The sequence below is a fragment of the Curtobacterium sp. MCLR17_042 genome (genome assembly GCF_003234695.1).
GTDB lineage: Bacteria > Actinomycetota > Actinomycetes > Actinomycetales > Microbacteriaceae > Curtobacterium > Curtobacterium flaccumfaciens.
The window spans coordinates 110841-222455 of sequence record NZ_QKTD01000003.1 but is presented as its reverse complement, the minus strand read 5'-3'; the positions used below and the strand labels follow the sequence as shown (position 1 = coordinate 222455).

Annotated in this window: 119 protein-coding genes (2 of these 119 running past the window's edge); 27 read left to right on the top strand and 92 right to left on the bottom strand. The window is 70.2% G+C overall.

Translation table 11 applies throughout. The features are described 5' to 3' along the window. From DEJ02_RS05475 to glmS, 7 genes are all read right to left on the bottom strand, one after another. Positions 1–447 carry the 5' portion of an NAD(P)H-dependent oxidoreductase gene (locus DEJ02_RS05475; protein ID WP_071406146.1) on the bottom strand. It extends 162 nt beyond the left edge of the window, so 447 of the gene's 609 nt are visible here — the first part of the coding sequence; it begins with the start codon at positions 445–447; its stop codon lies beyond the left edge, outside the window. A 64-nt stretch (positions 448–511) separates the two neighbouring features. Continuing rightward, on the bottom strand, positions 512–982 hold the full coding sequence (locus DEJ02_RS05470) for a GNAT family N-acetyltransferase (protein WP_111032258.1): 471 nt from the start codon (positions 980–982) through the stop codon (positions 512–514). An 11-nt stretch (positions 983–993) separates the two neighbouring features. Then, complete coding sequence (gene tsaE / locus DEJ02_RS05465) at positions 994–1512, bottom strand: tRNA (adenosine(37)-N6)-threonylcarbamoyltransferase complex ATPase subunit type 1 TsaE (protein WP_258378666.1); 519 nt, start codon at positions 1510–1512, stop codon at positions 994–996. Next, positions 1509–2675 carry an alanine racemase gene (gene alr, locus DEJ02_RS05460; RefSeq protein WP_181440278.1) on the bottom strand — a complete coding sequence of 389 codons (1167 nt, stop codon included), beginning with the start codon at positions 2673–2675 and terminating at the stop codon, positions 1509–1511. Before alr (DEJ02_RS05460) ends, tsaE begins: the two co-directional genes overlap by 4 nt. Next, on the bottom strand, positions 2672–3775 hold the full coding sequence (gene alr, locus DEJ02_RS05455; RefSeq protein WP_111032256.1) for an alanine racemase: 1104 nt from the start codon (positions 3773–3775) through the stop codon (positions 2672–2674). Before alr (DEJ02_RS05455) ends, alr (DEJ02_RS05460) begins: the two co-directional genes overlap by 4 nt. Then, positions 3772–4167: a holo-ACP synthase gene (locus DEJ02_RS05450; RefSeq protein ID WP_111032255.1), complete on the bottom strand. Its 396-nt coding sequence runs from the start codon at positions 4165–4167 to the stop codon at positions 3772–3774. Before DEJ02_RS05450 ends, alr (DEJ02_RS05455) begins: the two co-directional genes overlap by 4 nt. An 8-nt stretch (positions 4168–4175) precedes the next feature. Further along, positions 4176–6023 (bottom strand): glutamine--fructose-6-phosphate transaminase (isomerizing), encoded by a 1848-nt coding sequence (glmS, locus tag DEJ02_RS05445; RefSeq protein WP_111032254.1) that lies wholly within the window; start codon positions 6021–6023, stop codon positions 4176–4178. 116 nt (positions 6024–6139) lie between these two features. Here glmS and DEJ02_RS05440 point away from each other — a divergent pair, with 116 nt between their 5' ends. From DEJ02_RS05440 to coaA, 3 genes are all read left to right on the top strand, one after another. After that, complete coding sequence (locus DEJ02_RS05440; RefSeq protein ID WP_111032253.1) at positions 6140–7327, top strand: ATP-binding protein; 1188 nt, start codon at positions 6140–6142, stop codon at positions 7325–7327. 10 nt (positions 7328–7337) lie between these two features. Next, entirely contained in the window at positions 7338–7823 is a 486-nt protein-coding gene (locus tag DEJ02_RS05435; RefSeq protein WP_071245463.1) for a glutathione peroxidase, read from the top strand. A 105-nt stretch (positions 7824–7928) separates the two neighbouring features. After that, on the top strand, positions 7929–8873 hold the full coding sequence (coaA, locus tag DEJ02_RS05430; protein WP_111032252.1) for a type I pantothenate kinase: 945 nt from the start codon (positions 7929–7931) through the stop codon (positions 8871–8873). A gap of 93 nt (positions 8874–8966) precedes the next feature. Here coaA and glmM read toward each other — a convergent pair whose 3' ends face one another. From glmM to infA, 13 genes are all read right to left on the bottom strand, one after another. Next, complete coding sequence (gene glmM / locus DEJ02_RS05425) at positions 8967–10340, bottom strand: phosphoglucosamine mutase (RefSeq protein ID WP_071406153.1); 1374 nt, start codon at positions 10338–10340, stop codon at positions 8967–8969. A gap of 22 nt (positions 10341–10362) precedes the next feature. After that, entirely contained in the window at positions 10363–10848 is a 486-nt protein-coding gene (rpsI, locus tag DEJ02_RS05420; RefSeq protein WP_027466716.1) for a 30S ribosomal protein S9, read from the bottom strand. Between the two features lie 36 nt (positions 10849–10884). Further along, complete coding sequence (rplM, locus tag DEJ02_RS05415) at positions 10885–11331, bottom strand: 50S ribosomal protein L13 (protein WP_027466717.1); 447 nt, start codon at positions 11329–11331, stop codon at positions 10885–10887. A gap of 330 nt (positions 11332–11661) precedes the next feature. Next, positions 11662–14745, bottom strand: coding sequence for an ExeM/NucH family extracellular endonuclease (locus tag DEJ02_RS05410; RefSeq protein ID WP_111032251.1), 3084 nt, complete (start codon positions 14743–14745; stop codon positions 11662–11664). 67 nt (positions 14746–14812) lie between these two features. Beyond that, positions 14813–15556 carry an MBL fold metallo-hydrolase gene (locus DEJ02_RS05405; protein ID WP_111032250.1) on the bottom strand — a complete coding sequence of 248 codons (744 nt, stop codon included), beginning with the start codon at positions 15554–15556 and terminating at the stop codon, positions 14813–14815. Then, positions 15553–16461 carry a tRNA pseudouridine(38-40) synthase TruA gene (truA, locus tag DEJ02_RS05400; protein ID WP_181440277.1) on the bottom strand — a complete coding sequence of 303 codons (909 nt, stop codon included), beginning with the start codon at positions 16459–16461 and terminating at the stop codon, positions 15553–15555. The genes DEJ02_RS05405 and truA overlap by 4 nt, the downstream gene beginning before the upstream one ends. A gap of 76 nt (positions 16462–16537) precedes the next feature. Then, the gene (locus DEJ02_RS05395) at positions 16538–17674 is read right to left on the bottom strand and encodes an aromatic acid exporter family protein (protein ID WP_146249218.1); all 1137 of its coding nucleotides are present in this window, start codon (positions 17672–17674) and stop codon (positions 16538–16540) included. A gap of 122 nt (positions 17675–17796) precedes the next feature. Further along, on the bottom strand, positions 17797–18375 hold the full coding sequence (gene rplQ, locus DEJ02_RS05390) for a 50S ribosomal protein L17 (protein WP_071245471.1): 579 nt from the start codon (positions 18373–18375) through the stop codon (positions 17797–17799). 63 nt (positions 18376–18438) lie between these two features. Then, positions 18439–19434, bottom strand: coding sequence for a DNA-directed RNA polymerase subunit alpha (locus DEJ02_RS05385; protein ID WP_017885506.1), 996 nt, complete (start codon positions 19432–19434; stop codon positions 18439–18441). 205 nt (positions 19435–19639) lie between these two features. Continuing rightward, a complete protein-coding gene (gene rpsK / locus DEJ02_RS05380; protein WP_017885507.1) occupies positions 19640–20038 on the bottom strand; it encodes a 30S ribosomal protein S11 in 399 nt (132 codons plus the stop codon). Between the two features lie 9 nt (positions 20039–20047). Further along, the gene (rpsM, locus tag DEJ02_RS05375) at positions 20048–20422 is read right to left on the bottom strand and encodes a 30S ribosomal protein S13 (protein WP_017885508.1); all 375 of its coding nucleotides are present in this window, start codon (positions 20420–20422) and stop codon (positions 20048–20050) included. Between the two features lie 186 nt (positions 20423–20608). Continuing rightward, a complete protein-coding gene (gene rpmJ / locus DEJ02_RS05370) occupies positions 20609–20725 on the bottom strand; it encodes a 50S ribosomal protein L36 (protein WP_022903266.1) in 117 nt (38 codons plus the stop codon). A 70-nt stretch (positions 20726–20795) separates the two neighbouring features. Further along, positions 20796–21017, bottom strand: a complete 222-nt coding sequence (gene infA / locus DEJ02_RS05365) for a translation initiation factor IF-1 (protein WP_017885509.1) — start codon at positions 21015–21017, stop codon at positions 20796–20798. Positions 21018–21311: 294 nt separating this feature from the next. Here infA and DEJ02_RS05360 point away from each other — a divergent pair, with 294 nt between their 5' ends. Continuing rightward, entirely contained in the window at positions 21312–22604 is a 1293-nt protein-coding gene (locus DEJ02_RS05360; protein WP_111028974.1) for an LCP family protein, read from the top strand. Positions 22605–22744: 140 nt separating this feature from the next. Here DEJ02_RS05360 and map read toward each other — a convergent pair whose 3' ends face one another. The 43 genes from map to DEJ02_RS05145 form a co-directional block, all read right to left on the bottom strand. After that, the gene (gene map / locus DEJ02_RS05355; RefSeq protein ID WP_375342362.1) at positions 22745–23524 is read right to left on the bottom strand and encodes a type I methionyl aminopeptidase; all 780 of its coding nucleotides are present in this window, start codon (positions 23522–23524) and stop codon (positions 22745–22747) included. 59 nt (positions 23525–23583) lie between these two features. Then, on the bottom strand, positions 23584–24174 hold the full coding sequence (locus DEJ02_RS05350) for an adenylate kinase (protein ID WP_110863215.1): 591 nt from the start codon (positions 24172–24174) through the stop codon (positions 23584–23586). Further along, the gene (secY, locus tag DEJ02_RS05345; RefSeq protein WP_027466722.1) at positions 24171–25493 is read right to left on the bottom strand and encodes a preprotein translocase subunit SecY; all 1323 of its coding nucleotides are present in this window, start codon (positions 25491–25493) and stop codon (positions 24171–24173) included. Before secY ends, DEJ02_RS05350 begins: the two co-directional genes overlap by 4 nt. Before the next feature lie 147 nt (positions 25494–25640). Next, positions 25641–26105 (bottom strand): 50S ribosomal protein L15, encoded by a 465-nt coding sequence (rplO, locus tag DEJ02_RS05340; protein ID WP_027466723.1) that lies wholly within the window; start codon positions 26103–26105, stop codon positions 25641–25643. Further along, on the bottom strand, positions 26102–26287 hold the full coding sequence (rpmD, locus tag DEJ02_RS05335; protein ID WP_017885515.1) for a 50S ribosomal protein L30: 186 nt from the start codon (positions 26285–26287) through the stop codon (positions 26102–26104). Before rpmD ends, rplO begins: the two co-directional genes overlap by 4 nt. Further along, on the bottom strand, positions 26287–27135 hold the full coding sequence (gene rpsE, locus DEJ02_RS05330) for a 30S ribosomal protein S5 (protein ID WP_071406161.1): 849 nt from the start codon (positions 27133–27135) through the stop codon (positions 26287–26289). The genes rpmD and rpsE overlap by 1 nt, the downstream gene beginning before the upstream one ends. Next, positions 27132–27506 (bottom strand): 50S ribosomal protein L18, encoded by a 375-nt coding sequence (rplR, locus tag DEJ02_RS05325; RefSeq protein ID WP_111032247.1) that lies wholly within the window; start codon positions 27504–27506, stop codon positions 27132–27134. The genes rpsE and rplR overlap by 4 nt, the downstream gene beginning before the upstream one ends. A gap of 2 nt (positions 27507–27508) precedes the next feature. After that, the gene (gene rplF / locus DEJ02_RS05320; RefSeq protein ID WP_017885518.1) at positions 27509–28045 is read right to left on the bottom strand and encodes a 50S ribosomal protein L6; all 537 of its coding nucleotides are present in this window, start codon (positions 28043–28045) and stop codon (positions 27509–27511) included. Between the two features lie 6 nt (positions 28046–28051). Beyond that, positions 28052–28450 carry a 30S ribosomal protein S8 gene (gene rpsH / locus DEJ02_RS05315; protein WP_111032246.1) on the bottom strand — a complete coding sequence of 133 codons (399 nt, stop codon included), beginning with the start codon at positions 28448–28450 and terminating at the stop codon, positions 28052–28054. A 153-nt stretch (positions 28451–28603) separates the two neighbouring features. Continuing rightward, on the bottom strand, positions 28604–29194 hold the full coding sequence (rplE, locus tag DEJ02_RS05310) for a 50S ribosomal protein L5 (protein ID WP_042537502.1): 591 nt from the start codon (positions 29192–29194) through the stop codon (positions 28604–28606). Continuing rightward, complete coding sequence (gene rplX, locus DEJ02_RS05305; protein ID WP_017885522.1) at positions 29194–29553, bottom strand: 50S ribosomal protein L24; 360 nt, start codon at positions 29551–29553, stop codon at positions 29194–29196. The genes rplE and rplX overlap by 1 nt, the downstream gene beginning before the upstream one ends. Before the next feature lie 3 nt (positions 29554–29556). Further along, positions 29557–29925, bottom strand: a complete 369-nt coding sequence (rplN, locus tag DEJ02_RS05300; RefSeq protein WP_017885523.1) for a 50S ribosomal protein L14 — start codon at positions 29923–29925, stop codon at positions 29557–29559. 31 nt (positions 29926–29956) lie between these two features. Further along, positions 29957–30241 (bottom strand): 30S ribosomal protein S17, encoded by a 285-nt coding sequence (gene rpsQ / locus DEJ02_RS05295; RefSeq protein WP_017885524.1) that lies wholly within the window; start codon positions 30239–30241, stop codon positions 29957–29959. Continuing rightward, entirely contained in the window at positions 30241–30561 is a 321-nt protein-coding gene (rpmC, locus tag DEJ02_RS05290) for a 50S ribosomal protein L29 (protein WP_017885525.1), read from the bottom strand. Before rpmC ends, rpsQ begins: the two co-directional genes overlap by 1 nt. After that, positions 30561–30980 (bottom strand): 50S ribosomal protein L16, encoded by a 420-nt coding sequence (rplP, locus tag DEJ02_RS05285; protein ID WP_017885526.1) that lies wholly within the window; start codon positions 30978–30980, stop codon positions 30561–30563. The genes rpmC and rplP overlap by 1 nt, the downstream gene beginning before the upstream one ends. 2 nt (positions 30981–30982) lie before the next feature. Then, entirely contained in the window at positions 30983–31795 is an 813-nt protein-coding gene (gene rpsC / locus DEJ02_RS05280) for a 30S ribosomal protein S3 (RefSeq protein WP_017885527.1), read from the bottom strand. After that, the gene (gene rplV, locus DEJ02_RS05275) at positions 31795–32187 is read right to left on the bottom strand and encodes a 50S ribosomal protein L22 (RefSeq protein WP_035809257.1); all 393 of its coding nucleotides are present in this window, start codon (positions 32185–32187) and stop codon (positions 31795–31797) included. Before rplV ends, rpsC begins: the two co-directional genes overlap by 1 nt. 25 nt (positions 32188–32212) lie before the next feature. Next, positions 32213–32494 carry a 30S ribosomal protein S19 gene (gene rpsS / locus DEJ02_RS05270; RefSeq protein WP_017885529.1) on the bottom strand — a complete coding sequence of 94 codons (282 nt, stop codon included), beginning with the start codon at positions 32492–32494 and terminating at the stop codon, positions 32213–32215. A gap of 11 nt (positions 32495–32505) precedes the next feature. After that, a complete protein-coding gene (rplB, locus tag DEJ02_RS05265; protein ID WP_027466728.1) occupies positions 32506–33345 on the bottom strand; it encodes a 50S ribosomal protein L2 in 840 nt (279 codons plus the stop codon). Positions 33346–33363: 18 nt separating this feature from the next. Further along, positions 33364–33663, bottom strand: a complete 300-nt coding sequence (rplW, locus tag DEJ02_RS05260; RefSeq protein ID WP_027466729.1) for a 50S ribosomal protein L23 — start codon at positions 33661–33663, stop codon at positions 33364–33366. Further along, positions 33660–34319: a 50S ribosomal protein L4 gene (gene rplD, locus DEJ02_RS05255; RefSeq protein ID WP_027466730.1), complete on the bottom strand. Its 660-nt coding sequence runs from the start codon at positions 34317–34319 to the stop codon at positions 33660–33662. Before rplD ends, rplW begins: the two co-directional genes overlap by 4 nt. A gap of 2 nt (positions 34320–34321) precedes the next feature. After that, positions 34322–34978, bottom strand: coding sequence for a 50S ribosomal protein L3 (gene rplC, locus DEJ02_RS05250; RefSeq protein WP_027466731.1), 657 nt, complete (start codon positions 34976–34978; stop codon positions 34322–34324). 12 nt (positions 34979–34990) lie between these two features. Then, positions 34991–35299: a 30S ribosomal protein S10 gene (gene rpsJ, locus DEJ02_RS05245; protein WP_017885534.1), complete on the bottom strand. Its 309-nt coding sequence runs from the start codon at positions 35297–35299 to the stop codon at positions 34991–34993. A gap of 521 nt (positions 35300–35820) precedes the next feature. Continuing rightward, a complete protein-coding gene (locus tag DEJ02_RS05240) occupies positions 35821–36648 on the bottom strand; it encodes a DarT ssDNA thymidine ADP-ribosyltransferase family protein (protein WP_084741336.1) in 828 nt (275 codons plus the stop codon). A gap of 80 nt (positions 36649–36728) precedes the next feature. After that, positions 36729–37706 carry a DNA topoisomerase IB gene (locus tag DEJ02_RS05235; RefSeq protein WP_111032245.1) on the bottom strand — a complete coding sequence of 326 codons (978 nt, stop codon included), beginning with the start codon at positions 37704–37706 and terminating at the stop codon, positions 36729–36731. A 173-nt stretch (positions 37707–37879) separates the two neighbouring features. Continuing rightward, entirely contained in the window at positions 37880–39067 is a 1188-nt protein-coding gene (gene tuf / locus DEJ02_RS05230) for an elongation factor Tu (protein ID WP_027466734.1), read from the bottom strand. Positions 39068–39214: 147 nt separating this feature from the next. Then, positions 39215–41332 carry an elongation factor G gene (gene fusA / locus DEJ02_RS05225; RefSeq protein ID WP_027466735.1) on the bottom strand — a complete coding sequence of 706 codons (2118 nt, stop codon included), beginning with the start codon at positions 41330–41332 and terminating at the stop codon, positions 39215–39217. An 87-nt stretch (positions 41333–41419) separates the two neighbouring features. Beyond that, positions 41420–41890: a 30S ribosomal protein S7 gene (rpsG, locus tag DEJ02_RS05220; RefSeq protein WP_017885539.1), complete on the bottom strand. Its 471-nt coding sequence runs from the start codon at positions 41888–41890 to the stop codon at positions 41420–41422. 5 nt (positions 41891–41895) lie between these two features. Then, positions 41896–42264 carry a 30S ribosomal protein S12 gene (rpsL, locus tag DEJ02_RS05215; protein ID WP_017885540.1) on the bottom strand — a complete coding sequence of 123 codons (369 nt, stop codon included), beginning with the start codon at positions 42262–42264 and terminating at the stop codon, positions 41896–41898. 228 nt (positions 42265–42492) lie between these two features. Beyond that, entirely contained in the window at positions 42493–43707 is a 1215-nt protein-coding gene (locus tag DEJ02_RS05210; RefSeq protein ID WP_111032244.1) for a hypothetical protein, read from the bottom strand. A gap of 37 nt (positions 43708–43744) precedes the next feature. Next, a complete protein-coding gene (locus DEJ02_RS05205) occupies positions 43745–44260 on the bottom strand; it encodes a DUF6121 family protein (protein WP_111032243.1) in 516 nt (171 codons plus the stop codon). A 27-nt stretch (positions 44261–44287) separates the two neighbouring features. Then, the gene (locus tag DEJ02_RS05200; protein ID WP_111032242.1) at positions 44288–44815 is read right to left on the bottom strand and encodes a hypothetical protein; all 528 of its coding nucleotides are present in this window, start codon (positions 44813–44815) and stop codon (positions 44288–44290) included. A 227-nt stretch (positions 44816–45042) separates the two neighbouring features. Then, positions 45043–45765, bottom strand: a complete 723-nt coding sequence (locus DEJ02_RS05195) for a hypothetical protein (protein WP_111032241.1) — start codon at positions 45763–45765, stop codon at positions 45043–45045. A 1-nt stretch (position 45766) separates the two neighbouring features. Next, the gene (locus DEJ02_RS05190; RefSeq protein WP_111032240.1) at positions 45767–46543 is read right to left on the bottom strand and encodes a hypothetical protein; all 777 of its coding nucleotides are present in this window, start codon (positions 46541–46543) and stop codon (positions 45767–45769) included. Continuing rightward, positions 46540–47592: a type IV pilus assembly protein PilM gene (gene pilM / locus DEJ02_RS05185; protein ID WP_111032239.1), complete on the bottom strand. Its 1053-nt coding sequence runs from the start codon at positions 47590–47592 to the stop codon at positions 46540–46542. The genes DEJ02_RS05190 and pilM overlap by 4 nt, the downstream gene beginning before the upstream one ends. 58 nt (positions 47593–47650) lie before the next feature. Next, complete coding sequence (locus DEJ02_RS05180) at positions 47651–48514, bottom strand: prepilin peptidase (protein ID WP_375342361.1); 864 nt, start codon at positions 48512–48514, stop codon at positions 47651–47653. Further along, positions 48511–50406 carry a hypothetical protein gene (locus DEJ02_RS05175; protein WP_181440276.1) on the bottom strand — a complete coding sequence of 632 codons (1896 nt, stop codon included), beginning with the start codon at positions 50404–50406 and terminating at the stop codon, positions 48511–48513. Before DEJ02_RS05175 ends, DEJ02_RS05180 begins: the two co-directional genes overlap by 4 nt. Continuing rightward, positions 50403–51062, bottom strand: coding sequence for a PilW family protein (locus DEJ02_RS05170; protein WP_111032237.1), 660 nt, complete (start codon positions 51060–51062; stop codon positions 50403–50405). Before DEJ02_RS05170 ends, DEJ02_RS05175 begins: the two co-directional genes overlap by 4 nt. Further along, positions 51062–52399 carry a prepilin-type N-terminal cleavage/methylation domain-containing protein gene (locus tag DEJ02_RS05165; RefSeq protein WP_111032236.1) on the bottom strand — a complete coding sequence of 446 codons (1338 nt, stop codon included), beginning with the start codon at positions 52397–52399 and terminating at the stop codon, positions 51062–51064. Before DEJ02_RS05165 ends, DEJ02_RS05170 begins: the two co-directional genes overlap by 1 nt. Positions 52400–52477: 78 nt before the next feature. After that, the gene (locus DEJ02_RS18735) at positions 52478–52939 is read right to left on the bottom strand and encodes a type II secretion system protein (RefSeq protein WP_111032235.1); all 462 of its coding nucleotides are present in this window, start codon (positions 52937–52939) and stop codon (positions 52478–52480) included. Positions 52940–53123: 184 nt separating this feature from the next. Next, positions 53124–54356 (bottom strand): type II secretion system F family protein, encoded by a 1233-nt coding sequence (locus DEJ02_RS05155; protein WP_111023277.1) that lies wholly within the window; start codon positions 54354–54356, stop codon positions 53124–53126. Then, positions 54356–55948 (bottom strand): type IV pilus twitching motility protein PilT, encoded by a 1593-nt coding sequence (locus DEJ02_RS05150; RefSeq protein ID WP_309147159.1) that lies wholly within the window; start codon positions 55946–55948, stop codon positions 54356–54358. The genes DEJ02_RS05155 and DEJ02_RS05150 overlap by 1 nt, the downstream gene beginning before the upstream one ends. A gap of 20 nt (positions 55949–55968) precedes the next feature. Continuing rightward, complete coding sequence (locus DEJ02_RS05145; RefSeq protein WP_111023276.1) at positions 55969–57636, bottom strand: GspE/PulE family protein; 1668 nt, start codon at positions 57634–57636, stop codon at positions 55969–55971. Positions 57637–58037: 401 nt separating this feature from the next. On the opposite strand from DEJ02_RS05145, the gene DEJ02_RS05140 reads away from it, so the two are divergent. Beyond that, positions 58038–58433 (top strand): VOC family protein, encoded by a 396-nt coding sequence (locus DEJ02_RS05140; RefSeq protein WP_071245506.1) that lies wholly within the window; start codon positions 58038–58040, stop codon positions 58431–58433. 129 nt (positions 58434–58562) lie between these two features. On the opposite strand, the gene rpoC is transcribed toward DEJ02_RS05140, so the two are convergent. The 6 genes from rpoC to DEJ02_RS05110 form a co-directional block, all read right to left on the bottom strand. Further along, the gene (rpoC, locus tag DEJ02_RS05135; protein ID WP_110863230.1) at positions 58563–62444 is read right to left on the bottom strand and encodes a DNA-directed RNA polymerase subunit beta'; all 3882 of its coding nucleotides are present in this window, start codon (positions 62442–62444) and stop codon (positions 58563–58565) included. Between the two features lie 44 nt (positions 62445–62488). Next, positions 62489–65977, bottom strand: coding sequence for a DNA-directed RNA polymerase subunit beta (rpoB, locus tag DEJ02_RS05130; RefSeq protein WP_111023275.1), 3489 nt, complete (start codon positions 65975–65977; stop codon positions 62489–62491). A gap of 402 nt (positions 65978–66379) precedes the next feature. Beyond that, positions 66380–67033 carry a hypothetical protein gene (locus DEJ02_RS05125; RefSeq protein ID WP_111032234.1) on the bottom strand — a complete coding sequence of 218 codons (654 nt, stop codon included), beginning with the start codon at positions 67031–67033 and terminating at the stop codon, positions 66380–66382. A 329-nt stretch (positions 67034–67362) separates the two neighbouring features. After that, positions 67363–68064 (bottom strand): response regulator transcription factor, encoded by a 702-nt coding sequence (locus tag DEJ02_RS05120; protein WP_111032233.1) that lies wholly within the window; start codon positions 68062–68064, stop codon positions 67363–67365. Next, complete coding sequence (locus tag DEJ02_RS05115) at positions 68061–69251, bottom strand: sensor histidine kinase (protein WP_111032232.1); 1191 nt, start codon at positions 69249–69251, stop codon at positions 68061–68063. The genes DEJ02_RS05120 and DEJ02_RS05115 overlap by 4 nt, the downstream gene beginning before the upstream one ends. Beyond that, positions 69248–69769 (bottom strand): hypothetical protein, encoded by a 522-nt coding sequence (locus tag DEJ02_RS05110; RefSeq protein WP_111032231.1) that lies wholly within the window; start codon positions 69767–69769, stop codon positions 69248–69250. The genes DEJ02_RS05115 and DEJ02_RS05110 overlap by 4 nt, the downstream gene beginning before the upstream one ends. 130 nt (positions 69770–69899) lie before the next feature. Between DEJ02_RS05110 and DEJ02_RS05105 the strand changes: the two genes are divergently transcribed. The 6 genes from DEJ02_RS05105 (at position 69900) to DEJ02_RS05080 (ending at position 75313) form a co-directional block, all read left to right on the top strand. After that, complete coding sequence (locus DEJ02_RS05105; RefSeq protein ID WP_110863235.1) at positions 69900–70742, top strand: spermidine synthase; 843 nt, start codon at positions 69900–69902, stop codon at positions 70740–70742. A 108-nt stretch (positions 70743–70850) separates the two neighbouring features. Further along, the gene (locus tag DEJ02_RS05100; protein ID WP_146249217.1) at positions 70851–71606 is read left to right on the top strand and encodes a DUF308 domain-containing protein; all 756 of its coding nucleotides are present in this window, start codon (positions 70851–70853) and stop codon (positions 71604–71606) included. Between the two features lie 141 nt (positions 71607–71747). Then, entirely contained in the window at positions 71748–72578 is an 831-nt protein-coding gene (locus DEJ02_RS05095; RefSeq protein WP_071406181.1) for a hypothetical protein, read from the top strand. After that, positions 72575–73066 (top strand): SprT-like domain-containing protein, encoded by a 492-nt coding sequence (locus DEJ02_RS05090; protein WP_111032229.1) that lies wholly within the window; start codon positions 72575–72577, stop codon positions 73064–73066. The genes DEJ02_RS05095 and DEJ02_RS05090 overlap by 4 nt, the downstream gene beginning before the upstream one ends. A gap of 47 nt (positions 73067–73113) precedes the next feature. Then, positions 73114–73809: a CGNR zinc finger domain-containing protein gene (locus tag DEJ02_RS05085; RefSeq protein ID WP_110859474.1), complete on the top strand. Its 696-nt coding sequence runs from the start codon at positions 73114–73116 to the stop codon at positions 73807–73809. Between the two features lie 244 nt (positions 73810–74053). Next, complete coding sequence (locus tag DEJ02_RS05080) at positions 74054–75313, top strand: Nramp family divalent metal transporter (protein WP_111032228.1); 1260 nt, start codon at positions 74054–74056, stop codon at positions 75311–75313. A gap of 30 nt (positions 75314–75343) precedes the next feature. On the opposite strand, the gene DEJ02_RS05075 is transcribed toward DEJ02_RS05080, so the two are convergent. Further along, positions 75344–75646 carry a DUF427 domain-containing protein gene (locus DEJ02_RS05075; RefSeq protein ID WP_027466755.1) on the bottom strand — a complete coding sequence of 101 codons (303 nt, stop codon included), beginning with the start codon at positions 75644–75646 and terminating at the stop codon, positions 75344–75346. 42 nt (positions 75647–75688) lie between these two features. Further along, positions 75689–76294 (bottom strand): hypothetical protein, encoded by a 606-nt coding sequence (locus tag DEJ02_RS05070; RefSeq protein ID WP_239001361.1) that lies wholly within the window; start codon positions 76292–76294, stop codon positions 75689–75691. Between the two features lie 91 nt (positions 76295–76385). Here DEJ02_RS05070 and DEJ02_RS05065 point away from each other — a divergent pair, with 91 nt between their 5' ends. The 4 genes from DEJ02_RS05065 to DEJ02_RS05050 all read left to right on the top strand — a co-directional run bounded on the left by DEJ02_RS05065 (position 76386) and on the right by DEJ02_RS05050 (position 78682). After that, the gene (locus DEJ02_RS05065; protein WP_111023265.1) at positions 76386–77024 is read left to right on the top strand and encodes a GNAT family N-acetyltransferase; all 639 of its coding nucleotides are present in this window, start codon (positions 76386–76388) and stop codon (positions 77022–77024) included. Positions 77025–77124: 100 nt separating this feature from the next. Beyond that, a complete protein-coding gene (locus tag DEJ02_RS05060; RefSeq protein WP_111032227.1) occupies positions 77125–77607 on the top strand; it encodes a hypothetical protein in 483 nt (160 codons plus the stop codon). Between the two features lie 132 nt (positions 77608–77739). Then, positions 77740–78312: a DUF1684 domain-containing protein gene (locus tag DEJ02_RS05055; RefSeq protein ID WP_111032288.1), complete on the top strand. Its 573-nt coding sequence runs from the start codon at positions 77740–77742 to the stop codon at positions 78310–78312. Positions 78313–78322: 10 nt separating this feature from the next. Then, positions 78323–78682, top strand: coding sequence for a GntR family transcriptional regulator (locus DEJ02_RS05050; RefSeq protein ID WP_258378664.1), 360 nt, complete (start codon positions 78323–78325; stop codon positions 78680–78682). Positions 78683–78816: 134 nt separating this feature from the next. Here the strand turns inward: DEJ02_RS05050 and DEJ02_RS05045 are convergent, their stop codons facing one another. Then, positions 78817–79644: an endo alpha-1,4 polygalactosaminidase gene (locus tag DEJ02_RS05045; protein WP_258378668.1), complete on the bottom strand. Its 828-nt coding sequence runs from the start codon at positions 79642–79644 to the stop codon at positions 78817–78819. 294 nt (positions 79645–79938) lie between these two features. Between DEJ02_RS05045 and DEJ02_RS05040 the strand changes: the two genes are divergently transcribed. Both DEJ02_RS05040 and DEJ02_RS05035 read left to right on the top strand, forming a co-directional pair. Continuing rightward, positions 79939–81549, top strand: coding sequence for a DEAD/DEAH box helicase (locus tag DEJ02_RS05040; RefSeq protein WP_111032224.1), 1611 nt, complete (start codon positions 79939–79941; stop codon positions 81547–81549). A gap of 265 nt (positions 81550–81814) precedes the next feature. Continuing rightward, positions 81815–82018 carry a CsbD family protein gene (locus tag DEJ02_RS05035; protein ID WP_027466762.1) on the top strand — a complete coding sequence of 68 codons (204 nt, stop codon included), beginning with the start codon at positions 81815–81817 and terminating at the stop codon, positions 82016–82018. 69 nt (positions 82019–82087) lie between these two features. Here the strand turns inward: DEJ02_RS05035 and DEJ02_RS05030 are convergent, their stop codons facing one another. Then, positions 82088–82630 carry an NUDIX hydrolase family protein gene (locus DEJ02_RS05030; protein WP_071406188.1) on the bottom strand — a complete coding sequence of 181 codons (543 nt, stop codon included), beginning with the start codon at positions 82628–82630 and terminating at the stop codon, positions 82088–82090. A gap of 73 nt (positions 82631–82703) precedes the next feature. Here DEJ02_RS05030 and DEJ02_RS05025 point away from each other — a divergent pair, with 73 nt between their 5' ends. Next, the gene (locus DEJ02_RS05025) at positions 82704–83324 is read left to right on the top strand and encodes an alpha/beta hydrolase (protein ID WP_111032223.1); all 621 of its coding nucleotides are present in this window, start codon (positions 82704–82706) and stop codon (positions 83322–83324) included. 139 nt (positions 83325–83463) lie between these two features. Here DEJ02_RS05025 and DEJ02_RS05020 read toward each other — a convergent pair whose 3' ends face one another. After that, positions 83464–84123, bottom strand: coding sequence for a PadR family transcriptional regulator (locus DEJ02_RS05020; protein WP_111032222.1), 660 nt, complete (start codon positions 84121–84123; stop codon positions 83464–83466). A 160-nt stretch (positions 84124–84283) separates the two neighbouring features. On the opposite strand from DEJ02_RS05020, the gene DEJ02_RS05015 reads away from it, so the two are divergent. Together DEJ02_RS05015 and DEJ02_RS05010 are read left to right on the top strand one after the other, a co-directional pair. Further along, on the top strand, positions 84284–89041 hold the full coding sequence (locus DEJ02_RS05015) for a DEAD/DEAH box helicase (RefSeq protein ID WP_111032221.1): 4758 nt from the start codon (positions 84284–84286) through the stop codon (positions 89039–89041). A gap of 50 nt (positions 89042–89091) precedes the next feature. Beyond that, positions 89092–89871 (top strand): Fpg/Nei family DNA glycosylase, encoded by a 780-nt coding sequence (locus DEJ02_RS05010; protein ID WP_111032220.1) that lies wholly within the window; start codon positions 89092–89094, stop codon positions 89869–89871. Here DEJ02_RS05010 and DEJ02_RS05005 read toward each other — a convergent pair. Then, a complete protein-coding gene (locus DEJ02_RS05005; RefSeq protein ID WP_111032219.1) occupies positions 89862–90776 on the bottom strand; it encodes a LysR family transcriptional regulator ArgP in 915 nt (304 codons plus the stop codon). The two genes, DEJ02_RS05010 and DEJ02_RS05005, sit on opposite strands and share 10 nt — an antisense overlap. A gap of 69 nt (positions 90777–90845) precedes the next feature. Here DEJ02_RS05005 and DEJ02_RS05000 point away from each other — a divergent pair, with 69 nt between their 5' ends. Next, complete coding sequence (locus DEJ02_RS05000; RefSeq protein ID WP_220038363.1) at positions 90846–91577, top strand: LysE/ArgO family amino acid transporter; 732 nt, start codon at positions 90846–90848, stop codon at positions 91575–91577. A 97-nt stretch (positions 91578–91674) separates the two neighbouring features. Here the strand turns inward: DEJ02_RS05000 and DEJ02_RS04995 are convergent, their stop codons facing one another. The 7 genes from DEJ02_RS04995 to DEJ02_RS04965 form a co-directional block, all read right to left on the bottom strand. After that, positions 91675–93150 carry an APC family permease gene (locus DEJ02_RS04995; RefSeq protein ID WP_111032217.1) on the bottom strand — a complete coding sequence of 492 codons (1476 nt, stop codon included), beginning with the start codon at positions 93148–93150 and terminating at the stop codon, positions 91675–91677. A 226-nt stretch (positions 93151–93376) separates the two neighbouring features. Further along, the gene (locus tag DEJ02_RS04990) at positions 93377–94249 is read right to left on the bottom strand and encodes a hypothetical protein (protein ID WP_110859458.1); all 873 of its coding nucleotides are present in this window, start codon (positions 94247–94249) and stop codon (positions 93377–93379) included. Between the two features lie 18 nt (positions 94250–94267). Beyond that, positions 94268–95089 carry an alpha/beta fold hydrolase gene (locus DEJ02_RS04985; RefSeq protein WP_111032216.1) on the bottom strand — a complete coding sequence of 274 codons (822 nt, stop codon included), beginning with the start codon at positions 95087–95089 and terminating at the stop codon, positions 94268–94270. A 146-nt stretch (positions 95090–95235) separates the two neighbouring features. After that, positions 95236–95496 (bottom strand): type II toxin-antitoxin system RelE/ParE family toxin, encoded by a 261-nt coding sequence (locus DEJ02_RS04980; RefSeq protein WP_111032215.1) that lies wholly within the window; start codon positions 95494–95496, stop codon positions 95236–95238. Continuing rightward, complete coding sequence (locus DEJ02_RS04975; protein ID WP_258378663.1) at positions 95493–95753, bottom strand: type II toxin-antitoxin system Phd/YefM family antitoxin; 261 nt, start codon at positions 95751–95753, stop codon at positions 95493–95495. The genes DEJ02_RS04980 and DEJ02_RS04975 overlap by 4 nt, the downstream gene beginning before the upstream one ends. Before the next feature lie 28 nt (positions 95754–95781). Continuing rightward, positions 95782–96294 carry a methylated-DNA--[protein]-cysteine S-methyltransferase gene (locus DEJ02_RS04970; RefSeq protein WP_111032213.1) on the bottom strand — a complete coding sequence of 171 codons (513 nt, stop codon included), beginning with the start codon at positions 96292–96294 and terminating at the stop codon, positions 95782–95784. Further along, a complete protein-coding gene (locus DEJ02_RS04965; RefSeq protein ID WP_111032212.1) occupies positions 96291–97883 on the bottom strand; it encodes an AlkA N-terminal domain-containing protein in 1593 nt (530 codons plus the stop codon). The genes DEJ02_RS04970 and DEJ02_RS04965 overlap by 4 nt, the downstream gene beginning before the upstream one ends. Before the next feature lie 89 nt (positions 97884–97972). Between DEJ02_RS04965 and DEJ02_RS04960 the strand changes: the two genes are divergently transcribed. Beyond that, positions 97973–98572 carry a molybdenum cofactor biosysynthesis protein gene (locus DEJ02_RS04960; RefSeq protein WP_258378662.1) on the top strand — a complete coding sequence of 200 codons (600 nt, stop codon included), beginning with the start codon at positions 97973–97975 and terminating at the stop codon, positions 98570–98572. Positions 98573–98634: 62 nt separating this feature from the next. Here DEJ02_RS04960 and DEJ02_RS04955 read toward each other — a convergent pair whose 3' ends face one another. The 5 genes from DEJ02_RS04955 to folE form a co-directional block, all read right to left on the bottom strand. Beyond that, a complete protein-coding gene (locus tag DEJ02_RS04955) occupies positions 98635–99177 on the bottom strand; it encodes a type 1 glutamine amidotransferase domain-containing protein (protein WP_071245566.1) in 543 nt (180 codons plus the stop codon). A 257-nt stretch (positions 99178–99434) separates the two neighbouring features. Further along, positions 99435–100088 carry an HAD-IA family hydrolase gene (locus DEJ02_RS04950; protein WP_071406201.1) on the bottom strand — a complete coding sequence of 218 codons (654 nt, stop codon included), beginning with the start codon at positions 100086–100088 and terminating at the stop codon, positions 99435–99437. 55 nt (positions 100089–100143) lie between these two features. Continuing rightward, positions 100144–100893, bottom strand: coding sequence for a pyrimidine reductase family protein (locus DEJ02_RS04945; protein WP_258378661.1), 750 nt, complete (start codon positions 100891–100893; stop codon positions 100144–100146). Continuing rightward, positions 100890–101840, bottom strand: a complete 951-nt coding sequence (folP, locus tag DEJ02_RS04940; protein ID WP_258378660.1) for a dihydropteroate synthase — start codon at positions 101838–101840, stop codon at positions 100890–100892. The genes DEJ02_RS04945 and folP overlap by 4 nt, the downstream gene beginning before the upstream one ends. Then, on the bottom strand, positions 101837–102448 hold the full coding sequence (gene folE / locus DEJ02_RS04935; RefSeq protein ID WP_111032209.1) for a GTP cyclohydrolase I: 612 nt from the start codon (positions 102446–102448) through the stop codon (positions 101837–101839). Before folE ends, folP begins: the two co-directional genes overlap by 4 nt. A gap of 157 nt (positions 102449–102605) precedes the next feature. Here folE and DEJ02_RS04930 point away from each other — a divergent pair, with 157 nt between their 5' ends. Further along, the gene (locus DEJ02_RS04930; RefSeq protein ID WP_027466783.1) at positions 102606–104081 is read left to right on the top strand and encodes an NCS2 family permease; all 1476 of its coding nucleotides are present in this window, start codon (positions 102606–102608) and stop codon (positions 104079–104081) included. Positions 104082–104240: 159 nt separating this feature from the next. Here DEJ02_RS04930 and DEJ02_RS04925 read toward each other — a convergent pair whose 3' ends face one another. Further along, positions 104241–104693, bottom strand: coding sequence for a hypothetical protein (locus tag DEJ02_RS04925; protein WP_111032208.1), 453 nt, complete (start codon positions 104691–104693; stop codon positions 104241–104243). 191 nt (positions 104694–104884) lie between these two features. Then, a complete protein-coding gene (locus DEJ02_RS04920; protein WP_027466785.1) occupies positions 104885–105349 on the bottom strand; it encodes a hypothetical protein in 465 nt (154 codons plus the stop codon). Between the two features lie 100 nt (positions 105350–105449). Here DEJ02_RS04920 and DEJ02_RS04915 point away from each other — a divergent pair, with 100 nt between their 5' ends. The 3 genes from DEJ02_RS04915 to DEJ02_RS04905 are packed head-to-tail and all read left to right on the top strand — an operon-like array spanning position 105450 to position 106641. Next, the gene (locus DEJ02_RS04915) at positions 105450–105716 is read left to right on the top strand and encodes a hypothetical protein (protein ID WP_035809269.1); all 267 of its coding nucleotides are present in this window, start codon (positions 105450–105452) and stop codon (positions 105714–105716) included. A 26-nt stretch (positions 105717–105742) separates the two neighbouring features. Continuing rightward, the gene (locus DEJ02_RS04910) at positions 105743–106258 is read left to right on the top strand and encodes a DUF1697 domain-containing protein (protein WP_111032286.1); all 516 of its coding nucleotides are present in this window, start codon (positions 105743–105745) and stop codon (positions 106256–106258) included. Next, positions 106255–106641, top strand: a complete 387-nt coding sequence (locus DEJ02_RS04905) for a VOC family protein (RefSeq protein ID WP_111032207.1) — start codon at positions 106255–106257, stop codon at positions 106639–106641. Before DEJ02_RS04910 ends, DEJ02_RS04905 begins: the two co-directional genes overlap by 4 nt. 24 nt (positions 106642–106665) lie before the next feature. On the opposite strand, the gene DEJ02_RS04900 is transcribed toward DEJ02_RS04905, so the two are convergent. From DEJ02_RS04900 to DEJ02_RS04890, 3 genes are all read right to left on the bottom strand, one after another. Next, complete coding sequence (locus DEJ02_RS04900; protein WP_071406210.1) at positions 106666–107433, bottom strand: SDR family NAD(P)-dependent oxidoreductase; 768 nt, start codon at positions 107431–107433, stop codon at positions 106666–106668. 187 nt (positions 107434–107620) lie between these two features. Then, positions 107621–110131, bottom strand: coding sequence for a glycoside hydrolase family 65 protein (locus tag DEJ02_RS04895; RefSeq protein ID WP_111023337.1), 2511 nt, complete (start codon positions 110129–110131; stop codon positions 107621–107623). 73 nt (positions 110132–110204) lie between these two features. Further along, complete coding sequence (locus DEJ02_RS04890) at positions 110205–110969, bottom strand: HAD family phosphatase (protein ID WP_111032206.1); 765 nt, start codon at positions 110967–110969, stop codon at positions 110205–110207. A 201-nt stretch (positions 110970–111170) separates the two neighbouring features. Here DEJ02_RS04890 and DEJ02_RS04885 point away from each other — a divergent pair, with 201 nt between their 5' ends. After that, positions 111171–111615, top strand: the 5' end (the start) of a protein-coding gene (locus tag DEJ02_RS04885; protein WP_111032205.1) for an APC family permease. The gene runs 911 nt beyond the window's last position; 445 of the gene's 1356 nt are visible here — the first part of the coding sequence; its start codon is at positions 111171–111173; its stop codon lies off the right edge, out of view.

The window sequence follows — 111615 nt, the reverse complement described above, 5'->3', positions numbered from 1 at the left end:
GACCTGCGTCCGGAGCGCCTCGGCGTACCCGTGCCGTTCGTACACGCCGGCGTCGTCGCCCGCGATCGGCACCAGGTGGACAGTGAGCCGTTCGAGCGCCCGACGGATGCCGCCGTCCGGGTCGACGTCGAACGCCCAGCCGTTCACGAACACGCGGTCGATCCACCCCTTGAGCACCGCGGGCACGGACCACCACCAGACCGGGAACACGAGGACGAGGTCGGTGGCGCGGTCGATGCGCTGCTGCTCGGCGACGACGTCGGCCAGCGCGTCCGTGCCGGTCCGGTAGGTCTGCCGGTCGGCGAGGGTGAAGCGCGGGTCGAATCCCTCGGCCGCCAGGTCGGCGGTCTCGACCGTCCCCGCGGGCAGCGCGTCCCGCAGGCGAGCCGCGAGGTGGTGGGTGAGGGAGTCGGGGTCCGGGTGGGCGGTCACGATGAGCGTCGGCACACCGCATCCTCCCGGAGCCGGCTGGGTGGTACCGGGACACCCGCTGTCGCCCGGCCGCGCCGGCTCACACCGCGGTCAGGTCGAGGGACCAGGCGACCTCGCGCGCGAGCTGCCCGGTCCGCCGGAACGACCGGACCTGGTGGGTGGCGGCCAGGGCGGCCGCCAGGTCGTCGCGGTCGGCGAGGGTGAACCCGAGCGACTGCCAGAACGGACCGGAGCGCCGCGAGAACAGCCACGCCCGTCGCGCGCCCGTGACCGCGGCGTGGTCGACGGCGAAGCGCGCGAGCCGGGTGCCGTGGCCGAGCCCCCGGAGCTGCGGCGCGACCGCCACGCTGCGGACGAGCACGTGGACGCCGTCGGCGCTCGTCTCGTACCCGGTGCTGCCGACCACGCGGCCGTCCTCGGCACGGTCGACCCACAGCCGGACGGTCGGCTCGAGACCGGCACGGTCGTGGCCAGCACGGTCGAGCCCGGCGACGGTCAGGTCGGCACCGACGAGGAAGGTGCGGAGGTCGTCGACCGCACCGGTGTCCACGCGCTGCAGGGTCAGAGGTCGACGCCCGTCCAGCGCGGCCCCGTCGCGGTGACGACGACCCGGCGCGGCTCGTCGGGCACGTCGTCCGGATCGAGGTCGTCGTCGACACCGTGGTCGGCCGCGTCGGCGCCGGTGGCCCGGGTGATCTCGACGTCGAGCACGCTGTCGCTGATGCCGTCGACCATGCCGCGACCCCACTCGACGACGACGATCGCGGCGTCCCAGTCGAGGTCGAGGTCGTCCAGCTCGACCGGATCGGACAGGCGGTAGGCGTCGACGTGCACCAGGTCGGGGCCGGCGGTCGTCGGGTGGGTCCGGGCGAGGACGAAGGTCGGGCTGGACACCTGGCCGCGCGCACCGAGTGCAGCGCCGAGCCCGCGCGTCAGGGTCGTCTTGCCGGCACCGAGCGGCCCGGTCAGCACGACGAGGTCCCCCGCGCGCAGCACGGCGGCCAGCCGGGCGCCGAGCTCCCCCATCGCGTCGGTGCCGTCGACGGTGATGTCGAGCAGGACGCGCGCCGACTCGGTCACGGCCGCTCGCCCCGCAGGTACTCCCCGACCCGTCCCTCGATGTCGTGGCCCTCGTAGGACCGGGGCACACGGCTGCCGATGCGGCAGACGATCTCTTCACCGATGGTCTCGAGCGCTGCGCCCCACTCGAGCACGGTCATCTCGTCGTGCTCGCCGGTGCCGAACAGCACGACGGTGTCGCCGGTCTGCACGTCGTCCTCGCCGACGTCCACCAGGAACTGGTCCATCGCGACGCGGCCGGCGATCGGGTAGCGCTTGCCGCCGATCGCGACCTCGATGCGTCCCTGCGCCAGACGCGGGACCCCGTCGGCGTACCCGACGGGCACGAGCGCCAGGGTCGTCTCGGTCGCGGTGCGGTACGTGTAGTCGTAGGAGACGCCGGTGTCGACGGGGACGCGCTTCGTCTTCGCGACCGACGCGGTCAGGGTCATCACCGGCTCGAGTCCGAGGTCGGCCGCCGAGACGCCGTCGGCTCCGGGGATGCCGAACAGGTTCGCGCCCATCCGGACCATGTCCTTGCGGAACTCCTTGCGCTCCAGCCCCGCGAGCGACGCGGCGACGTGCTCCATCGGGACGTCGAGCCCCAGGTCCTCGGCGATCTCGATCGCGGCGTCGAACACGGCGACCGCGGCGCTGTCCTCGTGGTCGGACGCCTCGGCCAGGTGCGTGTACGCGGCGACGACCTCGATGCGGCCGTTCCGCTGGGCGTCCCGGGCGAGCTCGACGAGCGCCGGCCAGTCCGCCGGGGTCGCGCCGTCGCGGTGCAGGCCGGAGTCGACGCCGAGGTGCACCCGGGCCGGTCGCTGGTCGACGGCGTCGACGATGCGCTGCAGCTCGGCGACGTTCGAGACGCCGAGGTCGACGGCCGAGTCGATGGCGTCACGGAAGTCCAGGTCGGGGTCGTGCTGCCAGGTGAACAGGTGGACGTCCTCGCCGACGCCGATCGAGCGCAGGCGCAGGGCCGCGGGCACCGTCAGCACACCAATCCAGCGGATGCCGGCGTCGACGGCGGCGAGCGCGATCGGCTCGAGGCCGTGCCCGTACGCGTCGGCCTTCATGATCGCCATCACGGCGACCGGGTCCATCCACTCGCGGACACGGTCGAGGTTGGCCCGGTAGGCGTCGAGGTCGATGCGCGCCTGACGCAGCGGTGCGGAGCTCACGTCGTCCTCCGTTCCACGCTGCGGCCGATCCGGGCGACCACCTCGTAGTTGATCGTGCCGATGGCGTCGGCCCAGTCCTCGACGGCGGGGTCGCCGTTCGCGGGGTCGCCCCACAGCACGGCCTCGTCACCGACCTGGACGTCGGCGTCGCCGATGTCGACGTGCATGGCGTTCATCGCGACGCGTCCGACCACCGGGAACGTCCGGTCGCCGATCCGCACCGAGACCCGGTTGCCGAACTCGCGGTCGAAGCCGTCCGCGTAGCCGAGCCCGATCACGGCGAGACGGGTGTCCGTCTCGGCGCGCCACGTGTAGCCGTAGGAGACGCCGTCGCCCGCGGCGACCGGCACGGTGCGGAGCACGGCGGCGGTGACGCGCATCGCGGGGCGCAGCCCCAGGTCGGCCGAGGTGCGACCGTCGAAGGGGCTCAGCCCGTACAGGGCGAGTCCGACGCGGGACAGGTCGTGGCGGGTCTCCGGCACGGCGATGCTCGCGGCACTCGCGGCGAGGTGCACCACGTCCGGCACGATGCCGTTCGCGGCGAGGCCGTCCAGCGCCCGCTGCAGTGCGGCGTCCTGATCGAGGTCGTCGGTGCGCGACGCGTTCGACAGGTGGGACATGAGCCCCTCGACCCGGGTGCGGTTGCCGCCGCGGGCCAGGGCACCCGCGGTCGCGAAGAGCTCGGCCCACTCGGACTCGACCGCACCGTTGCGGCTCAGACCGGTGTCGACGCACAGGTGCACGGCGCGGACGTCGGAGTCGGCTGCTGCGGAGAGCTGCTCGACGCTCGACACCGCGGGCGTGACGTCGAACTGCGCGGCGCGACGGAAGTCCTCGTCGGGGGCGTGCAGCCACGCGAGGATCCGGACCCCCTCGTCGATGCCGCCCTGACGGAGCGCGACGGCCTCGTCGATGTCGGCGACCCCGAGCCACTCGGCACCGGCGTCCACGAAGGCCTGCGCGGCGTCGAGGGCCCCGTGGCCGTAGGCGTTCGCCTTGACGACGGCGATGACCCCGGCCGGGGCGACCCGGTCGGCGATGGTCGCGTAGTTCTCGATCAGGGCTCCGCGATCGACCGTGATGCCGGTGAACGCGCTCACGGGGCAGTTCCTTCCAGGACCACGTCTGTTCCTTCCAGGACCACGAACGCGGTCGCGATCCCTCCATCATGCGAGAGCGACAGGTGCACGCTCGTCACGCCACGCGCGTCCGCCACCTGCCGGGCGCCCTGGTGCAGGGTGAGCGACGGGTTCCGCTGGTCGTCGGACACGACCTCGAGGTCCTGCCAGCTCAGCCCGGCACTCGACCCGAAGGCCTTGATCAGGGCTTCCTTGGCAGCGAACCGTGCGGCGAGGGACGCGATCGGCCGGGGTTCGCCGTCACGGACCTGCTCGGACGGCGTGAACAGCCGCGCCCGCATCGCCGGTGTGCGCTCCAGCACCCGTTCGAACCGCTCCAGGTCGACCACGTCGACCCCGATCCCGATGATCACCGTCGCGACTACTCGACGGTGACCGACTTCGCGAGGTTGCGTGGCTGGTCGACGTCGAGGCCCTTGGCCGCGGCGAGCTCCATGCCGAACATGTGCAGCGGTGCCACGGCGAGCAGCGGCTCGAACAGCGGGGTCGCGAGCGGGATCCGCAGGACCTCGTCGGCGAAGGGCAGCACCGCGGCGTCGCCCTCTTCGGCGATCGCGATCACCCGTGCACCGCGTGCGCGGATCTCCTGGATGTTCGAGACGACCTTCGGGTGCAGCGATCGGGGGTCGCGCGGCGAGGGCACGATGACGAAGACGATCTGGCCCGGCTCGATCAGTGCGATCGGGCCGTGCTTGAGCTCACCGGCGGCGAAGCCCTCGGCGTGGATGTACGCGAGCTCCTTGAGCTTGAGGGCACCCTCGAGCGCGATCGGGTAGCCGACGTGGCGGCCGAGGAACAGCACGCTCCGGGTGTCCGCCATCCAGCGCGCCAGGTCCTTGATGCCGGCGGCGTCCTCGATGGTCTGCTGCAGCTTCGGGGCGAGCCCCTCGAGCTCGGCCACCTGCTCGGCGATCTGCTCGGTGGTGAGCGTGCCGCGCAGCGTCGCCAGGTGCAGCCCGAGCAGGTAGAGCGCGACGCCCTGGGCGATGAAGGCCTTGGTCGACGCGACGGCGACCTCGGGCCCGGCATGCGTGTAGATCACGGCGTCGGACTCACGCGGGATCGTGGCGCCCTGGGTGTTGCAGATCGACAGGACCTGCGCGCCCTGCTCGCGGGCGTACTTGACGGCCATGAGCGTGTCCATGGTCTCGCCGGACTGGCTGATCGAGACGACCAGGGTGCGCTCGTTCAGCACCGGGTCGCGGTAGCGGAACTCGTGCGCGAGCTCGACCTCGACCGGGATGCGGGCCCACTGTTCGATGGCGTACTTGCCGAGGATGCCGGCGTAGGCGGCGGTACCGCAGGCGATCACGATGACGCGGTCGACCGTCGCCAGGCGCTCGGCGATCGGGTCGAGGTCGGTCAGCGTGACGGCGCCGTCGTGGACGCGACCGAGGATCGTCTTCGCGACGGCCTCGGGCTCCTCGCTGATCTCCTTCGCCATGAACGAGCTCCAGCCGCCCTTGTCGGCGGCGGAGGCGTCCCAGTTGACCTCGAACTCGGTCGGCGTGGCCGGGGTGCCGTCGAAGTGGATGACGTCCACGCCGTCGGGGCGGATCGTGGCGATCTCGTCCTGCCCGATCGACAGCGCGCGCTGCGTGTAGGCGACGAAGGCGGCGACATCCGAGCCCATGAAGTTCTCACCGTCGCCGAGCCCGACCACCAGGGGCGAGTTGCGACGGGCACCGACGACGACGCCGGGCTGGTCGGCGTGCACGACGAGGAGCGTGAAGGCCCCTTCGAGCCGCTGCACGGCCTGCTGCATGGCGGCGGTCAGGTCACCGGTGTCGCGGAAGGCGCGTCCGACCAGGTGCGCGGCGACCTCCGAGTCGGTCTCGCTGCGGAACTCGATGCCCTCGGCCTGCAGTTCGGCGCGGAGCTCGGAGAAGTTCTCGATGATGCCGTTGTGGATGAGGGCGAGCTTGTCGCCGTCGGCCAGGTGCGGGTGGGCGTTGCCGTCGGTCGGGCCACCGTGGGTCGCCCAGCGGGTGTGCCCGATGCCCGTCGTGCCGTCCGGGATGGGCGACGACTCGAGCTCGTCGACCAGGGCCTGGAGCTTGCCGGCCTTCTTGGCCGACGCGAGGTCTCCGGCTGGGTCGACGACGGCGATGCCCGCCGAGTCGTAGCCGCGGTACTCGAGGCGACGGAGGCCACCGAGGAGGACGTCCTGGCTGCTGTTGCTGCCGACGTAGCCGACGATTCCACACATGGAACCGATCCTACGGTCTGCCTGGACGCCGACCCTGCGAAGCGACCGAGGGGAGCGAATCGAGCACAATCGGTGCCATTCTGCGGAAACTGTTAGACAAGCGTAGAGTCTCCTCGATGCACGCCGCACTCAACCCGTACTCGCCAGGCGCCGGCCTGCGCCCCCCGGAGCTGGTCGGACGCGACGCCGAGATCGAGGCGTTCGACCTCGTCGTGGCACGGTCGCGGCGCGCGCTCGGAACGCGCAGCATGATCCTCCACGGGCTGCGTGGGGTCGGGAAGACCGTCCTCCTGAACCAGTTCCGCATGCAGGCTGACGCCGCGGAGTGGTTGGTGGTCGACGTCGAAGGGCAGACGAGCGTGTCCGGCCGAGAGGGTGCTCGACGGAGGCTCGCGCGGGAGATCGCGCTCGCAGCACGTCGCCTTGCCCGCGGCCGCTCGGTCAGCGCAGCCGTGCAGCGCGCGCTCGGCACGGTCACGTCGTTCGGTGTGCACTTCGGGAACATCGGCTTCGACCTGGGGTTCTCCGCCGTCGAGGGTCGCGCGGACTCCGGCGTCATCGAGATCGACCTTGAGGAACTCGTCGAGGACCTCGCCCCCGCGCTGCGGGAGCAGAACCGCGCGCTCGCACTCTTCATCGACGAGGTCCAGGACCTCGACCTCGAGTTGCTGTCCGCGCTGCTGTCCGTCCAGCACCGGGCCGGACAACGTGGGTGGCCCTTCGTGATGGTGGGGGCCGGTCTGCCGAACGTGCCGGCCAAGCTCACTGCGGCGCGGTCCTACGCCGAGCGCCTCTTCGACTACCGGGAGATCGGGTCACTGCCGTCGGGAGCAGCCGCTGACGCACTCACCGTTCCGGCCGCCCGCTCCGGGGTGACTTTCGACGCCGCGGCGCTCGATCTCCTCATCGATGCCTCGGGCGGGTACCCGTACTACCTCCAGACCTACGGGGCGGCGGCGTGGGACCTCGCGGCCGACCGACGGATCACCCACGATGACGCAGCAGCTGCCGTCGACCGCGGCAACGCAGAACTCGACAGCGGTTTCTTCCCGGCCCGCTGGGACCGTGCCACACCCGCCGAGCGGCAGTACCTCGTGGCGATGTCGGACGACCCGGCCGGCGTCTCCGGGACTGCCGTCGTGGCATCGCGCCTCGGTGCGGAACCGAAGGGGACCAGCCCGGCACGACAGGGACTGATCGAGAAGGGCATCATCTACGCGCCCGAGCGCGGCAAGGTGGCGTTCACGGTGCCGAACATGGGCGAGTTCGTCCGCCGTCAGGCCGATCTCGACATCGTGGACTAGCGTCCGGGCCATGGGACGCTTCGACGACATCGCCATCACCACGCTGCACGGCGAGGACACCACGTTCGGCGCCTACGCCGACAAGGCCGTACTGGTCGTGAACGTCGCCTCCCGGTGCGGCCTCGCCCCGCAGTACGAGCAGCTCGAGGCCCTGCAGAAGCAGTACGGCCCCCGCGGGTTCACGGTGCTGGGCTTCCCGAGCAACCAGTTCCTGCAGGAGCTCGGCTCGTCCGAGGCGATCGACGAGTACTGCTCCACCACCTGGGGCGTCACGTTCCCGATGTCCGAGAAGGTCAAGGTCAACGGCAAGAGCGCCCACCCGCTCTACCAGGCCCTCAAGGAGACCCCGGACGCCGACGGCAAGGCCGGCCGGGTCGCCTGGAACTTCGAGAAGTTCCTCGTCGCCCCCGACGGCACCGTCACGCGCTTCCGCCCCACCACGAAGCCGGACGCCCCCGAGGTCGTCGCCGCCATCGAGGCGGCCCTCCCCGCCTGACGCGTCGCGTCCTGCGGACGCGCACCGAGCACTGGACTGGAGGCCCGGGGCACGTGAGCCGACCAGCTCACGTCCACCGGGCCTCCCGTCTGTACGCTCGATCCCATGCCGTTCTCGGAGACCGCCGTCGCGCACCCGACCCCGTTCGTGGAGATCCCGCGTGACGAGTGGTCCCAGCTCGCCCCGAAGGAGCACCTGTCGCTCACCGAGACCGAGATCGTGCAGCTGCGCGGTCTCGGTGACCGGTTGGACATGCAGGAGGTGCAGGAGGTCTACCTGCCGCTGTCCCGCCTGCTCACGCTCTACGCCGCCGGTGCGCGGGACCTGCACGCCGAGACGAGCCGGTTCCTCGGGGAGCGCGCCGGGCGCACACCGTTCGTCATCGGCGTCGCGGGTTCCGTCGCGGTCGGCAAGTCCACCGTCGCCCGTCTGCTGCGCGAGCTGACGAAGCGCTGGCCGGACACCCCTCGGGTGGAGCTCGTGACGACCGACGGCTTCCTGTACCCGAACGCCGAGCTCGAGCGCCGCGGGATCATGGACCGCAAGGGCTTCCCGGAGTCGTACGACCGCCGCTCCCTGCTGCGCTTCGTGAGCCAGGTGAAGAGCGGGGCGACCGAGGTCCGCGCGCCGTACTACTCGCACCTGGTCTATGACATCGTGCCCGATGCCGAGATCGTCGTCCGGCAGCCCGACGTGCTCATCGTCGAGGGCCTCAACGTGCTGGCGCCCCCGGTGCACGGGCGGCTCGCGCTGTCCGACCTGTTCGACTTCACGATCTACGTGGACGCGAAGACGAAGGACATCGAGTCCTGGTACGTCGACCGGTTCCTCGCCCTGCAGGAAGAGGCGTTCTCGAGCCCCGACTCGTTCTTCCACCGGTTCGCCTCGCTCTCGCGTGAGGACGCGGTCCGGACGGCGACCGAGGTCTGGCGGGCGATCAACGAGCCGAACCTGCTCGAGAACGTGCTGCCCACGCGCTCCCGCGCCACCCTGGTGCTGAAGAAGGGCGCGAACCACAAGGTGAACTCGGTCCTGCTCCGCAAGATCTGAGCGGAGACGCCCGGAACCAGGTTCCGGACACCACACCACGGAAGAACGCGGTGCTGTGTCCGGAACCTGGTTCCGTGAGCGGCGGAGGGGAACCTACGCGGCGTCGAGCGCCAGGCGGTCCTGCACGACGGCGGCGAGCTCCTCGGCGATGCGCTGGGCATCGTCCTGCGAGGCGGCCTCGACCATGACGCGAACGACCGGCTCGGTGCCCGACGGGCGGAGCAGCACGCGGCCGCTGTCCCCGAGCGCCTCGCTGGCGGCGGCGATGGCGTCCTGCACGCCCTGGTCGGCGAGCCCGTGACGATCGACGCCCCGGACGTTGAGCAGCACCTGCGGGAACACCGTCATGCACGAGGCGAGCTCCTGCAGGGTCTTGCCCGTGCGCGCCATCTCGGCGACCAGGTGCAGCCCGGTCAGGATGCCGTCACCCGTGGTGGCGAACTCGTTGAAGATGATGTGACCGGACTGCTCGCCACCGATGGAGTAGTCGCCCTCGGTCATCTTCTCGAGCACGTAGCGGTCGCCCACGCCGGCCTCGATCACGGTGATGCCCGCGTCGGCCATGGCGCGCTTCAGCCCGAGGTTCGACATGACCGTCGCGACGAGGGTGTCGTCCTTCAGGCGGCCGCGCTCCTGCAGGGACAGCGCGAGGATCGCCATGATCTGGTCGCCGTCGATCGCGTTGCCCGCGGCGTCGACCGCCAGGCAGCGGTCCGCGTCGCCGTCGTGCGCGATACCGACGTCGGCACCGTGCTCGAGCACCGCGCGGGCGAGGTTGTCGATGTGGGTCGAACCGACGCCGTCGTTGATGTTCCAGCCGTCGGGGTCGGCACCGATGAGCGTCACGCGGGCACCCGCGTTGACGAAGACCTCGGGGGAGACGCCGGCGGCGGCACCGTTGGCGCAGTCGAGCACCACGTGGATGCCGTCGAGCCGGTGCGGCAGCGTGCCGAGCAGGTGCACCACGTAGCGGTCCTCGGCGTCGGCGAACCGCGAGATGCGCCCGACGTCGATGCCGGTGGGGGTGGGTGCGGAGTGGTCGTGCATGGCCGCTTCGATGCGGTCCTCGACCTCGTCCGGCAGCTTGCGGCCACCCGTGGCGAAGAACTTGATCCCGTTGTCGGGAGCGGGGTTGTGCGATGCGGAGATCATCACGCCGAAGTCGGCGTCGATGTCCGCGACGAGGAACGCCGCGGCGGGGGTGGGGATGACCCCGGCGTCGAGCACGTCGACGCCGGCCGAGGCGAGCCCGGCCGCGACGGCGGCACCGAGGAACTCGCCGGAGACGCGCGGGTCACGCGCGAGGACCGCGCGCGGGCGCGGTCGACCCGACGCCCGGCGGGCGTCAGCATGGTGTCCGTGTGTGAGGACGGCCGCGCTCGCCTGGGCAAGACCCAGTGCGAGCGCGGCCGTCAGCTCGCCGTTGGCGAGACCACGAACCCCGTCGGTACCGAACAGACGCGGCATTGCGATCTTCAGCCGGTGACGACTAGCGCTTCGAGAACTGCGAAGCCTTGCGGGCCTTCTTGAGACCGGCCTTCTTGCGCTCGATGACGCGGGCGTCACGGGTGAGGAAGCCGGCCTTCTTGAGGGTCGCGCGGTTGTTCTCGCGGTCGATCTCGTTCAGGGTGCGGGCGATGGCGAGGCGGAGCGCGCCGGCCTGACCCGAGGGGCCGCCACCGGTGATGCGGGCGACGACGTCGTACGAGCCGAGGAGCTCGAGCACCTTGAAGGGGTCGTTGATGAGCTGCTGGTGCAGCTTGTTCGGGAAGTAGTCCTCCAGCGTGCGGCCGTTCACGACGAACGTGCCGGAGCCCGGGACGAGCCGGACGCGCGCGATGGCCTCCTTGCGGCGCCCGACGGCACCGCCGGAGACGTTGAGGATCTGACGGGGAGCGGCCTCGGCAGCGGCGGGTGCGCTCTCCGTGGTGAAGCTCTCCGGGGTCTGGTCGAGGGAATCAGCGATCTGAGCCATGAGTTTTCTGTGTCCTTGAAGTCGTCGTGGCCGGAACTACTGTGCGACCTGGTCGAAGATGTACGGCTTGGGCTGCTGCGCGGCGTGCGGGTGCTCCGCGCCGGCGTAGACCTTCAGCTTCTTGAGCTGCTCGCGGCCGAGGGTGTTCTTCGGCAGCATGCCGCGGATCGCCTTCTCGACGGCGCGGGTGGGGTGCTTCTCGAGCATCTCCGGGTAGGAGGTCGCCGTCAGGCCGCCCGGGTAACCCGAGTGACGGTAGTAGACCTTCTTCGCGAGCTTCGAACCGGTCAGGGCGACCTTGTCGGCGTTCACGATGATGACGAAGTCACCCATGTCCATGTGCTGGGCGAAGGTGGCCTTGTGCTTGCCGCGCAGGAGCGCCGCGGCGTGGGTGGCGAGACGGCCGAGGACGACGTCGGTGGCGTCGATGACGATCCAGTCGTGCTGGACGTCTGCCGGCTTCGGTGAGAACGTGCGAGTCACAGGAGTGCTGCTTTCGTGTCGAGGTGAGGAGTCCGTGAATCCCACTCCGGTCGGGAGTTCCACGGGCAGAAGCACGGGGAACACCTCGGTTGGAGGGCTCATCTGACTGTCCGCGCGCGGGGCGCACAGACCAAGGTGAGAGCCTAGCCGACGCGGGGTACGTCGGTCAAACGCGGCCGGCTGCCGGCCTGGAGGCGCGGGGCGGCCCCGCACCGCGCCTCCCGTCCGCACCGCGGTCGCGCCCACCGCCCATCGTGAGCAGCAATGGTCGGGTCCGCTGTGCGAACCCGACCATTCCTGCTCACGACGTGCGCACGTGGGACGTGGGGACTACTCCGCAGCCACAGTCCGACGGCGGCGACGCACGACCAGCACGCCCGCGCCCGCCGCGAGCAGCAGGAACGCCACCAGCGCACCGGCACCGAGGCCCGCAGCACCCGTGAACGCGAGCTGCCCGTCCGTGGTGATCGTGATCGGGGTCCACCCGATCAGGCTCCCGTCCGCAGCCGTCACCGCCAACCGGTGCGCACCAGCCACCGTGTCCGCCGGGATCGTCACCCGAACCGTCCCGTCGGATGCGACCACGGCCGTGCCGATCAGCGTCGGCTCCGAGAACAGCCACACGTTGACCATGTCACCGGCAGACGCGGTGCCGACCGTCACCGTGATCGTCTCCCCCGCACGAGCGGTCGCCGGAGCAGACACCCCACCACGGTTCGCCTCCGTCAACAACGACTCCGACGGCGCCACCGGAGCAACCGGCGGGGTGATCCCGTCGACCGGCGGCACCGGAGTCGGGGTCGGCGTCGGGTTCGGCACCGGGGTCGGCGTCGGAGTCGGCACCGGCGTCGGGTCCGTGCCCGGGTCGGTGCCCGCGGCGTCCAGGTCGAACCCGACCAGGATCGGGTCGTGGTCGCTCGCCCGGTACACGTCGTCGGTGTACAGGTTCGTCGCGTTGTAGTTGTAGCGGCTGTACTCCAGGCCCACCGACTCGACCGAGTTGATGTTCCAGATGTCCACGCCCGTGACCGTCTCGAGCGCGGCCTCCGACGCGAACACGTGGTCGAGCGAGCCGCTCAGGCCGGAGAACACGTACGAGTACTCGGTGCTGTCGAGCGACGGGCCGAGGTCGGTGTAGCCGGCCTCGTCGAGGACCACCACCGGGTCCTCCTTGCTGTAGGCGTTGAAGTCGCCGAGCATGAACACCTTGTCGGTGCCGTACTGCTCCTGCATGTCGGTGGAGAAGGTCACGAGGGCCTTCGCCTGCTCGACGCGGTCGGCGTTCGAGGCCCCCTGCCCGTCGCCCTGGTCGGCGTTCTCGCCGGTGCCGGAGCCCTTGGACTTGAAGTGGTTCGCGATCACCAGGAAGTCATCGTCCGCGTTGCCGCCGACCGGGCGGAACGCGTCCGCGACGGGCTGGCGGGCGTTCGTGAACGCGTCGTCGAGCAGGATCGTCGACTCGCCGACGGGCTCGACGCGGTCCTTCTTGTAGATGAGGGCGAGGCGGATGACGTCCTCGCTCGCGGGCACGACGGCCGGGGACTTCGCGTAGGCCCAGGTGTCCTGGCCGGTGGCGGCGTTGAGCGCGTCGACCAGGGTGGCCACGGCGGCGTCACGGTCCTGACCGAAGCGGACGGAGTTCTCGATCTCCTCGAGCGAGACGACGTCGGCGTCCAGGCCGTTGATGGCCTTCACGATCTTGACCTGCTGGCGCAGGAAGTCCTCCTGCTCGGCGGCACCGCGGGCGTCGCAGCCGGAGTTCACCGTGACGGGGTCACCGGCACGGTCGGTGTAGTACTTGCAGCCGGTGAGCTCGTCGCCCGTGGTCGGGAAGTAGTTGAGCACGTTGAAGCCGGCGAGCTTCAGGTCGCCACCGACGTCCTGCGGTGCCGGCTGGCGCACCTTCGAGAACGACGCCGGCAGCTCGGCGGCCGGGGTCGCACCCGTGATCGGGGCGGTCGGCTGGAACTTCCACCCGTTGTTGCGGTAGTCGAGGACGACCGGCTCGGTGAAGGTGGCGGCGGCCCCGACCGTGACCGGGCCCTGGGTGAGCCACGACACCGGGATGCCCTGGTTCGCCTGGGTCAGGAAGTTGGTGCTCGCACCGTCGTCGAGCGTGACCTTGCGCGCGGCGTTGTCGGCCTCGACGGCCTTCGCCTCGGCGCTGCCCGGTCGGCCGACCTCCGTCGGCTGGACCAGGCGCTTCGTGCCGCTGGCGAGCACGACCTCGCCGTACTGGTTCGTCGTGTAGTTGTCGGCGACCGTGTACGCGCCCTGGGGAGCGACGAGCATGCTCTCGAGCGACTCCCGCTGGGCGTCGGACGACGGGAACGCGACCGCTGCGGGCTGTGGCGCCGCGACGGTGTCGTCCAGCTGCTGCAGCGACGAGGCCCCGGACACCGTGAGCTCGGTCAGGCCGAAGTACTCGGACACGGCACCGGTGACCCGCACGTGGTCGCCCTCGTGCACCAGGCCGGCGGTGGCGGACGAGAAGACGAACACCGCGTCGGACGCGGTGTGGGCGCCGAGGTCGATCGCACCGCCGGTGCCGGGGGTCTGGATCGTGTAGCCGTTGAAGCCACCGGTGCCGTAGACCGCGGTGACGACGCCGTCGGTCGTGACGTTCTTGCCGGCGTACGGCGAGGTGTCCGTGGTGCCCTGCAGCTGGGCGATGGTCACCGTCTCGGCGGGGGTGCCGGGCGTCGGGGTCCCGCCGTCACCCGGGTCGGTCGGGTCCGTGGGCTCGGTCGGTGCCGTCGTCTCGCCCGCGGCGTTCCGCGGGGTGAGCGTCGTCGTCACGGAGAAGTCCGCACCGTTGACGTCGGTGTCCGTGGTGCCCTGGCGGACCAGGCCGTTCGGCACGGAGTTGTCCCCGGTCACGGTGCGCACGGCCGACTCGAACGTGTTCGAGGCGCCGTAGCCGAGCAGGTCGACCACGCCGTCGGTGCCGGTGGTGACGGGTCCGGCGGCGAGCGCCAGGGGTGCGGTGGCGTCGGACAGCACGAGCGTGCCCGTGGTGCCCGAGGGGTTGAGCGTCGCGGTGTCGTCGGCGGCGGGCAGGTCCTCGCCGGCCGGGGTGGCCCCGCCGTTGCCCGCCATCGACACCAGGAAGGTGCCCTTCGCCGGCACGGTGCCCTGGAGTGCACTGGCCGAGAACGTGCCGGTGCCCGTGGCGGACCGGTACTGGAGCGACCACCCGTCGAGCGACACGGCGGCGTCGGTCGGGTTGCCGATCTCGACGAACTTCTCGTTGTAGAACGCGCCCTTGCTCCCCGCCTTCAGGTAGGCCTCCTCGATGACGAGGTCGGTCCCCTCGGGGTTCGCGGTCGCTGCGGTGACGGTGACGAGTGGGGCCGCGAGGAGCGTCGCGGCCGCCGTGGCGCACAGCAGAGTGCGCCCGAGGGTGTTGGCCATGCCCGCACGCTACCGACCTGCGGGGACATTCAGGTTGCGTCGAGGTAAATGATTGCGTTCGGCAACATCAGCCGATCGGCAGCCAGGTCCCGCCGACACGTCGGACGGCCGGTCCGTGTCCCGGCAGCACGAGCGCCGGGAACGGCAACGCCCGTGCCGACTCGAGCGCGCGGTCCTGGTCGGCGGTGAAGAACGGCGTGATCATCCGCGGCCGCGGGGCCCACGACCCCGGCTGGGTGTCGTGCCGACTGACGACCGCGTCGCCCGTGACGATCGCGTCCGCCGCGGGCAGCAGGTACGCGGTCGAGCCGTCGGTGTGGCCGACGGCCGGGAACGGCGAGATCGCCCGACCCGCGAAGTCCGCACCGGTGAACGCCCGAGCGGACGGCACGGTCGTGGGGCGCAGGGCGTCGGATCGGATCGCCCGCGCCAGCCAGGCGAGCACGCGGGGGCTGGCGAGCCGGCCGCCGATCTCCGCCGGGGTGACCTGCTGCCGCTCGGGTCCGCGCACGTTGGCGAGCTCATCGGCGTGGGCGAGCACCTCGACGTCGGGGTACCGCTCGAGGATCCCGGGGATGCCGCCGACGTGGTCGACGTGTCCGTGCGTGACGTAGACGCGACGCAGGTCAGCCGGGTCGTGCCCGGCGGCGCGCACGGTGTCGAGCACGAGGTCGGTGTCGGCCGGGTAGCCGGCGTCGATCAGCGCGACGCCGTCCTCCTCGACCAGCACCACCCAGTTGGACACGGGGCCCTCGACGAAGACGACTCCGGGGGCGACGGACACGACGGAACGGGGTTCGCGCGGGCTCATCCCTCGACGGTACCGTCCGCCGACCGTCGGGCCCGGGTCTGCTCCGCCCGCTCCGCGAGCTCCGCGTCCGCCGGGTAGCCCACCTCGGTCAGCGTCAGTCCCTTCGCCGGCGCCGTCTTGAAGGCGCTCGTGCGCTCCTCGGCGACGCGCAGTTCCTCGAGGCGGTCCGGGCCGAAGCGGCCCTCGCCGACGGCGATGGTCGCGCCGACCATGGCCCGCACCATCGAGTGGCAGAAGGCGTCGGCCTGGAGGCGCGCCACCAGCACGCCGTCCGGCTCGCGGTCCCAGCGGAACTGCTGCAACGTCCGGATGGTCGTCGCCCCCTCGCGCGGCTTGCAGAACGTCGCGAAGTCGTGCAGCCCGAGCAACGTCAGCGCACCGCGCTCCATCGCTGCCGGGTCGAGCCGCGCCGCGTGCCAGACCGTGTGCCCACGACGACGTGGATCGCGCGGGGCGTCGGCGTCCGCGATCCGGTACTCGTACCGACGCCAGAGCGGGGAGAACCGGGCGTCGAACCCCGCGGGTGCCACCGAGGCACCGGTGACGACGACGTCCCCCTCGGGTGCCGCGATGCCGTTGACCCGCTTGAGCAACCCGTCGAGCGGTGACCGGCCCGTCCCGCGCTTGGCGGTGAGCGCTGCCCACTGTTCTGCAGACAGGTCCAGGTGCGCGACCTGCCCGGTGGCGTGCACCCCGGCGTCGGTGCGTCCGGCGACGGTGAGCAACGGCGGCTCGCCCCAGCGGGTGAACACGGTGCCGAGTGCGGCCTCGAGGGCGCCCTGGACGGTCCGGAGTCCGGGCTGCCGGGCCCACCCGGAGAACGCCGCCCCGTCGTAGGCGATGTCCAGCCGGAGCCGCACGTCGCCCGTGCTGTCGGGGTCCTGGAAGCCGACCGTCTCGTCCACGTGACCACCGTAGCGGGGGTGATCCGTGCCTCCCGGCCCGCGCTCGGTCTGCCGGACGGCGGCCGCCCGTACCCGCTCAGCCGCGCGGACGGCCGAACGCCGACGGACCGGTCCGGGTGTCGAGGTCGTCGGTGGCGCGTCGCTCGGACTCGACGATCCCGCGCAGGGCGACGAGCGCGGCCGAGGTGACCGCGACGTGCGAGGGGTTCTCGCGCGATGCGTCGAGCGCGCTCTCGAGTCGTGCGATGGCCTCTTCGGCCTGGTCCTCCGGGGAGTCGCCGCGGATCGTGCTCGCGATCTTCCGCAGTGCCTCGGCGATGGGGGTGGCGAACGCGGGGTCGGGACGCCCGACGCCCTCGGACACCGGGCCGGAGCGTGCGACGAGCTCGGTGAGGTCGGTCGTGTACCAGGCGACCCGCTCCAGTGCGCGGAAGCGTCCGCCGTCCTTCTGGAGCCGCGCTCGCGACCCGCGCAGGGCACCGCGGGGGTTGAGTCGACGGCTCTCGTGCGCGATCGCCACCCGTGACCGGACGTCCGCGATCGCACGGTCCAGGCGGTCCTGCTGGTGGTCCCACGCCTTCTCGTCGCGCTTGCCCTCCTCGAGCACGGCTGCCAGCCCGTCGAGGTGGTCCGCCAGCACGCCGTTCACCGCGTCGATGCGGTGTTCGGCGTCCCAGAAGTGCAGCGGCGGGAACACCAGGAAGTTGACCAGCAGCCCGATCACGACGCCCACCGCCATCTGCACGAGGTACCCGAGCGAGTAGCCCTCGGCGTGCGCACCGCCGACGAGCAGGACGAAGAGCGCCGCGGTGGACACCCACGAGCTGCCCTCCCCCAGCACGCGGAACCCGCCGACCAGCACCCCGACGCCGACCGCGAGCGCGATCGCGAGGAAGCCGGGATCGCCGACCCACATCGTGAACGCGGCGATGAGGATGCCGAGGGCGATCCCGACCAGGGTCTGCACACCGCTCCGGATGCCCGCGAACACCGTCGTCTGCATCGCGACGACGGCGCCGAGTGGTGCGTAGTACGGGTACTCGGCCGCGACGCCCGGGATGTGCCGCGCCACGAACCAGGCGATCACCGCGGCGGCGGCGGCCTTGCCGGCGTGCAGCAGGCGCGGCTGTGTGCCCGAGGTCCGGCTCCACCGCCAGACCCGGGTCCCCAGACCCGCAACGTGCTGGAACGCCATGACTTCCTTCCGTCGCACCCGGCCCGTGACGGTACGCCGAGCAGTCGGTGTGCACGACCAGCCTCGGACGCGAGGAAGCCCCCGCGACCTGGGTCGCGGGGGCTTCCTCGTGGTGGTGCAGCGCCCCGGAGGGCACCGGACTACTTGGTGTCGGCGTCGTCCGACTTCTCGGCGGCGTCGGCCTCGACCTCGGCAGCAGCCTCGGTCTCGGACTCGGTCTCGACCGGGGCGGACTCCTCGGTGGTCTCGGTCTCTTCGACCGGGGCCTCCTCGGTGGTCTCGTCGGCGGCGGGCTCGTCGACCGGGGCGGCAGCAGCGGCCGGAGCCGAGTTGCGCTTGACCGGAGCGGGCGTGCTCGAGACGGGCTCGAGGACAAGCTCGATCGACGCCAGCGGGGCGTTGTCGCCCTTGCGGAAGCCGAGCTTCGTGATGCGGGTGTAACCGCCCTGGCGGTCCTCGACCTGGGGAGCGATCTCGGTGAACAGCGTGTGCACGACGGACTTGTCGCGCAGGATGCTGATCACACGACGACGCGCGTGCAGGTCGCCGCGCTTCGCGAACGTGATGAGACGCTCGGCGACCGGGCGGAGGCGCTTGGCCTTCGTCTCGGTGGTCGTGATGCGACCGTGCGTGAAGAGGGCGTTGGCGAGGTTGCTCAGGAGCAGGCGCTCGTGGGCGGGACCGCCACCGAGGCGGGGGCCCTTGGTGGGCTTCGGCATGTCAGTTCTCCAGTGGTGAAAGTGGTGCGCGCGGTGTCAGCGCGCTTGCGCGTGAGCGCGAGGTCAGTTGTTGGACTCGTCCTCGTCGTACCCGCTGTAGAAGTGGGCGCCGTCGAATCCGGGGACGGTGTCCTTGAGGGACAGGCCGAGCTCGGTGAGCTTGTCCTTGACCTCGTCCACCGACTTCTGACCGAAGTTGCGGATGTTCATGAGCTGCGTCTCCGACAGGGCGACGAGCTCGGACACCGTGTTGATGCCCTCCCGCTTCAGGCAGTTGTAGCTGCGGACCGACAGGTCGAGGTCCTCGATCGGGGTCTGCAGTTCGTTCGAGAGCACGGCGTCGACCGGCGCGGGGCCGATCTCGATGCCCTCTGCCGCCGTGTTGAGCTCGCGAGCGAGCCCGAACAGCTCGACCAGCGTGCGACCGGCCGACGCGATGGCGTCGCGCGGCGTGATGGCCGGCTTCGCTTCGACGTCGACGACCAGGCGGTCGAAGTCCGTGCGCTCACCGGCACGCGTCGCCTCGACGCGGTAGGTGACCTTCAGGACGGGCGAGTAGATCGAGTCGATCGGGATCTGACCGGCTTCGCTGAACTCGGAACGGTTCTGCGTCGCCGAGACGTAGCCACGGCCACGCTCGATCGTGAGCTCGAGCTCGAAGCGCGCGGTGTCGTTCAGGGTCGCGATGACGAGTTCCGGGTTGTGGATCTCGACGCCGGCCGGAGCGGAGATGTCCGCCGCGGTGACCTGACCGGCACCCTGCTTGCGCAGGTACGCCGTGATGGGCTCGTCGTGCTCGCTGGAGACGACCAGGCTCTTGATGTTGAGGATGATCTCGGTGACGTCTTCCTTGACACCGGGAACGGTGCTGAACTCGTGGAGGACGCCGTCGATGCGGATGCTGGTGACAGCCGCGCCGGGGATCGAGGAGAGGAGCGTGCGGCGCAGCGAGTTGCCGAGGGTGTAACCGAAGCCCGGCTCGAGCGGCTCGATGACGAAGCGCGAGCGGTGCTCGGAGATCGGCTCCTCGGTCAGGGTGGGGCGCTGTGCAATGAGCACTGTGGGATTCCTTTCGGCGAAGTGTCCGCTATATGACACTTGGCGGTACGACGGGGCCGCATGGGCCCCGACGGGTCTGTTGAGTTGTGATCACGCGCACACACGTGCGCGATCGAACGACCAGGAATGGCCGCGGGCCCTGCCCGCCCTCGCCGGAACGGATCCGGTCAGGGGACGAGCAGGGCGCGGCCGGTTGCTCCTCGCGTCAGACGCGACGGCGCTTGGGCGGGCGGCACCCGTTGTGCGCCTGCGGCGTGACGTCGTTGATCGAGCCGACCTCGAGGCCAGCGGCCTGGAGGGAGCGGATCGCGGTCTCGCGACCCGAACCCGGGCCCTTCACGAAGACGTCGACCTTCTTGACGCCGTGCTCCTGCGCCTGACGCGCAGCGGACTCGGCAGCGAGCTGCGCCGCGAACGGCGTCGACTTGCGCGAACCCTTGAAGCCCACGGCACCCGAGGACGCCCAGCTGAGGACGGCACCCGACGGGTCGGTGATGCTGACGATCGTGTTGTTGAACGTGCTCTTGATGTGGGCCTGGCCCACAGCGACGTTCTTCTTCTCCTTGCGGCGCGGCTTGCGCGCGGCAGTCTTGGGGGTAGCCATCGGGGTCTCCTATCGAGCCTTCTTCTTGCCTGCCACGGTGCGCTTCGGTCCCTTGCGGGTACGAGCGTTGGTCTTGGTGCGCTGACCGCGCACCGGGAGACCACGACGGTGGCGAAGACCCTCGTAGCTGCCGATCTCGACCTTGCGGCGGATGTCGGCGGCGACCTCACGGCGGAGGTCACCCTCGACCTTGAAGTTGCCCTCGATGAAGTCACGGAGGGCGACGAGCTGGTCGTCGGTCAGGTCCTTGACGCGGATGTCACCGGAGATACCGGTCTCCGTCAGTGCCTGGACGGCGCGGGTACGGCCGACGCCGTAGATGTACGTGAGTGCGATCTCCACGCGCTTCTCGCGCGGGATGTCGACGCCTGCTAGACGTGCCATGTGATGGCTGCTCCTGTTGTCGATGGAGGTGTGGCGCAGTACCGGTGCTCGGGCCTCCGCCCCGAGGTGTCCCCCGGTCGTCGTGCGACCGGGTTCTGGTACTGCGTTGTCGATCTTCAGTTGTGGGTCGTGCTCGAGCAGCCTGGTGTCCGAGGGACACCGTCGGCGCCGGTCACGCGCCCGGGACTAGCCCTGGCGCTGCTTGTGACGCGGGTTGCTCTTGCAGATCACCATGACGCGGCCCTTGCGGCGAATCACACGGCAGTGTTCGCAGATGGGCTTGACGCTGGGGTTGACCTTCATGGTTCTTTCCTCGTGCTCGCTGGCTTCGTGCTCGGCAGGATTGCCGTGCCGTTCCTTTCCAGCTCGCGGATCACTTGTAGCGGTAGACGATCCGGCCGCGGGTCAGGTCGTACGGGCTCAGCTCCACGATCACGCGGTCCTCGGGGAGGATGCGGATGTAGTGCTGGCGCATCTTCCCGGAGATGTGCGCGAGGACCTTGTGTCCGTTCGTCAGCTCAACGCGGAACATCGCGTTGGGCAGAGCTTCGAGCACCGAGCCTTCGATCTCGATGACGCCGTCTTTCTTGGCCATAGCCTCACTGTCGCTTGGTTGTGGAACAGGTGTGATCCCCGAACCGGTCTGCGGGTCGGTCGCCACACCCGAGAGGGCATGACACACCAAAGGTCGATCTTATGTGGTAAACCCGCAATTGCCAAGTGGGGACGCGGAACACCCCACGTCTGGGGCTTCCGGGGCCGTGCCTGAGCGTTGCACAGTGGTTTGACGGCGCGCTCCGGGCGCACACATGCGCGCGAACCGTAGTTTTGCTCCGCAGCCACGTCCGTCGCACCAGCAGCTCGCGCCGGACCACCGAACGGAGAACACGTGCCCGACGCCACCCGACGCCCCTTCGCCAGCCACGGCAAGCAGGCCCGTCGCCGGGGTTGGGGCACGCTCGTCACCGTCGTCGCGTCCGCGGTCGCCGTCCTGCTCGTCAGCGGCACGAGCGTCGCCGCGATCGCCGGGGCACAGCTCGCCACCGCGCCGCAGACCGTCGCGCTGAGCACCGACGACCAGAGCACCGCGAAGACGGCGGACATCTCGGCGATCAAGGGCGGGGCGAACATCCTGCTCATCGGGAGCGACACCCGGGTCGGCCAGTTCGACTCCGACGAGGACGTCGAGGGCGCCCGCAACGACGTCACGATGCTCATCCACATCTCGGCGGACCACCAGCAGCTCACCGCGGTCAGCTTCCCCCGTGACCTGATGGTCCCCATCCCGGCCTGCACGAACCCCGCGACCGGCACGACCTACCCGGCGTCCACCTCGGCGATGTTCAACACCGCGCTCGGCAACGGCGGTGTCTCGTGCGTCGTGGACACGGTGGAGAACCTGACCGGTCTGAGCATCCCCTACGCCGGGCTCATCACCTTCGACGGCGTGATCGAGATGTCGAACGCCCTCGGGGGCGTGGACGTCTGCGTCGCCGAGCCGATCGACGACACGTTCACCGGCCTGCACCTCACGACGGGCTCGCACTCCCTCGAGGGCTCGGACGCCCTGGCCTTCCTGCGCACCCGCCACGGGGTCGGCGACGGCAGCGACCTCGCCCGCATCAGCTCGCAGCAGGTGTTCCTGTCGGCGCTCCTCCGCAAGGTCACCTCGGACGGCACGCTCTCGAACCCGATCACGCTCTACAAGCTGGCCGGCGCCGCCCTGTCCAACATGACGCTGTCCGACGGCCTGGCCCAGACCGGCACCCTCGTCAAGCTCGCGGCAGCCCTGCGCGGGATGAGCACGGCCAACATGCTCTTCGTGCAGTACCCGGTGGCCGACGACCCCGCCGACAACGCCCGCGTGATCGTCGACCAGGAGACGGCCCACACCCTGAACGTGGCGCTGCAGAACGACGTCCGGTCGTCGCTGAGCGACTCGAGCACCGGTCGCGCCTCCGAGGAGTCGCCGTCGAGCGGCGGGACGTCGAGCAGCACCGGGTCGTCCGGCTCCTCGGGGTCGTCCGGCACCTCGGGTTCGTCCGGGACCTCCTCCGCCGGCACACCGTCGGCGACGCCGAGCGCGACCGCAACGCGGACACCGACCGCGTCGGCGACGCCGCTGCCCTCGTCGATCACCGGGCAGAGCGCCTCCGAGGAGACCTGCTCCGTCGGCAACTGACGCGACGGCGCGTGCGCCCGGCGGTGGTCGGGTGGGTCCACGCGACGTCGCCGAGGCGGCGGACGCCAGCCGGGCCTCCTGGCCGTCGCATCGTGCGGAGACACCCAGCGTGGGCACCGCGTGCGGACTGGAGGCCCGTCCTACGGGATCGGGACGGGCGTCACACCCAGCGGGGCCAGGCCCCGAGCGCCGCCGTCGGCGGCCGTGAGCACCCAGATGCCGGCCGCGTGCACCGCGACGCTGTGCTCCCAGTGCGCGGCGTCGGAGCCGTCGAGCGTCCGGACCGTCCACTCGTCGTCGTCCGTCGAGCTGTCGATCGCGCCGGCCGTGACCATCGGCTCGATGGCGACCACCAGCCCCGGCTTGACGGCAGGTCCGGCACCGCGCACGCGGTAGTTGAAGACCGGCGGTTCCTCGTGCATCGACCGACCGATGCCGTGGCCGGTGTAGTCCTCGACGATGCCCCACGCGCCGGTCTCGTCGATCGCGTCCTCCACGGCGGAGCCGACCTCGTGCAGGTTCGTCGCGTGGGCGAGCGCGGCGATGCCGTGCCAGAGCGACCGCTCGGTCGTGTCGCAGAGCGTCTGACGGGCTGCGGTGACCGCAGCGTCGCCGCCGGGGACGACGGTCGTGAACGCGCTGTCGCCGTTCCAGCCGTCGACCTCGGCACCGGCGTCCACCGACACGATGTCGCCGGGCGCGAGCACGCGCTCACCGGGGATCCCGTGCACGATCTCGTCGTTCACCGACACGCACAGCGTGTGGCGGTAGCCGGGCACGAGCTGGAAGTTCGGGACTCCCCCGCCGTCACGGATGGTGCGCTCGGCGATCGCATCGAGTTCACCGGTGGTGATCCCCGGACGGATCGCTGCACGGACGGCGTCGAGCGCCTCGGCGGTCAGCAGGCCCGGCCGGACCATCGCCCGGAGCTCGTCCGGGGTCTTGTAGATCGAGGGCTTCTTGAACCGCACCACGCTGGTCAGACGGTCGCGGAGAGCCCGCGGCCCGCCAGTGCCGTCTGGATGCGGTCGCCGACCTCGTCGATGGCACCGAGGCCGTCGACATCGACGACGAGGCCGCGCTCGCCGTACGCCGCCACGATGGGCGCCGTCTGCTCGGCGTAGACCTGCTGGCGACGACGGATCGTCTCCTCGTTGTCGTCGCTGCGGCCCTGGTCCTCGGCGCGCTTGAGCAGGCGACCGACGAGCTCGTCCTGGTCGGCGACGAGCTGCACGACGGCGTCGATCCCGGTGCCCTGCTCAGCGAGCAGTGCGTCGAGGTACTCGACCTGACCGACCGTGCGCGGGTAGCCGTCCAGCAGGAAGCCATGCTCGGCATCGGGCTCCTGCAGGCGGGACTTCACGAGCTCGTTCGTCAGGGAGTCCGGCACGTAGTCGCCGGCGTCCATGATCGCCTTCGCCTGCACACCGAGGGGCGTGCCCTCTGCCACGTTCTTGCGGAAGATGTCCCCGGTCGAGATCGCGGGGATCCCGAAGGAGTCGGCGATGCGGCCGGCCTGGGTGCCTTTCCCGGCTCCGGGAGGTCCGACGATGATGAGACGTGCGCTCAACGGAGAAGCCCTTCGTAGTGACGCTGCTGCAGCTGCGAGTCGATCTGCTTCACGGTCTCGAGACCGACACCCACGATGATGAGGATGCTCGCGCCACCGAACGGGAAGTTCTGGTTCGCGCCGAACAGCGCCAGTGCTGCGAGCGGGATGAGCGCGATGAGACCGAGGTAGAGCGATCCGGGCAGCGTCACCCGGGTGAGGACGTAGTCGAGGTACTCGGCGGTCGGACGACCGGCACGGATGCCGGGGATGAACCCGCCGTACTTCTTCATGTTGTCGGCGACCTCTTCGGGGTTGAAGGTGATCGCCACGTAGAAGTAGGTGAACCCGACGATGAGCAGGAAGTACAGGACCATGTAGAACCAGTTGTCACCCGAGGTCAGGTTGTTCTGGATCCAGGTCACCCACGCGGCCGGCTCGGAGCCGTCCGAAGGCTGGTTGAACTGCGCGATCAGGGCCGGCAGGTACAGCAGCGACGAGGCGAAGATGACGGGCACGACGCCGGCCATGTTGACCTTGATCGGGATGTAGGTGTTGTTGCCGCCGTACGTCCGTCGCCCGACCATGCGCTTGGCGTACTGCACGGGGATCCGCCGCTGTGACTGCTCGACGAACACGACGGCCATCATGATCACGAGTCCGACCAGGATCACGAACAGGAAGAGCTCGAACGACTGCGACTGCTCGATCGCCCAGAGCGCCGACGGGAACTGCGCCGCGATCGACGTGAAGATCAGGAGCGACATGCCGTTGCCGATGCCGCGCTCGGTGACGAGCTCGCCCATCCACATGATGAGACCGGTACCGGCGGTCAGCGTGACGACCATCAGCATGATGGCGTACCAGCTGTCGTTCGAGATGATCGACGTGCAGGACGCGGAGGCGTTGGTGCCGAACAGGGCGCCGGAGCGGGCGACCGTGATCAGGGTCGTGGACTGCAGCACACCGAGCGCGATGGTGAGGTAGCGCGTGTACTGCGTCAGCTTCGCCTGGCCCGACTGGCCCTCCTTGTAGAGGGTGTCGAAGTGCGGGATGACCACACGCAGGAGCTGCACGATGATCGACGACGTGATGTACGGCATGATGCCGAGCGCGAAGACCGAGAGCTTCAGCAGCGCGCCGCCGGAGAAGAGGTTGATGAGGTCGTAGAGACCGCCGGAGGACGACGCGCTGGCGAGACAGCTCTGCACGGCGGCGTAGTCGACGAACGGTGCCGGGATGTACGACCCGAGACGGAACAGCGCGATGATCGCGAGGGTGAAGCCGATCTTCTTGCGAAGATCAGGGGTGCGCATGATGCGCGCGACCGCTCTGAACACGATGACTCCGAACTTGTGGGACCGGGGCCGTCGATCGCGGCCGGACCGGTTTCGGTCGGCAGGGCCGACCCGGCTGGCGGATGCCGGCCACTGTCAAGGAAACCGTAACGGCGGCCCGTGCGCAAACGCACGGGCCGCCGACGGGGGTTACTGGGAGACGGTGCCGCCAGCAGCCACGATCTTCTCGGCTGCGGACGCCGAGACCTTGTCGACCGTGACCGTGATCTTCACGGTGATGTCACCCTGACCGAGAACCTTGACCTTCTCGTTCTTGCGGACGGCGCCCTTGGCGACCAGGCCCGCAACGGTGACGTCGCCACCGTCGGGGTAGAGCTCCGAGATCTTGTCCAGGTTCACGACCTGGTACTCGACCCGGAACGGGTTCTTGAACCCGCGGAGCTTCGGGGTGCGCATGTGCAGCGGCATCTGCCCACCCTCGAAGCCGACCCGGACCTGGTAACGGGCCTTCGTGCCCTTGGTACCACGCCCAGCGGTCTTGCCCTTCGAGCCCTCACCGCGACCAACACGGGTGCGGTCCTTCTTGGCGCCCTCTGCAGGACGGAGGTGGTGCAGCTTCAGCACCTGCACGCGCTCGTTCTTCTCGTCGCTCATGCGTCGACCTCCTCGACCTTCACGAGGTGCGCCACCGTCGCGATGTACCCGCGGTTCTGGGAGTTGTCCTCACGCTCGACCGAACGGCCGATGCGCTTGAGGCCCAGGCTGCGCAGGGTGTCGCGCTGGTACTGCTTCTCGCTGATAACGGACTTGATCTGCGTGATCTTCAGCATCGCCATCACGCACCTGCCTTTTCGGTCGCGGCACGCAGGGCTGCGGCCTCGGCCTGGAGCAGACGGGCCGGGACGACCCGCTCGACGTCGAGGCCACGACGGCTCGCGACGGCGCGGGGCTCCTCGAGCTGCTTCAGGGCCTCGACGGTCGCGTGCACGATGTTGATGGTGTTCGACGAGCCGAGCGACTTGCTCAGGACGTCGTGGATGCCGGCGCACTCGAGCACGGCGCGGACCGGACCACCGGCGATGACACCGGTACCGGGGCCGGCCGGACGCAGGAGGACGACGCCAGCGGCGGCTTCACCCTGCACCGGGTGCGGGATCGTGTTGCCGACGCGGGGGACGCGGAAGAAGTTCTTCTTCGCCTCTTCGACACCCTTGGAGATCGCCGTGGGGACCTCCTTGGCCTTGCCGTAGCCGACGCCCACGAGGCCGTTGCCGTCACCGACGACGACGAGCGCCGTGAAGCTGAAGCGACGACCACCCTTGACGACCTTCGAGACGCGGTTGATGGTCACCACGCGCTCGAGGAACTGGCTGTCGCCACCGCGGTTGTTGCGGTCGCGGCCCTGCTGACGGTCACGACCGCCACCACGACGGCCACGGTTGTCAGCGGAGTCGCGGTTGTTGGACGCGGAGCCCGCGGCGGTCTCGACCGGACGCTCGGCGACGGCAGGTGCCTCCGCCTCCTTGCCGGTCTTGGCGCCCTCGGTGGTCGCCTCGGCGGTTGCGTCGGTGGCCGTGGCCTCCGTGCTCGCCTCGGTGGTCTCCGTGGTCTCGACAGCCTCGGTTTCCGTGGCCTCGACGGCCTCGGTCTTGGCGTCTTCGTTGGTGTTCGCGTTGTCGCTCACAGGTTCAGCCCTCCTTCACGGGCACCATCGGCGATCGCGGCGACGCGACCGGCGTACTTGCTGCCACCGCGGTCGAAGACCACGGCCTCGACGCCAGCCGACTTCGCGCGCTCGGCGAGGAGCTCACCGACGCGACGGGCCTTGGCGGTCTTGTCGCCCTCGAACGAGCGGAGGTCTGCCTCCATCGTCGAGGCGCTTGCGAGGGTGTGACCCTTCGAGTCGTCGATGACCTGCACGAACACGTGACGCGACGAGCGGGTGACGGCGAGACGGGGACGAGCCTCGGTGCCGGTGATCTTCTTGCGGAGACGGTTGTGACGACGCGCCTTGGCGGCCGCCTTGCTCTTGCCTCGTGTCTTGAGGAGTCCCATGATCACTTACCTGACTTTCCGGCCTTGCGGCGCACGTTCTCGCCGGCGTAACGGACACCCTTGCCCTTGTAGGGCTCGGGCTTCCGGAGCTTCCGGATGTTCGCGGCGACCTCGCCGACAGCCTGCTTGTCGATACCGGCGACGGTGACCTTGTTGTTGCCCTCCACCGCGAAGCTGATGCCCGCCGGCGGCTCGACCGTGATCGAGTGGGAGTACCCGAGGGCGAACTCGAGGTTCGAGCCCTTGGCCGCGACACGGTAACCGGTGCCGACGACCTCGAGGCCCTTGGTGTAGCCCTGGGTCACGCCGATGATGTTGTTGGCGATGAGGGTCCGGGTCAGTCCGTGGAGCGAACGCGACTCGCGCTCGTCGTCCGGACGGGTGACGAGGACCTGGTTCTCCTCGACCTTGGCCTGGATGGGCTCCGCGATGACGAGCGCGAGCTCGCCCTTCGGGCCCTTGACCGCCACGTTCTGACCGTCAACGGAGACGGTGACGCCGGCGGGGATGTCGATGGGGAGACGTCCGATTCGTGACATTGTCGATCACCACACGTAGGCGAGGACTTCCCCACCCACGCCCTTCTGCTCGGCTTCGCGGTCGGTCAGGAGGCCGGAGGAGGTCGAGAGGATCGCCACGCCGAGGCCACCGAGGACCTGGGGGATCTCCGTCGACTTCGCGTAGACCCGGAGGCCCGGCTTCGAGACGCGCTTGATGCCGGCGATCGAACGCTCGCGCTCGGGGCCGTACTTCAGGTCGATGGTGAGGGTCTGCCCGACTCGGGCGTCCTCCACCTTCCACTCGCTGATGTAGCCCTCACGCTTGAGGATCTCGGCGATGTTCTTCTTGAGCTTGGAGCTCGGGAGCGCGACTGCGTCGTGGTGCGCGGAGTTCGCGTTCCGCAATCTGGTCAGCATGTCTGCGACCGGATCGGTCATCGTCATGATGTTCGTCCATTTCTCGCCTGGTTTCGACACCCGTTCCACGAATGCCGACCTGAGCGATCGAGTGATCCCGGGGCGGTTCCCCGAGATCGGTGTGTTCGTGCGTGCGGGCCGGAGGACGTGAATCCTCCGGCCCGCACCGCCCGAAGTAGTTTAGACCGTCTGCTCGTTGGAGCGGAACGGGAAGCCGAGCTGGCGGAGCAGCGCGCGTCCCTCGTCGTCCGTCTTCGCGGTGGTGACGACAGTGATGTCGAAGCCGCGGACACGGTCGATGCGGTCCTGGTCGATCTCGTGGAACACGGACTGCTCCGTGAGACCGAACGTGTAGTTGCCGTTGCCGTCGAACTGCTTGTCGCTGAGACCGCGGAAGTCGCGGATGCGGGGCAGTGCGAGCGTCACCAGGCGGTCCAGGAACTCCCACGCGCGGTCACCACGGAGGGTGACGTGCGCGCCGATGGCCTGACCCTCGCGCAGCTTGAACTGTGCGATGGACTTGCGGGCGATGTTGACCTGGGGCTTCTGACCCGTGATCGCCGTGAGGTCCTTGATGGCCCCCTCGATGATCTTGGAGTCACGAGCGGCCTCGCCGACACCGGTGTTCACGACGACCTTGACCAGGCCGGGGACCTGGTTGACGTTCGCGTAACCGAACTGCTCGGTGAGGGCCGTCTTGATCTCGGCCAGGTACTTCTGCTTGAGGCGCGGCTGGATCTTGCCAGCGGGCGCAGCAGTCGTGTCAGTCATCAGAGCTTCTCACCAGACTTCTTCGCGTAGCGGACACGGACGGTCTTCTTGACGCCGTCCTTCTCCACCTCTTCGGTGCGGAAGCCGACACGCGTCGGCTTCTTCGTCTTCGGGTCGACGAGTGCGACGTTCGAGACGTGGATCGAGGCTTCGTGCTGCTCGATGCCACCGGTCTTCGAACCACGCTGCGTCTGACCGACGCGGACGTGCTTCGTGACGAAGTTCACGCCCTCGACGACGACGCGGTTCTTGTCCTTGAGGACCTCGATGACCTTGCCCTGCTTGCCACGGTCGCCGCCACGCTCCTGCGTCGCGCCCGTGATGACCTGGACGAGGTCACCCTTCTTGATGTTCGCCATGGCTTACAGCACCTCCGGCGCGAGCGAGATGATCTTCATGAACTTCTTGTCACGGAGCTCGCGACCGACCGGACCGAAGATGCGCGTACCGCGCGGGTCGCCGTCGGCCTTGAGGATCACTGCCGCGTTCTCGTCGAACTTGATGTAGGAGCCGTCCTGACGACGGGTCTCCTTCTTGGTGCGAACGATGACTGCCTTGACGACGTCACCCTTCTTCACGTTGCCGCCGGGGATGGCGTCCTTCACCGTGGCGACGATGACGTCACCGAGGCCGGCGTAGCGACGACCCGAGCCACCGAGCACGCGGATGGTCAAGATCTCCTTGGCACCCGTGTTGTCGGCGACCTTCAGGCGGGATTCCTGCTGAATCACTGCTGTCTCCTATTCCGAAGCAGGCCGAGGCCTACTTGGCCTTCTCGAGGATCTCGACCAGGCGCCAGCGCTTGGACGCGCTGAGGGGACGGGTCTCGCTGATCACGACGAGGTCGCCGACACCAGCGGTGCCGAGCTCGTCGTGGGCCTTCACCTTGGACGTACGACGGATGATCTTGCCGTAGAGCGCGTGCTTCACGCGGTCCTCGACCTCGACCACGATGGTCTTGTCCATCTTGTCGCTCGTCACGTAGCCGCGACGCGTCTTGCGGTAGCCGCGAGTGAGGGCGGCGGAGTTCTTCTCTTCGTTCGCCATTACTTCTCCTCGGCGGTCTCGGCCTCGGTCGACTCGGCCGGCTTGTCAGCCTTCTTCGTCGTCTTCTTGGCCTTGGGGGCGGTCTCGACGGGCGCGGGAGTGGCACGGATGCCGAGCTCGCGCTCGCGGAGGACGGTGTAGATGCGGGCGATGTCGCGCTTGACGGCACGGAGACGACCGTGGCTCTCCAGCTGGCCGGTGGCCGACTGGAAGCGGAGGTTGAAGAGTTCCTCCTTGGCCTTCTTCAGCTCGTCAGCGAGACGCTCGTTCTCGAACGTGTCGAGCTCCGTCGGACGGAGCTCCTTGGAACCGATCGCCATTATGCGTCGCCCTCCTCGCGCTTGATGATGCGTGCCTTGAGGGGCAGCTTGTGGATTGCACGAGTCAACGCCTCACGGGCGATCTCCTCGCTGACGCCGGAGAGCTCGAAGAGCACCCGGCCCGGCTTCACGTTCGCGACCCACCACTCGGGCGAACCCTTACCGGAACCCATGCGGGTCTCGGCGGGCTTCTTGGTCAGCGGACGGTCCGGGTAGATGTTGATCCAGACCTTGCCACCACGCTTGATGTGACGCGTCATGGCGATACGAGCGGACTCGATCTGACGGTTGGTCACGTACGCCGGGGTGAGGGCCTGGATGCCGTAGTCGCCGAAGCTGACCTTGGTACCACCGGTGGCCTGACCCGAACGCTTCGGGTGGTGCTGCTTGCGGTGCTTGACTCGACGGGGAATAAGCATGGTTACGCCTCAACTCCTGCGCCGGCCGGCGCGTCCTGCGGGGCCTGCTGCGGACGACGGTCACCGCGGTCGCCGCCACGACGGTCGCCGCCGCGGTCGCCACGCTCACCGCGCGGGCCGCCACGACGCTCCGGGCGCGACGAACGCTGGTTCGCCTGCTCGCGAGCGAGCTCCTTGTTCGTGATGTCGCCCTTGTAGATCCAGACCTTCACGCCGATGCGGCCGAACGTGGTCCGGGCCTCGTAGAAGCCGTAGTCGATGTTCGCGCGGAGGGTGTGCAGCGGCACACGGCCTTCGCGGTAGAACTCCGAACGCGACATCTCGGCGCCGCCGAGACGACCCGACACCTGGATGCGGACACCCTTGGCGCCGGCGCGCTGTGCACCCTGCAGGCCCTTGCGCATGGCGCGACGGAACGCGACACGAGCGGAGAGCTGCTCGGCGATGCCCTGCGCGACGAGCTGGGCCTCGGTCTCGGGGTTCTTGACCTCGAGGATGTTCAGCTGGATCTGCTTCTTGGTGAGCTTCTCGAGCTCACCGCGAACGCGCTCCGCCTCGGCGCCGCGGCGGCCGATGACGATGCCCGGACGAGCCGTGTGGATGTCCACGCGGACACGGTCACGGGTGCGCTCGAGCTCGATGCGTGCGACGCCGGCGCGGTCGAGGGTCTTCTTCAGGTACTCGCGCACCTTGATGTCCTCGGCCACGTAGTCGGCGTAGCGCTGACCGGCCTTCTTGCTGTCGGTGAACCAGTGCGAGACGTGGTCCGTCGTGATCCCGAGACGGAAGCCGTACGGGTTGACCTTCTGGCCCATTACTTGCTCGCCTTCTTGCTCGTCGCGGCAACCTCGGCCTCGTCGGGCGTCGCGAGGACGACCGTGATGTGGCTGGTGCGCTTGTTGATGCGGAAGGCGCGGCCCTGGGCGCGCGGCTGGAACCGCTTCAGGGTCGTGCCCTCGTCGACGAAGACGCGGCTCACGTAGAGGTCGCGCTCGTCGAGGAAGCTGTTCGTCGAGTCCGCCTTGACCCGTGCGTTCGCGATCGCCGAGGCGACCAGCTTGTACACGGGCTCCGAAGCGCCCTGGGGGGCGAACTTCAGGATGGCGAGGGCCTCGTGGGCCTGCTTGCCGCGGATCAGCTCGATGACGCGACGGGCCTTCTGAGGCGTGACGCGGATGTGTCGCACGCGTGCGATCGACTCCACCATTTCGTTCCTCCTCTGCGTCGCCGCCTCAGCGGCGACGGCCCTTCTTGTCGTCCTTCACGTGACCACGGAAGGTGCGGGTCGGCGCGAACTCGCCGAGCTTGTGACCGACCATCGACTCGGTGACGAACACCGGGATGTGCTTGCGGCCGTCGTGGACGGCGATCGTGTGCCCGAGCATGTTCGGGACGATCATCGACCGACGCGACCACGTACGGATCACGTTCTTGGTGTTGGCCTCGTTCTGCGTGACGACCTTGCGGAGCAGGTGCTCGTCGACGAAGGGGCCCTTCTTCAGACTGCGTGGCATCTTCTGAACTCCTACTTGCGCTTCTTGCCGGCGTTACGGCGACGGACGATGAGCTTGTCGCTCGGCTTGTTCGGCTTGCGCGTACGGCCCTCGGACTGGCCCCAGGGGCTGACCGGGTGACGACCACCGGACGTCTTGCCCTCACCACCACCGTGCGGGTGGTCGACCGGGTTCATGGCGACACCACGGACGGTCGGGCGGACGCCCTTCCAGCGCATGCGGCCGGCCTTGCCCCAGTTGATGTTCGACTGCTCGGCGTTGCCGACCTCGCCGATCGTGGCGCGGCAGCGTGCGTCGACGTTGCGGACCTCGCCCGACGGCAGACGGAGCTGCGCGTAGGGGCCGTCCTTGGCGACGAGACGCACCGAGGCGCCGGCGGAGCGGGCCATCTTGGCGCCGCCACCGGGGCGGAGCTCGATGGCGTGCACGACGGTACCCACGGGGATGTTGCGCAGCGGCAGGTTGTTGCCGGGCTTGATGTCGGCGCCGGGGCCCTGCTCGATGACGTCGCCCTGCTTGAGCTTGTTCGGCGCGATGATGTACCGCTTCGTGCCGTCCACGTAGTGCAGGAGCGCGATGCGCGCAGTGCGGTTGGGGTCGTACTCGATGTGAGCGACCTTGGCGTCGACGCCGTCCTTGTCGGAGCGACGGAAGTCGATCACGCGGTACTGGCGCTTGTGGCCACCACCGATGTGACGCGTGGTGATACGGCCGGAGCTGTTGCGACCACCGGTCTTCGGCAGCGGACGAAGCAGTGACTTCTCCGGAGTCGAACGGGTGATCTCAGCGAAGTCGGCGACCGACGAGCCGCGACGACCGGGGGTCGTCGGCTTGTAGTTACGAATAGCCATGATTTATCCCTCTGGTCCTCAGCCGACAGCCGTGAAGATGTCGATCGAACCGGACTTGAGCGTCACGATGGCGCGCTTGGTGTCCTTGCGCTTGCCGAGACCGAACTTGGTGCGACGGGTCTTGCCCGGGCGGTTCAGCGTGTTGATGCTCGCGACCTTGACGTCGAAGATCTTCTCGATGGCGAGCTTGATCTCGGTCTTGTTCGAGCGGGGGTCCACGATGAACGTGTACTTGCCCTGGTCGATGAGCGCGTAGCTCTTCTCCGAGACGACCGGCGAGATGATGACGTCGCGCGGGTCCTTGTTGAAGCCGCTCATGCGGTGATCTCCTTCGCGGTCTTCGACGCGATGAAGGCGTCGAGGGCGCTCTTGCTGAAGACGACGGCGTCCGAACGCAGCACGTCGTAGGCGTTGAGCTGGCCGTACGAGAGCGCGTGGACGTTCGACAGGTTGCGGATCGACTTGAGCGTCAGCTCGTCGTCCGTCTCGAGCACGACGAGCACGTTCTTGACGGGCGCGACCTTCTCGAGGAGCGTGCGGGCGGTCTTGGTCGACGGCAGTTCAGCCGCGACGAAGCCCTCCACAGCGGAGATGCGGCCACCGCGGGCGCGGTCCGAGAGCGAGCCGAGCAGAGCAGCGGCGATCATCTTCTTCGGGGTGCGCTGCGAGTAGTCGCGCGGGGTCGGTCCGTGGACGACGCCACCGCCGGTGTGCTCCGGAGCACGGACGGAACCCTGACGGGCGCGGCCGGTGCCCTTCTGCTTGAACGGCTTGCGACCGGCACCGCGGACTTCGCCACGGTTCTTGGTCTTGTGGGTGCCCTGACGCGCGGCTGCGAGCTGCGCGGTGACGACCTGGTGGATCAGCGGGACGTTGGTCTCGACGTCGAAGAGAGCTGCGGGGAGCTCGACGGTGCCGGACTTGGCACCCGATGCGTCGAGGACGTCGATCGTGGTTGCGGTCGTGGTGGCCATGATCACTTACCCTTCACGGCGGTGCGGACGAAGACGGAGCGGCCACGAGCACCGGGGACGGCGCCCTTGACGAGCAGCAGACCCTTCTCGGCGTCGACGGCGTGCACCGTGAGGTTGAGGACGGTCACGCGGTCGCCACCCATACGACCAGCCATGCGCATGCCCTTGAAGACGCGCGACGGGGTCGAGGAAGCACCGATCGAGCCGGGCTTGCGGTGGTTGCGGTGCGCACCGTGCGAGGCGCCGACGCCGTGGAAGCCGTGGCGCTTCATGACACCGGCGAAGCCCTTGCCCTTGGAGGTACCGACGACGTCGACCTTCTGGCCCGCCGTGAACGTGCCGTCCACGGTGAGCTCCTGGCCGAGCGTGTACTCAGCGGAGTCGTTGGTACGGATCTCGGTGAGGGTGCGACGCGGGGTCACGCCAGCGGCCTCGAAGTGGCCAGCGGCCGGCTTGTTGACCTTGCGCGGGTCGATGGCACCGGCGGCGATCTGGATCGCCTCGTAGCCGTCGCGCTCAGCGTTGCGGATCTGGGTGACCACGTTCGGGCCGACCTCGATCACGGTGACGGGGATGAACTTGTTGTTCTCGTCCCACACCTGGGTCATCCCGAGCTTCTTGCCGAGGAGGCCCTTGACGGTCTTGGTTGAGTTCGCCATTGGTCAGCCCCCTTACAGCTTGATCTCGATGTTGACGTCGGCCGGCAGGTCGAGTCGCATGAGCGAGTCCACGGCCTTCGGCGTCGGGTCGACGATGTCGATGACCCGCTTGTGCGTGCGCTTCTCGAAGTGCTCGCGCGAGTCCTTGTACTTGTGAGGGGAACGGATCACTGCGATCACGTTCTTCTCGGTGGGGAGCGGCACCGGGCCGACCACGGTTGCACCGGCACGGGTCACCGTGTCGACGATCTTCCGGGCCGACGTGTCGATGACCTCGTGGTCATACGACTTGAGCCGGATGCGGATCTTCTGTCCCGCCATGTGTCTCTTGTCCTCTCTGCGCCGCGCACCCTCTGGCCGCCTGACGCCGCTCGGTTCCGCATTCCTGCGGACCGTGCTGTTTTCCTGAACCAACCGGCCGCATCCACTGGGGATGACCGCTGTTCACCTGTCAACCTCGCGGGCGACCGTGGCCGTCCAGCGTGGGCAATCGACTGCCTCGCGCTCCGGGCGCAGCAGTGGTACACCGCGTCCGTCACCCTTCGGGGAGTCGTGTTCTGCTGCCTGCGGCCCAACCCAGCCCTGCTGAACAAGGGGGTTGTGCACTGCCAGAGCAGTGATCCTGTGGGCGTACACCCACGGGGAATTCGGAACCGGACAAGTCTCGCATAGCCCCGGCCCACGTGCAACCCGGGCGTGTCGCGAATTGCCGGGCGTGTCCCGCTGGCTCGCTTGCCCGGATCCACGCGGATCGGACGGCCTGGAGGCCCGGCTCGGCCCCGCAACGCGACGCACCCTCCGGACGGGGTCCGGAGGGTGCGTCGACGCGGGTCAGGAGACCGTCACTCGGCGGTCACCGGGGGCACGAACCACGGCGGGAACACGGCCACTCGCGGAGCGTGTCCACCGTGGTCGGCGAGCACGGCGCGGACGGTCTGCCGGGCCTTGTCGTTCGGCACGCCGATGACCGCGACCGACGTGAACGGCACGCTCGGTCCGGCGAGCAGCTCGAGGCCGTGCATCTCCGGGTCCGTGAAGTCGGTGCGACGGATCAGGTTCGTGCCGGCGTCGGGACCGACGGCGAACCGGACGTCGTCGGCGTCGGCGTCCTGGTCGGCGACGATCACCGAGGCTCCGAACGCGGAGACCGGCACGACGAGCACGACGTAGTCGATGGCGCGGGTGCGGCGGGCGGCGTCCGACCAGCGCTCGCCCTCGGCGCCCGTGCGGAGCTCGTCCCAACGGGTGGCGTCGGGCGACAGCGTGAACGGCACGTGGCCGGCGATCGAGGAGCCGTCGGGCGCCTCGGCCTCGGCGCGGGCGGCGCGGGTGTCGGCGGAACTGACGTCCACGACCGGCTCGGCCTGGTCGGACGCCAGGATGGCGCCGGCACCGACGATGCCGTCGAGGTTGTCGATGTGGGTGACGTGGTGGGCGCGGAGCGCTGCGAACTCACGTGCTTCGGGCAGGTCGGCGGACGACGAACGGAGCGACGTCGGCGACCGGAGCGACGTCCCGGGCCCGGAGGCCGGCGGGTCGACGCGCAGGTTGGTGGTGATACGGGTCCGGCGGGGTGCCGGGGTGGCTGGGATCTCCGACGCCTCGCGCTGCCGGGGTGCGCAGATGTCGCAGAGCTCGGTGGGGAATCCGTGGATGCACTCGTCGGTCACGACTGTTGTGGGTCCTTCCGTGCCGTGTGGGGGTGGTCCGGCACGTCGACCAACGCTACGTCATCCGGACGGCCCCCGGGTCATTGTCGGTAGAGCAGTGCCCGGACCTCGGCCTCGGCGGACGCCAGGCGGTTCGGATCGATGGTCTCCCCGTGGTCGTACGCGTCGAGCAACCGGGGGTCGATGTAGCTCTGTCGGCACACCGTCGGGGTGTTGCCGAGTTCGTCGCTGGCGGCCTTCACGGCGTGCGAGACGGCCTTCTTCCGCTTGGCCTGGGACGACTGCGGTCCCGTCTTCGCCAGGTCGACCGCGGCCGCGACGGTGCCGTGCAGCGTCCGGAAGTCCTTCGCGGTGAACTCGTCGCCCGCGCGTTCCTTCACGTACGCGTTGATGTCCTCGGCGGAGAGCGGCTCCCACTCCGCACCGCGACGCTCGCGGAACGAGAGCAACCGCGAGTTGGGCCCGCGGCGCTTCATGCCGGCGATGACCCGCGCGAGGTCGTGGTCGTGGATCGACGACGACCACTCCTGCCCGCTCTTGCCGGGGAAGTCGAGCTCGATGTCGTCGCCCGACACGTGGGCGTGCGCGCACAGCAGCGTGGACAGCCCCCGGCTGCCGTGCTCGGTCGCGTACCGCTCGGACCCGACCCGGAGCGACCCCTGGTCGAGCATGCGGAACGCTGCGGCCAGCGCACGGCGACGGTCCGGCTCGGGGCGACGGAGGTCCTGCGTGACACCGCGGCGGGCGACCGGCAGGGACTCCGCCAGTGCCAGCGCACGGTCGTACTTGATCCGGTCCATCCGTTCACGCCAGGACGGGTGGTACATGTACTGGCGGCGCCCCGCACCGTCCGTACCCGTGGCCAGGATGTGGCCGTTCGCGTACGGGGAGATCCAGACGTCGTCCCACGCCGGCGGGATCACGAACTCCTCGAGTCGACGGCGCTCGTCCGGATCGGTCACGGTGTTGCCGTCGGGGTCGCGGAACGAGAAACCGCGTCCGGAACGGACGCGGTGGTAGCCGCGACCGGAGGTCGCGGATCTGCGGAGGCGGGTCACGCGGTCGAGCCAACTCCGTGACGCCTGTGACGGGTCACGGGGCGGACAGGAGGCCCGTGTCGGGCGCCGCCCCGGGCCTCCTGTCCGGCGCCCTGTACGGCCCGTCAGTGGCCGCACACGACGAAGCGGGGCCGGGCCCGAAGGCCCGACCCCGCTGTCGCAAGGAACCGGAGTTACTTGATGATCTTCTCGACCGTACCGGCACCGACCGTACGACCACCCTCACGGATGGCGAAACGGAGGCCCTCTTCCATGGCGATCGGCTGGATCAGCTCGACCGTCATGGCGACGGTGTCACCGGGCATGACCATCTCGGTGCCCTCGGGCAGCGTGATGACGCCGGTGACGTCCGTGGTGCGGAAGTAGAACTGCGGGCGGTAGTTCGCGTAGAACGGGTTGTGACGCCCACCCTCGTCCTTGGTCAGGATGTACGCGTTCGCCTGGAACTCGGTGTGCGGCGTGACCGAACCCGGCTTCACGACGACCTGGCCGCGCTCCACGTCCTCGCGCTTGAGGCCACGGATGAGCAGACCGGTGTTGTCACCGGCGACCGCCTGGTCGAGCAGCTTGCGGAACATCTCGATGCCCGTGACGGTGGTCTTCTGCGTCGCGCGGATGCCGACGATCTCGACCTCGGCGTTCAGGTTGAGCGTGCCACGCTCGACGCGACCGGTGACGACCGTGCCACGACCGGTGATCGTGAAGACGTCCTCGATCGGCATCAGGAACGGCTGGTCGGTGGCGCGCACCGGGTCCGGCACGTGCTCGTCGACCTGGGCCATGAGGTCCTGGACCGACTTGACCCACTTCTCGTCGCCCTCGAGCGCCTTGAGCGCCGAGACCTGCACGACGGGGGCGTCCTCGTCGAACTGCTGCGAGCCGAGGAGCTCGCGGACCTCGAGCTCGACGAGCTCCAGGATCTCCTCGTCGTCCACCATGTCGGACTTGTTCAGTGCGACGACGATGTAGGGGACGCCGACCTGGCGGGCGAGCAGGACGTGCTCACGCGTCTGGGGCATCGGGCCGTCGGTGGCGGCGACCACGAGGATCGCGCCGTCCATCTGTGCCGCACCCGTGATCATGTTCTTCACGTAGTCGGCGTGACCGGGGGCGTCGACGTGCGCGTAGTGACGCTTCTCGGTCTGGTACTCGACGTGCGAGATGTTGATCGTGATGCCGCGCTGGCGCTCCTCGGGAGCGTTGTCGATCTGCGCGAAGTCGCGGGCCTCGTTGAGGTCCGGGTACTGGTCGTGCAGAACCTTGGTGATCGCCGCCGTGAGCGTGGTCTTGCCGTGGTCGACGTGACCGATGGTTCCGATGTTGACGTGCGGCTTGGTGCGCTCGAACTTGGCCTTGGCCACTGTGGGTCCTCCTCAGGACTCGGAAGCGTCACCCCCGGCCGGCCCTGGATGGGCTCGGGACCGTTGGTGCGCGGTGTGTGTCTGTACTTTACTTGGTGGCGAGGGGCCCGTCGCCGGGCGCCCCCGCCTGTGGAGAAGCGCTGAGCGCTACTCCCCCGCGTTCTTCGCGATGATCTCCTCGGCGACCTTGGCCGGGACCTGGCTGTAGGTCTCGAAGGTCATCGAGTAGACCGCACGACCAGAGGTCTTCGACCGCAGGTCGCCGACGTAGCCGAACATCTCGGACAGCGGCACGCTCGCGCGGACCACCTTGACGCCCGAGGCGTCCTCCATCGAGGCGATCTGCCCACGACGGGAGTTCAGGTCACCGATGACGTCGCCCATGTACTCCTCAGGAGTACGGACCTCGACGGCCATGATCGGCTCGAGGATCGCCGGACCGGCCTTGCGCGCCGCTTCCTTGTAGGCGATCGAGCCGGCGATCTTGAACGCCATCTCGGACGAGTCGACGTCGTGCGCCGCGCCGTCCTTGAGGATGGCCTTCACGCCGACCGTCGGGTAGCCCGCGAGGATGCCGACCTGCATGGCGTCCTGGATACCGGCGTCGACCGACGGGATGTACTCGCGCGGGACACGGCCACCGGAGGTCGCGTTGACGAACTCGTAGACCTTCTCGCTCGTGACCTCCATCGGCTCGAGCGCGATCTGCACCTTGGCGAACTGGCCGGAACCACCGGTCTGCTTCTTGTGGGTGTAGTCGTAGCGCTCGACGATCTTGGTGAGCGTCTCGCGGTAGGCCACCTGGGGCTTGCCGACGCTCGCCTCGACGTGGAACTCGCGCTTCATGCGGTCGACGAGGATGTCGAGGTGGAGCTCGCCCATGCCCTTGATCGTCGTCTGACCGGTCTCGGCGTTGAGCTCGACGCGGAACGTCGGGTCCTCTTCGGCGAGCTTCTGGATGGCCGTGGAGAGCTTCTCCTGGTCGGCCTTCGTGTTCGGCTCGATGGCGACCTCGATGACCGGCTCCGGGAACGTCATCGACTCGAGGACGACCTGGTTGGTCGGGTCGCACAGGGTGTCACCGGTGGTGGTGTCCTTGAGGCCGATGACCGCGTAGATGTGGCCAGCGGTCACGTTGGCGACCGGGTTCTCCTTGTTGGAGTGCATCTGGAAGATCTTGCCGATGCGCTCCTTCTTGCCCTTGGTCGAGTTGATGACCTGGGCACCGGACTCGATCGAGCCGGAGTAGACGCGCACGTAGGTCAGACGACCGAAGAACGGGTGCACCGCGACCTTGAACGCGAGGGCCGAGAACGGCTCCGACGCGTCGGGCTTGCGGATGATCTCCTTCTCCTCGTCCTTGACGTCGTGGCCGATCATCGGCGGCACGTCGAGCGGGGACGGGAGGTAGTCGATGACGGCGTCGAGCATCGGCTGGACACCACGGTTCTTGAACGCGGAACCGCAGAGGACCGGGTAGAGCGTGCTGCTCACCGTGAGGGCACGGATGGCTGCCTTGATCTCGGCGACCGAGAAGTCGGTGTCGCCCTCGAGGTAGCGCTCCATGAGGACGTCGTCCGCCTCGGCCACGCGCTCGATGAGCTTCTCGCGGTACTCGGCGGCACGGTCCTGCAGGTCGGCCGGGATCTCTTCGATCTCGTACTTCGCGCCCATCGCGACGTCACCCTTGGCGTCGCCGCGCCAGGTGAGTGCACGCATCTGGACGAGGTCGACGACGCCTTCGAACGAGCTCTCGGAACCGATCGGCAGCTGGAGCACGAGCGGCTCCGCACCGAGGCGGTTCACGATGGTGTCGACGGTGTAGTAGAAGTCGGCGCCCAGCTTGTCCATCTTGTTGACGAAGCAGATGCGCGGGACGTCGTACTTGTCGGCCTGACGCCAGACGGTCTCGGACTGGGGCTCGACGCCCTCCTTGCCGTCGAAGACGGCGACCGCACCGTCGAGGACGCGGAGCGAGCGCTCCACCTCGACCGTGAAGTCCACGTGACCGGGGGTGTCGATGATGTTGATCTGGTTGTTGTCCCAGAAGCAGGTCGTCGCGGCCGACGTGATCGTGATGCCGCGCTCCTGCTCCTGCGCCATCCAGTCCATCGTGGCAGCGCCGTCGTGGACCTCACCGATCTTGTGCGTGATGCCCGTGTAGAACAGGATGCGCTCGGTCGTCGTGGTCTTGCCGGCATCGATGTGCGCCATGATGCCGATGTTGCGGACCTTGTTCAGGTCGGTGAGCACGTCCTGTGCCACAGGGTTCCTCCGGAAGAGTTGTAGGAGAGGTTGGCGGCCGTCCGGGCGCCGGGGTTCTTGACCACCGGCACCCGGACGGTGCCGGGACTACCAGCGGTAGTGGGCGAAGGCCTTGTTCGACTCGGCCATCTTGTGCGTGTCCTCGCGGCGCTTGACCGCGGCACCGAGACCGTTCGACGCGTCGAGGATCTCGTTCATGAGACGCTCGGTCATCGTCTTCTCGCGACGGGCCTTGGCGTACGAGGTGAGCCAACGGAGCGCGAGGGTGTTCGCGCGGTGCGGCTTGACCTCGACCGGGACCTGGTAGGTCGAGCCACCGACACGGCGGCTACGGACCTCGAGGGTCGGACGGACGTTGTCGAGCGCCTTCTTCAGCGTCACGACGGCGTCCTGCTGGTTCTTGGCGGAAACGCCCTCGAGTGCACCGTAGACGATGCGCTCGGCGAGGCCCTTCTTGCCGTCGAGCAGGATCTTGTTGACGAGCTGGCTGACGATCGGCGCACCGTAGACCGGGTCGGCGACGACGGGACGCTTGGGGGCGGGACCCTTACGAGGCATCTAACTCAACCCTTCTTCGCGCCGTAGCGGCTACGAGCCTGCTTACGGTTCTTGACTGCCTGGGTGTCCAGGGCGCCACGGATGATCTTGTACCGCACACCCGGGAGGTCCTTCACACGACCGCCGCGGACGAGCACCATCGAGTGCTCCTGGAGGTTGTGGCCCTCACCGGGGATGTAGGCCGTGACCTCGGTGCCGTTCGAGAGCTTGACACGAGCGACCTTGCGCAGTGCCGAGTTCGGCTTCTTGGGGGTGGTGGTGTAGACGCGGGTGCACACACCACGCTGCTGGGGGTTCGCCTTCAGGGCGGGCGCCTTGGTCTTGGTGACCTTCGGCGTACGACCCTTGCGAACCAGCTGCTGAATAGTAGGCAACTGTTCTCCTGGTTCTTCGCTCGTGCTCTCTGGCCGGCGCGTTCCGCCGGCTTCCTCGTCCCACGCTGAGCACCGCCGGACGGCGGGTGTTCGAGTGGGGGACGGAGTGGTCCGGCTGGGCGATCCCGCTCGCCGGACTTTTCGGGCGCGCCCGAGGGCGCACACCCGGTAGAGACTACCCGCGTAACGGGACGAAATCAATCCGGGTCACCCCGGGAACCGACACCGTCATGAGCCGGTGTCGGACGACCCGTTGCCCACCGCCGAACGGAACGTGGCGCCGTCGCTCGAGAAGCCCGTGACGTACCCGCTCGCGTTCACGTTGAGCGGCCCCGCAGAGGCCGTCCCGGTGCCGGCGGCACCCGAGATGTCGGCCGTGTACTTCGCCCGGCCTGGCACCGTCGTCGTGATCAACCAGCCGTTCGTCGTCCAGCTGCCGACCCGGACCGTCGGCCGCGTCTCGAGCGTCCACTTCTGGTTCGAGTACGTGTACGCGGGGTTCTGCCCGTACGCGTAGAAACTGCAACCGGCGGGTGCGGCGTCGGTGGAGGCGATGCAGCCGTCCACCCAGTCGTCCACCGCCCGCTTGGCGGCCTGCTGCCCGGCGGTGGTCAGGGTCGTGGTCATCTGCACCGGGGTCGAGGTCGACCGCCCGAACCCACTGACGCTCGCCGATCCCCCACGGGCCGTGGTCCACTTGCCGCCGTCGAAGGCGACGTCGTACGTGCCGGGCAGCGCACGGAGGCTCACCGTGCCGTCCTTCGCGGTCTTCACGTTCCGGCCGGCGACGGTGACCGCCGCACCGGACGGCCCACGCACGGCGACGGCGACCGATCCGAGCTCGGGGGCCTGCAGCTCCCAGATCGGGAACACACCCCAGTCCGTCCCGGTCTTGTCCAGCGTGAAGGTCGCAGCGACGTCCTGACCGCCCTGGCGCAGGTACGCGCGGACCGTCGCGGTGTCGCCGTCCGTGCGCGTCGCGGCGACGCGGTAGCCCGTGACCTTGTCCGATGCCTTCGCGTAGGCGGCTTCGCCGAGCAGCACGTCGGTCTTCTCGCGTTCGATGCCCGCGTCGTCGAGGGCATCGGCCACGCGTCCGGCCGTCAGGTCGTCGAGGAACGCCCGCACCGGGCGGTCCGCCGAGTGCGAGGAGGAGCCGACCGAGTACCCGACGACACCGGCCACGAGCAGCAGGACGACCGCCGTGCCGCCCGAGATGATGCCGATGAGCTGACCGCGGCGGAGCTTCCGGCGAGGACGCTGGGGCGCCGGAGCGGGCACCCCGGGCATCCCGGGGAATCCGGGGGCTCCTGCGCCGGGACCCGGACCGAACCCCTGGGCCGCTGCCCCGGACGTTCCGTCGGTTCCACGGATCGAGGCCACCGGCGGGACGGCACCCCAGCCGCCCTGCTGGTCCGGATCCTGCGCGTGCTGGTCGCTCATCGTTCCCCCGTTGCGTGTGCGTCGTGCCCTGCGAACACTACCGTCCGGCGGGTTCCTCGCCCGCGTTCGTCCGGTTCGGCCCGGAGCGCTCGTCAGGCCCGTCCGGACGCGCCGCCCCGGCCGTACCCGCGCCGCCCCCGGTCCGTGCCTGGTGGCGAGCCATCGTGATCCCGCCGAGCACCGACAGGAGCGCCACCACGACGGACCCGACCACGAACGGCCCGAGGGCGTACCCCGCGGGGAAGACGAGGAGCTCGGTCGCGTCCGAGCGGACGAGCGCGTAGCCCACGGCTCCGACGCCGAGCATGACCAGGTAGACCGTCGCCGCGGCCACCAGCGCGGTGACCCCGGGGTTGCCGTCGCGCACGCCGGCCGCGGTCGCGAGGAAGACCACCACCGCGCCACCGACCACCATCGCGGGCCCGAGGTACGGGGTGGCGTCGGGCTGCGAGATGACCTCGACGTCGGCGAGCAGGGCTTCGAAGCCCGTGACGGCGATCACGAGCGCGATGAAGAGGACGGACGTCATCGTCGCGATCAACCACCGGGACATGCGCCGATCGTATCGTCGACCGGCTGGTCAGCGAGCGGGTTCGGCGTGGCCCGTGTCGTCCGCGTGCTCGCGACGGTCCGCCCGGTCGGACTGCTCCTGCGCTGCGGCGACCAGGGCGAGCGCGATCGTCGCCGTGATGATCGGGACGGTCTCCGTCATGGGGGCGGGCGCGGAATCCGGCATCGTCGCGGCCGTCTCGTCCGTCGCGTCCGTCGGGACGTCGGACTGGAGGCCCGTGGCGGCGTCCGCCTCGGCGGTGCAGTCCGGCTCGTGGTTGCGCAGCGCCGGGCCGATGACCGGCAGGACCCCCGTGGTCGCGGCCGGTTCAGCGTGCAGGACCGGCGGCTCGGTGGACGCGGATCCGTCGCGCTTCGCTGCGCGGCGCGCTCGGCCCATCTTCACCAGGACGACGACAGCGACGATCGCCCAGATCCCGTTGACGATGGTCGAGGGGACGGCGTGGTGCGCGGCGACGTTGATGGCCACCGCGAGGCCGCCGACCAGGTTGAACAGCTGGTAGAGCGGGCCGTTCGGGATCTTGCCGGTGGAGAACAAGATGTAACCAGCCAGAACGGTTACCGCACCGAACCAACCCAGGAATTCCACGATTCCGACCAACACGCGCGACTCCGGGCACGACGAGGAACGGCCGGTTCGAGCCGACCGTTCGAGAGGGGATGAGCAGCCGCGATCACGGCGCCTGGTGCATCGTAATCACAACGACGGGTGTCGCGGAAGTGGGGTCGGCGTGGCGCGGCCGACCCCAGTCCGTGGAGGTCGGGTCAGCCCTTCGCAGCGGTGTCCGAGTCGGCGGTCAGGACGTACACGTAGCCACCGAACGTCCACGTCGTCGCAGCCGCCGCGGCCGGGTCGGTCGAGTCCTGCGAGATGGAGGACGACACCGTGGTGACCAGGAAGAGTCGAGCGCCGTCCTGCATGCCCCCGACGAAGGACAGGGCCTGGTCGAACGACCCGTCGACCGACACGGAGACGGGGATGGCCGAGAAGTTCGCGGCCGAGATCGCCGGGTCGGTCACCGGCCCCGTCGCAGCGCCGGTGGATGCCGCTGTCGGCTCGGGCGTCGCCTCGTCCGTCGCCTCGTCCGTCGCGGAGGCCGACGAGTCCTCGGTGCCCGCGGCCGTCGAAGCTGCGACGGGGGCGGTGTACGCCACAGCGTCGGACGTCGTGATCGCGGACACCTTCACGCCCGCCCGGGCCGCGACGCCGTCGACTGCGCCGTAGAAGGAGGACATGTTCGCACTCGACGGCACCGAGGTGGTGAGCTCCGCGAGTTCCGCCTTCATCGCCGGCAGGGACTTCGCGCGGTCCTTGAGCCGGGCGAGTTCCGCCGCCGTCGTCCGGTTCGTCGCGTCCACCGACACCTGGTCGGTACGGTCGCTCGCGGCCTGTGCGAGATGTGGCTGCACGCCGAGGAAGAACCCCGCGAGTGCCACCACGACCATCGCCACGACGGCGAGGAGCATGTTGAGTCGGTTGCGGGTCATCTCACTCGCCCTTGTCCTGGTACTTGCCGTCGAAGGCGGCCTGGTCGACGTGGATCGTCATGTTCACCGTGTACGTGCCCGTCGTCGGGTCGAGCGCGACCGAGTTCGCGGTCGCGTCGACGAAGCCCTTGAGACCCTTGACGGCATCGAGCCACGACGGAACGGACGGCAGCGTCGGGCTCTGCGCGTCGATGGTCAGGGTCGCGACACGCTGCCCCTGGAGCGGAGTGTCGGCCTGCGCGTAGGTCTCCAGCGGCGTGGCCGAGTCGATCGCGACGCCGGTGATCTCGACTCCCGCCGGGAGCGATGCCTTCAGCGAAGCGAGGTACGGCTGCCATGCGATCTCCGTGGCCCCGCCGACCGACTGCGCGGCTTCACGCAGCGCGGTACCGGCCTCCGTGTCCCGGACCTCGCGGTAGTTCGCCTGCTGCTGCAGGAGTGACAGGGTCTCGTCCTGCGCGTGGGTCAGGTCGTCGTGGGCCTGGCTGGAAAGGAGGCTGGCTCCGGCGGTCGCGATCCCGACCACGATCGCCACGAGGACCACGCCCGCCCACATCCGACGGACGACACGGCTGCTGCGTCGGTCGGCGAGGACCTCGGTGGGCAGCAGGTCGACACTGGGGCGGCCCCCGACGACGATCTCGCTGGGCGTGGTCCGACGCTGACGCTTGACGCGCTCCGCGGTCTCGGCGGCGACACGCAGGGCCGGGTCGGGCGCGGCTCCTCGACGGCGACTCCGTCCTGAACGCGAGGGCTTCGACTTGGTCGACTGGCTCATGCTGCCTTCCCTCCCGCGGCGAGTCCCCATGCCACGGCGATCGATGCGCCGTGCGCGTGCAGGTCCTCGACCCGGATGGACTTCGCGAGCGCGACGTTGGCGAACGGTGCCCCGAACCGGACGGGCGTCCGGGTGAACTCCGAGAGCGCTGCGGCGAAACCGGGGAGCGCAGCTGCAGCGCCGCAGAGCAGGATCTCGCCCACGGGCTCGGCAGGGTGGGTGTTGACGAAGTAGTTGACGGTGTTGCGGAGGCTGGAGAGCAGTTCGCCCATCGTCTCGCGGACCGCCGCGACCGCGAGCGCGTCGTCGCCGGTCCGCGCCCGCTCCGGATCCATGCCCAGGTGGCGCTTGACGGCTTCGGCCGCTCCCTCGTCGATCGTCAGCCGGCCGGCGAGGAGCCGCGTGATGTCATCGCCGCCGGTCGGCACGATGCGGACGAACTTCGGGACGCCGTCGGTGACGACGACGACGGTCGTCGTGTTGCCGCCACACTCGACGATGGCCACGGTGCCCGACCGGTTCGCTGGCGCGAGGACACGTGCCAGGGCGAACGGGATGAGGTCGACACCGACCGGCTTGAGCCCGGCGTTCTGGACCGCGCGGACGTTGGCGAGCACGGCGTCCTTCACTGCGGCGACGAGGAGACCGCTCACGGTGGGGCCGTTCTCCCCCGTCTCCTCACTCGTCGGGTAGAAGTCGAGGATGGCGTCGCCCACGGGCACCGGGAGCATGTCCTGCACCTGGAAGGGCAACGATTCACGGATCTGCGCGATGGGGGCCTTCGGGACCGTCAGGTCGCGCGACAGCACGCGCTGGTTGCCCATGCCGAGCACGACGTCCTTCGAGCGGAAGCGCCCGAGCGACCAGAGCTGTCGGAGCGCACCCGCGACCGTGTTGGGCTCGAGCACCTCCCCCTGCTTCGTCGCACCCGGGGGCACGGGCACCTCGGCGAACCGCAGGATCGTCGGTCTCGGCTTGTCGGCGTCCTGGACCTCGACAGCACGGATCGCGGCGGCGCCGATGTCGACGCCCACGATGCTCTTCGACATGGGTGGTCCTTCCGTGACCGTCTTCGGTCGGTCTGGTGGGTCAGTGCGCGACGAGGCGTCAGGCGAGTCCGAGGAGGCGCAGGTAGCCGTCCCATGCGGGGGCACCGACGGCGATGCCGAGCCAGGCACCCGCGAGCATCCAGGGGCCGAACGGGATCCCGCTGCGACGGCCCGCCCGGCGCACGACCAGGAGGACGACTGCGAAGGTACCTCCGAGCAGGAACGCCGCGAAAGAACCCACTGCGAGGGGTCCCCATCCGAGGTACGCCAGCACGAGGCCGAGCACGCCGGCGAGCTTCACGTCGCCGAGCCCCATCCCGCCGGGCACCGCCAGTGCGAGCACGAGGTAGACGCCGCCGAGGACGACCAGGCCGATGAGGCCCCGGAGCGCGGCGCCCCAGTCCCCGGACGCCGCCGACGCAGCCAGCAGGAGCACGGACAGCACGATGTAGGCCGGGAGCACGATCCGGTTCGGCAACGTGTGGGTGTCGAGGTCGATGAGCGTCAACGAGATGCTGATCGCCATCAGGTACAGGAGTGCGACGAGCAGGATCGCAGCGTGGATCGTTCCGGGGACGCCGTCCAGCGTTGCCAGGGGCGACCACGGTGCGAGGACCGAGAGCAGCGTCACCGCGACGAACAGGAGGCCCGTGGCGGCTTCGACGAGCGGGTACCGGGCCGAGATGGGCGCGCCGCAGTCACGGCACCGGGCGCGCAGGACGAGCCAGGAGACCACGGGCACGTTGTCGCGGCTCCGGATCGCGTGACCGCATCCGGGGCACGAGCTGGCCGGCGCGACGACGGACTTGCCCGCGGGCACCCGGTGCACGACGACGTTCAGGAACGACCCGATCGCGAGACCGAGCACGCCGACCAGCGCGGCGACGAGGGGCGCCACAGCGGCGAAGGAAGTCACGGTCACTTCCCCGTCGGGGTGCCGTCAGCGCGGAACGCCGTGGCCGACTCGGTCTCGGTCGTCACACCGTAGGTGGTCGAGACCGGCTGCAGGAACTTGGGCGGGGCCGAGGACTTGAGTCTGCTGTCGTACGAGTACGCCTTCGCGTACCCGGTGAGGTACGAACCGTAGGAGGTCCGCACCGAGCCGCGGAACTGCTGCGCGATCGAACCGTAGATCGTCAGGATCCCGAGGTTCGACCCGAACGCACTGTTCTGCACGTTGAAGGTGCCGAGGTTGCTCGCGATGGCGGCATCGATCTCGATGTTCCGGGTCGGGGCGAGGTTGGCGGACGAACCCGACGAAGTGGAGCACGCGCTGCTCGTCCCGGAGGAGCACGAGATGGGGTTGTAGACGGACACTGCTCGCTGCCCCACGAGGCCGAGCATGTCGTCCGAGCCACGCCCGTTCTGGTAGACGATGCTCCCGGTCACGTAGACGAAGTTCTCGGCGGCCAGCGTCATCTGCCCTCCGAACGAACCCGACACGAAGACGTCGCCGTTCCGGCATCCGTAGTACCCGGAGTCACCGAGGCTGCCGGTGAACTCGTTGCTCTTCGGGTAGCCGAGTCCGTTCCCGTAGTCAGAGGTGGTCTTGCCGCTGGCGTCCTTCACGTTCTGCTGGCAGTAGACCGGCGAACCGGCGTTCACGGTCCCGTTCACGGTTCCGCCCGGGGGCGGTGTCGTGTTGGGCGCCCAGTAGTTGGGGTCTCCGCTTGCGCTGGGGACCGTCTGCACGAAGACCAGGTTCGACGGCAGGGTCGGGATGACCGCCCCCGCACCCGTCAGCGCCGAGACCGATCCACAGAGTGCGTCGTTCGTGCTGCCGCCGATGATCGTGCCGTTCGCGGCGCCGGAGAGCTGGGTCTTCTTCGTCCACGGTGAGACGACGCGCATCTTGCCGCCGGACAGGAAGGTGATCGACGTCGGCCCGGTGTAGATGCAGCCGGGCTTCGCGACCTTGTCGGGGATGTCCGTCCGTGCCTCCTGCTTCATGTTCGCGTTCGTGCTCGGCATCGGGAGGGTGCCCCTGGTCTCGATCCGACCGCCGTTGAACTTCGTCGAGGTCCGGCACGACGAGTCGACCTTCGTCTCCTTGCTCGTGTAGAAGAAGTCGGCTGCTCCGGTGTCGTACACGGCCCGGTTGAACGTCGCACCGCAGGCGGTGATGACGTCGTTCGTCCGGACGGGGCCGTCGAGCGTGTCGCCCGCTCCGAACTGCACCGCGTCGCAGCTGGTGTAGTAGTTCCAGTTGCTGTCGTTGCGGTGCGCCGAGGTACACCGCGTCGTCGTCGCAGCGCCCGTTGACGTCGTCGCGGTCTCACCGGTGAGGCTGGGGTCCTGCGACTCGTAGTTCGTGAACCACAGGTAGTTCACGAAGCCGTCACCGCGCAGGTCAACGACGAGTGTCCGGGTCGCGGCGTCCGCCTTGCCGGTGACGCGGAGACGGACCTTGCCGGTGTTCGCGTAGGCGGAGTTGTCGACCTCGTACCGGTAGAACTGATCAGTGCTCCCCACGACCGGTGCCCACGTCCCGCCCACGGTTGTTCCGAAGGCCTTGTTCGCAGTGTCGGTGGAGTACGTGCTCTCGCCTGAGAACGGGGTCCGCACCCCGTACCTCACGTACGCGTTGTCCGCCGCGAGGCGTCCCTGGTAGTCCGACAGGCCGGCGTACGCCGCAGCCATCGCCTTGTTGTAGTCGTCGTCGTTCGACGCCTTCGTCGCGCCGCTCGTCGCGGTCGCGACCACCAGCGAGAGCACGATCATGAGCACCGCGCCGAGGCCGATGACCGCGGCGAGCGCCACGCCACGTTCGTCGTCACGGCTGCGGAGGGCACGGACAAGTCGGATGAGCATCATGACTCCGTCGCTGCGCCGTAGTCGAGGTTGCGCAGGTTGATGTTCGCTTCGAAGGTGGTGTCGTTCGCGGTCGTCCCCGTCACGGATCCGACCGTGAGGGCCACGTCGACCGAGCGGATCGAGTCGAGGGTTGCGGCTGTCGGGGTGACGACGCCATCGGCGGCGTTCCGGTAGCTGAACAGGGGGCTGCCGGCGTTCGTCCGGATGACGTCGGCCAGCACGATGGTCTTCGTCGTGCCGGTGAACGTGCAGTACCCGTTCGCCGGGCAGTCGCCGCGCTGGAGCTGCATGCGGAGCTTCGTGCCCTGCGTGTCGATCGTGACCTTGGTGAGCCCGGCCCGGGACGTGGAGAGGTCGACGCCGGAGTAGAACCGCATGCTCGTCGCCGTCGCACTCTCGAACGCCGCCAGGTTCGTCGTCTTCGTCAGCTGCACGCGGGACGCTTCACGCAGGTACCGGCTCACCTGCGTCATGGAGGTCGTGCCCTGCCGTGTGCTGTCGTTGACCGACGAGACCGTCCGCTGGGCCTTGATCATCGAGACGAAGAAGCTCCCGACCAACGTGAGCAGCAGTGACGTGACGAGCATCGCCACGAGGAGCTCGACGAGCGTGATGCCCCGTTGCTCCGAGTGGAGACGACGGATGATCGCCCGCATCAGCTGACCGGCCTGGGATCGACCATCACGGCACCACTCCGGACGGCGCCGTTCGTGACCATCGCGGCGTTCTCGTTCGTGAGGGCGAGGGCGTTCGTCGTGGATCCGGCCGTGTCCCCGGAGTAGATCTTCCAGGTCCCCCACGGCAACGCGATCGACGCAGTGCCCGCTGCGAGCTTCGGGAACTGCAGGGTCATCCCTGCGGCACAGCCCGGGTCGCCGTTCACGGGCGTCGTCGTCTTCGCGGTCAGGAACTTGCCCGCCGTCAGACCCGAGAGCTTGACCGCCCCCATCTGCACGGTGATCGTCGCCTTGTTGTTCAAGGGCTCCGAGGGTGTCCCGACCTTCGACTTCGCATTCGGGGTCGTCCAGGACCCCGGCTCCGGGCTGAGACAGGTCGACGACGAGGTACCCGACGCGTCGACGACGTACGACCCGGCGACCACCCGGTAGCTCCCGTACGGGAACAGCGACGCCGACCCGGCGGTGTTCGGCAGTTGGGTGGTGCCGGAGGTCGGGTTGATGAGCGTCGTCGGCATGTTGGTGGGGAGCATCGCGCCCACGTCCGGGGTGGACGTGTACGTGAACGTGTACTTCGCTGCCATGTCGAAGCTGAACGCCGCAGCCCCGGAGGCGCCAGCAGCGACGGTGATCGTCTGCGATGACGGGCTGACCTGCTGGTTCGAGTCGACGTAGCCGCTCCGAGCGATCTTCACCGAGTACGTGCCGGGATCGACTCCGGAGACGTAGGTGCACCCCTCGTCATCGGTCGCGGGCATGGTGACCCCGTCCGGGCCGGTGACGGTCGGGATGATCCCGGAAACCCCGACGCCGTTCGCGTTCGTGACCCCGATCAGGATCGAACCCGTGCTGTCCGAGTTGATGTTCGTCAGCGGAGCGATGGCGCTCGACATGGTGACCTGCTGCGAGCCCGATGACGATGCACTCGTCTTCCAGCTGACCGTGACGGTGACGGCTTTGTAGGACAGCACGCCTTCGCCGGTGCCGCAGGCCGTCGCGCTTCCCGAGGACCGGGTCCACGACACCTTGCGCGTGAGGGCGAAGGTCTGGTTACCGACCTTCGGCGAATCGGTACCGCTCTTGATGTCGAAGATGCTCGGGAGGTCGCGGAGGCCGTCGATGTCCTCCATCGCGATCGTCGATGCGACCTCGCGCGCACGGGTGTCCTTCGACAGCACCAGTGAGGCAGCGATGCCGGCGGCGATCCCGGCGGCGATCAGGGCGAAGATCGTCATCGCGACCATCACCTCGATGATCGTGAAGCCGTCCTCGTTGTCCCGTGCGGAACGCAGTCGCTCGGCGATGCGCGAGATCATGGCGTCCCTTCTGGCCGGAGTGGAAGTACATCAGGGCGGACGGTGACCCACAGGTCAACGTCCACCCTGACTGTGGTGTTACGGGGTCTTCTTCGTGAAGACGCCCGCAGCGCAGGTGCCCTCAGCCACACCCGCCGAGTCCGTGGCAGCGAACGTCTTCGAGGTGGCCTTGCTCGTGCCCTGGATGCAGAAGGCGGTCTTGTCCGCGTTGGCCGTGTAGACGAGGGTCGTGTCGCCGCCGACGGTCGTGCCCGCCTTCTTGTAGTCAGCGGTCGTGATGTCCGTCTTGTCGGCGGGGAACGTTCCGTCACCGTTCGTCGCGATGCTCACCACGGCGGTCTTCGCGTTGGTGACGTCCGACTTGACGGCCGAGTCCTTCGCGTTGTTCTGCACGCCGATGTACACCGGGATGGCGATCGCGGCCAGGATGCCGATGATGATGACGACGACGAGGAGCTCGATGAGCGTGAAGCCCTTCTCGCCGTCCTTCAGGAGACCCTTGCGGCGAGCGTCGAGCTTGCCCATGAGAGCGAAGTACATGGTTGTTTCCATTCTGCGGGGAATGTCGGGGAAATGGGTTCGGGGCTTGCTCGGCCGCCGCAGATCAGCGTATTGGGGGCACATCGAGCGGCCAATCCCGAGAACGGGGGCCATGCTGGGCACAAAACACCCCCAGTGCGGGGGAGGGTCGATTTCGACAATGCCCCCGCATGGGGGGGAATGACTAGGAAGCGTTCTGCACGACGTTGGTGATCTGGAAGATCGGCATGTAGAGCGCGATGATCATCCCGCCCACCACAACGCCAAGGAACGCGATGAGCAGCGGCTCGATCAGCGAGGTGAGGGCGTCGGTGGTCGCCTCGACCTCGGCGTCGTAGAACACCGCGATCTTCTCGAGCATGATCTCGAGGGAACCGGCGTCTTCACCGACCGCGACCATCTGCGTCACCATTGCCGGGAAAACCGATTGCGCGGCGAGCGGCACCGCGATTGATTCACCTTTCCGCACCGCCTCTGCGACATTGTCGAGCGCGCGCTTCACGACGAAGTTGTTCGACACTTCCCCGACGATCCGCAATGCCTGCAGAATGGGAACACCGGCACCGATCATGTTCGAGAAGTTGCGAGCGAACCGAGCAATGACGATCTTCTTCTGCAGCGGGCCGAAGACCGGCAGTTTCAGGGTGATCGGATCGATGAACGCCCGGACGCGTTCGGTGTTCTTGTTCGCTCGCCACCACAGCCACGCCAGCACGACGACGATCGCGAGCGGGATCGCGACGTACCGCATGGCGTGTGACAGCGTCACGAGGATCTGCGTCGGCAGCGGGAGCGTGCCGCCGAGCGACGAGAACATGTCCTGGAAGATCGGGACGATGAAGATGAGCATGATGGCGACCGCCACCAGCGACATCACGAGCACGACCACCGGGTAGGTCATCGCCGACTTGATCGTCGAGCGGAGCTTGTGCTCCTTCTCGAAGTTCGTGGCGATGGAGTCCATGGCCTGATCGAGGAACCCGCCGGTCTCCCCCGCACGGATCATGTTGATCATGATCGGCGGGAAGTCGACCGGGTACTTCGCGACGGCGTCGGAGAACGAGACACCGCGCTCGACGTCGTCGCGGACCTTGCCGAGGATGTCCTTGAGCTTCTTGTTCTCGGTCTGGTCGGACAGGATCGTCAGGGTCCGCAGGAGCGAGAGCCCCGAGGTGAGCATCGTCGAGGCCTGTCGCGACATGATCGCGAGGTCCTTGAGACCGACGCCCTTCTCGAACCCGGGGATCTTGATCTCGGTCTGCAGCCCGGTGCCGGCCTTGGCTTCGGTGATGGCGATCGGTGACACGCCCATGCCCCGGAGGCGCTGGACGACGGCGCCCTCGGACGCGGCGTCGAGGCGACCCTTGACGAGCTTGCCGGCGCCGTCACGCCCGCGGTAGTCGAACGCGAGTGACATCAGTAGCCTCCGGAGAACTTGTCGCCGAAGTCGATGCCGCTGGCGGCGATCGCGGCGGCCGAGGAGTCGGACGGGGACTCGACGCGCTGGACGAGCCGGTCGAAGCCCTCTTCGTCGTGCACCTTCTCCATCGCGGCCTTGCGCGAGATGGTGCCGACGTTGACCAGTTCGGCGAGGTCCTGGTCCATGGTGTGCATGCCGAGGTCACGGCCGGCCTGCATGGCGGAGGTGATCTGGTAGGTCTTGCCCTCGCGGATGAGGTTGCCGATGGCCGGGGTGATCGTCATGATCTCGGTGGCGACGACCCGGCCGACGCCGTTGGCCTTCGGGACGAGGGTCTGGCAGACGACGCCCTGCAGGGTGGCCGCGAGCTGGGTGCGGATCTGCCCCTGCTGGTGCGGCGGGAAGACGTCGATGACGCGGTCGATCGTGCCCGGTGCGCTCTGCGTGTGCAGGGTGGCGAACACCAGGTGGCCGGTCTCGGCGGCGGTGAGCGCGACGGAGATGGTCTCGAGGTCGCGGAGCTCACCGATCAGGATGACGTCGGGGTCCTGCCGCAGCACGTGCTTGAGCGCCGAGGCGAAGGAGTGGGTGTCGGCGCCGACCTCGCGCTGGTTGATGATCGACCGCTTGTGGTCGTGCATGAACTCGATCGGGTCCTCGACCGTGACGATGTGGTCGGCACGGCTCTCGTTGACCAGGTCGATGAGCGCGGCGAGGGTGGTCGACTTGCCCGAACCGGTCGGACCGGTGACGAGGACCAGTCCACGGGGGAGGCCGGCGAAGTCACCGACGTGCGCGGGGATGGCGAGCTGCTTGAGCGTCTTGATCCGGGTGGGGATGATGCGGAACGCCGCGCCCCAGTTGCCGCGCTGCTGGTAGTAGTTCACGCGGAAGCGGTACTCCGGCGACAGCGAGTACGCGAAGTCGAGCTCCTGGTCGTGGTCGAACTGCCCGGCCTGTTCGACGGACAGCAGCGTCTTGAGTGCCGCGATGACCTTGCCACGCGACCACGCGCCTCCGGGCACGGCCGGCCGGAGCGAGCCGTCGACGCGGACGGTGGGCGGGGCGTCGGCCGTGACGTGCAGGTCGGAGGCCCCCTGGTAGACGACCTGTGCGAGTGCGGTGATGAGGTCGGGGTCGGCGACCTCGCGTGCGTGCCGGGCGAAGTCGATGTCACCGGCCGAGGCCGCGGCGGGGGCCGGAGCAGGTGCCGGCGGTGCGGCGTGGTGGGCGCCGCTGTAGGCGATGGCCGGCAGCTGCTGGGTCGCCGGCTCGGCGTACCCGTAGGTGGCGGTCGAGGACGGCACCGCGGCGGGCGGCGTCGCCGGAGCGGTCGCGGACTGCGCCACGGGCGCAGCCACCGGACCACCCACGGACCCGGCAACCGGGCTGGCCACGGCCGTGCCGGTGGGCGCGGGCCACACCGCCGAGTCGTCCGTCAGGTCGTAGACCTGCTCGGGCGGGGCAGCGGCTGCCGCGGCCAGACGCGCGGCACGGCGGGAGCCGACCTCGGCGCCGGGGGTGCCGGGGTGCCATCCGGCGACGGGCTCGTCGCCGGGCATGGTGATGTCGTACACGGAGTCGGTCATCTGCTCGTCCTGTTCCCCGGTCACGCGACGACGCGCAGGATCTCGTCGACGCTCGTCATGCCGAGCTTGACCTTCTCGAAGCCGTCCTGGCGGAGCGTGAGCATGCCCTGTTGCTGGGCGACGCGACTGATCTCCGCGCTCGAGGCGCGACCGACGGCGAGCCGCTCGATCTCCTCGGTCACGGTCATGACCTCGTGCAGGGCGATGCGGCCGCGGTACCCGGTGTTCGAGCAGACGGCGCAGCCGACCGGGGCGAAGAACGCGGGCATCTCGTCGCCGGGGGCCAGGAACCCGAGCGCCCGGAGCTGCTCGATCTCGTACACGGCGGGCGCCTTGCACCGGTCGCACAGCCGTCGTGCGAGGCGCTGGGCGACGACGGAGTCGAGGGCGGACCCGACCAGGAACGGCTCGATGTCCATCTCGGTCAGGCGGGTCACGGCCGACGGGGCGTCGTTGGTGTGCAGGGTCGAGAGCACGAGGTGCCCGGTCAGCGACGCCTCGATCGCGATCTGGGCGGTCTCGTGGTCGCGGATCTCACCGAGCAGCACGACGTCGGGGTCGGAGCGGAGGATCGAGCGGAGCGCGGAGGCGAACGTCAGGCCGGCCTTCGGGTTGACCTGCACCTGGTTGATGCCGGCCATCCGGTACTCGACCGGGTCCTCCACCGTGATGACGTTGATCTCGGGCTTCGCCACGGCGTTGAGGGTCGTGTACAGCGTCGTCGACTTGCCCGAACCGGTGGGACCGGTGACCAGGATCATGCCGTAGGGCTTCGAGTACGACCGCTGGTACGCCTGGAAGTTCTGCTCGAGGAGGTTGAGGTCCTTGAGGGTCAGCGAGGTGTTCGTGTTGTCGAGGATCCGCATGACGACCTTCTCGCCCCACACAGTGGGCAGCGTCGCGACGCGGAGGTCGATCTGCCGGCCGCCGTGCCGCACGGACATGCGGCCGTCCTGCGGCTTGCGACGCTCGGCGATGTCGATGTCGCTCATGATCTTCAGGCGGCTGATCACGCCGTTCTGGATGTTCTTCGGCGCCGGCGCCATCTCGTGCAGCACGCCGTCGATGCGGTACCGGATCCGGACCTCGTGCTCGCCGGGCTCGATGTGGATGTCGGACGCGTGGTCCTGGATGGCCTGCGACACGAGCAGGTTCACGAACCGGACGATCGGGACGTCGTCGAGGGCGCCGTCGGCGATGTCGATCTGCGCCTTCGAGGTCGTCGACGCTTCTTCTTCGAGCGATGACGTCAGGTCGTTCAGCTCGTCGTCGGCGCGCAGGTACCGGTCGAGGGCAGCGACGAGGTCACGCTCCTCGACCTGCAGCGGCTTGATCGCGCGACCGGATGCGGTCCGGGCGTCGTCGATGGCGAGCACGTTCGTGGGGTTCACCATCGCGAGGATGAGCAGGTCGCCCTCGAACCCGACGCCGAGCACACCGTGGCGCCGGCACAGGGCCGCCGGCAGGATCGACACCGCGGTGCCGTCGACAGGGTAGTCGCTCAGCGGGACGGTGCGTGAGTTGTTCGACGCGGCCCGGGCGGTGATGAACTGGGCCTCGCTCACGACGCCCTGGTCGACCAGGCCGCGGATGGCGCGCTCGTCGAGGTCCTCGTCACCCGTCATCGCATCGAGGTGCTCGATGGGCAGGGCGCCGTTCAGGATGAGGATCTCGGACAGGGTCGCCATGAGTCCCGTGCCTCCTTGGACTCGCGCACGGCGAGACGTCGTCGGGTGATGCGCCACCAGGGATGTGGCGCCCGACCACGCTACTTCTGGGGCCCTCGCCGACCGCAGTCCCAGAAAGAGGGGGCGGAGGGGGTCCGGCTGCACCCAGAACTGGGGTCCACGACCGGTTCGGCCCCGGTCCGGGGGACGCTTCGGCCGGTTCGCGGTGGTCGTCGGAGGGTGCATGTCCGCCATCCTCCCGGACCCCGCACCGCTCCCGCAGCCATGGCGAGCAGTCCGTGGAGAACGTCGGCGTCGCACGGGGGTGTGGAGGAACGAGGCCGCCGTCCGACACGGGCCGGACAGCGCGGCGCCGCGGAATCCCTCTCGACGCGCGCCCCCACCCGGGCACATGATGAGACATGGACATCACGAGCGTGACCGTGGGGTTGCCCGTCAGCGACATCGAGGCGTCCTGCCTCTGGTACGGCGCGGTCTTCGAGCGCACCGAGCCGGACCTCGAGCCCGAGGACGGCGTCGCCGAGTACGAGGTCGGCGGCATCTGGATCCAGCTCTACGTCGACGAACAGGCCGAGGAGAACCCGGTCAGCGTCCGCTTCGGCGTCGACGACGTCGCCGCGCAGCACGCACGCATCGGCGCGCTCGGCATCGACATCGGCCCCGTCGAGTGCGTCGACGGGGCCGTCGACTGGTTCGACGTCCGCGACCCCGACGGCAACGTGCTGAGCCTGTTCTCGCTGGTCGACGAGACCGGACGCGGTTCCGGACGCGACAACGGCGCGGGTCGCGCGCTCTAGACGCGACCCCACGGCGGACGGGAGGCCCGTGGCGGCCCCGCACCGCGCCTCCAGGCCGTCACGTGGTGACGACACGACGAAGGCCCCGCCTCCTTGCGGAGACGGGGCCTTCGTGGGATCACATCAGGCTCAGTTGTACGTGCCCGGCGTGAAGTCGTCCGACGAGAAGCTGTCGAAGTCGACGAAGCTCAGGTCGGCGTCCGAGAACGACGAGTCGTCAGCGAAGATGCGGTTGGGGTACCGCTCCGCCTTCGCCTCTTCGGTCGCGTTCACGTCCACGTCACGGTACCGGCTGAGGCCCGTCCCGGCGGGGATGAGCTTACCGATGATGACGTTCTCCTTGAGGCCGACGAGGTGGTCCTGCTTGCCCTCCATGGCCGCCTGCGTGAGCACGCGGGTGGTCTCCTGGAAGGAAGCGGCGGACAGCCACGACTCGGTCGCGAGGGACGCCTTCGTGATGCCCATGACCTCCTGGCGAGCCGAGGCGGTCTTGCGACCCTCCTGCAGCGCCGCACGGTTCAGCGCGTTGTAGCGCGACCGGTCGACGAGCTCACCCGGCAGCAGGTCGGTGTCGCCGTGGTCGACGACGGTGACCTTGCGGAGCATCTGGCGGACGATGACCTCGATGTGCTTGTCGTGGATCGGCACACCCTGCGAGCCGTAGACGTCCTGCACACCGTTGACCAGGTGCTTCTGGACCTCTCGGACACCCTTGACCCGGAGGACTTCCTTCGGGTCGACGGTGCCAGCGATGAACTGCTCGCCGAGCTCGACGTGCTGGTTGTCCTCGATGAGGAGCGTCGCACGCTTGAGCACCGGGTAGATGAACGGCTCGTCGCCGTTGTCCGGCGTGAGGATGATCCGACGACCCTTGTCCGTGTCCTCGACCACGACGCGGCCGGGGGCCTCGGCGATCGGGGACGCGCCCTTGGGGGTACGCGCCTCGAAGAGCTCCGTGACACGCGGCAGACCCTGGGTGATGTCGTCGGCCGAGGCCGAACCACCCGTGTGGAAGGTACGCATCGTCAGCTGGGTACCGGGCTCACCGATGGACTGCGCGGCGATGATGCCGACTGCCTCACCGATGTCGACCAGGTTGCCGGTGGCGAGCGAACGGCCGTAGCACTTCGCGCAGACACCGACGGCCGACTCGCAGGTCAGGACCGAGCGCACCTTGATGCTCTCGACACCGGCTGCCAGCAGCTTCTCGAGGAGCACGTCACCGACGTCCTCGCGAGCCTCTGCCACGACCGTGCCCTGTGCGTCCACGGCCTCGGTGGCCAGGGTGCGGGAGTACACGGTGTTCTCGACGCGGGGGTCGCGGACGAGCTTGCCGTCGGCGTCCACGGTCGCGATCGGCAGCTCGAGGCCACGCGTCGTGCCGCAGTCGTCCTCGCGGATGATGACGTCCTGCGAGACGTCCACGAGACGACGGGTGAGGTACCCGGAGTCCGCGGTACGGAGCGCGGTGTCGGCAAGACCCTTACGAGCACCGTGGGTGGCGATGAAGTACTCCGCCACGGTCAGGCCCTCGCGGTACGAGTTGATGATCGGGCGGGCGATGATCTCGCCCTTCGGGTTGTTCACCAGACCACGCATACCGGCGATGTTGCGGACCTGGAGCCAGTTACCACGAGCACCGGACGACACCATGCGGTTGATGGTGTTGTCGACCGGGAAGTTGTCGCGCATCTCCTGCGCGATCTCGTTCGTGGCCTCGGTCCAGATCTTGATCAGGTCGGCACGACGCTCGGAGTCGGTGATCAGACCCTTGTCGAACTCGCCCTGCACCTTGGCGGCCTGGATCTCGTAGCCCGCGATGATCTCCTTCTTGCGAGGAGGCGTCACGACGTCCGACAGGGCGACGGTCACACCGGAGCGGGTGCCCCAGTAGAAGCCGGCGTCCTTGATCCGGTCCAGCGCAGCGGCCGTCTCGGTCTTGGAGTAGCGCTCGGCGAGGTCGTTGACGATCGCGGAGAGCACACCCTTGTCGGTGACCTTCTGGACGAACGGGTAGTTCGCCGGCAGGGTCTCGTTGAAGAGCGCACGGCCCAGGGTCGTCTCGAGCAGCACGGTGTCGCCCTGCTCGTAGCCCTCGGGAGCTTCACCCTCGGCGAAGTGGACACCCGTCATGCGGATCTTCGCCATCGCGTTGAGGTGCAGCGTGTGCTGGTCGTTGGCCAGGATCGCCTCGGCGACCGAGGAGAACGCACGGCCTTCACCGACGGCGCCCTCGCGGACGGTCGTCAGGTGGTGCAGACCGATGATCATGTCCTGTGCGGGCAGGGTCACCGGGCGGCCGTCGGACGGCTTCAGGATGTTGTTCGAGGCGAGCATCAGGATGCGGGCCTCGGCCTGGGCCTCGACCGACAGCGGCAGGTGCACGGCCATCTGGTCACCGTCGAAGTCCGCGTTGAACGCAGCACACACGAGCGGGTGGAGCTGGATGGCCTTGCCCTCGACGAGCTGCGGCTCGAACGCCTGGATGCCCAGACGGTGCAGCGTCGGCGCACGGTTCAGCAGCACGGGGCGCTCGCGGATGATCTCCTCGAGCACGTCCCACACCTGCGGACGCGAACGCTCGACCATGCGCTTGGCCGACTTGATGTTCTGCGCGTGCGACAGGTCGATCAGGCGCTTGATCACGAACGGCTTGAAGAGCTCGAGCGCCATCTGCTTGGGCAGACCGCACTGGTGCAGCTTCAGCTGCGGGCCGACGATGATGACCGAACGGCCCGAGTAGTCGACGCGCTTGCCGAGCAGGTTCTGGCGGAAACGACCCTGCTTGCCCTTGAGCATGTCGCTCAGGGACTTCAGGGCGCGGTTGCCGGTACCCGTGACCGGACGACCACGACGACCGTTGTCGAACAGCGCGTCAACGGCTTCCTGCAGCATGCGCTTCTCGTTGTTCACGATGATCTCGGGGGCACCGAGGTCGAGCAGGCGGCGGAGACGGTTGTTGCGGTTGATCACACGACGGTAGAGGTCGTTGAGGTCCGACGTGGCGAAACGGCCACCGTCGAGCTGCACCATCGGGCGCAGCTCCGGCGGGATGACCGGTACGACGCCGAGCACCATCGCGGCCGGCGAGTTGCCGGTGGCGAGGAAGGAGCTGACGACGCGCAGACGCTTGATCGCGCGGATCTTCTTCTGGCCCTTGCCCTCGGCGATCTGCAGACGCAGCGCCTCGGCCTCGGCGGCCAGGTCGAACGCCTCGAGCCGGAGCTTGATCGCCTCGGCGCCCATGTAGGCGTCGAAGTAGATCCCGAACCGGTCCTGGAGCTCGTGGAAGACGGCGTCCTCGGGCTTGAGGTCGCCCACCTTGAGGTTGCGGAAGTCCTCCCACACACGCTCGAGACGGGTGATGTCCTCGTCGAACGACTTGCGGACCTGGGACATCTCCTTCTCGGCGGTGTCCTTGGTGCGGCGCTTGACGTCGGCCTTCGCACCCTCTTCCTCAAGGGCTGCGAGGTCGTCCTCGAGCTTCTTGAGGCGGTCGGCGATGATCGAGTCGCGCTGGCCCTCGAGGGTCTTGATCTCGAGACGCATCTCGTTCTCGAGACCCGGCATGTCCGCGTGACGGCCCTCTTCATCGATGTCGATGATCATGTACGCCGCGAAGTAGATGACCTTCTCGAGGTCCTTCGGCGCCATGTCGAGGAGGTACCCGAGGCGCGACGGGACGCCCTTGAAGTACCAGATGTGCGTGACGGGGGCAGCGAGCTCGATGTGGCCCATGCGCTCACGACGGACCGAGGACTTGGTGACCTCGACGCCGCAGCGCTCGCAGACGATGCCCTTGAACCGGACACGCTTGTACTTGCCGCAGGCGCACTCCCAGTCGCGGGAAGGACCGAAGATCTGCTCGCCGAACAGACCGTCCTTCTCGGGCTTCAGGGTGCGGTAGTTGATGGTCTCCGGCTTCTTGACCTCGCCGTACGACCACTGACGGATGTCCTCGGCGGTCGCGAGGCCGATCCGAATGGCGTCAAAGGAAGTTGCTTCGAGCAATGTTCTTCTCTCTTGCTGATTCAGGCTTCGATGTACGGGCGGGATCAGATGTCGTCGACGGAGGACGACTCGAACCGCGAGGAGATGTTGATGCCCAGCTCCTCCGCAGCGCGGAAGACCTCGTCATCGTTGTCGCGCAGGCTGACCGCCTGGCCGTCGGCCGAGAGGACCTCGACGTTCAGGCAGAGCGACTGCATCTCCTTCATGAGGACCTTGAAGGACTCGGGGATGCCGGGTTCCTGGATGTTCTCGCCCTTGACGATCGCCTCGTAGACCTTCACGCGGCCGAGGATGTCGTCGGACTTGATCGTCAGGAGCTCCTGGAGGGCGTAGGCGGCACCGTACGCTTCGAGCGCCCACACCTCCATCTCACCGAATCGCTGTCCACCGAACTGCGCCTTACCACCCAGCGGCTGCTGCGTGATCATCGAGTACGGACCGGTCGAACGCGCGTGGATCTTGTCGTCGACCAGGTGGTGCAGCTTGAGGATGTACATGTAGCCGACCGAGACGGGCTCCGGGAACGGCTCGCCGGAGCGGCCGTCGAAGAGCTGCGCCTTGCCGGACGAGCCGATCAGGCGCTCGCCGTCGCGGTTCGGGAGGGTCGAGTCGAGGAGGCCCTCGATCTCGCGCTCGTACGCACCGTCGAACACCGGGGTTGCGACCTTGGTGCCGGGCTCGGCGCTGTGCGCTGCCTCCGGCAGGTTCTCGGCCCATTCCTGGATGCCCTCGACGTTCCAGCCCTGCTTGGCGAGCCACCCGAGGTGGATCTCGAGCACCTGGCCGAAGTTCATGCGGCCGGGGACGCCGAGCGGGTTGAGGACGATGTCGACGGGGGTGCCGTCGGCGAGGAACGGCATGTCCTCGACCGGGAGGATGGTCGAGATGACGCCCTTGTTGCCGTGACGACCGGCGAGCTTGTCACCCGCGGTGATCTTGCGCTTCTGGGCGATGTAGACGACCACGCGCTGGTTGACACCAGAGCCGAGTTCGTCGTCACCGTCCTGCGAGTCGAACACCTTGACGCCGATGATCGTGCCCTCTTCACCGTGGGGCACCTTGAGCGAGGTGTCGCGGACTTCGCGCGACTTCTCGTTGAAGATGGCACGGAGCAGACGCTCCTCGGCGCTCAGCTCGGTCTCGCCCTTCGGCGTGACCTTGCCGACGAGGATGTCGCCGGGGCGGACCTCGGCACCGATGCGGATGATGCCGCGCTCGTCGAGGTCGGCCAGCAGGTCCGGGCTGACGTTGGGGAGGTCACGGGTGATCTCCTCCTTGCCGAGCTTGGTGTCGCGGGCGTCGACCTCGTACTCCTCGATGTGGATCGAGGAGAGCGTGTCGTCCTTGATGAGGTTCTGCGACAGGATCATCGCGTCCTCGTAGTTGTAGCCCTCCCACGGCATGAACGCGACGAGGAGGTTCTTGCCGAGCGCGAGCTCGCCGTTCTCCGTCGCGGGACCGTCGGCGATGACCTCGCCCTGCTCCACGCGCTCGCCTGCGGAGACGATGACGCGGTGGTTGTAGCTCGTGCCCTGGTTGGAGCGGTCGAACTTGCGCAGGTAGTAGGTCTGCGTGCCGCCCTCGTCGAGCTGCAGGGTGACGGCGTCGGCCGAGACCTCGGAGACGACACCGGCCTTGTCGGCGGTGACGACGTCGCCGGCGTCGATGGCCGTGTAGCCCTCCATGCCGGTACCGACGAGCGGCGACTCGGAACGGAGCAGCGGGACGGCCTGACGCTGCATGTTCGCACCCATCAGGGCGCGGTTCGCGTCGTCGTGCTCGAGGAACGGGATGAGCGACGTCGCGACCGACACCATCTGGCGCGGGGAGACGTCCATGTAGTCGACCTCGTCCTTGGCGACGAGTTCGACCTCGCCACCCTTCTTGCGGACGAGCACCTTGTCGTCGGCGAAGTGGAAGTCGTTCGTCAGCGGGGCGTTGGCCTGCGCGACGACGAACTCGTCCTCTTCCGAAGCGGTGAGGTAGTCGATGGTCTTCGTGACCTCGCCGTTGACGACGCGACGGTACGGGGTCTCGATGAAGCCGAAGGAGTTGATCCGACCGAACGACGCGAGCGAACCGATCAGGCCGATGTTCGGGCCTTCCGGGGTCTCGATCGGGCACATGCGGCCGTAGTGCGACGGGTGGACGTCACGGACCTCGACGCCGGCACGCTCACGGGACAGACCACCCGGGCCGAGGGCCGAGAGACGACGCTTGTGCGTCAGGCCCGCGAGCGGGTTGTTCTGGTCCATGAACTGCGACAGCTGGGACGTTCCGAAGAACTCCTTGATCGCGGCGACGACCGGACGCACGTTGATGAGCGTCTGGGGCGTGATCGCCTCGATGTCCTGCGTGGTCATGCGCTCGCGGACGACGCGCTCCATGCGGGACAGACCCGTGCGGACCTGGTTCTGGATGAGTTCGCCGACGGCGCGGATGCGACGGTTGCCGAAGTGGTCGATGTCGTCCACGTCGAGGCGCAGCTGCACCGGCTCGCCGTCACGGACGCCGTCGATCGTGGTGCGCTCAGCGTGCAGCGACACCAGGTACTTGATCGTCGCGACGATGTCCTTGACGGTGAGCACCGAGTCGGACAGCGGGGCGTCCATGCCGAGCTTGCGGTTGACCTTGTAGCGGCCGACCTTCGCCAGGTCGTAGCGCTTCGGGTTGAAGTAGAAGTTGTCGAGGAGCGCACGCGCGGCCTCGGCAGCGACCTGCTCGCCGGGACGGAGCTTGCGGTAGATGTCCTTGAGCGCCTCTTCCTTCGTGAGGACGGCGTCCTTCTCGAGGGTCGACTCGATCGACGCGAAGCCCTGGAACTCGTCCATGATCTCTTCGCTCGTCAGGCCGAGGGCCTTGAGGAAGACGGTCACGGACTGCTTGCGCTTGCGGTCGATGCGCACGCCCACCTGGTCGCGCTTGTCGATCTCGAACTCGAGCCAGGCACCACGCGACGGGATGATCCGCGCCGAGTAGATGTCCTTGTCGGAGGTCTTCTCCTGCTGGCGCTCGAAGTACACGCCGGGCGAACGGACGAGCTGCGACACGACGACGCGCTCGGTGCCGTTGATGATGAACGTGCCGCGCTCGGTCATGAGCGGGAAGTCACCCATGAAGACCGTCTGCGTCTTGATCTCACCCGTCATGTGGTTCATGAACTCGGCGTTGACGTACAGCGGAGCGGCGTAGGTCTTGCCGCGCTCCTTGCAGTCATCGATCGAGTACTTCGGGTCTTCGAGCTCCGGCGCGGTGAACGAGAGCTGCATGGTCTCGCCGAGGTCCTCGATCGGGGAGATCTCCTCGAAGATCTCCTCGAGCCCCGAGTGCAGTGCGAGGTCGGTACGACCCTGCTCCTGCCCTTCGGCGAGGCGGGCCTTCCAGACGTCGTTGCCGACGAGCCAGTCGAAGCTCTCCGTCTGGAGTGCGAGCAGATCAGGAACCGTGAGGGTGTCCGTGATCTTGGCGAACGAGAGTCGCGAGTGGTTGCGACCGTTCTTGGGGTTGGTGGATGCGTTGGGCGCAGCAGCCAAGGGTGTGACCTCCGGTAGGCCCCGTCGGGCCGACACTGACGAGCAGTGTGTAGGTGAGTGGATTGATCGCTCGGCGAACCCTGAGATGCAAGCCCTGCGACCACGCCGACGCGTGCCTTGACGCGGAACGTCGGTGCACGTGTGGGATGATCTCCGTGAGCGGTACCCGCCGCCATATACGGGTCCGGCTGCACCAGGGCGAGATGAGTTTCTGTCTCAGAACTCTGCGTCGACCGCAATATGACGACACGGATGCCAGGGAGCGCGAACTGTCATCATAGTTCGCTCCGTGGCGCGCTGTCCAGTCCCGGCTTGACCGGATTCGGCAGTGGCGTGTATAAGCCGCCACACGCCGCTTCCATTCCCGTGCTCAGCCGGGTCCGTGCTCAGCCGGCACCCTGCTCAGCCCAGGCGCTCGCGCTCGACGTGATCCGCGCCTCCCGGCCCTCCCGGCAGTCCGGCCAGCGCACGGAACGCGTCCTCCGGGCGACGCGTGCGGACGAACGTGACCCGGCCCCGGTCGTCCGTGAGCTCGATCCCGAGCCCCGGCGTGAGGATGAGCGCACGCTCGCCGCGACGGATCCGCAGGCCGACACCGCCGTAGGTGGCCGCGTCCGCCTCGACCAGGCGGACGTCGGTGATCCGCCGGCGCGGGATGCGCCGCGGCGGGAGCGGACGGAAGTGCAGGGTCACGTGCCGCTCGGTGACGGTGAACCCGGCCCGGGCGAGCAGGAGCAGCGACCCGAGGGCGACGGCGAGCAGGGCCGGCACCAGCAGGGCGACCTCCGGCGCGTCCCCGGGCCAGCCGAGCACGGCGGCGGACAGGCCGGCACCGCCGAGGAGCAGCGCCGTGCCGACGACCCGCATCCAGGTCGGTGCCGTCTCGCGGTCGGCGTGGAACGGCAGAGAGGCGCGGAACGGCAGGGCGGCGCTGGACGGATGGGCGGCACGGGACGGCCGGGAGGCCCGGATCACCCGGGTGGGTCGGGTCCCGGACCGGCGCGTGTCCGGGGTGGCGAGGCGTGCGGTGGGCACGCTCATGGTGTCGGCGGTCATGACGGAGGTCTCCTGCGGCGGATCAGCAGTGGTGCACTCGTCATCGGGTGCGGTGCGTTCGACGGCCAGCGCGCGCGGGTGGCCGGAGGGGTGGCACGCAGCAGCACGCCGACGGCGCGCACGCTCGAGCGGTGGGGGCGCTCACGGGCACGTCGTGGTCACGGTGTCCGGGCGGACGCGTGGTGTGTGGGGCACACACGCATCGACGCTCTGGCGTCGTGACGACAGGCGTCAACGGTACGCAACGAGTCTTGGCGTCCGCTGGTCGTCCATGTGTACGCATTCACGTGTCCGCAGTGCGTCGCCCGGGGACGACGGGGTGCGGACGGTCAGCGCAGGACGCGGGCGACGGCCTCGGCGCGGGTCCGGACCCCGAGCTTCGCGAAGACCTGGTTCACGTACGACTTCACGGTGGGCACCGTCAGGAACAGCTCGGCGGCGATCTGCGGATTCGTCCGGCCGTCCGCGATCCGCTCGAGGACGTCCACTTCGCGCGGGGTGAGCTCCGGGAACCGCGCACCGAGCGACGGACCGGGATCGGGATCGGGATCGGGCGACGCAGGCGCAGGCGCCGCGGAACCAGCAGCGACACCGTTGCCTGCACCGGCACCACCGGCGAGGCGCGCCACCAGCCGCGCCCCCACGGTCGCGTCGAAGGTCGACTGCCCGGCGGCCACCGCACGCACCGCGGTCGCGATCTCCGCGCGCCCGGCGTCCTTCGTCAGGTAGCCGCGCGCTCCCGCCCGCAGCGCAGTGACGATGGAGTCGTCGTCGGCGTAGGTCGTCAGCACCAGGACCGCGACCCCGGGGTGCTCGGCGACGATCCGCGCGGTGGCGGTCGGTCCGTCGACCCCCGGCATCCGCAGGTCCATCAGGACGACGTCGGGCACGTGCCGGCCGACGGCGGCGATCGCCTCGGCACCGTCCGCCGCCTGCCCGACGACCTGCAGGTCGGGCACGAGTGACAGCACCGTCACCAGGCCGTCGCGGACGATGGCCTGGTCGTCGACCACGAGCACCCGGATGGTCACGAGCGGTCGTCCTCGGCGACCGGAGCCCGGACGTCGACGGGCAGGTGCATGGCGACGACGAACTCGTCGTCGGAACGCTCGGCCTCCACCGTGGCCTCGCTGCCGAGTTCCGCGAACCGCTCGCGCATCCCGAGCACCCCCTGCCCGCCGCTCGGCAGCGGGTTGGCCACGACGACGTCCACGGCGTCGCCGTCCCGGATCACGGACAGGGACACGGGGCGGCCGGGAGCGTGCCTGCGGGCGTTGCTGAGGGCCTCCCGGACGACCTGGACCACGGCGGCACGGTGGGCGTCGTCGAGGACCGCGAGGGTCGCGTCACCCTGCACGACGACCTCGCCGCCGAACGAACGGTGCGCGTCGAGCAGGGCCGTCAGGCCCGACGCGTGGTCGGCGGACGGACTGGAGGCACGGGTCGGCTCCGGCTGGCCGGGCTGCGGTTCGTCGCGGAGCGCGTGCACCGCACGCCGCGCCTCGGCCAGGCCGTCCGCGGCCAGCGCGCGGGCCTCGCCGGCACGGCGGGTGGCCTCGTCGACGCGACCGGCCTCGAGCAGGGCCTCGACCGCGTCGAGCTGCAGGACCAGGCCGCCGAGCGAGTGGGCGAGCACGTCGTGGATGTCCCGGGACGCCCGCGACCGGTCGGCGAGGAGCCGTGCGCGCTGCTGCTGCCGCTCGGTCTCGCGAGCCTGCGCCGTCGTGATCCGGACCTGCCGACGACTGAAGCCGACGAGCACGCCGAGCAGCAGCCCGACGCTCACGCCGAGGACGAACTGCACCGACGTCTGCTCGAGCGTCGCGGTGACGGCCACCACCACGACGGCGGCGAGCGCGGCGACCGCGGCCGTCCAGACCGGCAGACGCAGGTCTGCGCCGAGGATGACGAGCCCGACGATCACCGGGACCACCAGCAGCGAGTCGGTCGGCACCACGGCGAGCGATCCGGCGGCGATCATCACGCCGGCTGCGGCGACGAGGACGCGGGGCGTGCGTGCCGCTTCGCGGACGGCCCAGGCGGCGAGCGCCACGGCCCCGACGGCCCAGACCCACGCGGGGTGGTGGAGCAGGAGGCCGTTCCGGACGAACCAGAACGCGACGACGGCGATCCCGACGGCGTTGAGTCCCCAGGAGAGCACCGAGGCGGACCGGACCCCGGCGGGGTCGGTCCGGTCCGGGTCGGTCGGCAGGCTCACCGCACCATCATGCCGCGGCGGGCGGCCGCCGACCGGTCGCCGCCGCGGGGGATGCGCTGGTCGACGACCAGGGCACGGGCTGCACGGTTCAGGGCGAGCACGAGCAGGATCGTGCCGGTCGAGGTGAGCAGGTGCGCGCCGAGGTGGCCGCCGAGGACGTCGAGTCCAATGCGGGCGGCGATCAGGACGATCCAGAGCGCGGCGCCGAGCCACCCGGTGCGGGACTGCAGCGTGCGGCCCTTGTCGTCCGGCGTCGTGACCGTGCGGAACCGGGTCATGGCCCCCATCGCGAGGCCGACGGCGACGGTGAGCAGGGCCTCGAGGCCGAGGAACACGACGTCGGTGGTGGTGACGGTCGCCGTGGTCTGTGCGAGGACGACCACGCCGACGATCGCCATCACGAGCGGTCCCCGCCAGATGCGCGCCGGGTCGAGGTACCGCCAGGTCGCCTGCCGGTAGGCCAGGAGGCCGACGAGGGCGAGGCCGATGAGCACGTTCGCGAGGAGCTGGACCGACATGGTGTGCCTTTCGAGGTGGTCCGGCGGAGTGTTCCGACCGGTGACATCAGCCTCGTTCCGGGCGCTCCGCGGGCACACCAACCAGGGGTGGGGACGCGGGTGGTGATCGCGGTGGTGTTCCATTGACGGCATGGCTGATGCGTTCGACGGGTTCCGGATCGGTGCGGGGTACTCGGTGGTGGAGCCGGACCGGCACCGACCGGGGTCCTTCACCCTGGTGGTGGACGGCACCCCGCAGTCGCACGTGGACCTCGAGGACCCGACCCACCTGGCGTTCGAGTACATCCGGCGGATCGGGCACGCGATCGACCTGCTGCCGGACGGCCCGATCACGGCACTGCACCTGGGCGCCGGCGCCCTCACCCTGCCCCGCTACGTCGCGGTGACCCGTCCGGGTTCGCGGCAGCAGGTGATCGAGCTCGAGCGCGACCTGGTCGAGCACGTGCGCGAGGCTCTGCCGTTCCCCCGCGGCGCCTCGATCCGGGTGCGGTACGGCGACGCCCGGGAGGTCCTCGGCAAGCTGCCCGCCGGACTCCGCGGCACCGTGGACCTGGCGGTGGTGGACGTCTTCGGCGGTTCGCAGATCCCCGCCCACGTGACGAGCGTCGAGTTCTACCGTGAGGTCGCAGCGTTCCTGTCGCCGACGGGCATCGTCGCGGTGAACGTGGCCGACGGCGCCGGGTTGGCGTTCGCCCGCGGGCAGGCGTCGACGCTGCAGTCGGTGCTGCCGTCGGTCGCCGCGGTCGCGGACACCGGCATGCTCAAGGGCCGGCGGTTCGGGAACATCGTGCTGCTCGGGTCGCCGACCGACCTGCCGGTGGCGGACATGCCGAGGCGGTACTCGTCCGACCCGATGCCGGCGAAGGTCGTGCACGGTGCGGAGCTCAAGGCGTTCATCGCCGGGGCGCCGATCGTCACCGACCAGACGGCGGTCGCGTCGCCGGAGCCGAACCGGAGCGTGTTCGGGGGCTGATGCCCGCCCAGGGCCTCGCCGGGGACGGACTTCGGACACTCGGCGGGTCCGGCTGTCAGGATGGTCTGAACGACCGCGCAGGTGCGCGACCGAGCGATGGGAACCCTGATGACGAACGACGACCGGAACGACCAGGACCGGACGGGCGACGGCCAGGCGCCGCGCTGGGGCGACGCCCCGCAGCAGCAGCCCGACGCCGATGCCCCGCGGTACGGCGAGCGGGTGGACCCGGCGCCGACCTCGACCCCGCAGTACGGCGAGCAGTACGGGCAGGGCCAGCAGCAGTACGGGCAGGGTCAGCAGTACGGCCAGCCGAACGGCGAGCAGCAGTACGGCCAGCCGTCGAGCACGCCGAGCTGGAACGACCAGCAGCGCCACGACCAGCACCACGACCAGCAGCCGTACGCCGCCGCGCCCGCGCACGCCGGTGCCCCGGCCTGGCAGAGCCACGACGAGCCGAAGCCCAAGAAGAAGACCCTCGGTGTCGTGGCGTTCTTCCTCGGACTCGCCGCGCTCGTCATCGGCGTCATCGGCGGGTACGTGATGGGGTCGGCGCTCGCCAACAGCGACGCGATCAACAACCTCGTACCGAGCAGCGGTGCGACCCCGGACCAGCAGGAGCTGCAGCGTCAGCTCATGAACGACCCGGCCGTCATCTCGCAGATCGGTGTCGGTGCGGTGATCGCCGGCGTCGCCGCGATCCTCGGGCTCTGGGCGCTCGTGCAGGGCATCATCGCCGCCGTGACCAAGCGTGGTCGCGGCTGGGGCATCTTCGCGATCATCCTGGCCGTCGTGGCCACGATCGCGACGCTGGTCACCTACGTCGGCGTGGCTGCTGCCGCCGCGGTGGCCGCCAACTCCTGATCGACCACTCGGAACGACCCGTCGTGCTCCGGCACGGCGGGCCGTTCGTCGTCCCGAGGGGCACGCGTGCACGGCCGCACCCGCGCAACCTGAGCGCGTCGCACCGACCGCTCCCGGGAGACCGCGGCTACCCTCGAACCGATGTCCCTCCCGCCCGACGACCGCCAGCAGCCCGACCTGTCCGACCGTTCCCGCGAACCGCGCCACGCGGCTCCCGTGACGGCCGGAGTCAGCCCGGGCAGCACCTTCGCGCCCATCAGCCTGCGACCCGCGGTCGACGTCGACGCCGTGCACCAGCGGCTCCGTGACCTCGGCCAGAGCCGCAGCACCGACGCCCTCGCCGAACGGGCCGAACTCCTCCGCCTGCTCGGTCGACTGGACGAGTCGCTCGTCATCGCGGAAGAGGTGTTCCGCCTGGCGATGTTCACCGGGGAGCGCCAGGACAAGGTCGCCGCGCGGATCCGTCGTGCGCACGTCCTGCACGACCTCGGGCGGCACGACCGCGCCGCCACCGAGGCCGCCATGGCCCGCGACACCGCCGCCACCGAGGAGTGGCCCGAACTCGAGGGCGCCGCAGCCGAGATCGAGGGCTGGTCGCTGTTCGAGAACGACCGATTCGACGAGGCCCGCGCCGCACTCTCGCGGGCGTACCAGGCCTTCCGGCAAGCGGGGGCGCCGTCCGAGCGCACCGACGCGTTGCGCACCGCGGTCGAGGCCGCCATGCGGGCCTCGATCACCAACCCGGCGGAACCGTCCGACAAGCCACGGACCGCCCGCGAGGTCGCCGCCCGCCGTGCCGAGGACGAGGAACCCACCACCCGCGTCGCCGAGCCGGTGAAGCAGGTCCCGCCGATCCGCCGCCGCGTGCTCGGTGCGCCCGACGCCGCACGGACCGAGGCCGACGACATCTGGGGCCGGATCGCGGCCCGGGCAGCGAAGAAGGGCCAGGCCGACCCGCGCGCCGAGCAGTGACCGCGCTCGAGACCGTCCGGCTCCGCGCCGAAGCGCTCATCGCCGAACACCTCGGTGCCGGCACGTGGGCGTTCGGCTTCGACCACGCCAAGACGCGCGCCGGTCAGTGCGACTTCGCGCGGAAGCGGATCACGGTGAGTCGTCACCTGGCCACCCGGTTCTCCGACGACGACGTCGAGCAGGTCCTGCTGCACGAGGTCGCGCACGCCCTCGCCGGTGCCCGGGCGGCACACGGACCGAAGTGGAAGCGCACGGCCGCGGCGATCGGGTACACCGGTTCCCGGCTGCACGACGGGCCGATCGCCAGCGAGCTCGCCCCCTGGATCGGCACCTGCCCCGCGGGGCACGAGCACTTCCGGTACCGCACGCCCACCCGTCCCCTGGCCTGTGCCCGCTGTTCCCGGCGCTTCGATGCCCGGAACGTCATCACGTGGCGGCGCCGGACCGCTGACGACGACGCGGCCATGATGGCATCGACTACCGCATGAGGGTCCCGACGCACGGAGGCGCGCCGGTAACCCGTTAGCCTGGGCGGATGCACACGGGGCAGCACATCCGCACGGACGCCGGTTCCTCCTGGTTCTTCGACGCCGGACGGATCGCGCTCGACTTCGCGCACACGGGTGGCTTCGCCGACGACCCCGCCGGACGCCGTCCGCGATCGCAGCTCGGCGAGCTGCTCGCGAGCCCGGCCGACCTGGACGAGTGGCTCAGCGAGCACACCGAGCCGATCGACGTCGGTGCCAGCGCGCGCGAGCTGCAGGACGCCCGGGCCCTGCGTGCCGCGATCGCCCGGCTCGCCGTGGCCGCCGCCCCCGCGCCGGCGAGCACCGCCGCGGAACGCACCGCCGTGGCGGCGGGCCTGCGTGCCGGGGCCGGCCGCACGCGCCCCGCGCCAGACGACATCGACACCGTCAACCTGTTCGCCGCCCTGCCGGACGTGCCCCCGAGCCTCCCTGGTGGCCGACGCCGTGCCGGAGCGAACCGGGTCCGCCTGGCGCAGGCCCTGTCGAGCGTCGCGCGCGACGCCGTCGCGCTCTTCACCGAGGTCGGCTTCGACGACGTCGAGGCCGACGGCCGGCCGACGCGGCTGAGCCGGTGCTCGGCCGAGGACTGCGGCCTGGTGTTCTACGACTCGTCGCGCGGTGGGACCCGACGCTGGTGCTCGATGCAGCGGTGCGGCAACCGGGCGAAGGTCCGGGCGCACCGCGCCCGCCGCGCCGCGGAGTGACCACGAGCTGAGCACGGCGTGACCACTGTCCGTGGCCGCGCCGACGGGCCGTACGTCCGCCCTCCGCGAGCGGTCAGGACACCCCGCTCACCTCCGGCGAGCGGTCACCAACCGTCGGCTGGCGGCATCCCAGCCGACCGATCACGACCACCCGAAACACGCACCCACGAGTGGCAACCGGCGAGCACCACGAAACGACGAAGAAAAAGATTCGGTGTGCCGAATTCTCTGGCAGGATCGGTGCATGACCGACACTGCCAGCCCCCGGCTCGACGAGCACCCATCCGGTGCCCCGCGTCGCCGCGCAGCCGGGCTCACCCTGCTCGGACCGGCGTTCGTCGCGGCCATCGCGTACGTCGACCCGGGCAACGTCGCCGCCAACCTGACGGCCGGCGCCGAGTACGGGTACCTGCTCCTCTGGGTGCTCGTGGCGGCGAACGCCAGCGCCGTGGTGGTGCAGTACCTGTCCGCCAAGCTCGGGGTGGTGACGGGCAAGTCGCTGCCCGAGCACCTCGGCCTGCGGATGCGGCGCACCCCCCGCCTGCTGTTCTGGGGCCAGGCCGAGATCGTCGCCGCCGCGACCGACATCGCCGAGGTCATCGGCGGCGCGCTGGCGCTCTACCTGCTCTTCGGTCTGCCGCTCGTGGTCGGCGGGATCATCACCGGGCTCGTCTCGATGCTCCTGCTGACCCTGCACAGCCGCCGGGGCACGCGACTGTTCGAGACCGTGGTGACGGCGATGCTCGCGATCCTGACGGTGGGCTTCTGTGCCGGGCTGCTGTTCGCCCGGGTGTCTCCGGCCGACCTGGTCGCCGGGCTCGTGCCGCGGTTCGAGGGCTCCGGGTCGGTGCTGCTGGCGGCCTCGATGCTCGGCGCGACCGTGATGCCGCACGCGGTGTACCTGCACTCGGCGCTCGCCCGGGACCGCCACGGGGACGTCCCCGCCGGGCCGGAGCGTCGCCGGGTGCTCGTCGCGACCCGGTGGGACGTCGGCCTCGCGCTGATCGTCGCGGGCGGGGTGAACATCGCGATGCTCGTCCTCGCCGCGGCCACCCTGCCGGGCGTCGAGGGCACCGACTCCATCCCCGGTGCACAGCGCGCCATCGCCGAGAACGTCGGCCCGGTCGTCGGGGTGCTCTTCGCCGTGGGCCTGCTCGCGTCCGGCCTGGCCTCGACCTCGGTGGGCTGCATGGCCGGCGCGGAGATCATGAAGGGCCTGCTGCACGTGCGGATCCCGCTCGTGGCCCGGCGCGCGATCACCCTGGTGCCGGCGATCGTCCTGCTCGCGCTGAACATCGACGCGACGATGCTGCTCGTCGTCAGCCAGGTGGTGCTGAGCTTCGGGATCGCCTTCGCGATCGTGCCCCTGGTGGTCTACACGTCGCGACGGAGCGTGATGGGGACCGACGTGAACGCCGCGACCACCCGCGTGGTGGCGTGGGTGATCGCAGCGGTCATCGTGGCGCTCAACGTCGCGCTGGTCGTGCTCACCCTGACCGGCTGAGTCGCAGCCGGTCAGGGTGACGGGCGGTCGTCACTCGACGACCTGGACGTCCTTCCAGAACGCGACGTAGCCCGAGTAGTCCTTGCCGACGCGGTCGAACGACGACGGGATCGGCGTCGGGTACGACCACGCGCGGTCCTGCAGCGCCTGTCCGTCGACGTTCACCGTGAAGTACTGGGTGTCGCCCTTCCACGGGCAGTGGTACTGGGTGGGGCTCTCGGTGAAGAGCTCGGTCTTCACGCTCGACGGCGGGAAGTACCAGTTGCCCTCGATCTTGATGAGGTCCTCTTCGGGGGCCTCCGCGATCACCGTGTCGCCGACGACTGCCTTCATGGCGTTGCTCCTTCGCTCGCTGGTTCCGTGACGGGGCGAACGCTACGCGCGCTCCCCCGATTCCCGCAGGACGGGCAGGTCCGGCCCCGCGGCGAGCGCCGCGTGCACGTCGTCACGGCTCAGGACGGCGGCTCCCTCGGATGCGCTGACCAGGTGCCGCACGGCACGGCGCAGCCCCGTGTACGCCGCGCAGGCCGCAGCGGCCTCGGGTGAGGTGTGGTCGATGCCGACCTCGGTGAGCGCGTCGACGACGGCTCCGGCGGCGAGCAGGTCCTCGACGGCGAAGTCGGGTGCGTCGGCCACGTCGACGGACTCCCCCGCCGCCTCGGCCGCGTCGTCGAGGGCTGCGGTGTGGTGCAGCCCGGCGGCCACGATCGCGACGACGCACCGGTCCCCGCGTGCGGCCTGGAGGCCCGTCACGCGTTCCGCGACCGCCGCCGCGTTGCCGAGGTGGCCGAGCACGACCTCCGGACCCTGCGGCAGCTGGGCGGTCACGTTCCGCAGCGCGCGGCGCTGTGCTGCGGCGTCGGGGGTCGGCGGCAGGGCGTCGACCCAGACGAGCAGGTGGGTGCCGTGGGCGATCCGTGCCGCACCTCCGGGACCCCACGCGAACCGGACCTGGTACTTCTCCTGGGTGCGTTCTGCCACGTCCGTCACGATAGCCGCCCGGGCGATGCTGTCCTTCTCCACAGGGTCGCCGTCCGACCGGGTTCCACCAGGGTCGCCAACCCTAGGATGCATGGTCATGGAGATCGCCCCCGTACCCACCCTGACCGGCGACCGTGTGACGCTCGAGCCCCTCGGGCAGGAGCACGCGGAAGACCTGCGGGCGGCGGTCGCGGACGGCGATCTGTGGCGCACCTGGTACACCTCCGTGCCCGCCCCGGCACAGGTCGAGGCCGAGATCGACCGGCGGCTCGCCGAGCACGAGGCCGGACGCATGGTGCCCTTCGCCGTGCGCGACCGCCCGACCGGCCGGGTGGTGGGGGCGACGACCTTCATGAACATCGACCCGGGCAACCGCCACGTCGAGATCGGCAGCACGTTCCTGGCCCGGTCCGCGCAGCGCTCGGGGATCAACACCGAGTCGAAGCTGCTCATGCTGTCGCACGCGTTCGAGGCCTGGCAGTGCATCGCGGTCGAGTTCCGCACCCACTGGCACAACCTGCAGTCCCGGGCGGCCATCGCGGGCCTCGGCGCCAAGCAGGACGGCGTCCTCCGGAACCACGCGATCGGCCGTGACGGCACGCTGCGCGACACCGTCGTGTTCTCGGTCATCGCGTCGGAGTGGCCGGCCGTGCGGCTCGGACTGGCCGAGCGGCTCCGGCGGCACGACCGCGCCGAGGGGTCCCGCCGCCGGTCGGCCCGGCACGCCTAAAGCGTCGCGCCTGCGTCGTCGCGCCTGCGTCGTCGCCGCCTGCGTGGTCGCCCAGCGGGCCACGGCGCACCGTCCAGCCCGCGGGCGTAGCGTCACCGCCATGCACGTCGGCCTCCGGATCGTCCTCGACGCGCCGGTCGAGGCCGTGCGCGATGCCCTGCTGTCCCCGTCCGTGATGGTGGCGGTGACGAAGCCGTTCCTGGCGTACCGCTCGCGCGACCCCCGGGGGTTCCCGGAGCGCTGGGAGCCGGGACACCCGCACCCGATCACCGCGGACGCCTTCGGGCTGGTGCCGAGCGGCGACACGCACGTCGACCTCGACCTGTACGAGGTCCGGGGAGTACCCGTGCAGCGCGACAACGGCGGCGGCACGTCCGGGTTGTTCGGGCGGATGACGATGTCGCACCGGATGGCCGTCGTCCCCGCGCCGGGTGGCCGGACCCTGCTGCTCGACCGCCTGACCTACCGGATGCGCCCGGCCGTCCTCGGGCTCGCCCTGTGGCCCGGCATGTGGGTCATCTGGCAGTGGCGGGCGTTCCGGATGCGCGCCCTCGCGCCCACCTGGCGGACCGACGGCGAGTGACGCGACGCGGGTCGGGCCTCCCGTCCACCGCGGAGCGGGCGTAGCCTCGACCACGTGAGCCAGACGCGCCCCCAGGAGCCGACGACCGACGACCGCGTGCGCAGCACGCTGGCGACGACGGATTGGCGGCGGATGACGTTCGACCTGTACCGCCGCGTCCGCGCCACCCCGGACCCCCAGACGGCGCACGCGCTCTGGCGCGAGACGCGGGACGCGATGTTCGCGGAGCACCCGGCGTCGCCCCTGCTCGACGCGGACGCTCGCGACTTCGAATCGCTGCCGGTGCCGGACTACGACCCGGCGTGGCGGTTCCAGGTCCGCATCGAGGCCACGGAGCCTGCCGAGTTCGACTTCGAGACCGGCACCGACGGTGTCGTCCACTTCGACCGGCTCGGACTCGTGCGGGTCCCCGGAGTCGGCACGCTCGACGTCTGGAAGCACGGCGGCTACGCGGGCGGGGTGTTCGTCCCGGTCAAGGACGCCAGCGCCGGCAAGGCCCGCGGCACCTACGGCGGCGGGCGCTACCTGCTCGACACCATCAAGGGCTCGGACCTGGGCGGCGACGACCTCGGGTCGCTCGTGCTCGACTTCAACTTCGCCTACAACCCGTCGTGCGCGTACGACCCGGCGTGGGCGTGCCCGCTCGCGCCTCCGGGCAACACCGTGCCGGTCCCGATCCCCGTCGGCGAGCAGTACGACTTCTAGGGTGGAACGCATGACAGGACTCGTCGCCCTCGACGTCGGTGGCCGCGTGCCGCCGTTCGAGCAGGTCCGATCGCAGATCGCCGCACAGATCACCGCCGGGTACCTGGTGGACGGCGAACGGCTGCCGAGCGTCCGTGGGCTGGCGGACGAGCTCGGGCTCGCCGCGGGCACCGTCGCGAAGGCCTACCAGCTGCTCGAGGAGGCCGGGCTCGTGCACACCGCACGGGGCGCCGGTACCCGGGTGGTGCGACCAGCGGCGGTGCCGGACGCCGTGGCCGAGGCCGCTCGTACCCTGGCCGCCGCGGCGCGCTCGGCGGGGCTGTCGGTGGACCAGGCCGCGACCGCGTTGCGCGAGGCCTGGCCGGCGTAGCGGGCGCGGGGCTGGCGCTCTGGCGCTTCCGGGCGTACCTGGTCGTTCCGGGCGTACCCGGTCGGAAGTTCTGACCCGGTACGCCCGATTCGACCAGGCATCGCAGGCGTTCTGGGAAGGAACGTCCCGAGCGCTCAGCAGTGCTCGTACACGTACGCGTCGTCCTTCGGGGTCACCAGGTCGCGGTCGCGCAGGATCGTCATGGCCGGACGGCTCTTCAGCCCGCACACCGACCTCCACGAGCGCTCGAGGGTGCCCGAGTACTCCACGTCGATGACCCGCCCGCCGTAGGCCTTCGTGTACGCGGCGCACTCCCGGTACTGCACGCACTCCTCGGCGACGACGAAGTCGAACCCGGTCTGCTTCCGGCCGGACGCCCCGAGCTGCGGCGTGTTCTTCTGTCCGACGGCCAGGCCGTGCCGGTGCCCCTTGGCGACGAGCGACTTCGCGAGCGCCAGGTTGCCGGCACGGGTGAGCCGCTTGCCGCTCCGGGTCCACGAGTCGAGGTTGTCGAACTCCACCGCGTCGAACCCGCGGTCACCGCAGCGGGCGACGGTCTTCGCGAGCACCTTCGTGATCAGGGCACGCTTGGCCGCGGTCCGGGTGTCGAGGAGCATCTCGTCCGGCCACCCCGGGTCCGAGACCGGCTTGCCCGCGCGGTCGCGGAGGATCGCCGACGGGTACGACTTCTTCCACGTGCGGGCGGCCTCGGGCTGCGTCTGGAACCCGTTGACGTAGCAGATGTTGTACTTGCCCTTCGCCGGGCGGTCGGTGCTGTCGCGCTCGACGATCGTCACGCCGGAGGGCGGGGTGTACCCGCCGCCGAGCTGGTAGTCCACGCGGCCCGAGGTCGGCAGGTTGCGGTAGCTCCCGGCCGCGCTGGTCGTGGCGGCCTCGGCGCAGCCGGCCGTGCCGAGGACGGCCACCAGGGCCATCGCGGTGGTCAACAGGACGGATCGCATGCGCACCCCGGAATCCTCGCACGCGCACGGCGAACGACCCCGCCCTCGCTGTTCCGGGGATGTGCACGCTATGCTGGTCGTACTCGAGGCGCCGATCGCCTCGTGCGTCGTACGGACGCCCCGAACTCCCGACCACCTGTCTCCGGACTCTGGTCGATGATCGAGCACCTCACGAAGGTGCCCAGGCTTCTCTGCTGCGGCGACTGCGCCAGCCACATCCGTTGGCGCGCATCCCGCCCGCGCGCTGCCTCAGAGCGCGCCCACAGCCGGACTGCTCCGGCTCGAAAGGTCACCATGACCACCGAAGACATCCGTTTCTCCGACCTCGGCGTCCCCGCGCCGATGGTCTCCGTCCTCGCCGACCAGGGCAAGGACATGGCGTTCCCCATCCAGGCGGACACCCTCCCGGACTCCCTGCAGGGCAAGGACGTCCTCGGCCGCGGCCGCACCGGCTCCGGCAAGACCATCGCCTTCGCGATCCCGCTCGTCGCCCGCCTCGCCGCCAGCGGCCGCAAGCGCCGCGCCGGCCGCCCCCGCGCCCTGGTGCTCGCACCGACGCGTGAGCTCGCGACGCAGATCGACGTCGCCCTCGCCCCGCTCGCCAAGGCCATGGGCCTCAACACCACGACCATCTTCGGTGGCGTCGGTCAGGGTCGTCAGGTCGACGCCCTGCGCGGCGGCGTCGACGTCGTGGTCGCCTGCCCGGGTCGCCTCGCCGACCTCATGCAGCAGGGTCACGTGAACCTGGGCGACATCGAGGTCACCGTCCTCGACGAGGCCGACCACATGGCCGACATGGGCTTCCTGCCCGGCGTCACCAAGATCATGCAGGCGACGCCCGAGAACGGGCAGCGACTGCTGTTCTCCGCCACGCTCGACAACGGCGTGGACAAGCTCGTCAAGAAGTTCCTGCACAACCCGGTGATGCACTCCGTCGACGAGGCGAACAGCCCCGTCGAGGCGATGACCCACCACCTGTTCGAGGTCGCCGACGCCGACGCGAAGAAGCACCTCGTGAGCGCCCTCGCCTCGGGCAACGGTCGCCGCATCCTCTTCATGCGCACGAAGCACCACGCCAAGCGCCTCGCCAAGCAGCTCAGCAGCCAGGGGATCCCGGCCGTCGACCTGCAGGGCAACCTGTCGCAGGGCGCCCGTGAGCGCAACCTCGCGAAGTTCTCCTCCGGCGAGGCCCTCGTGCTCGTCGCCACCGACGTCGCCGCCCGCGGTGTGCACGTCGACAACGTCGAGCTCGTCGTGCACGTCGACCCGCCCACCGAGCACAAGGCGTACCTGCACCGCTCGGGCCGCACCGCGCGTGCCGGTTCGTCCGGTGACGTCGTCACCGTGACGATGCCCGCCGAGCGTCGCGACGTCGCGCAGATGATGCGTGCAGCCGCGATCAAGGTCACGCCGCAGCACGTCTCGGCGACCTCCCCGGCCGTCACCGCGCTCGTCGGCGAGGTCGCCCCGATCCGCCACGTGGCCGAGGAGCAGCCCACCCAGCAGCGTCAGCCCAAGCAGCGCTCGGCCGAGTCCGCCGGTGACGGCGGCGGTCGTCGCCGTGGTCGCGGCGGTCGGTCGGGAGGCGCGGCGCAGCCCGCGCGCTCCGGTTCGGCTGGCGAGTCCGCCGGTTCGGCCGGGGGCCGTCAGGGCCGTCCGGCCCGTGGCGCACGTTCCGAGGGCGCAGGGCGCTCCGGTGCCGCAGCCGCCGGTTCGACCGGTGGTCGCCGCAGCGGCGGCAACCGCCGCTCGGGCAGCAGCGACGTCGTGCGCGGCGGCTCGTCGGCCGTCTGGTCGTCCGAGGGCGGCTACGCCGCGGGTCGGTCCGGCAACGAGTCGGGCGGCAACCGCCGTGGTGGCTCGCGCCGCGCCTCCCGTCCGGCCGGCGCTGCCGACCGCCACTGACGATCGCGGCCTGACCCACGCGGTCTGACCCGCTCGGCCTGACCCCGTCGGCCTGAGCGCGTCGATGCCCGCAAGACACCGGTGTTCACGTTTCGAACCCCCGCATCCCGGGGTGTGATCCGTGAACACCGGTGTTTTGCGTGAGTGTGGTGGCGAACCTTGGCGGGGGCTGGGGGTGGGGTACTCCACCGGGCGTACGGTCGGCTTCACCGGATGCCGCGCAAGCGGCTGACGGGGAACACGTCCGCTTCTGGAAGGAGTGCCTATGGCTGGCATCGATGACATCAAGAACGCCGCTGAGAAGGCGGCAGGCAAGGTCAAGGAAGCCGCCGGCAACGCGACCGGTAACGACCGCTTGAAGGCCGAAGGCCAGACCGACCAGGGCAAGGCCTCGGCGAAGCAGGGCGTCACCGACGTCAAGGACGCCGCGCACGGCGTCGCCGACAGCTTCAAGGACGACAAGCACTGAAGCCGGTTCGCAACCGCGCTGCGAAGCCCCCGGATCCGATCGGATCCGGGGGCTTCGTCGTGCGTGGGGCTAGTGCAGGGCGCCGACTGATGCCAGACCAGCCCGCAGCAGTGCGCCGCGGCCGCCTTCCATCTCGTCGGCGACGGCGTCGGACGCGGCTTCCATCGGGGTCATCCACGTGAGCTCGAGGGCGTCCTGCCGGGGCTCGCACGTCCCCGTGACGGGGACGACGTACGCCAGCGAGATCGCGTGCTGCCGCTCGTCGGTGTACACCGAGGCGCCGGGCAGCGGGAAGTACTCGGCCACGGTGAACGGCGTCGGGCTCGAGGGCAGCTGCGGGAACGCCATCGGCCCGAGGTCCTTCTCGAGGTGGCGGAACAGCGCGGTGCGGATCGACTCGCCGAACATCACACGACCGGACACCAGGGTGCGGGCGATCGAACCGCTCGGGGAGACCCGCAGCAGCACGCCGACCTCGGTCACGACGCCGAGGCCGTCGGTGCGGACGGGGACCGCCTCGACGTAGCAGATCGGCAGACGACGGCGGACGTTCGCGAGCTCCTCGTCGGACAGCCAGCCGGAGTCGGGATCGGGGGTGCGCAGCGAGGACATGCACCGTGTCTACCAGGGACGGCGGCGAGTTCGGCGGAAGGCGCGGGAGTTGGGGATGGTTAGCGTTGTCCACATGATCGATGCGGACCTGGTGCAGTGGACCCGGAGTACCTCCGACCGGCGGGGCACACCCCTGCTCGTGGCGATGCACGGGGTCGGGTCGAACGAGCACGACTTGCTCGGCCTCGCCCCCGCGCTGCCGCCCGCGTGGACGGTCGCGTCGCTCCGGGCGACGATGCCGTGGGGGCCCGGCTTCAGCTGGTACCCGCTCGGCACGCCCGGCTCCCCCGCGCCCGAGGCGGTGGACGCCGCGACCGTCGAGGTGCTCGACTGGATCGACTCCGTCGCCGCCGACCACCCGCGGATCGGGCTGCTCGGGTTCTCGCAGGGCGGCTCGATGGCGCTCCAGCTGCTGCGCGCCCGGCCCGCGGCGTTCGCGTTCGCGGTGTCGCTGTCGGGGTTCGTCGTGCCGGGTGTCACGGACTCGCGCGACGAGGCCGTGTCGGCCGTGCGGCCGCGGGTGTTCCTCGGGCACGGCGACCTCGACCCGGTGATCCCGCCCGAGGCCACCGCCCGGACGCAGGCGTGGGCCGCAGCGCACACCGACGTGACCGACCGTTCCTACGCGGGCCTGCCGCACGCCGTGTCGACGGCGGAGCTGGTGGACGTGGCCGCCTTCGTCGGCGCGGGGTAGCGCTGCGGAGCGCGCTTCGTGAGCACGAATGGTCGGGTCCGACGTGCGGACCCGACCATTGCTGCTCACGATGTGCGGACGGACTGGAGGCCCGGTGCCAGCTGGCACCGGGCCTCCTGTCCGTCACGGGTGACGTCCGTCAGTCGGCGAGGATCTGGAGCAGGTCCTTGCGGAGCTGGTCCACCTTGGCCGTGGCGGCCTTGGCCTGTTCCTCGGTCGCGGTGCTGCGGTACATCTGCAGGACGCCCATGGTCTTCCGGAGCGCCTCGAAGAACTCGCGCTGGGCGTCCGGGATCCCCGGGGCCCCGTCGAGTGCCGCGGCGATCTCGTCGGCCTTGGCCTCGGTCTCGGCCTTGCCGGCGTCGGTGAGCTCGAAGAGCGTCTTGCGGCCGTCACCCGACGAGACCACGAGGTCTTCGTCGACGAGCTGCTGGAGCGTCGGGTAGACCGAGCCGGGGCTCGGCTTCCAGGCACCACCGGTGCGCTCGGCGATGGTCTTGATCACGGCGTACCCGTTCTGCGGGCCCTCGGCCAGCAGACCGAGGATCGCGAGGCGGACGTCACCGCGGCGACGGCGTTCGCGGCCGAAGCCGGGTCCACCGAAACCGGGGCCGAAGCCCATGCCCGGGCCGAAGCCGGGGCCGAACCCGCGAACACCGAAGCCGCGGCCGCCGTGGTCGTGGTCACCGCGGTCACGGCCGGGGAAGCCGGCGCCGTGGTGCTGCCGCGCGCCGCCGAAGCGGGGGCCGCGCGGGTGGTGGTTGCTGTCGTTGTCGTTGTCGTTGTGCATGGGGCGCATGAGGAGTCCTTTCGTCGTGCTGAGTCGGCTCGCGACCGGTCTGACCTGATCGCCTTCGTCGTATCGCGATGTGTTTACGATAGATCGGTAACTATCGCTCTGTCAAGGGGTACGTGCGCTCGGCCTGCTGTCGGTGGTGGCGGGCAGGATGGGACGGACCATGACGGACGTCTTCGAGCGCTTCTCCCCCGCGACCACCGAGTGGTTCCGCGGCGCCTTCGACGCACCGACGCCCGCGCAGGCCGGGGCGTGGGACGCCATCTCGACCGGGCAGCACGCACTCGTGATCGCCCCGACCGGCTCCGGCAAGACCCTGGCGTCGTTCCTGTGGTCGATCGACCGGCTCATCAGCGCGACGGACCGCCCACCGGCGAAGCAGCGCACGCGGGTGCTCTACGTCTCGCCGCTCAAGGCCCTGGGCGTCGACGTCGAGCGCAACCTCCGGAGCCCGCTCGTCGGCATCACCCAGACCGCTCGGCGCCTCGGCACCGAACCGCCCGACGTCACGGTCGGTGTGCGCAGCGGTGACACCCCGTCGTCCGACCGCCAGAAGCTCCTGCGCCAGCCGCCGGACATCCTCATCACCACGCCCGAGTCGCTCTACCTGATGCTCACCTCGCAGGCGCGCGAGACCCTGGTGAACGTCGACACCGTCATCGTGGACGAGGTCCACGCGGTCGCCTCGACCAAGCGCGGTGCACACCTGGCCGTGTCGCTCGAGCGCCTGGACGACCTGCTCGACAAGCCCGTGCAGCGCATCGGGCTGTCCGCGACCGTCCGCCCACCGGAAGAGGTCGCGCGGTTCCTCGGTGGCCGTGCGCCGGTGACGATCATCGCGCCGCCCGCACAGAAGACCTTCGACCTGCGGGTCGTCGTGCCCGTCGACGACATGACCGAGCTCGGGGCGCCGCCGGTGGGTGCGGACGCGTCCGAGTCGCCGACGAACGGGTCGATCTGGCCGCACGTCGAAGAGCGCGTCGTCGACCTGATCGAGGAACACCGCTCGACCATCGTGTTCGCGAACTCGCGGCGGCTGGCCGAACGGCTGACGGCTCGACTGAACGAGATCCACGAGGAACGCGTGCTCGCCGCCGCCGGTGACGGCGTGCTGGTGCCGGCCGGGGCGTCCCCGGACGACGACGGCCTGCCCGTGGCGCAGGGCCGCCCGCAGTCACCGGCCCGCACCTCGGCGCACGTCGTCGCACCCCAGGGGGCCAAGCGCCCGCCAGCGCAGCTGATCGGCGGGTCCGGGCAGACGGGCGGCGGGGGCTCGGACGCCTCCGTCCCGGTGCTCGCCCGCGCACACCACGGCTCGGTGTCGAAGGACCAGCGCGCGATCATCGAGGACGACCTGAAGTCCGGTCGGCTGCGGTGCGTCGTCGCGACGAGTTCACTCGAGCTCGGCATCGACATGGGCGAGGTCGACCTGGTCGTCCAGGTCGAAGCGCCGCCCTCCGTCGCGAGCGGCCTGCAACGCGTCGGTCGTGCCGGACACCAGGTGGGCGAGATCTCCCGCGGCGTGCTGTTCCCGAAGCACCGGGCCGACCTGGTCAACAGCGCGGTCACGGTCGAGCGGATGGTCACGGGCCAGATCGAGTCGATCTCGGTGCCGGCGAACCCGCTCGACGTCCTGGCGCAGCACACCGTGGCGGCCGGGGCGATCGACACCCTCGACGTCGAGCACTGGTTCGAGCTCGTGCGGCGGAGCGCCCCGTTCAGCGGCCTGCCCCGATCGGCGTTCGAGGCGACGCTCGACCTGGTCACGGGCCGGTACCCGAGCGACGAGTTCGCCGAACTCCGGCCACGGCTGGTCTGGGACCGCGTGCACGGCACCCTGACCGGGCGCCCCGGTGCGCAGCGACTCGCGGTGACGAGCGGCGGGACGATCCCCGACCGCGGCATGTTCGGCGTCTTCATGGTCGGCGAGAAGGCGTCCCGCGTCGGCGAGCTCGACGAGGAGATGGTCTACGAGTCGCGCGTGGGCGACGTCTTCGCCCTCGGTGCGACGAGCTGGCGGATCGAGGAGATCACCCACGACCGCGTCGTCGTGAGCCCGGCGTTCGGGCAGCCCGGACGCGTGCCGTTCTGGAAGGGCGACGGCATCGGCCGGCCCGCCGAACTCGGCCGGGCGACCGGTGCGTTCGTGCGCGAGGTCGAGGGCGCGTCGGACGACGACGCCCGCGCCCGCGTCGCCGCCGGTGGACTGGACGAGCGCGCGATCACCAACCTGCTGACCTTCCTGCGCGACCAGCGCGCGGCCACCGGTCACGTGCCGAACGACACCACGCTCGTCGTCGAGCGGTTCCGCGACGAGCTCGGGGACTGGCGGCTCATCCTGCACTCGCCCTACGGCATGCAGGTGCACGCGCCGTGGGCCCTCGCGGTCGCCGCACGGCTGCGCGAACGGCACGGCATCGACGGTGACGCGATGGCGGCCGACGACGGCATCGTCGTCCGCATCCCGGAGACCGACGCCGAACCGCCGGGTGCCGACCTGTTCGTGTTCGAGCGCGACGACCTCGAGGCCCTGGTCACCGACGAGGTCGGCGGCTCGGCACTGTTCGCCGCGCGGTTCCGTGAGTGTGCGGCGCGCGCCCTGCTGCTGCCCCGTCGGAACCCCGGGCAGCGGTCGCCGCTCTGGCAGCAGCGGCAGCGGGCCTCGCAGCTGCTCGAGGTCGCGCAGAAGTACCCGACGTTCCCGATCGTGCTCGAGACCGTGCGCGAGGTGCTGCAGGACGTCTACGACGTGCCCGCGCTGCTCGGGATCGCCGACGACATCGCCGGACGCCGGATCCGCCTGGTCGAGACGGAGACCGAGCAGCCGTCGCCGTTCGCCCGCTCGATCCTGTTCGGGTACGTCGCGGCCTTCATGTACGAGGGGGACACCCCGCTCGCCGAACGCCGGGCAGCGGCCCTGTCGCTCGACTCGACCCTGCTCGGAGAACTGCTCGGCCGTGCGGAGCTGCGCGAGCTGCTCGACCCGGCGGTCATCACCTCGGTGGAGCGCGACCTGCAGCGGCTGTCGCCGGACCGCCGTGCCCGTGACGCCGAGGGACTCGTGGACGTGCTGCGGCTCGTCGGCGCGCTCGACCTCGACGAAGCGGTCGACCGGAGCTGGCTCGCCGACACCGCCGACCGTCCAGCGGCGACCGCCGAACTGCGCAGCACGCTCCAGGTGTTGGAGCGAGACCGCCGGGTGCTCTCGTTCTCGCACGCCGGGGCGACGCGCTGGGCCGTGATCGAGGACGCCGCCCGCCTGCGCGACGCCCTCGGGGTCCCGCTGCCGATCGGCGTGCCCACGGCGTTCGTCGAGCCCGTGGCCGACCCCCTCGGTGACCTGATCGGCCGCTACGCCCGGTCGCACGGGCCGTTCTCCGCGCAGGAGGCCGCCGGTCGCCTCGGGCTGGGCATCGCCGTCGTGCAGGACACCCTGCGCCGACTCGTCGCCGACCGCCGGGTGGTGGAGGGCGAGTTCCGCCCTGATCGCCAGGGTGCCGAGTGGTGTGACGCCGAGGTCCTGCGACGGATCCGCACGAAGTCCCTCGCAGCGCTGCGGCACGAGGTCGAGCCGGTCTCGCCGGACACCCTCGCCCGGTTCCTGCCCGCGTGGCAGCACGTGCAGACCCCCGGGACCCGCGGTGGGCTCCGTGGCGTCGACGGCGTCCTGCAGGTGATCGACCAGCTCGCCGGGGTCGCCCTGCCCGCCAGCGCCTGGGAGACCCTGGTGCTGCCGTCGCGCGTCACCGACTACTCGACGAGCATGCTCGACGAACTGACCGCCACCGGCGAGGTCCTGTGGTCCGGCGGGGGCACCCTGCCCGGCAACAACGGCTGGGTGCGCCTGCACCTGGCCGACACCGCGGCGACGACGCTCGCCGAGCCCTCCGGGGACGAGACGACCGAACTGCAGCGGGACGTGCTCGGCGCCCTGGCCGGCGGCGGCGCGTACTTCTTCCGGCAGCTCGGCCAGGCCGTGGGCAGCAGTGACGACCAGGCGCTCACCACCGCGCTGTGGGACCTGGTCTGGGCCGGGCAGATCACGAACGACACGTTCGCCCCGCTGCGCTCGATGCTCGGTGGCAAGGCGAAGAGCTCGAGTGCTCCGCGTGCTCGGGCCTACCGCGGCCGTCGGCGTCCGACCATGCCGACGCAGTCCGGGCCGCCGTCCGTCGGGGGTCGTTGGTCGCTCCTGCCGCTGGCCGAGTCCGACTCGACCGTGCGGGCCGCCGCGACCGCCGAACAGCTGCTCGAACGCTACGGCGTCGTCACCCGCGGTGCCGTGCAGGTCGAGGGCGTCCGGGGTGGTTTCGCCGGGGTGTACCGGGTGCTCTCGCGCTTCGAGGAGTCCGGCCGGGCTCGTCGCGGGTACTTCGTCGAGGGGCTCGGTGCCGCCCAGTTCGCCACCGGTCCGACCGTCGACCGGCTGCGCACCTACGCCCGCGAACTCGGCGACGACGAGCGCAACGATCCGGACCGGAAGCGCGAGGTGCTCACGCTCGCCGCGACCGACCCGGCGAACCCGTTCGGGGCATCGTTGCCGTGGCCGACGGGCGACACGGACCCCGGTCTCGTGGCCGACGACGTCGAACCCACCCCGTCGGGGACTGCGGTCGGCAGCGGCGCGAAGACCGCTCGGGGCCACCGGCCCGGGCGCAAGGCGGGTGCCCTCGTGACGACCGTCGACGGCAAGCTCACCGTGTACGTGGAGCGCGGTGGCAAGTCGGTGCTGACCTTCACCGACGACGCCGCCGACCTCGCTGCCGCGGCGGCCTCGATCGCCGGCATCGTCCGGACCGGGCTGCGGAAGCTCTCGGTCGAGCGGGTCGACGGGGACTTCGTGCTCGAGACGCCGCTCGGCGGCGCGCTCCGGGCCGCGGGGTTCACGGCGACCCCGCAGGGGCTGCGGCTCCGTGTGTGAGGCGAGCCGCGCCTCCCGGCAGTGCAGCGACCACGTGCCGGAGGTGACCCGTGCCTGAAGGCGACACCGTCTACCGGGCTGCCCGCCGCCTGCACACCGCGTTGGCGGGCAAGGTCCTGACGAAGAGTGACTTCCGCGTCCCCGCGTTCGCGACCCTCGACCTGGTCGGCCGCACCGTCGACGAGGTCGTCCCCCGCGGCAAGCACCTGCTGCACCGCATCGGCGACCTGACCGTGCACTCGCACCTGAAGATGGAGGGCCGATGGGACGTCTACGCGCCCGGTGACCGCTGGCGACGTCCGGCGCACCAGGCCCGGGCGATCCTGGACGCCGACGGGGTCTCGACCGTCGGCTTCGCGCTCGGGGTGCTCGAGGTCGTGCCGCGCGACCAGGAGTCCGAGGTCGTCGGACACCTGGGGCCCGACCTGCTCGGCCCGGACTGGGACGCCGACCTGGCGCTCGCCAACCTGACCGAGGACCCCGAACGCCCGGTCGGGCTGGCACTGCTCGACCAGCGGGTGCTCGCCGGGCTCGGCAACGTGTACCGGAACGAACTCTGCTTCCTGCGCGGGGTGCTGCCCACGCGTCCGGTCGGGCAGGTACCGGACCCGGCGCGGACGATCACGCTCGCGAGCCGACTGATCCTGGCGAACCGTGACCGCAGTGCCCGCGTCACCACCGGCGTCGACCGCCCCGGCCGACGGTTCTGGGTCTACGGCCGTGCCGGCAAGCCGTGTCTGCGGTGCGGGACCCCGATCCGGCACGGCGAACTCGGTGACTCGGAGCTCACCCTGCGCGACACGTACTGGTGTCCGCGCTGTCAGACCTGACGCGCGGGGTGCAGTCGCGACGACGCGGTCGCACGGACGGCGTCGGTGACCCGTTCGAGCAGGGGTGACGCCAGGTTCCAGCGCTGCCACCACAGCGCCACGTCCGCGTGCCGGCCCGGGGCCAGCTCGACCAGGACACCGCGGTCGATCGCCTCGAGGCACTGCGCCTCGGGCAGCAGCCCCCACCCGAACCCGAGCGTGACCGCACGGGCGAAGTCGGCGGAGGTCGGGACGAAGTGGCGCGGGCCTCCGGGAGCGTGGCCGAGGACCTGACGCAGGTACCCCTGCTGCAGGTCGTCGTCGCGGTCGTAGTCGACGAGCGGGACCTCGTCGAGCCGCCGGAGCATCCGCCGCTCGGTGTCGGTGTCGCCGAGGTAGCGGGCGACGAACACCGGGGACGCCACGGCCCGGTACCGGTCGATGCCGAGCGGCACCGACGAGCAGCCCTGCACCGGATCCGCCTCGGCCGTCACGGCACCCATCACCGTGCCGGCGCGGAGCAGTTCGGCGGTGCGGTCCTGGTCCTCGCGGTGCAGGTCGAAGACCACCTCGGTGTCGGCCCGCACGAGGGCGAGGGCGTCGAGGAACCAGGTGCCGAGCGAGTCGGCGTTCACGGCCAGCGGGATCGACGGCACCACCGACGATCCACCGCCGAGGGCTCGGGAGGTCTCCTCGTCGAGCAGCCGGACCTGCCGTGCGTGCCGGAGCACCACTGCGCCGTCCGCGGTCGGGCGCACCGGGGTGGTGCGCTGGAGCAGGACCCGACCGACCTGCTGCTCCATCGACTTGATCCGCTGCGAGACCGCCGACGGGGTGATCGCCAGCGCACGGGCCGCCGCGTCGAGCGTGCCGTGGTCGACGGCGGCGAGCAGCGTCTCGAGGTGCTCGCGCTGGAACCGGGTCATGCAGCTGAGCTTACGGCGCTGCAGGAACGTGAGCTGTACTACACCGGCACCCGGCCCTAGCGTCGGATCGTGACCTCGCTCCTGCCCCTGCTCTCCGGCCTCGGCACCGGCCTCGCACTGATCGTCGCGATCGGTGTGCAGAACACGTACCTGCTCCGGCTCGCGGTCAGCGCAGGACTCCGGGTGGTGGCCGCGGCGGTCGTGGTGTGCGCGGTCTCGGATGCGCTGCTCATCGTCGCCGGGGTGCTCGGGGTCGGCGCCGTGGTCGAGCGGTTCCCCGTGGCGCTCCTGGTGATCCGGTTCGTCGGTGCCGCGTTCCTGCTCACGTACGGGGTGCTCGCGGCGCGGCGCGCGCTGCGGCCCTCGGGGGACGCGATGCGGGTCGCCGACGAAGCGGCCGACGACGGTGTGGTGGGCGCCAGCGCGGACGCGGGCGCGGGGGTGGACGCGACCACCGGCACGACGGTGGCGGCGCGGCGGACGCGCACCGCGCCTCCCGGCCAGGTGGTGACCATGCGGACGGCCGTGCTGACCATGCTCGTCTTCACGTGGGCGAACCCGCACGTCTACCTGGACACGCTGGTTTTCCTCGGGTCGGTGGCGAACCAGCAGGGTGCGGACGACCGGTGGCTCTGGACGATCGGTGCCGTCGCGGCGAGCTGCCTGTGGTTCGGGGCCCTCGGGTTCGGTGGACGCCTGCTGCGACCGCTGTTCGAGAAGCCGCTGACCTGGCGGGTGTTCGACGGCCTGGTCGCCGTCGTGATGCTCGCGTTCGGCGTGCTGCTGCTCGTCGGCGCGTAGTGGCGGCGGCGCGCTTGGCGCACCGCGAATCGGACACAGCACCACGCGAACGCGCGGTGCTGTGTCCGGAACCTGGTTCCGGCGAGGCGGAGCCGCCCTACTGCATGCGCTGGCCGACGCGGCTGTGGCGACGGCTGTAGCCGAAGTAGATGACGAAGCCGATGGCCAGCCAGACGACGAACCGGAGCCAGGTCTCGACCTCGAGGTTCAGCATCAGCCAGAAGCACAGCACCGCCGAGATGATCGGGAGCACCGGCGACCACGGCACCCGGAAGGCCCGCGGCGCGTCGGGCCGCAACCGGCGCAGCACCACGATGCCGATCGACACCAGGACGAACGCGGACAGCGTGCCGATGTTGATCATGCCCTCGAGCTTGTCGACCGCGGTGAACCCGGCCAGCAGCGCCACGACGACACCGGCGACGACCTGCACGCGCACCGGTGTCTGCGTCTTCGGGTTGGTCTTCGAGAACCAGCGGGGCAGCAGGCCGTCGCGGCTCATCGAGAAGACGATGCGGGACAGCCCGAGCAGCAGCACCATGACGACGGTGGTCAGACCGATCAGCGAACCGATGGCGATGATGCCGGCGGCCCACGGCAGCCCGACGATGTTGAACGCCGACGCCAGGGACGGTGTGTCCTCCTCGGCCAGGCGCTGGTACGAGACCATGCCGGTGATGACGATGCTGACGCCGACGTAGAGCAGGGTCACGATGCCGAGGCCGATGAAGATGCCACGGGGCAGCGTCTTCTGCGGGTTCTCGGTCTCCTCGGCACTGGTGGCGACGACGTCGAACCCGATGAAGGCGAAGAACACCAGGGACGCCGCGGCGAGCAGGCCGAAGACGCCGTACTGGGCGGGCTCCGCACCGGTGAACCACGACACGAGCGACTGCGTCCAGACGCTGCCCTCGGCACCCTTGGCGGGCTCGGCCGGCGGGATGAACGGCGTGAAGTTCGCGGCCTTGACGAAGAACGCACCGGCGACGATGACGAACACGACGATGGCGACCTTGATGACCGTGATGACCGCCGACACCCGCGACGACAGGCGGGTGCCGAAGGCGAGGAGCACCGTGAAGATCCCGACGATGAGCACCGGCCCCCAGGTGAACGGGATCGGACCGAGCTGGATCGTGCTGGGCAGGTCGACGCCGAACACCTTGAACGCTTCGCTGAGGTAGATGCCCCAGTACTTCGCGATCACGGCGCTGGCCGTGAGGGTCTCGAGGATGAGGTCCCAGCCCACGATCCAGGCGAGCAGCTCACCCATCGTGGCGTAGGTGAACGTGTACGCGGAGCCGGCGACGGGGATCGTCGACGCGAACTCGGCGTAGCACATGATCGCCAGGCCGCAGGTGACGGCGGCGAGCAGGAAGGAGATGATGACGCCGGGCCCGGCGAAGTTCGCGGCGGCGTTCGCGCCGACCGAGAAGATGCCGGCGCCGACGGCGACCGCGATCCCCATCGCGGCGATGTCGAACGTCTTCAGGGAGCGTTTCAGGGACCTGCCCTGCTCCTCGGAGTCGGCCAGGGAGGCCTCGATCGACTTGATGCGGAGCTTCGTTGCCATGGGGTGGATCCCGTCATCGGCTGGCGGCGGACCTCGGAAGGGTACTGGTGTACCACTGTGTCACGCAAAGCGTCCGCCCGGACGGTGGTCCGGTCCGGCGACGGCCGGGAGGCGCGGCGGCGGTCCGGCGCGCACCGCTCGGTCGGCCGACGGGTGCGTCCAGGGCCGTGGCCGCGTCAGCGGGGCGCGGTTGCGGCCGCGTCAGCGGGATGCGGTTCTGCTCGCGTCAGCGGCCCGCGCGCCAGTCCGCCAGGAACCGGGCTCCGGCCTCGTCGTGGATCACGCCGTCGGGCGCGGTGAGCACCGGGTAGGGCGTGGCCGGCACCCCGTCGGCGGGACGGACGTCGACGTGCGCGACCTCGTGGCCGTGGGCGTGCAGCCAGTCCGCCATGGCGTAGTCGCTGCGGGAGTCCCCCACGGTGCGCCAGGTGACCGGGAGCTCGCCGTCCTGCCCGAGGAGCTCGAGCGAGCGTTCGGCACCCAGGTCCTTGCCGCTGCGGTCGGACTCGACGTCGGTCGAGATGATCGTGGGGTCGATGCGCCACTGCACGGCACCGTCGGCGTCGGGTCGGACGTCGTCGAGTCGGCGGACACCGAGCCCGCGACGCTCGAGCGCGGCCATGGCCTTCGCGTCGAACTCCGGCTGGCGGGCCAGGTAGGTGGCGTTCGGCACCTCGACGCGCTGCTCGATCGACACCATGGCGCGCTTCGTCTCGTCGAAGAACACCAGGTCGGCGTACTCGTCGCGGACCAGCTCGCGCATCTCGTCGGCGTAGTCCCGCGGCAGCGCGAGGTCCTCGGCGACCGTCAGCTCGCCCATGCCGCCGTCGTACTGCGGACCGATCGAGCACCACACGGCACCCTTCTCGCAGACGGCGTGGACGCGGCCACCCTCGGCGAGGCCCCCGGCGAGCAGCGGACCGACGACCTCGGAGCGGATGAAGGCGTCGCTGCGGCCGGTGTTGAAGACGATGGGGATGCCCTCGGCAGCGAGCGCGACGAGGTCCGCGACGATGCTCGGGATCGCGATGGTGCGGGAGACCGGGCTGGCGATGGGCCCGTCGACGTCGAGCAGGAGACCGAGGCGGGGTGCGTTCACCCGCCCATCCTCTCGCAGTCAGCTGCTGGGCGAGACGATCCGGCTCCGGACGCGGTCGATCAGGGCTCCGAGGGCCGCCGGGGCGGGGACGTGTCCCTGCCCGGGCACCTCGGCGTACTCCGAACCGGGCACCGCGTCGACGAGGGCGCGGGCCGCACGTCGCATCCACTCGAGTCCGTCGCCACCGGCGCCGACGAGCACCGGTACGCCGACCGCGGCGGCGACCCGCTCGGGCACGGCGAGGCCGTTGAGCACCCGGACCTCGCGGCTGAGCACGTGGGCGTCGACGACCAGGGAGCGCCAGAGCGACCCCTTGAGCCGCAGGGCCGTGACCTGGCCCATCGGGACCCCGAGCACCTGGGTCAGGAACCCGCGGACGGCCTGGGCCCGGCGGCCAGCGCCGACGTGCTCGTCGAGCAGGTCGGCGAACACGACGTCGTCGGCGTGCGGGTCGACCGAGGCGCGGTACGGCGGTTCCCACAGGACGGCGCCGTCGACCGGCAGTCCGGTGGCGAGCCCGTGCAGGACGACACCGGCGCCGACGCAGATGCCGACGGCGGTGGTCGGTGCGCCGATGCTCTCGACGACGGCACGCAGGTCGTCGACCTCGCGCTCGATCGCCCACGACGCGGAGTCACCGCTGGCACCGCGACCGCGTCGGTCGTAGGTCACCACGCGATGGGTCGAGCCGAGCTCGGCGACCACGCGGTCGAGGTACGGGGTCCCTCGGTGGTCGAAGGCACCGCCCACGACGACGACCGCCGGCCCGTCCCCCGCCTCGGAGACGGCGATGGTGGTGCCGTCGGAGGAGACGACCGTTCGGTCGACTGGAGGGAGCATGGGGTCCTTTGCGGGCTGTCGACGGCGATGCGTCGGGCCTCGGAGGGGACCGTGCGGATTACCGGTCCTCCGAGTGTCGCAGGCGTGGGAGTCCGTGTCTCCCCCCGCTTCCAGGGGCAGAACCCCGCCGCTCGGGCGCCGGACGGTCAGCGATCCCGGTAGACCTCGCGCCGGTGCCCGGCATCGACGACCACCACGATGAGCTTGCCGTCGTCGATCCGGTAGATCAGCCGGTAGTCCCCCGAGCGGACCCGCCACCCGGGCCGGTTCACGAGCTTGCGTGCGGCGGGCGGCCGAGGGTGCTCGGCGAGGATCGCGAGGAGCCCCTCGATCCGCCGCCGCCCGTCGAGCGGGAGCTTGCGGATGACGCGTTGCGCGGCCGGGAGGACCTCGACCGAGTACGTCACCCGAGGCCGAGTTCGCGCTTGAGGTCGTCCCACTTGACGTTCTCGCCACCGATGCGGGCGCTCTCGGCGACGGCTTTGTCGTAGGCGACCAGGTCGTCCAGGTCCTCGGCCGCCTCGAGCAACCGGTCGAGGACGGCCGCGTCGACCACGGCCGCGACGCGCTTGTTGCGCCGGGTCAGGTAGACGGGTTCGTGCCGGGCGTCGTCGATGATCGACGCCAGACGGCCACGGGCTTCGGAGATCGACACTTCGCTCACCTGTACATTCTAGAGCGTTTTGTACAAGTCAAACGAGTGCCGTTGTGCCGACCGACTCCCGTTCGAGCAGTGATCGCTTGACGTCGAGGCCCCAGGCGAAGCCGCCGAGCGTGCCGTCCGAGCGCAACACCCGGTGGCATGGGACGAAGAGCGCCGGGGCGTTCCGGGCACACACGCTCGCCGCCGCCCGCACGGCGTCGGGCCGGCCCATCGCCGCCGCGAACCCGGTGTAGGTCAGGGTGCCGCCGGCGGGGATCCGGCGGAGCTGGCGCCACCCCTCGGTGAAGAGCTCGGTGCCGAACTGCCGGACCGGTACCTGCATGGCGTGCTCGACCTCCCCCGAGTAGAAGGCATCGACGGCCTCGGCCGAGGCGACCACGCCGTCGAGCACGCGGTCGGGGCGGTGGCGATCGGCCAGGCGGGCGAGGATCCGCTCGACGGAGTCGGTCCACCCGGAGGCGAGGACCCTGCCCTCGGCGTCTTCGAGCACGGTGAACGCCCCGTCGGGGGTGTCCAGGGTCTGGATGGTTGCGTCGGTCATCGGTCGTCCTTCCGGGGGTCCTCGGGGGCACGGGCTGCACGGGCGCCGGCGGTCGCGGTCATCGCGCGGTCGATGATCGGTCGCCAGCAGTGCATCGTGAGGTAGCTCCGCCAGGGGGCCACCTGCTCCGACCATAGGGAGAGCTCGCGCGCCGTTCCGGGCAGCCCGAGTTCCTGTGCACCGTTCCGCACGGCGAGGTCGCTGTGGAGGAAGATGTCGGGGTGGTGCCGGACCCGCAGCGCGACGTAGTCGGCGGTCCACGGTCCGATGCCCTTCACCGCGAGGAGTCCGTCGCGCAGGTCACCGAGCGACTGCCCACCGTCCACCACCAGGGACCCGTCGGCGAGCGCGGCGGCCACCCGCAGGATCGTGTCGACGCGGGCGGCGGGGCCGCGCAGCACCTCGTGCCCGCGTTCGGCGATCACCGCCGCCGACGGGAAGAGCAGTCCGCCGGGCCGGATGGCGTCCGGCACCGTCGCGCCGAGTGCGGCCACGAGCCGGGTCTGCGCCGTGCGCGCTGCGGCCACCGAGACCTGCTGCCCGATCAGGGTGCGGAACACGATCTCGTGCGCGTCCACCGCGCCGGGGAGCCGGAGGCCGGGCACCCGTGCGACGGGGCCGGCGAGCTCGGGCACGGCTCCGAGGACGGCGTCGACGGCGACCGGGTCGGCGTCGAGGTCGAACAGCGCACGCACCCGCGCCACGAGCGCGGGCAGGTCGGAGAGGTCGGTGACCCGCACGCGCAGGTCGATCCCGGTGCCCCGCCCGGCCACGTCGGGGACGGCTGCCGACGCGCTGAACCAGCCCGGGCCTCCAGGCAGGCCGACCAGCCGCCCGTACGACGTGACCCGGCCCGTGGGGTCGGTGTCCACCTGCTCCGTGCCCGGCAGGGCGTGCAGCGCGTGCCAGTCGAGCAGGCCCTGCGCGTCGAAGGGTGCCCGGGCCGGCAGGTGGACGTGCAGTGCGCCGTCGCCGCCGTCCGTGGCGCCGTCGCCTCGCCCGGACCGACGTGCGCGGAGCTCCGTCGGGGTGACGGCGAAGACCTCGCGCACGGTGTCGTTGAACTGCCGGACGCTGGCGAAGCCCGCGGCGAACGCGACGTCGGCGACGGGCAGGTCGGACGAGGTGAGCAGGGTCCGCGCGGTCTGCGCCCGGTGCGCCCGGCTGAGCGCCTTCGGCCCGGCGCCCAGCTCGGCCGTCATGATGCGGTTGAGCTGCCGCTCCGAGTAGCCCACGCGCGCGGCGAGCCCGGGCACGCCGTCGCGCTCGACGACGCCGTCGAGGACGAGCCGCATCGCCCGGCCGGCGACGTCCTCGCGCAGGTCCCACTCGGGGCTGCCGGGGGTCGCCTCGGGCAGGCAGCGCTTGCAGGCGCGGAAGCCGGCGAGGTGCGCTGCGGCGCTCGTGCGGTAGAAGGTGACGCCCGAGACCTTCGGCGTGCGGGCCGGGCAGCTGGGCCGGCAGTAGATGCCGGTGGAGTGCACGGCGGTGACGAACTGGCCGTCGAAGCGCGCGTCGCGCGAGGCGACGGCGCGGTGCCGTTCGGCGTGCAGCGCGTCGGGCTGCGCGTCGGTGTCCGGGCTGGTCATGGGCTCAGCCTGACATGCGCCGCCGACGTCGACTGGCGGGAATCGGACGGAGCAGCGCACGGCCGGGAGGCCCGGCTAGCGTTAGCCGCGTGACTTCCGCAGACGACGTGGCCGGTCTCGACGACCTGCCGTTCCGGACCGAGGTCGAGGTCGCGCTGCTGCTCGTCTCGCCGCGGCACCGGTACGAGGGACGCCCGGCCGACGGCGCGCTGCCGGTGCGCGCGGACGATCCGGACGAGTCACGCGACCGGATCGAGCTGCGATCCGGGCTGGGCATCGTCGGCGACCGGTACTTCGCGGCCCGGGCGCACGTGCACGCCTCGGTCACGGTGATCGGCCTGGAGGGGCTCGAAGCCGTCGGCACGGCGATCGGGGCGACCGTCGACCCCGCTGCGACCCGGCGGAACGTGTTCCTCCGCGGTGCCGACGTCGAGGCGCTGCGGGGCGAGCCGTTCTCGCTGGAGAGCGTGCTTCCCGGTGGCGACGGCAGCGACGACCTCGGCCGTGCCGTCCGGTTCCGTGGCTACCGCGCGGCGAACCCCTGCGCCTGGATGGACCACGAGGTGGCACCCGGGGCGTTCCGGGCGATGCGCGGCCGGGGCGGCGTGCGGTGCGACCCGGAGTCCGACGGTGTGCTCACCCTCGGTCCGGCGGTGCTCCGCACGGCCCGCCCCGTGGTGCTCGGCTGACGCGGTCGCCGGTCGGGCGACCGTCCTGCGCCGGCCGAGACTCGGCTCAGGCGGCGCAGTGCTCAGGCGGTGAGAGCGCTCTCGATCGCGTCGACGAACGCCGGCAGGTCGTCCGGGGTGCGGGACGTGATGAAGCCGCCGTCGACCTGGACCTCTTGGTCGACCCACTCGGCACCGGCATTGCGCAGGTCCGTCTGCAGCGACGGGAACGAGGTGACGGTCTTGCCGGACAGCACGCCCGCCTCGACGAGGGTCCACGGGCCGTGGCAGATCGCCGCGACCGGCTTGCTCGCCTCCGCGAAGGCCTGCACGAGCGTCGCCGCGCGGGACTCCTGGCGCAGCGTGTCGGCATTGATCGTGCCGCCGGGGATCACGAGCGCGTCGAAGTCCTTCGCGTCGACACCGGCGATGGTGGTGTCCGGCTCGAGCGTCTGCCCCGGGTCCTTGTCGCCGACCAGGGTCTGGATCGTGCCGGTCTCCTTCGCCGCCACGGTCACCGAGGCACCGCGCTCACGCAGCTGCTCGGTGGGGACGACGATCTCGTCCTGCTCCACGCCGTAGTTCGTCGTGATGACGAGGATCTTCTTGCCGTCGAGGGTTGCCATGATCCGCTCCTTCCGCGGCCCGGTCGTTCCGGCCGCACACCCGAGGGTCGTCGGGGTCGGCTGGGCAGGCCTCCAGGGGCGGCTCGGGGGTCCGGTCGGTCGTTCGGCCGGTCGCAACACCCCGCTCACGTCCGCCGGGTGGTCGCGAAGCGTCGGCTGGCGGCGGCGCAGCCGACGGTTCCTGACCACTCGGCGCAGGCCAGGCGGGGTGTCCTGACCGGCGGCAGACCGGCGGGCGCGCAGGCCGGGCGCCGCGCTCAGCCGCGGATGCGGAAGGCCTCGCCGTCGCGCTCGACCGTGAGCCCGTCGTACCCGTGCACTCGGTGCAGGCCGGCCGTCACCGGGTGCTCGAGGGGCCCGACGACGACCGTGGTCGCGCCGGAGGCGATGGCGGACTCGAGTCCGGCCGGGGCGTCCTCGAACGCCACGCAGTCGGTCGGGTCGAGGCCGAGCAGGGCAGCCCCGCGCAGGTAGCCGTCGGGGTGGGGCTTGCCGTGCTCGACGTCCTCCGAGGGCACGAAGGCCTCGGGCACGGCGAACCCGGCGGCTGCCATCCGGCCCGCGGCGAGGTCACGCGGTGCACTCGTCACGAGGGCCACCGGGACGCCGAGTTCGACGAGCCGCTGCACGAAGGCGACGGCGCCGGGGATCTCGAGGATGCCCTCGGTGCTCGCGGTCTCCTCGGCGACGAGTTCCGCCGCGATCCGCTGCTGCTCGGCCAGGGGCAGGTCGGGCAGGAAGCGCCGCAGGGTGTCGATCGCCTGCCGTCCGTGCGAGAACGCGAGGATCTCGTCGGGGTCGATGCCGTTCGCGTGGCCGAACCGGGTCCAGGTCGCCTCGACCACCGCGGTCGAGTCGACGAGCGTCCCGTCCATGTCGAAGAGGACCCCGGACGCCACGATGTCGATCACGCGCCCGACCCTAGCCCACGGGCCCGACCGTCCCGCGGTCCGCGGTCGAGCGGTGTCAGTGCGCCCGGACGTACCGGGTGAGCAGCACACCGCCGGCGCCGAGCAGCACGTGCGCCGGTCGCATCCGCCGGAGCTCCGGCGACGACCCGCGGGCGATGCGCGGCCCCTCCCCGCCCTCGAGCGACGGGTCGATCGTCAGGGTGAGCTCGTCGACGGCGTCCGCGGCGATGAGCGCCCCGAGGAACGACGGCCCTCCCTCGCAGTGGATCATCCCGAGGCCACGGTCGGCCAGCACGCCTCGGATCCGCCCGGCGTCGACCGAGTCCGGCTCGTCGTCCGCGCTGCAGGGCACGACGTCGGCGACCTCGGCGAGCGCCTGGGCCTTCGACGACGCGGCCGCCGTCGCCGACGTCAGGACGATCGGGCGCACCGGCGCCTCGGTGAACACCCGAGACCCCGGGTCGAGCGACAGCGAGCCGGTGACGATCGCGAACACGGGGTGGTCCGGCTTGCCGTGCGTCCGACGCCAGGCAACGTCGGCGTCGTGCAGGACCATCGGCCCGTAGCCCTCGTCGCGGACGGTGCCAGCGGCGACGAGCACGACGTCGGCCACCCGCCGGAGCAGGTCGAAGACGCGCAGGTCGTCGTCGCCACCGAGCGACCCGGACACCCCGGCAGCCGAGGCCGAACCGTCCAGCGTGGCGACGAAGTTCACCCGGAGCCAGGGGGCCCCGGCGTCGGCGGTGTAGAGGTCGAGCAGGTCGTCGTCGGACAGGTCCGCGATCGACGGGGGCAGGACGTTCACGTGTTGTGCCTCGATTCCACGGGGGTGCGCCATCCGAGCGTGGCCTCGACCATGCGCATCGCGTCGACGCTCTCGGCGACGTCGTGCATCCGGACGATCCGGGCGCCGAGCATCGCGCTCACGGTCGCGACGGCGAGCGATCCGGAGAGCCGTTCCCCGCGGGGGCGTCCGAGCGACTCCCCGACGAAGTCCTTGTTCGACACCGCGGCGAGGACCGGGTAGCCGAGCGCGACGACCTCGGGCAGCCGACGGGTGAGCTCGAGGGTGTGCACGGTGTTCTTGTGCAGGTCGTGGCCCGGGTCGACGATGATCCGCGATTCGGGGATGCCCGCGGCGAGCGCTCGGTCGACCCGTTCGCGCAGGAACGCGACGACCTCGCCCGCGATGTCGCCGTACTGCGGCGGCGCGGGCAGCGGACGACGGGGTTCCGCGAGCGAGTGCGTGATGACGACGGTGGCCTCGGAGTCGGCGACCACGGCGGCCATCCGCGGGTCGGACAGGCCGGTGGTGTCGTTGACGACGGTCGCCCCGGCTGCGATCGCCGCTGAGGCGACCTCCGGGCGGAAGGTGTCGACGCTGATGACGACGTCGGACTGCTGGGCGAGCTGCTCGACGACGGGCACGACGCGGTCGATCTCGTCGGAGGCGGGCAGTTCCGGGCCGGGGGCGAACTTCACGCCGCCGATGTCGACCCAGTCGGCGCCCTGCTCGGCGGCGCGGACCGAGGCGGCGACGGCCCGGTCGAGCTCGAAGGTGGCGCCGCGGTCGTGGAACGAGTCGGGGGTGCGGTTCACGATCGCCATCACGGCGATGCGGTGGTCGAAGTCGATGGTGCGGCGGCCGAACGTCCGGACCGGGTGGCGCAGGTCCGGCACGACCCAGCCGGGTCCGGCCGGGCCGGGTCCGGCCGTGCCGGGTCCGGCCGCGCCGTCCGGGAGGCCCGTCATGCGTCCGCCCCGGCACGCTCGTCGTGCTCGGCCTCGGTCCCACGCCCCGCACCGATGAGCGCGATCGCCTCGGCCCGTCCCGCGGCGTCGGCCAGCGAACCGTTCGCCGCCACCGTCACCGTCGTCGAACCGGTCTGGCGCTCCCCACGCGTCGTGACGCACTGGTGCTGCGCGTCGAGGACCACCAGGACGCCCTCGGCACCGAGCCCCTCGGCGATGGTCGCGGCGACCTGTTCGCCGAGCCGCTCCTGCAGTTGCGGGCGGGAGGCCACCGCGTCGAGCACCCGCGCCAGCGTGCCGAGCCCGATGAGCCGGTCGCCCGGCGCGTACGCCAGGTGCGCGACCCCGAGGAACGGCAGCAGGTGGTGCTCGCAGACGGAACGGAACTTCACGTCCCGGACGATGACGAGCCGACCGCGCTCACCGTCCTCGGCGTGCACGGTGCCGTCCCGGGCGATCGCGACCGCGTCGATGCCGATCCCGGAGAAGAACTCGGCGTACGAGTCGGCGACCCGGGCGGGGGTGCGGGTGAGTTCCGGGCGGTCGGGATCCTCGCCGATGGCGAGCAGCAGCTCGCGGACGGCGGCCTCCACACGGGCGCGGTCCATGGGTGACGTCACCCGTTCATCCAACACCAGCCCTGGCCGGAGAACGCGGGCAGACGCCCAGCGCGAGGTGCGCGAACCGCGTGGAACGGGCCTCCCGGCCGTCACAACCTGTGAGACCGGTGTGACACGCCCGAAACCCAGCGTCCTTTAAACTCTCGTGGTGAGCGCCCCGCAGACCGACACCACGCCCCGGAACCGCTTCGCGACCGGCCTCGATCGATTCTTCTCCATCACGCAACGCGGATCGTCGATCCCCCGCGAGGTCCGCGGTGGCCTCGTCTCGTTCGTGACGATGGCGTACATCGTCATCCTGAACCCCCTCATCCTCGGCGGGTTCAGCGCCGACCAGGCCGCCAAGGACGTCAGCGGTGGATGGCTCGAGAACGCTCAGGTGGCCGCGGCGACCGGCCTCGTCGCCGGCGTGATGACCATCGCGATGGGCATCATCGCGAACCTGCCGTTCGGCATCGCCGCGGGGCTCGGGATCAACTCGTTCCTCGCCGTCAGCGTCGTGCACCAGGTCACCTGGGCCGAGGCGATGGGGCTGGTCGTCATCAACGGTGTGATCATCGTGATCCTCGCGTTGACCGGCATCCGGACGATGATCTTCACCGCCGTCCCGGCCCAGCTCAAGGCCGCGATCACGGTCGGCATCGGCCTGTTCATCGCCTTCATCGGGCTCGTCGACTCCGGCTTCGTGCGGTCCTCCGGGCTCGCCTCGCCGCCGCTGCAGCTCGGCGAGGACGGCTCCGTCGGGGCCCTGCCGACCATCGTGTTCCTCATCGGCCTGATCATCATCGGCACGCTCATGGCCCGCCGGGTCAAGGGTGCGCTGCTCATCGGCATCGTCGCGACCACCATCATCGCGATCATCCTGCAGGCGATCTTCCAGGTGCCGACCTCGGTCGACTCGAAGACCGGCTGGAACCTCAACGCCCCCGGCCTGCCGAGCGCACTGTTCGCCGTGCCGGACCTGTCGCTCGTCGGCCACGCCGACGTCTTCGGTGCCTTCACCCGCATCGGCCCGCTCGCCGCGTCGATGCTCGTCTTCACCCTCGTGTTCACGAACTTCTTCGACGCCATGGGCACCATGACCGGTCTGGCCAAGGCCGCCGGTGTCGCGAAGCCGGACGGCACGTTCCCCCGCCTGAAGTCGGCGCTCGTCGTCGAGGGCGTCGGCGCGATCGCCGGTGGTGGCGCGTCGGTGTCGTCGAACACCGTCTTCATCGACTCGGCCTCCGGCATCGGCGAGGGCGCCCGCACGGGCATGGCCTCGGTCGTCACCGGCCTGCTGTTCCTGGCGTCGATGTTCCTCACGCCGCTCACCCAGGTCGTCCCGCTCGAGGTCGCCGCCGCCGGGCTCGTCGTCGTCGGTGCGCTCATGGTCGCGCAGGTCGCGGACATCTCGTGGTCGGACTTCGGCTCGGCCCTGCCGGCGTTCCTGACGATCGTCGTCATGCCGCTGACCTACTCGATCGCGAACGGCATCGGCGCCGGCTTCATCAGCTGGGTGCTCATCAAGCTGCTGTCCGGCCGTGGCCGTGAGGTCTCGTGGCTGCTCTACGTCGTCGCCGCGGGCTTCCTGCTGTACTTCGCGCGGGGGCCGCTGGAGGCGCTGCTCGGCGTCGGCTGAGGCGCTCGTCCGACCTTGCTTCCGGACGGTTCGGTTCGGTCCGGCACAACCAAGATCGGCTCGCGCCACGGGATTCCATGGCGCGAGCCGTCTTTGGTTGTGCGGCGGCGGGCGGGACGCGGTCGACGGCGTCGACGGCGTCGGCCTGGAGGCCCGTGCTCAGTCCGGCAGGTCGCTCGGCGTCGCCTCGTGGTGGCGCTGGTCCTGGGTGCGACGGTCTTCCTTCATGCCCGCCTCGAACAGGTGGCGGCGGCCCTGCACGAGCTCGTCGCGCGCGGTGCGCTCGAGCTCCTTGGCGAGGGCGTAGTAGCCGTCGTCGTAGTCCTCGACGACCTGGAACGTCCAGCGGCCCGCGATGACGTTGCGGCCCACGAGTTCGGTGTCGATGCGCTCGGCGAGTTCGGTGTGCCCGGCCTTCCGCAGCTGCTCGACCGCCTCACCGAGGTTCAGGTCAGCGGTGCCGGTCAGTCGGTGGAACCCGTAGAGCAGGCCGCGGGCGTGCTCGATGACCTCGACCGCGGCGGACAGGCTGCCGAGTGCCTCGACCGTGGCCTCGGACACCCCCTCGGGAACCTGATGCTGCGCGTCGGGGCCCTGTGCGTCGTTCGTCATGGGTCCCGTCTACACGAGGGGTGCCGAGGCCGAGCGCAGTCACTTCGTCTGGTTGGGGTGGTGCGACTGCGTTCCGCTGCACCGCCACCACGTCGCGCCACCCCTGTTCCGCGCCACGTGTCCCGAAGACGATCGTGTACTCCGTCGAACGGATCGGCCGGGGGACCCCGCCGCGCCGGCCCGCCACCGCGTCAGGGCTTCTCGACGCGGATCGGCTCGGCGAGGATCTCCGGCTCTCCGGTGTCCCAGCCCGCGGCGATCGCCTCGGCACTGTTGCGCCACGCCTGCATCTCGAGCAGGAGTCTGCGCGGCTGCCGGAGCGAGAACGAGCCACGGGCGACGTCGACGATCTCCCGGGCGAAGCGCTGCTGGTCTGCGGCGCTGAGGAGCTTGATCCACGGGTACGGGATCGCCAGCCGATCGTGGAGGGGCAGTTGCTCGTTGAGCGTCACCGCGGCGATGAGCTGTGCCGCGATGTCCAGGACCGCGTCGTCGTCGTCGGATCGTTCCTTCGTGGTGAGGACCAGGGGCTTCCCGTCGCGACGGGTGACCTCGAGCGGGGCTTCCTCGGCGGCAGCGAACACCTGCTTGGCGTGGCGGGAGAGGTCAGAGGACTGCACCGACCGTCGGGATCGGGGCGGAGCGACGAGCGTCATGGATCGAGCCTATTCAGAACGTGTTCTGAACGCAATGGCCGGTTGCTCCGTCAGTGGTTGCCGCCTACCATTCGAACACACGTTCGAACGAGGAGACCCGATGATGATCACCGACACGGCCGCCACGGTGTGGTGGGCCGAGGGCACGCCGACGCGGCTGGTGTGGGCCGGACGGCGCTGGCGGGTGAGCGACACCCCCACCCGGCTGACCGTGACGCGCGCCGAGCTGCCCACCGCGATCACCCATGCGCCCGAGCGCACCGTGGGCTGGCGGTTCCAGGCGACCAGCGACGACGACGGTGAGGCCCTGGTGGTCGACATCGTGCCGCAGGGTGCCGGTTGGGGCGTGGCCCGGACGTGGACGTGAGCGGGCCGGACCGCTACCGTCCGGACATGGACAGGTGGGTGGCGCTGCTGCGCGGGGTCAACGTGAACGGCATCACGATCCGGAGCGCTGAACTCGCGGAGCTCTTCCGAGGGCTCGGGTTCGACGACGTCCGCACCGTGCTCGCCTCGGGCAACGTCGTGTTCTCCGCCGACGTGCCCGCCGAGCAGCTGAAGACGTCGATCGAGCAGGGGTTGCGCGACCGGTTCGGCTACGACGCCTGGATCGTGCTCGTCCGGCACGACGCCCTCGCGGCCGTGGTCGACGGGTTCCCCTTCGCGCGTGCCGACGAACGGCACGACTACGTCGTGTTCGGGTCCGACGACGATGCGCTCGACGCGTTGGTCGCGGACCTCGAACACGACGACTCGGTCGAGCAGGTCGCCCGCGGCGACGGGGTCGTCTACTGGTCGTGTCCGAAGGGCTCGAGCACCGACACCGTGTTCGCCAAGCGGGCCGCCGCCGCACGCTTCAAGCGCACGACGACGACCCGCAACACGAACACCCTGCGGAAGCTCCTGTGACGATCGGCACGCTGCACCACGTCGAGCTCCGCACCGCCGACGTCGACACCGCCGCCGGGGTGTGGGGCTGGCTGCTCGGCGAACTCGGCTACGAGCCGTTCCAGCAGTGGGACCGCGGCAGGAGCTGGCGGCTCGGCCCGTTGTACGTCGTGCTCGAATCGGCACCGCTGGGCGGCGATCACGACCGCCGCCGACCGGGGCTCAGCCACCTGGCGTTCCACGCCGGTACTGCCGAGACGGTGGAACGGCTCTGGGCCGAAGCTCCCGATCACGGGTGGACACACCTGTACGAGGACCGGCACCCGTTCGCCGGTGGCCCGGAGCACCACGCGGCCTTCCTCGAGGACGCCGAGCGGTTCAAGGTCGAGCTCGTCGCCAGCTGACGGTGCCGCCGACGCCGGGGTGGCTCAGGCCTGCGGCGGCTGCCCGTTGCTCGCCATGGTCCCGCCGTCCACCGGCAGGACCGCACCGGTGATGAACGAGGCCGCGTCGCTGGCCAGGAACAGGATCGCCTCGGCGACCTCGGCAGAGCGACCCCCGCGGCCGAGGGCGATGCGCTCGGTGAACTTCGACTGCAGGGCCTCGTCCTCCGCCTGCTCCTGGGTCAGGTCGGTCCAGATGAGTCCCGGAGCGACGGCGTTGACGCGGACGCCGAACTGCCCGTTGTCGAGCGCGGCGGCCTTGGTGAAGTTCGTCACGCCGCCCTTCGCTGCGTTGTAGGGGCTCATCCGCCAGTCGGCGTCCTCACCGGAGACCGACGACGTGTTGACGATCGACCCCTTCGTCTCGCGCAGGAACGGCAGGGCCGCCCGGGTGCCGTAGAACACACCGGACAGGTCGGTCTCGATGACCCGGCGCCACTCGGCCGTGCTGATGTCGGTGATGTCGCCCGAGCTGAAGGTCCCGGCGTTGTTCACCAGGACGTCGAGCCGGTCGAAGCGGTCGATCGCCGCCGAGACGACGGTCTCCCAGTCCTCCGGGCTCGCCACGTCGGCGTGCAGGGCGACGACCCGGTGCGTCGGCAGGGAGTCACCCACTGCGCGGACCTTCTCCTCGACGCTGTCGGTCAGCACGACCGACGCGCCCTCGTCGATGAACGCGCGCGCAGTCGCCTCACCGATGCCGGACCCTGCGCCCGTGACGATCGCGACCTTGCCCTCGAACCGGTTGCCCATGATGTCTCCTCTCGTTGCACGAACCGTGCCCGGGGAGACGCCATCGACCCGAGGGGCACGGCAGACCACGGTGCCCCGGACCGACTGGACGCGTTCGGAGGCGCCGGCAACGTCCCGGGAACACAGGTCGCCCCGGCTCCGCGAGGCGGAACCGGGGCGACGTGCGACTGCGGCGCAGGTACCGGCGTCAGCCGGTCGAGTCGTCGAGGTCGAAGTCGCGCTCCAGGGAGATCGTCGGGATCGACGCGGTGATGACCGAGCCGTCCGCCCGCAGCGTGCCCTGGATGTCGCTCGTGGTCGGGGCGTGCCCGGACATCCGCGGCCCGTGGTGCGGCAGCGGCACCACGGTGGGCTCCCCCGCCTCGATGTCCCACTGCTGGTTGTGCACCCACACCGTGAAGCCCGAACCGGTCTCGACCGTGAGCGTCATGGCTTCCTGCTCGAGGTCGACCCGGACCCGAGATCCGCGCACCGTCAGACGGTAGGACAGACGGTCCCAGTGCTTCGGCAGCCGCGGGTTGAAGCTCATCCGCCCGCCGTGGTCGCGCATGCCACCGAAGCCGTTGACGAGGGCACCCCAGATGCCACCGGTCGACGCGATGTGCACGCCGTCCGAGGTGTTGCCGTGCAGGTCCGCCAGGTCGACGTAGAGCGCGGTCTGGAAGTACTGGTCGGCGAGGTCGTGGTACCCGACCTCGGCCGCCATGATCGACTGCACGACCGCGGACAGCGTCGAGTCACCGGTGGTGAGTGCGTCGTAGTAGTCGAAGTCGCGACGCTTCTCGGCCGCGGTGAACTCGTGCCCCTGCAGGAACAGCGCGAGCACGACGTCGGCCTGCTTCAGCACCTGGAACCGGTAGATCACCAGCGGGTGGTAGTGGAGCAGCAGCGGGCGCTTGGACTCGGGGGTGTTCTCGAGGTCCCAGAGTTCCTTGTCGAGGAACTGGGCGTCCTGCGGGTGGATGCCGCGGTGCGGGTCGAAGGGGATCTCCATCGACTCGGCGGCGTGCTCCCACTCGACGAGCTCGTCCGGCTGCAGACCGGTCCGGCGCACCATGCGGTCGTACTCTTCGGCGTCGTCGGCGGCGAGCTCGCGGCAGGCGTTGACGGCGAACCACAGGTTCGCCCGCGCCATGACGTTCGTGTAGAGGTTGTCGTCGACGACGGTCGTGTACTCGTCCGGCCCGGTGACGCCGTCGATGTGGAACTTCTTGTCACCGTTGGACCGCCAGAACCCGAGGTCGGCCCAGAGCCGGGCGGTCTCGACGAGCACGTCGATGGCGCCGCGCTTCAGGAACTCGCGGTCGCCCGAGGCCCGCACGTACTGCATGAGCGCATGCGAGATGTCGGCGTCGATGTGGTACTGCGCGGTGCCTGCGGCGTAGTACGCGCTGGACTCTTCACCGTTGATCGTCCGCCACGGGAACAGGGCGCCGCGCTGGTTCAGCTCGCGGGCCCGAGCCCGTGCCGCGTCGAGCATGTTGTAGCGGAAACGCAGGGCGTTCCGGGCGACGATCGGCGCCGTGTACGACAGGAACGGCAGGACGTAGATCTCCATGTCCCAGAAGTAGTGGCCGCCGTAGCCGGAGCCGGTGACGCCCTTCGCGGCGATGCCGTGGCCGTCGGTGCGGGCGGTGGCCTGCGCGAGCTGGAAGAGGTTCCAGCGGACGGCCTGCTGGATCGCGGGCTGACCGGCGATCTCGACGTCGCTGCGGGCCCAGTAGTCGTCGAGCCACTCGCGCTGCTTCGCGAAGGTCTCGTCGACGTTCTCGGCGTGCGCACGGTCGAGCGTGCGGTCGCACCGGTCGGCGAGCTCGCGCACGGGCACCCCGCGGGAGGTGTGGTAGACCACGTGCTTCACGAGGCGGATGGGCTGCCCGGCGCGGGCCTGCACCCGGTAGACGTGCTTCGCCAGGTCGTCCTCGATCGACGACGACTCGTCCCAGCTGTTCTCAGTCTCGATGTGGTGCTCGACGCCGACGCAGATCGTCATGCCGGAGCTGGACGCCTGGTACCCGAGGACCGAGCGGCCGCCGGTGCTGCGCTTGAGCTTCGGCACGAGCACCCGCTCGGTGAACGACTCGGCCTTGCGGGGGTCGAAGGCGTTCGCCGCGGCCCGCATGCCGGCGTGGTACTCGTCCTGCACGTCCTGGCGGTTGAGGATCTGGCTCGACAGCAGGATCGAGGCGTCCGCGTCGAGCACGGTGACCTCGTAGTCGATGACGGCGAGGTGCCGGTCGGTGAACGACACGAGTCGACGTGCCCGGATGAGCACCCGCTTGCCGGACGGCGTCGACCACTCGGTCTCGCGGAACAGGTACCCGCCGCGGAACTCCAGCCGGCGGGTGTGCCGGAGGATGTCGGCCTCGGCCAGCACGAGCGGCTCGTCGTCGACGTACAGGCGGATGACCTTGGCGTCCGGCGCGTTGATGATCGTCTGCCCGGTCTTCGCGAAGCCGAAGGCGTCTTCCGCGTGCCGGATCGGCCAGGTCTCGTGGAACCCGTTGACGTACGTGCCGTACTGCACGCCGCCACGGCCTTCGTCGAGGTTGCCGCGCAGGCCGAGGTACCCGTTGCCGACGGCGAAGTTCGTCTCGGCGACGCCCTGCTCGTCGGGGGTGTACTCGGTCTCCACGAGGGCCCACTCGTCGATCGGGTAGCGGACGCGGTCGAGGGGGTCCGAGGTGATGGGGTTCATGCTGCTCCGTGGGAAGGGAGGGAGATGGGTACGTCGGTGCGGCCGGCAGCCAGGGAGCGTCCGGCCGGGTGGCCTACGTCGTGCTGGTCGGTGCGGGCAGCTCGTCGATGAGTTCGTCGAGGTCGGAGACCACGACGTCGGCACCGTGCTCGCGCAGGGCGTCCGCCCCGGCGCCGCGGTCGACACCGACGACGAGACCGAACGACCCGTTGCGGCCGGCTTCGACCCCGCTGGTGGCGTCCTCGACCACGACGCACTCGGCGGCGGTGAGCCCGAACCGGGTCGCTGCGTCGAGGTAGGTGTCGGGCGCCGGCTTGCCGGTCAGGCCGTCCTGGCGTGCGACGAGCCCGTCGACGACGACGGGGAACCGGTCGAGGATGCCCGCCGTCCGGAGCACCGACGTGGCGTTCGCCGAGCTGGAGACGACCGCGACGGACATGCCTGCGGCGATCGCGGCGGTCAGGAACCGGAGCGAGCCCGGGTAGGGCTCGACGCCGTGCTCGTCGAGCTCGGCGGTGAACTCCGCGTTCTTCCGGTTGCCGAGCCCGCACACCGTGTCGGTGTCGGGAGCGTCGTCGGGGGTGCCCTGCGGCAGGTCGATGCCGCGCGACTCGAGCAGCGAGCGCACGCCGTCGTAGCGGGGCTTGCCGTCGATGTAGGTGAAGTAGTCCTGCTCGGTGTACGGCGCGACCCCGTGTGCTTCGAGGTACGGCGTGAACAGTCGGCTCCACGCACGCATGTGGACGTCGGCGGTCGGGGTGAGCACGCCGTCGAGGTCGAACAGGAGCGCTCGCTGGTCACTGAGTCGCGCGGGCGTGCGCTGGTCCTGCGTCGTCATCTGCGGTCCTCCGGGGACTGGTGGTGGACGAATGGCTCGCGACGAGTCTAGGACCGCTCCAGTCCGGACGTCCGGACGCGCCGCACCCTGTGGAGCGAGTTCGCCGGGCGCTCCGCTGTGCAGGGAGGACCCCCGCCACGGTGCACCTGTGAGACCTCTGAGACATGCCCCGGCACGCTGACCCGGACGAAAGGCACCACCATGACCAGCGACACCACGGCCGCAGCCCACGACGGCACGCAGTCGAAGCTCCGCCAGGCGATCACCGGCCCGCTGCTGTTCCTCTTCATCCTCGGCGACGTCCTCGGCGCCGGCATCTACGCCCTGATGGGGACGCTGGCCAAGGACGTCGGCGGCGCGCTCTGGGCACCGCTCGTCCTCGCGCTCCTGCTGGCCCTGCTCACCGCGGGCTCCTACGCCGAACTCGTGACGAAGTACCCGAAGGCCGGCGGTGCCGCGGTCTTCGCCGAACGGGCCTACAAGGCGCCGATCGTCTCGTTCCTGGTCGGGTTCAGCATGCTCGCCGCCGGCGTCACGAGCGCCGCCGGCCTGTCGCTCGCCTTCGCCGGCGACTACCTCGGCACGTTCGTCGACCTGCCGCCCGTGCCCACCGCGATCGTCTTCCTCGCCCTGATCGCCTGTCTGA

Bases quoted from the DNA above. Each gene is read 5' to 3' on its own strand.
- glmS (WP_111032254.1), bottom strand. From the start codon at position 6,023: ATGTGTGGAATCGTCGGCTACGTCGGCAGCAACAGCAGCCAGGACGTC.
- DEJ02_RS05440 (WP_111032253.1), top strand. From the start codon at position 6,140: ATGCACGCCGCACTCAACCCGTACTCGCCAGGCGCCGGCCTGCGCCCC.
- DEJ02_RS05435 (WP_071245463.1), top strand. From the start codon at position 7,338: ATGGGACGCTTCGACGACATCGCCATCACCACGCTGCACGGCGAGGAC.
- coaA (WP_111032252.1), top strand. From the start codon at position 7,929: ATGCCGTTCTCGGAGACCGCCGTCGCGCACCCGACCCCGTTCGTGGAG.
- glmM (WP_071406153.1), bottom strand. From the start codon at position 10,340: ATGCCGCGTCTGTTCGGTACCGACGGGGTTCGTGGTCTCGCCAACGGC.
- rpsI (WP_027466716.1), bottom strand. From the start codon at position 10,848: ATGGCTCAGATCGCTGATTCCCTCGACCAGACCCCGGAGAGCTTCACC.
- DEJ02_RS05410 (WP_111032251.1), bottom strand. From the start codon at position 14,745: ATGGCCAACACCCTCGGGCGCACTCTGCTGTGCGCCACGGCGGCCGCG.
- DEJ02_RS05405 (WP_111032250.1), bottom strand. From the start codon at position 15,556: ATGAGCCCGCGCGAACCCCGTTCCGTCGTGTCCGTCGCCCCCGGAGTC.
- rplQ (WP_071245471.1), bottom strand. From the start codon at position 18,375: ATGCCGAAGCCCACCAAGGGCCCCCGCCTCGGTGGCGGTCCCGCCCAC.
- rpsK (WP_017885507.1), bottom strand. From the start codon at position 20,038: ATGGCTACCCCCAAGACTGCCGCGCGCAAGCCGCGCCGCAAGGAGAAG.
- rpsM (WP_017885508.1), bottom strand. From the start codon at position 20,422: ATGGCACGTCTAGCAGGCGTCGACATCCCGCGCGAGAAGCGCGTGGAG.
- rpmJ (WP_022903266.1), bottom strand. From the start codon at position 20,725: ATGAAGGTCAACCCCAGCGTCAAGCCCATCTGCGAACACTGCCGTGTG.
- infA (WP_017885509.1), bottom strand. From the start codon at position 21,017: ATGGCCAAGAAAGACGGCGTCATCGAGATCGAAGGCTCGGTGCTCGAA.
- map (WP_375342362.1), bottom strand. From the start codon at position 23,524: ATGGTCCGGCCGGGCCTGCTGACCGCCGAGGCGCTCGACGCCGTCCGT.
- rplO (WP_027466723.1), bottom strand. From the start codon at position 26,105: ATGAGCGACGAGAAGAACGAGCGCGTGCAGGTGCTGAAGCTGCACCAC.
- rpmD (WP_017885515.1), bottom strand. From the start codon at position 26,287: ATGGCGATGCTGAAGATCACGCAGATCAAGTCCGTTATCAGCGAGAAG.
- rplR (WP_111032247.1), bottom strand. From the start codon at position 27,506: ATGGGACTCCTCAAGACACGAGGCAAGAGCAAGGCGGCCGCCAAGGCG.
- rplF (WP_017885518.1), bottom strand. From the start codon at position 28,045: ATGTCACGAATCGGACGTCTCCCCATCGACATCCCCGCCGGCGTCACC.
- rpsH (WP_111032246.1), bottom strand. From the start codon at position 28,450: ATGACGATGACCGATCCGGTCGCAGACATGCTGACCAGATTGCGGAAC.
- rplE (WP_042537502.1), bottom strand. From the start codon at position 29,194: ATGACTGACACGACTGCTGCGCCCGCTGGCAAGATCCAGCCGCGCCTC.
- rplX (WP_017885522.1), bottom strand. From the start codon at position 29,553: ATGGCGAACATCAAGAAGGGTGACCTCGTCCAGGTCATCACGGGCGCG.
- rpsQ (WP_017885524.1), bottom strand. From the start codon at position 30,241: ATGGCGAACGAAGAGAAGAACTCCGCCGCCCTCACTCGCGGCTACCGC.
- rpmC (WP_017885525.1), bottom strand. From the start codon at position 30,561: ATGGCGATCGGTTCCAAGGAGCTCCGTCCGACGGAGCTCGACACGTTC.
- rplP (WP_017885526.1), bottom strand. From the start codon at position 30,980: ATGCTTATTCCCCGTCGAGTCAAGCACCGCAAGCAGCACCACCCGAAG.
- rpsC (WP_017885527.1), bottom strand. From the start codon at position 31,795: ATGGGCCAGAAGGTCAACCCGTACGGCTTCCGTCTCGGGATCACGACG.
- rplV (WP_035809257.1), bottom strand. From the start codon at position 32,187: ATGGTGGAGTCGATCGCACGCGTGCGACACATCCGCGTCACGCCTCAG.
- rpsS (WP_017885529.1), bottom strand. From the start codon at position 32,494: ATGCCACGCAGTCTGAAGAAGGGCCCCTTCGTCGACGAGCACCTGCTC.
- rplB (WP_027466728.1), bottom strand. From the start codon at position 33,345: ATGGCTATTCGTAACTACAAGCCGACGACCCCCGGTCGTCGCGGCTCG.
- rplW (WP_027466729.1), bottom strand. From the start codon at position 33,663: ATGAGCGGCTTCAACAAGGACCCGCGCGACGTCATCATCTCGCCGGTC.
- rplD (WP_027466730.1), bottom strand. From the start codon at position 34,319: ATGGCCACCACGACCGCAACCACGATCGACGTCCTCGACGCATCGGGT.
- rplC (WP_027466731.1), bottom strand. From the start codon at position 34,978: ATGGCGAACTCAACCAAGACCGTCAAGGGCCTCCTCGGCAAGAAGCTC.
- rpsJ (WP_017885534.1), bottom strand. From the start codon at position 35,299: ATGGCGGGACAGAAGATCCGCATCCGGCTCAAGTCGTATGACCACGAG.
- rpsG (WP_017885539.1), bottom strand. From the start codon at position 41,890: ATGCCTCGTAAGGGTCCCGCCCCCAAGCGTCCCGTCGTCGCCGACCCG.
- DEJ02_RS05210 (WP_111032244.1), bottom strand. From the start codon at position 43,707: ATGAGCGACCAGCACGCGCAGGATCCGGACCAGCAGGGCGGCTGGGGT.
- DEJ02_RS05205 (WP_111032243.1), bottom strand. From the start codon at position 44,260: ATGTCCCGGTGGTTGATCGCGACGATGACGTCCGTCCTCTTCATCGCG.
- DEJ02_RS05195 (WP_111032241.1), bottom strand. From the start codon at position 45,765: ATGACCCGCAACCGACTCAACATGCTCCTCGCCGTCGTGGCGATGGTC.
- DEJ02_RS05190 (WP_111032240.1), bottom strand. From the start codon at position 46,543: ATGAGCCAGTCGACCAAGTCGAAGCCCTCGCGTTCAGGACGGAGTCGC.
- pilM (WP_111032239.1), bottom strand. From the start codon at position 47,592: ATGTCGAAGAGCATCGTGGGCGTCGACATCGGCGCCGCCGCGATCCGT.
- DEJ02_RS05175 (WP_181440276.1), bottom strand. From the start codon at position 50,406: ATGATGCTCATCCGACTTGTCCGTGCCCTCCGCAGCCGTGACGACGAA.
- DEJ02_RS05170 (WP_111032237.1), bottom strand. From the start codon at position 51,062: ATGCGGGCGATCATCCGTCGTCTCCACTCGGAGCAACGGGGCATCACG.
- DEJ02_RS05165 (WP_111032236.1), bottom strand. From the start codon at position 52,399: ATGATCTCGCGCATCGCCGAGCGACTGCGTTCCGCACGGGACAACGAG.
- DEJ02_RS18735 (WP_111032235.1), bottom strand. From the start codon at position 52,939: ATGTACTTCGCTCTCATGGGCAAGCTCGACGCTCGCCGCAAGGGTCTC.
- DEJ02_RS05155 (WP_111023277.1), bottom strand. From the start codon at position 54,356: ATGTCACTCGCGTTCGACTACCGCGGGCGTGACGGCGCCGGCAAGCTC.
- DEJ02_RS05150 (WP_309147159.1), bottom strand. From the start codon at position 55,948: ATGACCGACTCCGTGTACGACATCACCATGCCCGGCGACGAGCCCGTC.
- DEJ02_RS05145 (WP_111023276.1), bottom strand. From the start codon at position 57,636: ATGGCGACCCTGTCCGAGATCCTCATCCTGAACGGCGCCCTGCCCATC.
- DEJ02_RS05140 (WP_071245506.1), top strand. From the start codon at position 58,038: ATGGACATCACGAGCGTGACCGTGGGGTTGCCCGTCAGCGACATCGAG.
- DEJ02_RS05125 (WP_111032234.1), bottom strand. From the start codon at position 67,033: ATGACCGCCGACACCATGAGCGTGCCCACCGCACGCCTCGCCACCCCG.
- DEJ02_RS05110 (WP_111032231.1), bottom strand. From the start codon at position 69,769: ATGTCGGTCCAGCTCCTCGCGAACGTGCTCATCGGCCTCGCCCTCGTC.
- DEJ02_RS05105 (WP_110863235.1), top strand. From the start codon at position 69,900: ATGGCTGATGCGTTCGACGGGTTCCGGATCGGTGCGGGGTACTCGGTG.
- DEJ02_RS05100 (WP_146249217.1), top strand. From the start codon at position 70,851: ATGACGAACGACGACCGGAACGACCAGGACCGGACGGGCGACGGCCAG.
- DEJ02_RS05095 (WP_071406181.1), top strand. From the start codon at position 71,748: ATGTCCCTCCCGCCCGACGACCGCCAGCAGCCCGACCTGTCCGACCGT.
- DEJ02_RS05085 (WP_110859474.1), top strand. From the start codon at position 73,114: ATGCACACGGGGCAGCACATCCGCACGGACGCCGGTTCCTCCTGGTTC.
- DEJ02_RS05080 (WP_111032228.1), top strand. From the start codon at position 74,054: ATGACCGACACTGCCAGCCCCCGGCTCGACGAGCACCCATCCGGTGCC.
- DEJ02_RS05075 (WP_027466755.1), bottom strand. From the start codon at position 75,646: ATGAAGGCAGTCGTCGGCGACACGGTGATCGCGGAGGCCCCCGAAGAG.
- DEJ02_RS05065 (WP_111023265.1), top strand. From the start codon at position 76,386: ATGGTCATGGAGATCGCCCCCGTACCCACCCTGACCGGCGACCGTGTG.
- DEJ02_RS05060 (WP_111032227.1), top strand. From the start codon at position 77,125: ATGCACGTCGGCCTCCGGATCGTCCTCGACGCGCCGGTCGAGGCCGTG.
- DEJ02_RS05055 (WP_111032288.1), top strand. From the start codon at position 77,740: ATGACGTTCGACCTGTACCGCCGCGTCCGCGCCACCCCGGACCCCCAG.
- DEJ02_RS05050 (WP_258378664.1), top strand. From the start codon at position 78,323: ATGACAGGACTCGTCGCCCTCGACGTCGGTGGCCGCGTGCCGCCGTTC.
- DEJ02_RS05045 (WP_258378668.1), bottom strand. From the start codon at position 79,644: ATGCGATCCGTCCTGTTGACCACCGCGATGGCCCTGGTGGCCGTCCTC.
- DEJ02_RS05040 (WP_111032224.1), top strand. From the start codon at position 79,939: ATGACCACCGAAGACATCCGTTTCTCCGACCTCGGCGTCCCCGCGCCG.
- DEJ02_RS05035 (WP_027466762.1), top strand. From the start codon at position 81,815: ATGGCTGGCATCGATGACATCAAGAACGCCGCTGAGAAGGCGGCAGGC.
- DEJ02_RS05030 (WP_071406188.1), bottom strand. From the start codon at position 82,630: ATGTCCTCGCTGCGCACCCCCGATCCCGACTCCGGCTGGCTGTCCGAC.
- DEJ02_RS05025 (WP_111032223.1), top strand. From the start codon at position 82,704: ATGATCGATGCGGACCTGGTGCAGTGGACCCGGAGTACCTCCGACCGG.
- DEJ02_RS05020 (WP_111032222.1), bottom strand. From the start codon at position 84,123: ATGCGCCCCATGCACAACGACAACGACAACGACAGCAACCACCACCCG.
- DEJ02_RS05015 (WP_111032221.1), top strand. From the start codon at position 84,284: ATGACGGACGTCTTCGAGCGCTTCTCCCCCGCGACCACCGAGTGGTTC.
- DEJ02_RS05005 (WP_111032219.1), bottom strand. From the start codon at position 90,776: ATGACCCGGTTCCAGCGCGAGCACCTCGAGACGCTGCTCGCCGCCGTC.
- DEJ02_RS04995 (WP_111032217.1), bottom strand. From the start codon at position 93,150: ATGGCAACGAAGCTCCGCATCAAGTCGATCGAGGCCTCCCTGGCCGAC.
- DEJ02_RS04985 (WP_111032216.1), bottom strand. From the start codon at position 95,089: ATGCTCCCTCCAGTCGACCGAACGGTCGTCTCCTCCGACGGCACCACC.
- DEJ02_RS04970 (WP_111032213.1), bottom strand. From the start codon at position 96,294: ATGACCGACGCAACCATCCAGACCCTGGACACCCCCGACGGGGCGTTC.
- DEJ02_RS04965 (WP_111032212.1), bottom strand. From the start codon at position 97,883: ATGACCAGCCCGGACACCGACGCGCAGCCCGACGCGCTGCACGCCGAA.
- DEJ02_RS04955 (WP_071245566.1), bottom strand. From the start codon at position 99,177: ATGGCAACCCTCGACGGCAAGAAGATCCTCGTCATCACGACGAACTAC.
- folP (WP_258378660.1), bottom strand. From the start codon at position 101,840: ATGACGGGCCTCCCGGACGGCGCGGCCGGACCCGGCACGGCCGGACCC.
- folE (WP_111032209.1), bottom strand. From the start codon at position 102,448: ATGGACCGCGCCCGTGTGGAGGCCGCCGTCCGCGAGCTGCTGCTCGCC.
- DEJ02_RS04925 (WP_111032208.1), bottom strand. From the start codon at position 104,693: ATGACGAACGACGCACAGGGCCCCGACGCGCAGCATCAGGTTCCCGAG.
- DEJ02_RS04920 (WP_027466785.1), bottom strand. From the start codon at position 105,349: ATGACGCTCGTCGCTCCGCCCCGATCCCGACGGTCGGTGCAGTCCTCT.
- DEJ02_RS04915 (WP_035809269.1), top strand. From the start codon at position 105,450: ATGATGATCACCGACACGGCCGCCACGGTGTGGTGGGCCGAGGGCACG.
- DEJ02_RS04910 (WP_111032286.1), top strand. From the start codon at position 105,743: ATGGACAGGTGGGTGGCGCTGCTGCGCGGGGTCAACGTGAACGGCATC.
- DEJ02_RS04900 (WP_071406210.1), bottom strand. From the start codon at position 107,433: ATGGGCAACCGGTTCGAGGGCAAGGTCGCGATCGTCACGGGCGCAGGG.
- DEJ02_RS04895 (WP_111023337.1), bottom strand. From the start codon at position 110,131: ATGAACCCCATCACCTCGGACCCCCTCGACCGCGTCCGCTACCCGATC.
- DEJ02_RS04890 (WP_111032206.1), bottom strand. From the start codon at position 110,969: ATGACGACGCAGGACCAGCGCACGCCCGCGCGACTCAGTGACCAGCGA.